At 50.8% G+C, this 115,343-nt stretch carries 102 protein-coding genes and 3 tRNA genes (1 of these 105 only partly in view); 62 read left to right on the forward strand and 43 right to left on the reverse strand.

Annotation, left to right across the window (positions count from 1 at the left end):
• Positions 1-4: 4 nt before the first annotated feature.
• The 4 genes from MRJ96_08770 to MRJ96_08785 form a co-directional block, all read right to left on the reverse strand.
• A complete protein-coding gene (locus MRJ96_08770) occupies positions 5-1,084 on the reverse strand; it encodes a DUF4384 domain-containing protein (GenBank protein ID MDR4501526.1) in 1,080 nt (359 codons plus the stop codon).
• A gap of 46 nt (positions 1,085-1,130) precedes the next feature.
• Positions 1,131-2,516 (reverse strand): DUF4384 domain-containing protein, encoded by a 1,386-nt coding sequence (locus tag MRJ96_08775; protein ID MDR4501527.1) that lies wholly within the window; start codon positions 2,514-2,516, stop codon positions 1,131-1,133.
• 162 nt (positions 2,517-2,678) lie between these two features.
• Positions 2,679-3,401 (reverse strand): zf-HC2 domain-containing protein, encoded by a 723-nt coding sequence (locus tag MRJ96_08780; protein MDR4501528.1) that lies wholly within the window; start codon positions 3,399-3,401, stop codon positions 2,679-2,681.
• Entirely contained in the window at positions 3,398-3,982 is a 585-nt protein-coding gene (locus MRJ96_08785) for a sigma-70 family RNA polymerase sigma factor (GenBank protein MDR4501529.1), read from the reverse strand. Before MRJ96_08785 ends, MRJ96_08780 begins: the two co-directional genes overlap by 4 nt.
• Positions 3,983-4,215: 233 nt before the next feature.
• Between MRJ96_08785 and MRJ96_08790 the strand changes: the two genes are divergently transcribed.
• The 5 genes from MRJ96_08790 to MRJ96_08810 all read left to right on the forward strand — a co-directional run bounded on the left by MRJ96_08790 (position 4,216) and on the right by MRJ96_08810 (position 11,361).
• On the forward strand, positions 4,216-6,507 hold the full coding sequence (locus MRJ96_08790) for a caspase family protein (GenBank protein ID MDR4501530.1): 2,292 nt from the start codon (positions 4,216-4,218) through the stop codon (positions 6,505-6,507).
• A 482-nt stretch (positions 6,508-6,989) separates the two neighbouring features.
• Entirely contained in the window at positions 6,990-8,111 is a 1,122-nt protein-coding gene (locus MRJ96_08795) for a hypothetical protein (protein ID MDR4501531.1), read from the forward strand.
• Positions 8,112-8,223: 112 nt separating this feature from the next.
• Positions 8,224-9,351, forward strand: coding sequence for a hypothetical protein (locus MRJ96_08800; protein MDR4501532.1), 1,128 nt, complete (start codon positions 8,224-8,226; stop codon positions 9,349-9,351).
• A gap of 60 nt (positions 9,352-9,411) precedes the next feature.
• Positions 9,412-10,323: a hypothetical protein gene (locus MRJ96_08805; GenBank protein MDR4501533.1), complete on the forward strand. Its 912-nt coding sequence runs from the start codon at positions 9,412-9,414 to the stop codon at positions 10,321-10,323.
• 18 nt (positions 10,324-10,341) lie between these two features.
• Complete coding sequence (locus MRJ96_08810; protein ID MDR4501534.1) at positions 10,342-11,361, forward strand: DUF362 domain-containing protein; 1,020 nt, start codon at positions 10,342-10,344, stop codon at positions 11,359-11,361.
• A gap of 34 nt (positions 11,362-11,395) precedes the next feature.
• On the opposite strand, the gene tpx is transcribed toward MRJ96_08810, so the two are convergent.
• The 5 genes from tpx to MRJ96_08835 all read right to left on the reverse strand — a co-directional run bounded on the left by tpx (position 11,396) and on the right by MRJ96_08835 (position 17,133).
• Positions 11,396-12,058 (reverse strand): thiol peroxidase, encoded by a 663-nt coding sequence (gene tpx, locus MRJ96_08815; GenBank protein ID MDR4501535.1) that lies wholly within the window; start codon positions 12,056-12,058, stop codon positions 11,396-11,398.
• 128 nt (positions 12,059-12,186) lie between these two features.
• Positions 12,187-13,287, reverse strand: a complete 1,101-nt coding sequence (locus MRJ96_08820; GenBank protein MDR4501536.1) for an aminotransferase class V-fold PLP-dependent enzyme — start codon at positions 13,285-13,287, stop codon at positions 12,187-12,189.
• Positions 13,288-13,428: 141 nt separating this feature from the next.
• Positions 13,429-14,406 (reverse strand): L-histidine N(alpha)-methyltransferase, encoded by a 978-nt coding sequence (egtD, locus tag MRJ96_08825; GenBank protein ID MDR4501537.1) that lies wholly within the window; start codon positions 14,404-14,406, stop codon positions 13,429-13,431.
• 432 nt (positions 14,407-14,838) lie between these two features.
• Positions 14,839-16,404, reverse strand: coding sequence for an ABC transporter permease subunit (locus tag MRJ96_08830; protein MDR4501538.1), 1,566 nt, complete (start codon positions 16,402-16,404; stop codon positions 14,839-14,841).
• Positions 16,405-16,419: 15 nt separating this feature from the next.
• A complete protein-coding gene (locus MRJ96_08835; protein ID MDR4501539.1) occupies positions 16,420-17,133 on the reverse strand; it encodes an ATP-binding cassette domain-containing protein in 714 nt (237 codons plus the stop codon).
• Positions 17,134-17,509: 376 nt separating this feature from the next.
• On the opposite strand from MRJ96_08835, the gene MRJ96_08840 reads away from it, so the two are divergent.
• The 3 genes from MRJ96_08840 (at position 17,510) to MRJ96_08850 (ending at position 21,979) form a co-directional block, all read left to right on the forward strand.
• Positions 17,510-18,721, forward strand: a complete 1,212-nt coding sequence (locus MRJ96_08840; protein ID MDR4501540.1) for an SUMF1/EgtB/PvdO family nonheme iron enzyme — start codon at positions 17,510-17,512, stop codon at positions 18,719-18,721.
• 94 nt (positions 18,722-18,815) lie between these two features.
• Positions 18,816-21,209 (forward strand): energy-coupling factor transporter ATPase, encoded by a 2,394-nt coding sequence (locus MRJ96_08845; protein MDR4501541.1) that lies wholly within the window; start codon positions 18,816-18,818, stop codon positions 21,207-21,209.
• Positions 21,206-21,979 carry an energy-coupling factor transporter transmembrane protein EcfT gene (locus tag MRJ96_08850; GenBank protein ID MDR4501542.1) on the forward strand — a complete coding sequence of 258 codons (774 nt, stop codon included), beginning with the start codon at positions 21,206-21,208 and terminating at the stop codon, positions 21,977-21,979. The genes MRJ96_08845 and MRJ96_08850 overlap by 4 nt, the downstream gene beginning before the upstream one ends.
• 107 nt (positions 21,980-22,086) lie before the next feature.
• On the opposite strand, the gene MRJ96_08855 is transcribed toward MRJ96_08850, so the two are convergent.
• From MRJ96_08855 to MRJ96_08865, 3 genes are all read right to left on the reverse strand, one after another.
• On the reverse strand, positions 22,087-22,671 hold the full coding sequence (locus MRJ96_08855; protein MDR4501543.1) for a DUF4114 domain-containing protein: 585 nt from the start codon (positions 22,669-22,671) through the stop codon (positions 22,087-22,089).
• A 594-nt stretch (positions 22,672-23,265) separates the two neighbouring features.
• Positions 23,266-23,856, reverse strand: a complete 591-nt coding sequence (locus MRJ96_08860; GenBank protein MDR4501544.1) for a DUF4114 domain-containing protein — start codon at positions 23,854-23,856, stop codon at positions 23,266-23,268.
• 546 nt (positions 23,857-24,402) lie between these two features.
• Complete coding sequence (locus MRJ96_08865; protein MDR4501545.1) at positions 24,403-26,349, reverse strand: S9 family peptidase; 1,947 nt, start codon at positions 26,347-26,349, stop codon at positions 24,403-24,405.
• Positions 26,350-26,969: 620 nt separating this feature from the next.
• Here MRJ96_08865 and MRJ96_08870 point away from each other — a divergent pair.
• From MRJ96_08870 to folE, 8 genes are all read left to right on the forward strand, one after another.
• Entirely contained in the window at positions 26,970-27,272 is a 303-nt protein-coding gene (locus MRJ96_08870; protein ID MDR4501546.1) for a DUF167 family protein, read from the forward strand.
• A 174-nt stretch (positions 27,273-27,446) separates the two neighbouring features.
• Positions 27,447-30,539, forward strand: a complete 3,093-nt coding sequence (locus tag MRJ96_08875; GenBank protein ID MDR4501547.1) for a VWA domain-containing protein — start codon at positions 27,447-27,449, stop codon at positions 30,537-30,539.
• 17 nt (positions 30,540-30,556) lie between these two features.
• Entirely contained in the window at positions 30,557-30,970 is a 414-nt protein-coding gene (locus tag MRJ96_08880) for a hypothetical protein (protein ID MDR4501548.1), read from the forward strand.
• 40 nt (positions 30,971-31,010) lie between these two features.
• On the forward strand, positions 31,011-31,958 hold the full coding sequence (mdh, locus tag MRJ96_08885) for a malate dehydrogenase (protein ID MDR4501549.1): 948 nt from the start codon (positions 31,011-31,013) through the stop codon (positions 31,956-31,958).
• A gap of 221 nt (positions 31,959-32,179) precedes the next feature.
• The gene (gene nuoF, locus MRJ96_08890; GenBank protein MDR4501550.1) at positions 32,180-33,478 is read left to right on the forward strand and encodes an NADH-quinone oxidoreductase subunit NuoF; all 1,299 of its coding nucleotides are present in this window, start codon (positions 32,180-32,182) and stop codon (positions 33,476-33,478) included.
• Positions 33,479-33,493: 15 nt separating this feature from the next.
• A complete protein-coding gene (locus MRJ96_08895; GenBank protein MDR4501551.1) occupies positions 33,494-33,853 on the forward strand; it encodes a (2Fe-2S)-binding protein in 360 nt (119 codons plus the stop codon).
• A gap of 58 nt (positions 33,854-33,911) precedes the next feature.
• Positions 33,912-34,328 carry a 6-carboxytetrahydropterin synthase gene (locus MRJ96_08900; protein ID MDR4501552.1) on the forward strand — a complete coding sequence of 139 codons (417 nt, stop codon included), beginning with the start codon at positions 33,912-33,914 and terminating at the stop codon, positions 34,326-34,328.
• Positions 34,329-34,396: 68 nt separating this feature from the next.
• Entirely contained in the window at positions 34,397-35,020 is a 624-nt protein-coding gene (gene folE / locus MRJ96_08905; GenBank protein MDR4501553.1) for a GTP cyclohydrolase I FolE, read from the forward strand.
• 317 nt (positions 35,021-35,337) lie between these two features.
• Here the strand turns inward: folE and MRJ96_08910 are convergent, their stop codons facing one another.
• Positions 35,338-36,132, reverse strand: coding sequence for an alpha/beta fold hydrolase (locus tag MRJ96_08910; GenBank protein ID MDR4501554.1), 795 nt, complete (start codon positions 36,130-36,132; stop codon positions 35,338-35,340).
• A gap of 295 nt (positions 36,133-36,427) precedes the next feature.
• On the opposite strand from MRJ96_08910, the gene MRJ96_08915 reads away from it, so the two are divergent.
• From MRJ96_08915 to MRJ96_08925, 3 genes are all read left to right on the forward strand, one after another.
• The gene (locus MRJ96_08915) at positions 36,428-37,759 is read left to right on the forward strand and encodes a replication-associated recombination protein A (protein ID MDR4501555.1); all 1,332 of its coding nucleotides are present in this window, start codon (positions 36,428-36,430) and stop codon (positions 37,757-37,759) included.
• Between the two features lie 156 nt (positions 37,760-37,915).
• Positions 37,916-38,161: a ribbon-helix-helix domain-containing protein gene (locus tag MRJ96_08920; protein MDR4501556.1), complete on the forward strand. Its 246-nt coding sequence runs from the start codon at positions 37,916-37,918 to the stop codon at positions 38,159-38,161.
• On the forward strand, positions 38,148-38,576 hold the full coding sequence (locus tag MRJ96_08925; protein ID MDR4501557.1) for a PIN domain-containing protein: 429 nt from the start codon (positions 38,148-38,150) through the stop codon (positions 38,574-38,576). Before MRJ96_08920 ends, MRJ96_08925 begins: the two co-directional genes overlap by 14 nt.
• A 74-nt stretch (positions 38,577-38,650) precedes the next feature.
• On the opposite strand, the gene MRJ96_08930 is transcribed toward MRJ96_08925, so the two are convergent.
• Positions 38,651-40,489 carry an ATP-binding cassette domain-containing protein gene (locus MRJ96_08930; GenBank protein MDR4501558.1) on the reverse strand — a complete coding sequence of 613 codons (1,839 nt, stop codon included), beginning with the start codon at positions 40,487-40,489 and terminating at the stop codon, positions 38,651-38,653.
• Positions 40,490-40,589: 100 nt separating this feature from the next.
• Positions 40,590-40,665 (reverse strand) — tRNA-Ala (locus tag MRJ96_08935).
• 292 nt (positions 40,666-40,957) lie between these two features.
• Here MRJ96_08935 and MRJ96_08940 point away from each other — a divergent pair.
• The 3 genes from MRJ96_08940 (at position 40,958) to MRJ96_08950 (ending at position 43,517) form a co-directional block, all read left to right on the forward strand.
• Positions 40,958-42,277: an adenylosuccinate synthase gene (locus MRJ96_08940; protein MDR4501559.1), complete on the forward strand. Its 1,320-nt coding sequence runs from the start codon at positions 40,958-40,960 to the stop codon at positions 42,275-42,277.
• 176 nt (positions 42,278-42,453) lie between these two features.
• Positions 42,454-42,529 (forward strand) — tRNA-Lys (locus tag MRJ96_08945).
• A gap of 238 nt (positions 42,530-42,767) precedes the next feature.
• Complete coding sequence (locus tag MRJ96_08950) at positions 42,768-43,517, forward strand: hypothetical protein (protein ID MDR4501560.1); 750 nt, start codon at positions 42,768-42,770, stop codon at positions 43,515-43,517.
• A gap of 40 nt (positions 43,518-43,557) precedes the next feature.
• Here the strand turns inward: MRJ96_08950 and MRJ96_08955 are convergent, their stop codons facing one another.
• Together MRJ96_08955 and MRJ96_08960 are read right to left on the reverse strand one after the other, a co-directional pair.
• The gene (locus MRJ96_08955) at positions 43,558-45,339 is read right to left on the reverse strand and encodes a ShlB/FhaC/HecB family hemolysin secretion/activation protein (GenBank protein MDR4501561.1); all 1,782 of its coding nucleotides are present in this window, start codon (positions 45,337-45,339) and stop codon (positions 43,558-43,560) included.
• Positions 45,340-45,757: 418 nt separating this feature from the next.
• Positions 45,758-47,446 carry a tetratricopeptide repeat protein gene (locus tag MRJ96_08960; protein ID MDR4501562.1) on the reverse strand — a complete coding sequence of 563 codons (1,689 nt, stop codon included), beginning with the start codon at positions 47,444-47,446 and terminating at the stop codon, positions 45,758-45,760.
• Positions 47,447-47,870: 424 nt separating this feature from the next.
• Here MRJ96_08960 and MRJ96_08965 point away from each other — a divergent pair, with 424 nt between their 5' ends.
• From MRJ96_08965 to MRJ96_08975, 3 genes are all read left to right on the forward strand, one after another.
• Positions 47,871-51,236 (forward strand): FecR domain-containing protein, encoded by a 3,366-nt coding sequence (locus MRJ96_08965; protein MDR4501563.1) that lies wholly within the window; start codon positions 47,871-47,873, stop codon positions 51,234-51,236.
• A 281-nt stretch (positions 51,237-51,517) separates the two neighbouring features.
• Positions 51,518-52,012: a hypothetical protein gene (locus MRJ96_08970; protein ID MDR4501564.1), complete on the forward strand. Its 495-nt coding sequence runs from the start codon at positions 51,518-51,520 to the stop codon at positions 52,010-52,012.
• Between the two features lie 271 nt (positions 52,013-52,283).
• On the forward strand, positions 52,284-52,652 hold the full coding sequence (locus MRJ96_08975) for a hypothetical protein (protein ID MDR4501565.1): 369 nt from the start codon (positions 52,284-52,286) through the stop codon (positions 52,650-52,652).
• A gap of 211 nt (positions 52,653-52,863) precedes the next feature.
• On the opposite strand, the gene MRJ96_08980 is transcribed toward MRJ96_08975, so the two are convergent.
• The gene (locus tag MRJ96_08980; protein MDR4501566.1) at positions 52,864-54,447 is read right to left on the reverse strand and encodes an HDOD domain-containing protein; all 1,584 of its coding nucleotides are present in this window, start codon (positions 54,445-54,447) and stop codon (positions 52,864-52,866) included.
• Positions 54,448-54,671: 224 nt separating this feature from the next.
• Here MRJ96_08980 and MRJ96_08985 point away from each other — a divergent pair, with 224 nt between their 5' ends.
• Complete coding sequence (locus MRJ96_08985) at positions 54,672-55,556, forward strand: SWIM zinc finger family protein (protein ID MDR4501567.1); 885 nt, start codon at positions 54,672-54,674, stop codon at positions 55,554-55,556.
• Between the two features lie 117 nt (positions 55,557-55,673).
• On the opposite strand, the gene MRJ96_08990 is transcribed toward MRJ96_08985, so the two are convergent.
• Positions 55,674-56,606, reverse strand: a complete 933-nt coding sequence (locus MRJ96_08990) for a P-loop NTPase (GenBank protein ID MDR4501568.1) — start codon at positions 56,604-56,606, stop codon at positions 55,674-55,676.
• A 190-nt stretch (positions 56,607-56,796) separates the two neighbouring features.
• Between MRJ96_08990 and MRJ96_08995 the strand changes: the two genes are divergently transcribed.
• From MRJ96_08995 to MRJ96_09045, 11 genes are all read left to right on the forward strand, one after another.
• A complete protein-coding gene (locus MRJ96_08995; GenBank protein MDR4501569.1) occupies positions 56,797-57,366 on the forward strand; it encodes a ribosome maturation factor RimP in 570 nt (189 codons plus the stop codon).
• Between the two features lie 60 nt (positions 57,367-57,426).
• On the forward strand, positions 57,427-58,641 hold the full coding sequence (gene nusA, locus MRJ96_09000) for a transcription termination factor NusA (protein MDR4501570.1): 1,215 nt from the start codon (positions 57,427-57,429) through the stop codon (positions 58,639-58,641).
• Between the two features lie 53 nt (positions 58,642-58,694).
• The gene (gene infB, locus MRJ96_09005; protein MDR4501571.1) at positions 58,695-61,226 is read left to right on the forward strand and encodes a translation initiation factor IF-2; all 2,532 of its coding nucleotides are present in this window, start codon (positions 58,695-58,697) and stop codon (positions 61,224-61,226) included.
• A 48-nt stretch (positions 61,227-61,274) separates the two neighbouring features.
• Positions 61,275-61,556, forward strand: a complete 282-nt coding sequence (locus MRJ96_09010) for a DUF503 domain-containing protein (GenBank protein MDR4501572.1) — start codon at positions 61,275-61,277, stop codon at positions 61,554-61,556.
• A gap of 40 nt (positions 61,557-61,596) precedes the next feature.
• Positions 61,597-61,965, forward strand: coding sequence for a 30S ribosome-binding factor RbfA (gene rbfA / locus MRJ96_09015; protein MDR4501573.1), 369 nt, complete (start codon positions 61,597-61,599; stop codon positions 61,963-61,965).
• Between the two features lie 38 nt (positions 61,966-62,003).
• Complete coding sequence (gene truB / locus MRJ96_09020) at positions 62,004-62,999, forward strand: tRNA pseudouridine(55) synthase TruB (protein MDR4501574.1); 996 nt, start codon at positions 62,004-62,006, stop codon at positions 62,997-62,999.
• A 30-nt stretch (positions 63,000-63,029) separates the two neighbouring features.
• Positions 63,030-63,299: a 30S ribosomal protein S15 gene (rpsO, locus tag MRJ96_09025; GenBank protein ID MDR4501575.1), complete on the forward strand. Its 270-nt coding sequence runs from the start codon at positions 63,030-63,032 to the stop codon at positions 63,297-63,299.
• 82 nt (positions 63,300-63,381) lie between these two features.
• Complete coding sequence (pnp, locus tag MRJ96_09030) at positions 63,382-65,493, forward strand: polyribonucleotide nucleotidyltransferase (protein MDR4501576.1); 2,112 nt, start codon at positions 63,382-63,384, stop codon at positions 65,491-65,493.
• A gap of 17 nt (positions 65,494-65,510) precedes the next feature.
• Positions 65,511-66,776 carry an insulinase family protein gene (locus MRJ96_09035; GenBank protein MDR4501577.1) on the forward strand — a complete coding sequence of 422 codons (1,266 nt, stop codon included), beginning with the start codon at positions 65,511-65,513 and terminating at the stop codon, positions 66,774-66,776.
• Positions 66,777-66,967: 191 nt separating this feature from the next.
• On the forward strand, positions 66,968-67,522 hold the full coding sequence (locus MRJ96_09040) for a hypothetical protein (protein MDR4501578.1): 555 nt from the start codon (positions 66,968-66,970) through the stop codon (positions 67,520-67,522).
• Positions 67,523-67,599: 77 nt separating this feature from the next.
• Positions 67,600-68,235: a hypothetical protein gene (locus MRJ96_09045; protein ID MDR4501579.1), complete on the forward strand. Its 636-nt coding sequence runs from the start codon at positions 67,600-67,602 to the stop codon at positions 68,233-68,235.
• 60 nt (positions 68,236-68,295) lie between these two features.
• On the opposite strand, the gene mutS is transcribed toward MRJ96_09045, so the two are convergent.
• The 4 genes from mutS to MRJ96_09065 all read right to left on the reverse strand — a co-directional run bounded on the left by mutS (position 68,296) and on the right by MRJ96_09065 (position 73,864).
• Entirely contained in the window at positions 68,296-70,932 is a 2,637-nt protein-coding gene (gene mutS, locus MRJ96_09050; GenBank protein MDR4501580.1) for a DNA mismatch repair protein MutS, read from the reverse strand.
• 21 nt (positions 70,933-70,953) lie between these two features.
• Complete coding sequence (gene tsaE, locus MRJ96_09055) at positions 70,954-71,463, reverse strand: tRNA (adenosine(37)-N6)-threonylcarbamoyltransferase complex ATPase subunit type 1 TsaE (protein ID MDR4501581.1); 510 nt, start codon at positions 71,461-71,463, stop codon at positions 70,954-70,956.
• A gap of 21 nt (positions 71,464-71,484) precedes the next feature.
• Positions 71,485-73,086 carry an NAD(P)H-hydrate dehydratase gene (locus tag MRJ96_09060; protein MDR4501582.1) on the reverse strand — a complete coding sequence of 534 codons (1,602 nt, stop codon included), beginning with the start codon at positions 73,084-73,086 and terminating at the stop codon, positions 71,485-71,487.
• A gap of 64 nt (positions 73,087-73,150) precedes the next feature.
• On the reverse strand, positions 73,151-73,864 hold the full coding sequence (locus MRJ96_09065) for a pyridoxine 5'-phosphate synthase (GenBank protein MDR4501583.1): 714 nt from the start codon (positions 73,862-73,864) through the stop codon (positions 73,151-73,153).
• A gap of 381 nt (positions 73,865-74,245) precedes the next feature.
• Here MRJ96_09065 and MRJ96_09070 point away from each other — a divergent pair, with 381 nt between their 5' ends.
• From MRJ96_09070 to MRJ96_09110, 9 genes are all read left to right on the forward strand, one after another.
• Complete coding sequence (locus MRJ96_09070; protein ID MDR4501584.1) at positions 74,246-75,430, forward strand: aminotransferase class I/II-fold pyridoxal phosphate-dependent enzyme; 1,185 nt, start codon at positions 74,246-74,248, stop codon at positions 75,428-75,430.
• Positions 75,430-76,743, forward strand: a complete 1,314-nt coding sequence (locus MRJ96_09075) for a homoserine dehydrogenase (GenBank protein MDR4501585.1) — start codon at positions 75,430-75,432, stop codon at positions 76,741-76,743. Before MRJ96_09070 ends, MRJ96_09075 begins: the two co-directional genes overlap by 1 nt.
• Before the next feature lie 30 nt (positions 76,744-76,773).
• Positions 76,774-77,829, forward strand: coding sequence for a threonine synthase (gene thrC, locus MRJ96_09080; protein MDR4501586.1), 1,056 nt, complete (start codon positions 76,774-76,776; stop codon positions 77,827-77,829).
• Between the two features lie 70 nt (positions 77,830-77,899).
• Positions 77,900-79,129: a hypothetical protein gene (locus MRJ96_09085; GenBank protein ID MDR4501587.1), complete on the forward strand. Its 1,230-nt coding sequence runs from the start codon at positions 77,900-77,902 to the stop codon at positions 79,127-79,129.
• Positions 79,129-80,361 carry an aspartate kinase gene (locus tag MRJ96_09090; protein ID MDR4501588.1) on the forward strand — a complete coding sequence of 411 codons (1,233 nt, stop codon included), beginning with the start codon at positions 79,129-79,131 and terminating at the stop codon, positions 80,359-80,361. The genes MRJ96_09085 and MRJ96_09090 overlap by 1 nt, the downstream gene beginning before the upstream one ends.
• A 39-nt stretch (positions 80,362-80,400) precedes the next feature.
• On the forward strand, positions 80,401-81,999 hold the full coding sequence (gene cimA, locus MRJ96_09095) for a citramalate synthase (GenBank protein ID MDR4501589.1): 1,599 nt from the start codon (positions 80,401-80,403) through the stop codon (positions 81,997-81,999).
• 159 nt (positions 82,000-82,158) lie between these two features.
• Complete coding sequence (locus tag MRJ96_09100) at positions 82,159-82,434, forward strand: integration host factor subunit alpha (GenBank protein MDR4501590.1); 276 nt, start codon at positions 82,159-82,161, stop codon at positions 82,432-82,434.
• 12 nt (positions 82,435-82,446) lie between these two features.
• On the forward strand, positions 82,447-82,818 hold the full coding sequence (locus MRJ96_09105; protein ID MDR4501591.1) for a MerR family transcriptional regulator: 372 nt from the start codon (positions 82,447-82,449) through the stop codon (positions 82,816-82,818).
• 25 nt (positions 82,819-82,843) lie between these two features.
• A tRNA-Pro gene (locus MRJ96_09110) sits at positions 82,844-82,920 on the forward strand.
• 41 nt (positions 82,921-82,961) lie between these two features.
• On the opposite strand, the gene MRJ96_09115 is transcribed toward MRJ96_09110, so the two are convergent.
• Positions 82,962-83,210, reverse strand: a complete 249-nt coding sequence (locus MRJ96_09115) for a hypothetical protein (protein MDR4501592.1) — start codon at positions 83,208-83,210, stop codon at positions 82,962-82,964.
• A gap of 168 nt (positions 83,211-83,378) precedes the next feature.
• Here MRJ96_09115 and MRJ96_09120 point away from each other — a divergent pair, with 168 nt between their 5' ends.
• The 3 genes from MRJ96_09120 to MRJ96_09130 all read left to right on the forward strand — a co-directional run bounded on the left by MRJ96_09120 (position 83,379) and on the right by MRJ96_09130 (position 86,223).
• On the forward strand, positions 83,379-84,134 hold the full coding sequence (locus MRJ96_09120) for a glycosyltransferase family 2 protein (protein ID MDR4501593.1): 756 nt from the start codon (positions 83,379-83,381) through the stop codon (positions 84,132-84,134).
• Positions 84,135-84,230: 96 nt separating this feature from the next.
• Entirely contained in the window at positions 84,231-84,512 is a 282-nt protein-coding gene (locus MRJ96_09125; GenBank protein MDR4501594.1) for a lipid-A-disaccharide synthase N-terminal domain-containing protein, read from the forward strand.
• A complete protein-coding gene (locus MRJ96_09130; GenBank protein MDR4501595.1) occupies positions 84,505-86,223 on the forward strand; it encodes a glycosyltransferase family 39 protein in 1,719 nt (572 codons plus the stop codon). Before MRJ96_09125 ends, MRJ96_09130 begins: the two co-directional genes overlap by 8 nt.
• Before the next feature lie 131 nt (positions 86,224-86,354).
• Here the strand turns inward: MRJ96_09130 and MRJ96_09135 are convergent, their stop codons facing one another.
• The 8 genes from MRJ96_09135 to MRJ96_09170 form a co-directional block, all read right to left on the reverse strand.
• A complete protein-coding gene (locus MRJ96_09135) occupies positions 86,355-87,479 on the reverse strand; it encodes a phosphatase PAP2 family protein (GenBank protein MDR4501596.1) in 1,125 nt (374 codons plus the stop codon).
• A gap of 35 nt (positions 87,480-87,514) precedes the next feature.
• Positions 87,515-88,618 (reverse strand): hypothetical protein, encoded by a 1,104-nt coding sequence (locus MRJ96_09140; protein ID MDR4501597.1) that lies wholly within the window; start codon positions 88,616-88,618, stop codon positions 87,515-87,517.
• Positions 88,619-88,628: 10 nt separating this feature from the next.
• Complete coding sequence (locus tag MRJ96_09145) at positions 88,629-90,827, reverse strand: hypothetical protein (protein ID MDR4501598.1); 2,199 nt, start codon at positions 90,825-90,827, stop codon at positions 88,629-88,631.
• Between the two features lie 10 nt (positions 90,828-90,837).
• Complete coding sequence (gene ftsY / locus MRJ96_09150) at positions 90,838-91,767, reverse strand: signal recognition particle-docking protein FtsY (protein ID MDR4501599.1); 930 nt, start codon at positions 91,765-91,767, stop codon at positions 90,838-90,840.
• Positions 91,768-91,778: 11 nt separating this feature from the next.
• Positions 91,779-92,228: an rRNA maturation RNase YbeY gene (gene ybeY / locus MRJ96_09155; protein ID MDR4501600.1), complete on the reverse strand. Its 450-nt coding sequence runs from the start codon at positions 92,226-92,228 to the stop codon at positions 91,779-91,781.
• A gap of 72 nt (positions 92,229-92,300) precedes the next feature.
• Positions 92,301-93,350, reverse strand: coding sequence for a PhoH family protein (locus tag MRJ96_09160; protein ID MDR4501601.1), 1,050 nt, complete (start codon positions 93,348-93,350; stop codon positions 92,301-92,303).
• 40 nt (positions 93,351-93,390) lie between these two features.
• Positions 93,391-94,221: a bifunctional DNA-formamidopyrimidine glycosylase/DNA-(apurinic or apyrimidinic site) lyase gene (gene mutM, locus MRJ96_09165; protein ID MDR4501602.1), complete on the reverse strand. Its 831-nt coding sequence runs from the start codon at positions 94,219-94,221 to the stop codon at positions 93,391-93,393.
• 48 nt (positions 94,222-94,269) lie between these two features.
• Positions 94,270-94,686 carry a dual specificity protein phosphatase family protein gene (locus tag MRJ96_09170; GenBank protein MDR4501603.1) on the reverse strand — a complete coding sequence of 139 codons (417 nt, stop codon included), beginning with the start codon at positions 94,684-94,686 and terminating at the stop codon, positions 94,270-94,272.
• Between the two features lie 268 nt (positions 94,687-94,954).
• On the opposite strand from MRJ96_09170, the gene MRJ96_09175 reads away from it, so the two are divergent.
• From MRJ96_09175 to MRJ96_09225, 11 genes are all read left to right on the forward strand, one after another.
• Positions 94,955-95,305, forward strand: a complete 351-nt coding sequence (locus MRJ96_09175; protein ID MDR4501604.1) for a hypothetical protein — start codon at positions 94,955-94,957, stop codon at positions 95,303-95,305.
• A gap of 30 nt (positions 95,306-95,335) precedes the next feature.
• The gene (locus MRJ96_09180) at positions 95,336-95,542 is read left to right on the forward strand and encodes a hypothetical protein (protein ID MDR4501605.1); all 207 of its coding nucleotides are present in this window, start codon (positions 95,336-95,338) and stop codon (positions 95,540-95,542) included.
• Positions 95,543-95,806: 264 nt separating this feature from the next.
• Positions 95,807-96,439 carry a hypothetical protein gene (locus tag MRJ96_09185; protein ID MDR4501606.1) on the forward strand — a complete coding sequence of 211 codons (633 nt, stop codon included), beginning with the start codon at positions 95,807-95,809 and terminating at the stop codon, positions 96,437-96,439.
• Positions 96,440-96,550: 111 nt separating this feature from the next.
• The gene (locus MRJ96_09190) at positions 96,551-98,296 is read left to right on the forward strand and encodes an OmpA family protein (protein MDR4501607.1); all 1,746 of its coding nucleotides are present in this window, start codon (positions 96,551-96,553) and stop codon (positions 98,294-98,296) included.
• Positions 98,297-98,320: 24 nt separating this feature from the next.
• Positions 98,321-98,818 (forward strand): GTP-binding protein, encoded by a 498-nt coding sequence (locus tag MRJ96_09195; protein MDR4501608.1) that lies wholly within the window; start codon positions 98,321-98,323, stop codon positions 98,816-98,818.
• Positions 98,819-99,187: a hypothetical protein gene (locus MRJ96_09200; protein ID MDR4501609.1), complete on the forward strand. Its 369-nt coding sequence runs from the start codon at positions 98,819-98,821 to the stop codon at positions 99,185-99,187. It begins immediately after the preceding gene.
• A 155-nt stretch (positions 99,188-99,342) separates the two neighbouring features.
• Positions 99,343-101,109 carry a sigma 54-interacting transcriptional regulator gene (locus MRJ96_09205; protein ID MDR4501610.1) on the forward strand — a complete coding sequence of 589 codons (1,767 nt, stop codon included), beginning with the start codon at positions 99,343-99,345 and terminating at the stop codon, positions 101,107-101,109.
• 135 nt (positions 101,110-101,244) lie between these two features.
• Positions 101,245-102,300, forward strand: coding sequence for a DUF481 domain-containing protein (locus MRJ96_09210; protein ID MDR4501611.1), 1,056 nt, complete (start codon positions 101,245-101,247; stop codon positions 102,298-102,300).
• Positions 102,301-102,523: 223 nt separating this feature from the next.
• Complete coding sequence (locus MRJ96_09215; GenBank protein ID MDR4501612.1) at positions 102,524-102,970, forward strand: response regulator; 447 nt, start codon at positions 102,524-102,526, stop codon at positions 102,968-102,970.
• 631 nt (positions 102,971-103,601) lie between these two features.
• Complete coding sequence (locus tag MRJ96_09220) at positions 103,602-103,994, forward strand: response regulator (protein MDR4501613.1); 393 nt, start codon at positions 103,602-103,604, stop codon at positions 103,992-103,994.
• Between the two features lie 565 nt (positions 103,995-104,559).
• Positions 104,560-104,988 carry a hypothetical protein gene (locus MRJ96_09225; protein ID MDR4501614.1) on the forward strand — a complete coding sequence of 143 codons (429 nt, stop codon included), beginning with the start codon at positions 104,560-104,562 and terminating at the stop codon, positions 104,986-104,988.
• A gap of 231 nt (positions 104,989-105,219) precedes the next feature.
• Here MRJ96_09225 and MRJ96_09230 read toward each other — a convergent pair whose 3' ends face one another.
• The 4 genes from MRJ96_09230 to MRJ96_09245 all read right to left on the reverse strand — a co-directional run bounded on the left by MRJ96_09230 (position 105,220) and on the right by MRJ96_09245 (position 109,241).
• Complete coding sequence (locus MRJ96_09230) at positions 105,220-105,468, reverse strand: GlsB/YeaQ/YmgE family stress response membrane protein (GenBank protein ID MDR4501615.1); 249 nt, start codon at positions 105,466-105,468, stop codon at positions 105,220-105,222.
• A gap of 47 nt (positions 105,469-105,515) precedes the next feature.
• Positions 105,516-106,184, reverse strand: coding sequence for a DUF2959 domain-containing protein (locus MRJ96_09235; protein ID MDR4501616.1), 669 nt, complete (start codon positions 106,182-106,184; stop codon positions 105,516-105,518).
• 106 nt (positions 106,185-106,290) lie between these two features.
• On the reverse strand, positions 106,291-106,707 hold the full coding sequence (locus MRJ96_09240) for a DUF2780 domain-containing protein (protein ID MDR4501617.1): 417 nt from the start codon (positions 106,705-106,707) through the stop codon (positions 106,291-106,293).
• A gap of 74 nt (positions 106,708-106,781) precedes the next feature.
• Positions 106,782-109,241, reverse strand: coding sequence for an ATP-binding protein (locus MRJ96_09245; GenBank protein MDR4501618.1), 2,460 nt, complete (start codon positions 109,239-109,241; stop codon positions 106,782-106,784).
• A gap of 543 nt (positions 109,242-109,784) precedes the next feature.
• On the opposite strand from MRJ96_09245, the gene MRJ96_09250 reads away from it, so the two are divergent.
• Complete coding sequence (locus MRJ96_09250; protein ID MDR4501619.1) at positions 109,785-110,078, forward strand: type II toxin-antitoxin system prevent-host-death family antitoxin; 294 nt, start codon at positions 109,785-109,787, stop codon at positions 110,076-110,078.
• Positions 110,075-110,497, forward strand: coding sequence for a type II toxin-antitoxin system VapC family toxin (locus MRJ96_09255; protein ID MDR4501620.1), 423 nt, complete (start codon positions 110,075-110,077; stop codon positions 110,495-110,497). Before MRJ96_09250 ends, MRJ96_09255 begins: the two co-directional genes overlap by 4 nt.
• A 20-nt stretch (positions 110,498-110,517) precedes the next feature.
• Here MRJ96_09255 and MRJ96_09260 read toward each other — a convergent pair whose 3' ends face one another.
• The 7 genes from MRJ96_09260 to MRJ96_09290 all read right to left on the reverse strand — a co-directional run.
• Positions 110,518-110,934 (reverse strand): secondary thiamine-phosphate synthase enzyme YjbQ, encoded by a 417-nt coding sequence (locus MRJ96_09260; protein ID MDR4501621.1) that lies wholly within the window; start codon positions 110,932-110,934, stop codon positions 110,518-110,520.
• An 85-nt stretch (positions 110,935-111,019) separates the two neighbouring features.
• Positions 111,020-111,544, reverse strand: a complete 525-nt coding sequence (locus MRJ96_09265; protein ID MDR4501622.1) for a DUF6036 family nucleotidyltransferase — start codon at positions 111,542-111,544, stop codon at positions 111,020-111,022.
• A complete protein-coding gene (locus MRJ96_09270; protein ID MDR4501623.1) occupies positions 111,525-111,863 on the reverse strand; it encodes a hypothetical protein in 339 nt (112 codons plus the stop codon). Before MRJ96_09270 ends, MRJ96_09265 begins: the two co-directional genes overlap by 20 nt.
• A gap of 9 nt (positions 111,864-111,872) precedes the next feature.
• Complete coding sequence (locus MRJ96_09275; GenBank protein ID MDR4501624.1) at positions 111,873-112,010, reverse strand: hypothetical protein; 138 nt, start codon at positions 112,008-112,010, stop codon at positions 111,873-111,875.
• Positions 112,011-112,090: 80 nt separating this feature from the next.
• Positions 112,091-112,681, reverse strand: coding sequence for a cytochrome P460 family protein (locus MRJ96_09280; protein MDR4501625.1), 591 nt, complete (start codon positions 112,679-112,681; stop codon positions 112,091-112,093).
• Positions 112,682-113,411: 730 nt separating this feature from the next.
• Complete coding sequence (locus tag MRJ96_09285; protein ID MDR4501626.1) at positions 113,412-114,188, reverse strand: class I SAM-dependent methyltransferase; 777 nt, start codon at positions 114,186-114,188, stop codon at positions 113,412-113,414.
• 70 nt (positions 114,189-114,258) lie between these two features.
• On the reverse strand, positions 114,259-115,343 hold the 3' portion of the coding sequence (locus tag MRJ96_09290) for an efflux transporter outer membrane subunit (protein MDR4501627.1). It continues 463 nt past the right edge of the window; 1,085 of the gene's 1,548 nt are visible here — the last part of the coding sequence; its start codon lies beyond the right edge, outside the window — the gene reads right to left on this strand; the stop codon is at positions 114,259-114,261.

A 115,343-nucleotide genomic window follows, 5' to 3' on the forward strand; every position in this document is an offset into this window, starting at 1 on the left:
GGAGCTATTGATGCCGGAACCAGCGCGTGACGCGGAGCGCTTCACCGGCGGTATTGGCGAAGAAGGTGGTGGGAAGGAGTTGTTGTCCCTCTTGAAGTCCGGTTTGAATGGCGAAGGGGGAGCGGCTGCGCCGGGTCCCGGTAAAGCCTTGAGGAATGATCGGCGCTTCCGTGACCTGATCGGGGGTGTCACGTGGACTGCGTTCACGTCCTCCAATGCGAGCCATGATTTGCTCGATATCGTCCCGCTTCTGTTGCGTGGCCACGAAAAAGATGGTTTCGATCCCTTTAAACTGGTCTAAGCTGAACCAGTTGTTCTGTTCCGGAATGACGTATTGCGTACCGGCTTTGACCGGATTCGCAAAGGGGTTTCCGGGAGGTGGAAAAACGCCTTGGGCCCAGGCCGACCCATCGATCGCGATCACGTACACGTAGCAATCGGTATTTGCCCGAAACATGATGCGGAATTTATCTCCGGCCTGTGGATTGCCTCGCCCATCTCGCAACACATCTCCATCGTTGATCGGTAAGAGTGTGACAGCCCCGTTTCTGATCTTTTGGCGGACAAGCAGGACATCCAAGGTAATGAGGTCAGGCCGTTCTTTAGGGGACTCAACTCGGTAGCTGTCCGGAATTGAGTCTCCTGAATTGTCATTGTATTGTTGGTATTGTTGACCGGCCGACGGTTCCATACCATCGTCTGCGTTGTCTTGGTATGGCTCAGATTGTTGATGTTCATAGTGTTCGTCGTATCCGGTCTCTTGCGCACTTGGCCCCTGTCCGTCCTGGTCTGAATAGGTCGGATCATCGTAGGTGTGATATTCTGCATACGGGTTTTCTGAAAGGACTTGTGGCGAACCTGTCACGTGATTTTCTTGCGAATTGGGATCCGCCCGCAGCGACATCATGAGTTCTTGCAAGTCATAATTATAGGGCTTGTCGTAATTGTGCGTGGCGGTCTGAAGCATCCCGCTGGCGAATTCCAGGAGCGGCGGGATGACGAAGGGGAGGGCCGCCATGCATCCGCTCAGGAGAACGCACAGCACGGAACCGCTGACGAGTGAGGTCCGGTATCGCGTCTTCATGATCAATCTTCTCGGTGGTTCTCTGAGATTCATGAATACGGCGGGCCTATTGATGCCGGAACCAGCGCGTAATTCGAAGGTCCTCCCCCGCCGTCTTCGCTAAAAAGCTGGTCGGGACGATTTCATGTTGACCGCCGGAGGCTAAGGTGATGTCGAACGGGGTTTGACTGGGGTGGGCACCGCCGTAACCATTCGGAATGATCGCAGCTTGTGTGACTTGTTGAGGAGTCGCGGAAGCTGGCCGTTCCCGGCCCATGATGCTCTTGAAAATATCTTCGATGTCTTGACGAGGCCCATTCGAAGCGATAAAGAAAAGCGTCTCTACTCCCTTGAACTGATCCAAGCTGAACCAGTGTGATGATTCAGGGATGACGTATTGTTCCCCGGCTTTGACCGGATTCGCAAACGGAGAAGTCGGGGACGGAAAAATACCTTGTGCCCACCCCGAGCCATCTACAGCGATGACGTAGACGTAAGCGGTACTATTCGGTCGGAACATGACGCGGAATTTATCTCCGGCTTGTGGGTTGCCGCGTCCATCCCGTAACACGTCGCCATCTTGAACGGGGAGAATGACAGGGGCACCGTTTCGCATCGTCTTCCGGACGAGCGCGACGTCCAGGCCGATTGCCTCTCCTGAACCCCCTTGATCGTATCCCTGTCCCTGATCGTCAACGCCATCTTGCGTAGACTCGTCATACCCTTGGTCTTCGTAGCCTTGCTGTGACTGAGCCTCGTCATACGCATATTGCTGGCCATCTTCTTGGTAGCCATCCTGTTGGCCAGCATAGGTCTGATCGCCGCCTTGCTGGTCTTGAAATTGCGCACAAGGATCCTGTTCAGGTTGTCCGACCGGAAATCGTCCAGAAATGCCCCGTGAAACCGGTTCCTCGACAAATTGCGCGGAAACTTCTTGGTCGAATTCTCCGTCTTGTTGCTCTTGAAACTCCACATCAACAAAGCCTTGTTCGTCCCCGCTGCCTTGATCTTGGAACGCTTCGTTGGGATCACCGCCTTCCTCCACGAATTCTTGTCCATCATCGACAACGCCTTGATCTTGATCGAAGACGCCCTGATCACTGTCCGATGTACCCTGAAAGTCCTGCTGGTCATCGGTGAAGACCTGATCTTGGGTGAACTGGTCATCGTCCTGATTGCGTTTTCGCTTTTTCTTGGGCGTGACGAGTTTTGTTAAAAATTTCTCGAGTTTCCCTGTGTATTTTTGGCTGTAATTGTTGGCCGCCGTCGCCAGCAGGTTGCCTCCGAATTTCATAAGAGATGAGGCAAATTGACTCTGCATGAAGCTTGATCCGAAGGATTGCGTGTTGGGTTGACAGGGGTTGTCGGAAAGCGAACTTCCCCCCATGGGTTGCGTGGCGCAGGAGGTCAGAAATATGAGGAGGACGATGAATGTTGTAACGTGTTTCAACATGGGTTTACCTCTCGTCGTTCAAGAACCGGAATCTCGGTTGAGTATGCGTTCTCTGGATTCGCGTTCATTCTATGTGTCTTCGTGAAGGAGGGTCAACGAAAGAGGCCTCGGCCCCGGTGTTGCCTTTCTCACAACGTCTGTCGATGCGAGTCGGTTTTTGGTTCAAGGAGATACGGAGATCGCTGAACGGATGAGCTGTGGTTTGGCGAGGAGGGTCTGTAGGCTATCTTGTATTTGAGTATGATTCGTCGTAGGGATCGTCAGGATGTAGGACCCGTCGGGCAAAGGTCCTCGGGTGACCTGGGCTTCAATCGTCCGGAGTAAGGACTGAATGTCACCCTGTGTCGCTGATTCGGCAAAGGTGACTTGTAGCCGGCTTGTATGTACTGGCGTTGGAGCTTTCGGAATTCCTCGTTCGATGATAGGCCCAGGTCCTTGGCCGGCCGGATCTGATCCTGATGATGGTCCGCCAAGATTTGTTAACAGAAAAGCCGATTGGCCGACGATGAGCGCGGTCGCGAGAACAGGCACCCAGGGAGTGGCGAAGAGCGATTGAAGCCAGGATTCAAGTCGACTCCAGAGACCGGGATCGTGCTCATGGACAGGTTGGGACGTCGTGTGTTGAGCGGATGCCTTCTCTTCTCGAATCCGCGACATGACTTTGGTCAACACGGCGGGAGAGGGACCTTGCCGTTCACCGATCGCAGCCTTTACAGCCAGTTGGGTGCGTTGTATCTCGTCAAATTCCATCCGACAGGTCTCACAATTCTTCAAGTGAGTTTCAACCTCAAGCTTTTCCCGATCGTCCAGCGTACCGGCGACATACCAGGGAAGGAGTATGGCTTGCTGGTGAGTCGTGGGTTCTAAGGCTTCTGGTTCATTCATAACATGCTCTCGCTCACGCCCAAGGACTGCATCTGGCCCTTGAGCTGTTGCTTGGCATAATAGACCCGTGTTTTGACCGTATTGATCGGGATTTCTAACATTGCTGCGATGTCTTGATAGGAAAGCTCCTCGAAAAACGCCAAATGCAGCACTTCCCGGTGATCGGCGGAGAGATCTTGCATGGCCTGATTCGTCAATTTCGCCAGGTCTTGTTGCTGGGCCTTGTCTTCCGGGCCGTCAGAGGGGTCGACGGTTTCTGCCGCATCGTCTAGCGGGAGCGAACTCCGGCGTTGGCTCGAGACTCGACGGATCGCATCGATGGCTTTATGATGAGCGATCCCAAAGATCCAAGTCGACACTTTGGAGGCCCCGCGAAATTTCCCGGCACCCTTCCACACGGCAACCATAACCTCCACCATGGTTTCTTCAGTGAGATGAGGGTCGCCAAGCGTACTCATCATGTATTGAAACACCCGTTTTTCATACCGATGATACAATGCCTGAAAGGCGTCTTCATCTCCTTTTCCGGCCATCGCGACCAACTCCTGATCGCTCCTGTCCTGAAAGTCAGTCGTGTCCATCGGTAGGGATGTTCAAGGGAGATTGACGATTCATCACTTGAGTCTATAGAGGTCTGAATGTATGCCCTAACATATTTTGCCGTTTGCCACAATAGATCGCACGATTCTGGCTTGTGGGTTTGAACTATTTGAATGGTGCATCAGACTTACCGCATGTTTGGAGCTTGAGTGTTGAGAATTTGAAGATTAGACTAGTAACCCATAACATTTTCAAGTATTTCGTGAGGTCAACCATGAAGATTCGGCATATTCCATCCGTAAGAAACATGCTTCCGATACTGTGTGTTCTTTGCCTCGCTCACCTGTTCTCGTGGCTGAGTCCGGGGTTGGCTCAATCTTCCACCTCTTCTGAACCCGTGCGACGGGCCTTGCTCATTGGCATCGGGAAGTATCAAGGGTTACCGAGACTCCCCGGCTCGAAGAACGATATTAACCTGGTTCACCAAGTGTTAAAGACTCAGTACGGATTCGCGGACGAGAATATGCGCATTCTCCGTGACGAAGACGCCACCCGGGAGAACGTTCTGTCGGCGCTGGAACAGTTTGTCTCCGAAGTCGGTCCGAATGACGTGGCATATATTCATTATTCCGGCCATGGGTCTCAGGTGGAAGATGTGAACGGCGATGAGGCGAATGACCAACTGGATGAAACGATCGTTCCGCACGATGGCCGGACGGAAGGCGTTCCGGATATTACGGATGATGAGTTGGAAGCCATTTTCGCCAAACTCAAGACAACGAATGCCGTGGTGGTATTGGATTCCTGTCATTCGGGTACTGCCACTCGCGGGTTAGAGGTGCGGGTCCGATCCATCCCACAGGATACTCGCGTGAATCTGTACAAGCGGTCTGCAGTAAGGACACGAGCCATCGTTCCGTTGGCCTCGGCCCGCTATGTGCTCATGAGTGGGGCCGCGGCCAATGAAGAAGCGCTCGATGGTCCGGTTGATGGACGCTATCACGGGTTTTTCACACATTCCTTGTTCAAGAGCCTTCAATCGGCGGATGCTGACTCATCCGCGTCAGAGGTCTTTGCCGGAGCCAAACAGGAATTAAAGCGCATTCAGAATCAATTCGGACGGTCCAGCATGCCGGAACCGCAACTCGAAGCTCCTCAGGGCCGATTAGCTCAACCACTCTTTGTTTTGGCCCGTGGAACGAGTTCACGTAAGAGCCCTTCGCAAGCGACGGAAGTTCGTCGGTCTTGGGTAAAGGTAGAAAATCATGGAAAAGACAGTGTGTTGCTGGTGCAGGCGGTTGAACTCGGTGGTGCGCCAGGTTCCGTCTGGGGGATTTTTGGAAAAGATGAAAGAGAGTTTCATACGGCACAAGCCCAAGCATTTGCCAGAGTCGTCAAGACTCAAGGAACCCATTCAATGGCTGTGGTCGAACCTCACGGTGTGAAAATTGGGCAAGGGGCACGGGCGACGTTGTTGGTCCCGGCCCCGCCATCCGGGCGCATACCCGTCCGTCTTCGTCGTGTTGATTCCAAGAGTCAAGCCTGGTTGCAGGCGGAGTTGAAAAAACGATTAGGTGATGTGGAGATCGTCGGAGAAGGTGTGTTTGCGAGGTTCATCGTTGATGTCGAGGGCAAGAGCCTTCGAGTGTACAGCGCTGATGCGGCAAAGGAAGTGGCTGCCTTACCGGCTTCGCGAACGGCCGACTCTGCGGATTCTCTCGCACAGGTTCTTACGCAATCCAGGAATGCCTCCAATCTATTAGCCCTGGAAAACCCCAATTCTCGGATAGGCCTGGACGTTCGTGTCGTACAGGTTGGCGAACGGGGCATCGCGGTGGTCAGCGATCGGATGGAGGCCCCCACCTACCAGATTCGCCAGCAAGGGCAACCACGCACGTTGACGAATAGTCTGCAACTCGAAATTTCTACTGATACCGACGCGTACATCACGATCGTGGATGTCGATGCCGAAGGCAGTGTTAATGTGCTGTTCCCCAATCCTTACCAGAAGAGAACTTTTCTGGCTGACGGCTTTATTAAAGCCAATCAACCGGTGTTGGTTCCTGATTCGCTTCGATCGGGAAACCGTGCCGGTTTTCATTTTGACTATGCGAACCCTCCAGGAGTGGATACGATTCGGGTTTTTGCCAGCACCGACCGGCGCCTGGCCGAGAAAATTCGTCGAGCGGTTCATCCTCAGCGCTCAGGAGAATCCAATCGTCCTTCTCTATCTGGGAGACCAGGTGCGCAATTGGCGAGCCTTCGGCAAGAATTAGTGGGCAGTCTCACTCGTGGGTTGATTACGGTGCCTGACGAACCTGTCATGATGCCGGCTCAGACGACCGTGCCCCAGGAATTGCCGGTGATGGCGCAAGCCCAGGAAGTCGTCGAACCTGAACAATATGAAGAAAGTATGAACCAACAGTCAGAATATGCCGAAGAGGCCGGCTTGATGGAAACCCAGTACGAAGAGCCTTCCGAGCCAATCGCCTTTGAGGCTATCCCCGTACAACAAACCATTCCGGATTGGACCGCCGCTTCGGTTACCGTACTGGTAGGAGAATAAAACTTCCACAAATTAAGCCAATAGCCACGACGCGATGTGTTTCGAACGAGCCTCTTGTCCGTAAGGACAAGGGGCTCGTTGGCGAAATTACTCGTCCTTCTTCATCCCATCACGCAGTATACGAAGTCCCCAACTCCACGATCTCTGTATCCAGCGAGAGTTTCAGTCATTTCCTTGTTGCTCTGCTGTAAAACACCTCAGTCAATGTATGGCAGATCTCCTGCCCACCTTCCTCGCAACCCCGGATGCCAGGACTGTTCAACGACATGAGCGTTCAAAAGACGCTCGTTACTTTTTTGCAAAATGCTTTGAACTAAGTGCACATGGCCTGCGACTCATGATGCAGAAGGGGGGGAATGAAGGCGACTTTATTCATTTGTAAAGATCAGACGCAAAAAGGAAGTCGCGTATCCCTCAACCAGGGTAACGAGCATTCTCTGGTTACTTCATCACCACATATCACATTACAAGGAGGTTCTGTCATGGCACCATTTATCAAATTACGACGCACGGTCTATCTAGGGCTCTTGGCATCCATGTTTGTCGGGAGTCCAGCTTATGCGGAGATTAGTCTGCCATCTGCTATTGAGCTGGAACAATCCATCTATTTCCAAAATCCATCAGGTGAACCTGTCCAGTTTCAAGCAGGTCTGTATGATGTTCAACAAAAAGGCGAGAATGCGCTGAACATGATTCCCATTGGTACGAAGGCTGGAGAAGCCATGTCAATTCAGGCGCTTCCGGCAGGACATGATGAGGATATCGAGGCCAACACGGCAAACTTGGTCCCGCCTCCCGATCACAACACGGATAAACAGCACTTAGTGTTTATGACCCCCGATGGGCTGGCGTTGGAATCGATTGGTTCCTACAGCGGAGTCTTTTCCCGATCTCCGGCGACTTGGGAGCAGAATGTCAGTGCAGATGGGGCTGAACAGGAAGCTCCGCTCACCGTACGTTTTGAAAAAGCCACATATTTTAAGACGATTGGCGGTGCTCCGAAGTCCATCCAACCTGGTGAGTATGAGGTGGCCCTGACCGATGACGGGCTGATCCTAACGCCAAGCGGGGATACGGAGGGCGAAGCCATGACGGTTGAGTCAGAGGCTCTAGGGACTTCAACGGCGACGATTATTCCTGAATTTGGAGATAATCCAGACCTGGAATTGCTGATGATTGCGACAGCTGGCGGCCAATCAATCGCGGCTGTGGGGTCACACACCGGTACGTTTCCGCGCGGGTTTGGCAGTTTATTGAAAAGAGTCGGCGGCAAGGTGAAAAAGTCCGCGCAGGGCGCTGTGAATACAGCCAGGAAACATGTCGTTCAAAAAGTCAAAAAAGGTGTTCAAATTGCTCATGGTCATGCGAAAAAAGGCGTGAAGAAAGCCGTCATGGCTGCCAAGAAGCACGGGGCGGAAGCTATGCAAAAGGTGAAGAGTCATGGCGTGAAGTATGCGAAAAAATACGGAAAAAAGATCAAGGACGGGGCCCTAACGCATGGGAAGAAATTTATCAGCAAAGTGTGTGGCCAAGGCAAAAGCGGCAAATGTATCGAAGTGATCGCGCAACAGGGTGGAAAGCTACTCCAAGGTGCAGGGGGCTGACCACTCTTTGTAGGCCGGGCAATCGTCAACGCAACAAAAAGGGCGTTCTCCGGGGCGCCCTTTTTGTTGAATCGGACCAGAAAGATTTGGGACATGCCTAAGGGGGAAAACCATGAGAATACATTCATGCTATCGATCATGCTATCGATGCGCCATCTTATTTCAGTTGTTGGCCGTCACCCTGTTCGTCGGGCCGGCATTCGGGGAACTCCTATTTCCAACAGCCGTTCACCTTGGATCACCTGTGTATTTCCAGCAACCGGATGGTCATCCGATTCAACTACAGGCAGGGGTGTATGAAGTGGAACGGGGAGAGGATGCAGTACTCAATGTGTATGCCGTTGGGGCCAAGGAGGATGATTCTGTCACGATTCAAGCGATTTCAGCAGAGCATGATCTGGAACTCACGGAAGCGACGGCTGAACTGATTCCGTCTCCTGATCAGGATGCCGACACACAGCATTTGTTATTATGGATGCCCGACGGGGAGGCTCTGGAAGCGGTAGGATCGTTCAGTGGCGTTTTTTCACGGTCCGTCTTGACCTGGGCCATAGCGACGAGTGGTGGCGCTGATGGATTGCCTGAAGAGACGCTAACCGTAGATTTTGAAGAGAGCATCTCCTTTAAGACGGTTGGTGGCGATCCTACAGCTATTCAAGCGGGGCAGTATGAAGTCTCGATCGATGAACATGGGCTTGTCCTGAGCTCAACGACCAGTGCTCAGGGCGATTCTATCACCGTTGAAACGGAATCGCTGGGAACTTCCCTGGCGGTACTCCTGCCAGGTTTGTCTGGAAATTCTGACTTGGAACTTCTGATGATCGGTACCGCGAATGGCCAATCTTTGATGGCCATGGGCTCCCATAGCGGGACCTTTCCCCGTGGTGTGTTCGGCGAGATTGGCAAAGGATTAAAGAAGGCCGGTGGAAAAATCAAATCAGGAGCAGGAAAAATCGGTGGCGGCGTGAAAAAGGGGATGACGCGAGTGGGCAGTGGGATCAAGACCGGGGCGAAATTCGCACACGGCAAAGTGGGCCGGCATGTCGTGAAACACGCCAGAAAAGGCATTCAGGCCGGCGTGAAATATGGCGACAAGTATGGGAAAAAGATCGCGGTCGGAGCGTATCGAGTGGGGGAGAAAGCCGGGAAAGAGGTCGTCAAGTTCTGTACGGGTTCCATTCAGCAAGCGCATACTTGTTACAAAGTTGGTAAGATGGCTGCCATGGTCGCGGCCAGTTAAAGAGAAGCCCGTGGATTCTGGGGATGGGATTTCCCGGGTTCGTCGTCGTGGATGTGGAATATGTCCGATTCAATCGAGCAGTTGGTGTTGGCGACCGTCTTAGAGAGGAAGTTGTCCGATCATGGCTTTACGGACATGCCAAACGGAACGTTTCGCCCGGATGCCACCTCGTGGGCATTGATCGTCCTAAAAGGGAATGCCGTGCATTCTCAAATATTCAAGGAGGCTGGGGATCGATTGATCGATTATCAAATGCCCGATGGGCGGGTGGTGATATCCCCCGATCATCCAGATGCCTATTGGCCTACGCCATTAGCGATCTTGGCCTGGCATGGGTCAACAGCACACCAGAAGGCGTTATGGCAGGCTACAGATTTTCTTCTGCGTACCACTGGCGTTCATTGGGAAAAACATGAGGATGACATGGTCGGACATGATACATCGATTCCGGGCTGGCCCTGGATCGGTCAGACTCATTCATGGATTACTCCAACGGCGATGTCGATGTTGGCGCTCTCGGTAGCCGGGTATGCGGATCATGAACGAGTGATGGCTGGAGTGCGCCTGTTGCTAGACCGGCAGATTTCCGCCGGGGGTTGGAATTACGGAAATACGTCCGTGTTGGGACAAACGCTTCGGCCTTTTCCTGAAACAACGGGGATTGCACTCTACGCGCTGGCCGGTCGTGTCAAACGTGAAGCGGTCAGGCCTAGTCTCGAGTATCTTCGTGCACGAATTTCAACGCTTCGAAGTCCCTTGTCTCTTGGCTGGGCGCTCCTCGGTCTAGGGGCGTGGGAGCTTATGCCTCATAACGGCGAAGAATGGATCTGCGAAACTCTCGATCGCGGCACACGGTATGGTGGGTTTGACACGGCTTCTTTATGTGTGCTGCTGCTGGCGGCTTTGAGTGTTCGCGGGATTGAACCCTGGAAGACACGGACGATTGCTCCTGCCAAAGCAGACTCCTTTTAAAAAATAGATCTTTCCCCTATGCATGACGAAGCAAAGAATTTTCTGACCTGGTCCCGGCGTCAGTTCCTCAAGCTCTTGTTGGCCAGCGGCTCCCTGGCTGCCTCTTCGTTGCCGCAACCATCGGTTGGAGGGGGATCAGAGTTTCATGCCCAGGTATTCATCGGAAAAGCGAGTGCCTACGGGAGTAATCTTCGCGACGTGATCGCCAGAGGATTTCACGAACTTGGGGTTTCTCCTGCAGAGATTAAGGGGAAAAGGATCTTACTCAAGCCGAATCTCGTTGAAACCCACGTTGAGCGCGCGCATATCAATACCCATCCATTGGTCGTGCGTGCGGCCATTGAGGTTTTTCTGAGTCTTGGCGCTCGTGCGGTTCTGGTGGGTGAAGGGCCTGGGCATCGGCAGGATGCGTGGCAGATTCTAGAGGAATCAGGCTTGGGACCGATTCTGCACGAGGACCGTATTCCATTCACGAACTTGAATGAACAAACGGGTTTCTCTGTCGCGAATCAAGGCCGGTGGACGGCTTTGGCCACTCTCACGTTTCCCAGAATGTTTCGTGATATCGATTGGATCGTCTCGATGCCCAAGTTGAAAACCCATCATTGGGCTGGAGTCACGCTGTCCATGAAAAATCTATTTGGCGTCATGCCCGGGCTGTACTATGGGTGGCCCAAGAATGTGTTCCATCATCAAGGCATACACCAATCGATCGTGGATATTACTGCGACGTTGAAACCGCACTTTTCGATCGTGGACGGAATCGTAGGCATGGAGGGCGATGGCCCGATTATGGGGACGCCGAAACCCATGGGAGTCCTGGCGATGGGAAGAAATCTCACCGCCGTGGATGCGACTTGCGCGCGGTTGATGGGCATCGACCCCTACAAGGTTCCCTATCTGCTGGCCGCCGATGAATGGCTTGGTCCTCTCGGTGAGGCGCGCATCGTGCAGCGTGGAGAACCAATTTGGTCAATGCGGCAAGACTTTGCTCTGCTCGAAGACGTTCCGGCGCACCAAGGCCTACGGTTGGGATAAGACCATTCAAGCCTGCCTGTTGTCTTTCTCCCGATTAACCCTGTTTGATGAGTGAGCGCGCGGCTTCAAAGGCGGCTTCCATGTCGGGTAATTCGGCCAATTCAGGCGTAACCTGTAAATACCGGATGACGTTATCTTTGTCGACCACCATGACGGCTCTGGACAGGATGTGTGGCTGTTGAATAAAGAGTCCGTGCGATTTTCCGAATTCCCCACCCCGGTAATCCGAATAAAACGTGACATTGTGAATGTTGGCCTCTTTGGCGAATCGGTCCTGGGCAAAAGGTGTGTCGATGCTCACCGTCAGGAGTTCCACTTCCTGGTCCAGGCCTTCGTTCTTCTCACTGAGATAATGTGTTTGTTGCTCGCACACCTTCGTATCGATCGACGGCACGACACTAATGATCCGGACTTTTCCTTTTGTCTGCGCGATATCGACGAGAGAAAGGTCTTTGCTCGCCACCTGTACGTTGCGAAGCGTGTCGCCGAGTTTGAGTTCGTTGCCGGACAGCGCAAAATTTTTCCCATGAAGCGTGACGCTCGTCCCTTCACCGACTGACACCGTTTTGTGGGTTACGGGCAGGTCTTTGTAAATGAACCCCTTGTGACTGCCTTCTTGAGTTGTCGTACATCCTATGACGACACACAGACTTATTCCACTCATTAAACAGATGGTCATTGATCGTTTGTATCGCACGGAAACCTCCTTTAGGTAATTTATGTCATTCGGTGGATGCAAAATTCTGATGAATGCAAAGCCTATTGTGGCATAAAGCGCACTCCTTGAAAACTACTGTATAGAGAGCGCGTGTGAAATAAGACGATTTACACATAGAGCTTGATCGTTTCCAAGACTTTTTTCACGTCCTGAAGATCGGTTTCCGGCATCCAGGAAAGCCGGAAACTGGGGCATGCGCCAGCTGGATAATCCGAGAAGGCTTTGACCACGATATGCCAATCGTCGTACAGCTGTCGATAGAGACGGTCATGCCTGTCGGGACGCAGACACCGGAATGTCAGAATCCCCGGAGCCTGCGGTCCGGTCCATCCTTGAATTTTGATCATGGGCATCTGCTGGAATTCTCGCAGTACGAATTCCCGGATTTGAAAAAGCTTGGCCGTCTCTACGCCATGCTGACGCTTTATGTGACAGGTCCGTGCCAAGCCGGCGATGAGTCCGATGTTGTGTGTGCCGATCTCGAATCGAGAGGCGGGGGATTGTCCATGGTCGATGGGTTGTGACCAAAGCGACGAGGCAGATGCGGCCAAACGGTCAGAGATGATGAGCGCTCCTGTTCCTAATGGCCCCCGGCACCATTTATAGCCTGAGAAAAAGTATGCGTCGCAATTCAAAGCCTGAAAGTTGACGTCGATCTGTCCTACGGCTTGTGCGCCATCCACAGCGAAAAAGATGTCATGGGATCTGGAAAATTCCGCAATCTCGGCGATGGGAAAAACCCGTCCATCGACGTGCGATACGTGACTGAGGATGATGGCTTTGAGGTTCAATCGGCTCACGTTTTGTTCCAGCGATTTCAAAAAATGTTCTGGAGAAGATGAAGGGGGAATAAAGTGCGTCTTGACGCCTTTTGCTTGGAGTGCCAGTAGTGCATTTCGTATGGAAGGATTCTCGTGAGTGGTGCTGACAATATCATCGCCTGGGTTCCAGGTCAGCGCGGAGACGAGGAGATGGTTCGCCGTCGAGGCATTGGGCACAAACGCGATATTCGAAGCATCAGGCACGTGTAGCAAGCCCGCCACGGTTTCACGACATTGTTGAATTTTCGTGCGATACCATTCGACGCCGGCATCGGAGTATAAATAGTGCTTGAGTGAGGCAAGTGTATCTGCGACCTCCTGTTCGGCTTCTGGATGAGTCGGACAGAGGCCAGCGTAATTGAGGTAGGTCATCGGCCGTTTGTTCATTCGATTCTCCAGCGGGACGATTCGATCGAGAGCCTTTCAGGGTACTCTTTCAGTGGACCCTATGGAGAGTGGAGGGAGAGCCATGGAATGTCGGAAAAGAACAAACAGGCGGCATTTTGTATGGAGAGGCGGATATGGCGGTCAGGGTTTTCGCGCAAGCGCCAGGCCGATGAGTTCTTCAGGGTCGGTGTACCATTTGATCATGTCGAACCCGGATTGACGTAAAAGAGCCTCAGTCCGCGAGTGATCATACTTGGTGCTGATTTCTGTGAGGATATCTTCCCCTTTTTCAAGAGTAAAGGAAAAGTCAATGCTCGGCATGTGGATATGTTGCTGCTCTTTCGAACGTAAGCGCATTTCGATCCGGTGGTTGGTCGAGTCATAGAGGGCAACATGGTCGAATGTGTCGGGATCAAGTGTCGCTCCGACCATACCTTGCATGACATATAAAATATTTTTATTGAACTCAGCGGTGACGCCGGCTGAATCGTTGTAGGCTCGTTCGATGCGTACGATGTTGGTTTCGAGTTGCACGCCTAATAAGAAAAAATCGCCAGACGCCATCTCCCTCTGAATGGACGAGACAAAGTTCAGCGCGGCCTGCGGATTGAGATTTCCGATCGTGCCGCCCAAGATGACGACCAGTCGGCGACCACCCTCTGGAATATGTTCGAGATGTGACAGGAAATCCCCAACGACGCCATGGACGTGAAGACCTTCATATTCGTCGACGAGTTCCTGGGCGACTCGACGGACGATGCCTTCACTGACATCGAAGGGCACATAGAAACGTAATTGATTGGCCTTTTCCATCGCATCGAGCAGTACGCGAGTTTTAGTCGCAGCTCCTGAACCGAGCTCAACTAATTCTTCGGCGTTTGTGAGGCTAATGATCTGATCGGCGCAGGTATTGAGCAATGCCCGTTCCGTTCGTGTCTGGTAATACTCAGGAAGATTACAGATATCCTCGAACAGCTCTGAGCCTCGATCGTCATAGAGATATTTGGTCGGCAATGTTCGAGGCGATGCTGACAAGCCTTGTCGTAATTCTGATTTGATGTTGTGCGGCGTCTCACCACTGATATGAACATCGACGATGATTTTGGGCAGTCCTGTCATACAATCCATACGTTCTCCCCTTCAAGGCGTGGCTCGATACATCCGCGTTGGTTCTGCGAAGAGTGAGCTTCCGCTATCGCTCCTGGTGATTTCAGCCGGTATTCTGTCAAATAACGAACATGGGGTGCATGAAGAATATAAGATGATCGCGTATGGAAGATGGAGAAAAATAATGGTTAGCCTTACGAGATCGTGAGTGGTGAGTAAATGAGACGAATCGAACAAAGTCGCAATGGGAAACGCGTCATTGCGGGCAATGTGACTGATAAGAATTTCCCGTAGAATGTCTGTAGTATAAAAGGGCAGGTCTATTGGCGCAACCTTTGCGTATGACGATTGTCATAGAAGTGTGCAGTTCTCCTAAGAGTAGAATGTCTAGGGATTCGGTATTATGCCGTGGAACATCACATCCTATCTATCAAGGCTTCGTGGCTATCTCTCAAGGCCTCGTGGCTTTATCCATCGCTCAAGGAGACTTAACAGACCGTCAACGATGAGGGCGAGCAGTGCAGCAGGCAGGGCTCCTGAGAGGATCAGTGTCGTGTTGGCCAGCTGCAATCCTGAAACAATGGGGACGCCCAGTCCGCCTGCTCCGATGAATGCGGCAAGAGTTGCCGTTCCGACGGTGATGACGGCGGATGTGCGAATGCCTGCCATGATCACAGGAGCGGACAGTGGGAGACGCACCCAGGTCAGGATTTGCCAATCGGTCATCCCGAGCGCACGGGCGGCTTCGACGGCAGATGGCGCGGCATCGCGCAAACCGGAGTACGTGTTTCGGAGGATGGGATATAGTGAATAGAGCCACAAGGCCATGATAGCCGGCAGCATGCCCACTCCAAAGAACGGTATCATGAAGGCGAGTAACGCGATAGACGGAATCGTTTGTGTCGTCCCAATCAATCGGATCAGAGGTTCAGCGATGGATCGTTGACGTTCGAGGAGAAGGCCAAGCGGAACAGCCAGAAGAATGCCCAGGCTCAGTCCCATTCCTGCGAGCCGTAGGTGTTCCAGGGTATGGGTGGCAAGCGTCTGTCTGTGTTCCAGTAGATAGTGGAACATGTTTGTATCCCGAGAATTGTCTGAAGCGGCAGTCGGTTGCGGTTTGAAGAGACCGATGGCTTCCAGGGCGTCATGGGCCACGCGTTCGACGGTATCCCCTTTTTCTTGAATTCGCAGATTCAGGGATTGCATCAGTTTCGTATCAAGGGCATCCGTTAAGAGGGATAAGATCACGCCTACTCGTGGATAGCGCGTCAGTGTCTCCTCGCGGATTAAGGCGGCGGCTTCATAGGGCGGGAAAAACCGGCGGTCATCTTCGAGCACCGTAAAATCGTAGACCGCAAGGCGTCCGTCAGTCGTGTACACGTCTAAGACATCCACTTCTCCAGTGTTTGCCGCTTGATACTTCATGGTTTGTTGCATCGTCACGATTTCTTTAAATGCAAGTCCGTATGTTTGCCGCAACCCTGGAATGCCGTCCGGCCGTTGAACGAACTCATACCCTAAGCCGGCTTTCAGAGTGGGGGCAATCTTCGCGAGATCAGAAATTGTTCGAAGTTTGAGTTGCTTCGCGCGTGTTCTCGGGACGGCCAGGGCGTAAGAGTTTTCAAACCCTAACGGGCTGATCCATACCAGATTCCATCGAGACAAAAATTCCACGCGAACGCGATTCAACGTGTCACGTGCACTTTTAGCTGGTGCTTGCTTGAGGATGCTGACGAGCCCGGTTCCTGTGTATTCAGGGTAAAGGTCTATTGCTCCCGTCTTCAGTGCTTCAAATGCGACTTGAGTTCCGGCGAGACCGAGCCGGCGTTCCACTCGTATGTCTGTCTTGGCTTCGATGAGCTGAGCGAATATTTCTGCGAGCAGACGGTTTTCCATAAAATTTTTGGACCCGACGATGATGTGGCGGTCCCGGGAAGATGCGGACGTCTCAAGAGGGACGAGGAGGGAAAGGAATACGAGACTCGTCAAGAAACGCATCCAGCCTGTCATTGCTTGCCGCCCTCTCTAGGTCGTTGGAAGGTGTTGGAGCAGATTTTGAACATAGTCATCTGCCGGATGTTCCTGGAGTTCTCGAGGAGTAGCTATCTGTCGTATCCGACCGTCTTTCATGATGGCAATACGATCCCCAAGGTAAAAGGCTTCGCGCAAATCATGGGTGACGAGCACCATCGTTTTATTAAGGTTCTGTTTAAGTGTAAGAAACTGTTCTTGAAGCTCGATCCGGGTAAGAGCGTCAAGCGCTCCAAACGGTTCATCAAGGAGGACGATGTCCGGGTCACCGGCGAGCGCGCGGGCTACGGCCACCCGCTGTCGCTGGCCCCCTGAAAGGGTGATGGGGTAGCGGCTGCGGTACTGATGTGGCCTGAGGCCAACCAGGGTTAACAGCTGATCGATGCGTTGGTCGCGATGTTCGGGGTTCCACCCGAGCAGGGTCGGAAGGAGTCCGACGTTTTGCTCCACAGTCCAATGGGGAAGGAGCCCTCCGTCTTGTTGGACGTACCCTATCTGTCGACGGAGTGTGATCGGGTTCTGGAGCGTCACTTCTTCTTCCATCATCAGGATCTCACCTGACGTTGGCTCGTCGAGCCGGTTAAGAAGTCGGAGGAGCGTGGTCTTTCCCGACCCACTCTCTCCGATAAGCACCATCGTTTCGCCTACCTCGACTTGCCAATTGATGTCCTGAAGAGCATTGGTCCCATCGGGAAAGGTTTTTGTCACGTGACAGGCTCGTAGTGCGCAGTGAGACATGCGTAACAAAGCAGGGAGAATGACGGAAATTGCGGGTGGAAATTGTCTCACTCAGGATACCAAGACCGGCTATGTGTGACCATAGAAAACTCTCGAATCATTTGAATTATCCTGAAAACTATCACAATCTCACGTGTCGGGATTTCACGAATCCGGAGGGGAAAATCCGGCAGGCTAGGCTTTTCTCGTATTGTCAGGCTCTCGTCAGTTTGCTAATCTGCTGCGATGGCCTGTTGACTTCAATTGGTATTATCATTCATACGTAGGTGTGTGATGCCCCTTACGAGGGGTTTTTTATTGATTGTTTCTGAATGAGTAAGGCGTCTTGTTCGTGAAGGAGGGGTTTATGATTTCATCATCCGTGCTCCCCGTGGCATTGAATGAAGCTCGTGAATGCATGGATTCGATCTTTGCGCATGTCCACCCTGATTCGTTTTATGAGCGGGGGATTCCAGAACGTCACCGGTTGATCTTTTATTTAGGACATGTGGAGGCGTTTGATTGGAACCAGGTTTGTCGCTGGACGTTGGGAAAACCTTCATTTCATGAAACCTTTGATCAGTTGTTTGAAGCCGGGATTGACCCGAAGGTAGGTACATTATCTCAAGATCAGCCATCAGACTGGCCTACTCTTGATGAGGTGTTCGAATACAATCGACGAGTGCGTGAAGAGATTGATCAAGCGATGGAATATGCCCCGCCCGATATCGTATCTATTGCGATTGAACATCGGTGGATGCATGTGGAAACGACAGCCTACATTCTTCATCGGCTTCCGAACACCAGTAAAGTGATTCCTGCGTGCTCTCCTCTTCGGAAATATCCATCTCCAATTCATGACATGATTGAGGTGCCGGCGGGTGTTGCGACATTGGGTGAAGAGCCTTCCACGACGTTTGGCTGGGACAATGAGTTTAACCGGCATGAAGTGCCTGTTCCGGCGTTTTCGATGAGTAAGTACAAAGTGACCAATGGGCAGTACCTTCGGTTTGTTCAGGAAGGAGCCGCTCCGCCCTCGTTTTGGGTTCAACGTGGCAACACGTGGTTTCTGCGTACGATGTTCGGAGAACAAGAACTGCCTCTGGATTGGCCGGTCTATGTTTCACAGCGTGAGGCTCAGGCCTATGCGGCATGGGCTGGTTTGGCACTTCCGACCGAAGCCCAGTTCCATCGTGCCGCTTACGGGACACGGATTGGTGAAGAACGCCTTTATCCATGGGGTGACGACACACCTGATAAAAAATATGGGAATTTTGGCTTTCACCGTTGGGATCCCGAACCTGTTACGGCCCACCCGGAAGGGGAGAGTGATTTTGGGTTCGCGCAGCTCGTGGGCAACGGATGGGAGTGGACATCGACGCCGTTTCATCCATTCGAAGGATTCATGCCCCACTCAACGTACCCGGGTTATTCGGCAAGATTTTTTGACGATGATCATTACGTGGTAAAAGGAGCGGGTCCTCAAACAGCTCCGTGTTTGTTGCGTCGTTCGTTCCGAAACTGGTTTCGTCCGGGCTATCCCTATGCCGATATCGGATTTCGCTGCGTGCAAAATTAGCCATACCTCGTACGCCGAGAATCTGATCGCCGGGGAACATGCCCTGTTTACCTAATTCCCCACATTGATGATGAATCGTCGACGAAGCTCGGCTTTGTCCCCGGGACGTTGGATATCTGAGCTCGTTGCGGTTTGGCGTCAGACGAAGTTAATCGTGCTCACGGCTCAAGTCGCGGCCATCTATGCGGCTATCCTCATCCCGTTCAAAGTCGGCATTCCCATCATTCCCGGGTTTGTCGAATTGCGTCCGGCTAACGCGATTCCTCTAGTCACCTCTCTACTGTTTGGTCCGGTTGCCGCATGGGGCGCGGGCATCGGCAACATTATCGGAGATTGTTTTGGAACGTTAGGCCCCGCCAGTGTCTTTGGATTTCTCGGGAACTTTTTCCTGGGTTTGCTGCCTTACACACTATGGGGAGCCCTTGGTCCCCTCTCTTCAGGGACAGCTCCACATGTCAAAGCTTGGCGGCCCGGACTGGAGTATGCGCTCATTTGTTGCCTTGCTTCTGGGGGGTGTGCGGTCATCATCGCATGGGGCGTGGAATGGTTAGGGTTCCTCCCATTCATGGTCCTGGCGCCGGCCATTTTTTTTAACAATGTGGCGATGGGGTTGTTCCTCGGTCCTCCCCTCCTGTGGTTTCTCTATCCTCGAGTCAAACAATGGGGACTACTCTACCCAGATCTTCTTGACGGACAGCGTGATATGGCTGATCCGGCAATGGTAAGAAGTCAATCAATCGTGCGTAGCGGCGCATCCGGTTTGACAGTACCCGACTCCAGTCTCATCGCTGAATTGAACGATATTACGTTTCAGTATCAATCATCCGAGACTCCGGCGTTGAAAAACCTCACTCTGACCATTCGTCGAGGTGAATGGGTCGCCATCATGGGACGTCGAGGCTCAGGGAAATCGACGGTATGTCATCTGCTCAGCGATCTGATTCCACGGTCTGTTCCCGGCCGGCTTTCCGGGCATATTCGAACAACCTTCGAGCCAGTATCAAACCATGATCCTTCCGGCTATCAGCGCAAGGGCGTTGGCCTGGTGTTTCAAGACTTTGATGCTCAATTACTCGCATCGAGCGTTGAGCGTGAGGTCTTGTTTCCCCTTGAATATCTCTCACCTTCACTTTCACCAGACGAGATGAAGGAGCGAATTCAATGGGCATTGCGCGAGGTAGGCCTGGAGGGCTTTTCTTCACGCGACCCGCTGTCGTTGTCTGGAGGACAGCGGCAGCGATTAGTCCTGGCAACGGTGCTCGTGTGTTACCCCTCTCTCTTGGTCTTGGATCAGCCTTTGACCGACCTTGATCCGCAGGCACGAGTCCAATTGAAAGAACTTTTCAGGATTTTAAGGGATCAAGGCATGACGATCGTCCTTGTAGGGCAAGAGTCGGCGGAAGTCTTGCAGGCGGATCGCCTCTGTGTATTGGATCATGGCGAAATCTGTTGGACAGGAACTCCACGTGAGTTTTTCGGATCGCCAACCTTGCCTGCACAATTCGGCATTGCCGCCATTCCTTTGGCTGAATGTTTCGTCGATATGAATGTCCCGATGCTGCCTGTAACTGTGGAGGAAGCCTGGCGTGTGATGGATGAACAGGCTTGTACGCTTCACCCGAAGCGTGAAACGTCTCAAGGCTATCAACCGAATGTTGCCGACTGTGCGGTCGCAGGCCAGGATATTCCCCTGCTTCAGGTTGATGCCGTATCGTTCGAATACTCCGGTGAGTCTCGAGTCCTTGAAGATATTTCTTTCATTGTGACTCAAGGAGAATTTGTGGCCGTGCTGGGAAAGAATGGGTCGGGAAAAAGTACGTTGAGCAAGCTATTGAATGGCCTTCTCCTTCCGTTGAAGGGCGAGGTGTTTGTCGGAGGCCGCAGTACGAAAACGACCTCGATGAGTGAATTATCCCGGTTGGTGGGGTATGTATTTCAGAATCCTGACCATCAAATTTTTGCGGAGACTGTTTGGCAGGAGGTTGAGTTTGGGGTGAAGAACTTTGGATTTCCCAGATCGGAGTGCGAACAACGGGTTGCCGATGCTCTGGAGGCGGTAGGCCTGGACGTCGACTATTATCGCTCGCAGGATCCTTTTTCTCTCACGAAAGGAGAGCGTCAGCGAATTGCCGTGGCATCGATTTTAGCGACTAAACCTGACATTCTAATTTTTGATGAACCAACGACCGGACTCGATGCTCAAGAGATCGAGCAGATGATGAACATGATTTTCTTCCTTCACCAACAGGGCCACACGATATTGATGATTACACACATGATTCACTTAGTCGCCACGTATTCTACCCGGTGTATTTTAATGCATGAGGGCCGGGTCATCGCTGATGACACGACGCGGGCGGTGTTTTCTAATCCGTCTCACCTTCACCGTGCTTCCCTGGAAGTCCCGGCCTTAACGACGTTTAGCCAACGTTGGGGATGTACCTTATTGACCGTCGACGAAATCAAGGCCGCAATGGAAGCCTCATGACGATTTCACTCTATCTTGATCGAGACACATGGATCCACCGCTTGGATGCCAGGACGAAAATTCTGGGCGTCTTAGCCCTCTTCTCCCTCGCTTTGCTGTATACGCACCCCATGTATCTGTTAGGTGTCTGGAGCCTGGTCCTCTTCTTTACAGCAAGCGCCCAAGCGTGGGCCAATATCCGGAAATTCTTGATCCTTCTTGTCCTCTTGTTTCTGTATAGCCTTGTGCTGTGGCCATTTTTCATTGAAGGCCAGACGCCTCTCTTTCACTGGTGGGTTTTCACCGTATCGGTAGAGGGGATGATGCTCGGGTTGAGTATGGCGATGCGTCTTACGGTAATGGTGGTGAGCGGGGTGCTCTTGCTTTCGACGACACGATTAGAAGATTTTGCATTCGGTCTTCAACGATTCGGGGTTCCTTCCCCGATGTGTTTTGCCCTCTCTCTAGCGTTTCGGTGGGTGCCAGCATTGCTAGGGGCCAGTCGTCTGATCGTACAAGCCCAACGTTCCAGAGGCTTGGATTTGTCAGCAGGAACCTTGGGAGAAAAGATTCGTGGCTATGTTCCATTAGTGGTTCCGTTGATTGGTCACACGCTTCGGCAAACGACATTGCTGACTATGGCCCTTGAGGTGAAAGGCTTTCGTCCGGGACGACAGCCTCATCCGTATAATCTGTCCACCTTCAAGTTTTTCGACTATGTGGTGTTAATCACTATAACGTGTCTGGTGGGAGTGAGTTGGTTATTGAGAATGAAAGGATATGGAGTATAAACAAAACGGGGAGCCAGTTTAATGAGGGTATTCTCTACGAAAAAAGCCCTTTCTTTGGCAAGAAAGGGCTTTTCCATATACATCGTGCTTTAATTGTCGGCTACACGTTATGCGTTCTTTTTCCTCATACGCCAAGCGGCCAATCCCATGAGGCCTGAGCCAAGAAGAATGACAGTTGATGGTTCAGGGTTGGCTACTAACTTGTTGTTGTTTGTCGCTGTGGGATCGTGCGCTTCCGTATTTGAAAAAGAAAAGATGAGGTCATTGTAGTCTCTGTCTCCCCCTCCCAAAAGGTCTTCAAAACTCACTAATGTTTCGTTCTCACCGAAGGCATCGTTAATCAATGCGTGAGCGATGCCGTCGATGTTGTTGGATCCGGGACCAGTGAAAAATGAGTGACCTGTATTATGAACGGCAAGCCTAAAATTGAGGACCGTTCCAGCGGAAAAGTTTCCTAAGTCGAATGTCGAGCCAGCGGCTTGAGTCGTCGTGAATATTTTCGTGTCACCCAGGTACAGTGAACTGATATACCCGGCATTGCTGCCTTGAAACGTAGCGGTCACATTTCCGGTATGTTGAACGACCAGATTTCCACCTAATACTGAAGTTGCCATTGACGTCGAAGGAAAAAGAAAGAGTCCACATACCAGGATGGCAAAGGAAGTCGCTTTGAGATGCCTAAGTGTTTTCATTAGCCTGTCCCCCCATGTCCGTTGTCTTTCCTTTATCGATGTTGATGAGCCCTCTACAGATTGTCTTGGGCTCGTCCCTAACTCTAAGGGAAAAACGTAAAATTGTTGAATATTTCTTTTGGACAAGAGAGCAATTTCGAGACCAATGTGGGAGCGCTGCCTGGGCAATGTGATGTTGTGTTTTATTGATAGTGGTTACTTCTGCTTGTTGTGAGTTGCTTTATTTCCTGGCATGAAGCGCAAATGCAGAAACTATCAAGACAAGCCTGAAAATCGTAAAGAACATTGACAGGTGTGAGTGCAAGAATAGATCTAAACGTACCCCAACGAGCAGTAAAATTATAGAATGAGAAAAGACTCTCTTTGGTCTGTCACGTTTGAGAAGAAAGAAAGTCGACAGATGGATGATGAGGATAAAAACTCGAAAAAAAGGACAGAATTCAGTGTCTAAAATGGTTGTACGGAAGACGGCAAGCGGAAAGCCAAGACCAAAAATTTTATATTCTTGCGTGAAACGAAAAAGCCGCTCTTCTCACGCGTATGAGAAGAGCGGCTGGGAAGGTGCCTAGATATTGTAAAACGCCATGCTGAAATTTACTTAAGGAATCGCTCTTTTTTCCAGCGCCAAGCGGCTAAGCCCAGTATTCCAGACCCGAGCAGGATCACTGTGGAAGGTTCAGGATTTTGCACCAACCTATCATCTCCTGATCCCGAAGACTTATCGCCCAGGTGTGTATTGGTATTAGAGAAGGAAAAGGTCAAGTCATTATAATCCCGGTCGCCTCCTCCAAGAAGATCTTCGAAGCTGACGAGTGTCTCGTTCTCTCCGAATGATTCATCGACGATGGCATGAGCCAGACCATCAGAGTTATTGGCCCCGCTACCGGTATAAAAAGAGTGACCTGTGTTTTGGACTTCCAGTCGAAATTGCAATTCAGTTCCCGCAGAAAAATTCCCCAAGTCAAAAGTTGTTCCGGCATTCTGTGTTGAAGAAAAGAGCTTCGTATTTCCCAGGTACAAAGCACTGATGTATCCGGCACTGCTGCCCTGAAATGTAGCCGTGACATTTCCATCATGTTTGACGGCGATGGTTCCACCGAGTATGGGGGTTGCCAATGCTATTGCTGGCAAAGCGAGAATGCAAAGATTAACAGCAAGGTATTTCATTTGGGGTAATAATCTCATGATGGTCATTCTCCTTGAAGTCATAAATGCATAAAAAGTAGAAATCACCCGATGGGCGTTCTTAAATCGTTCTACAAGTACAACAACGTCACAATGTTTCTATTAGAGCAAAAGAGAGGCCAAAGTGAGATCAGAGGAAGATTGTTATCGTAAGTAGCTGACTTTTAAATGATATTTTTGATGTGCTCGATGAAGAAAATACAAAAAGTATTCAAAAAACGAAGAAGTATTTTAAAATATGGAAAAAAATTCGACAAATTCACCTAAAATGCAAGAACTAATCGTAAACACCTAGGTTTGAAGGTGTGAAATTCTTTAAAATCAACATGTTGCAAAATCATAAAAGTGATAGGAAAATCGACAGCTTCTCTCGCGTCCATCGGATAGCTTATAGCCGATTCAAATAATTTCCGTATGGTTCAACGTCGTACCGTGCGGGGTTTGTCGTCTGTATCGATTGGAACGTATTTGGATTCGCTATAATATTGAGTCAACGTAGATATTGCACTTGCTAGGAAGGCGAACCTTGAGGAATTGAAGGAACGGCTAAGAAAAATTGAGGATTTGTATTGGCTCAATTGGGTCGGCTGGAGAAAATTTGAAAATTCTCGAATAAAAATATAACTCAACATCGAGCACACGCTTGATATTGTCTGCCTTCCGAAATCCATGCTGCTCTCCTTCGAATGCCACATATGCCACAGGCAGACCTTTATTGTTTAGGGCTTCCACCATTCTTCCCGCCTGATCGGGAGGAACCACTTTGTCTTCCAGTCCTTGAAATAGAATAATCGGACACGAAAGCTGGCTGGCATGATGAATTGGCGAACGTTGTTGATAGCGTTCCCGTTCTTCCGGGTATGGCCCCACCAATCCGTGTAAATAGCGAGACTCAAATTTATGCGTGTCCCGTGCAAGCGCCTCCAAGTCGGAAACGCCGTAGTGACTCGATCCCGCTGAAAAGATGTCGCGAAACGTCAGCGCGCAAAGGGTCGTATATCCACCTGCGCTTCCACCCATGATTGCGACTCGTTTCGGATCGATCTTGTCTTGCCGGATGAGAGACTTGACGCCATTCACGCAATCGTCAATATCGACGATTCCCCATTGTCCGTTCAATCTGGCTCGATACGTTCGGCCATATCCGGTACTTCCTCCGTAATTGACATCAAGGACGGCAAAGCCTCGACTGGTCCAGTATTGGATCATCACATCAAATGACTGATCGGTAGCGCCTGTCGGACCACCATGGCTTTTGACGATTAATGGAGGACGTTCCTGCGAGGGAGCTGAAAAGTCCGGATTATGTGGCGGATAAAAGAACGCATGGGCTTGCTGTCCATTCTCTGTCGGATACGTAATGGCCTCAGGCGTCGAAAGATAGTCTTGCGAAACAGGAAGACCCCTTGAACGATAGAGGATCGAATGGTGGTTAGACAGCAGATCAACCTGAATCAGGCAATGAGGTTCAGTTGGAGAGCTGGCGAGACAGTAAGCGTGACCGTTGAAGACGCGAAGGTCGCTGAGTTCGGGATAGGAAAGATCAAAGCTTGATAGTTGCCGCGATTCAACATCAAGGGTCGCGAGATGCCAGTTTCCTTCCTGCGTGTAAAGACAGGCGAGGGTGGTGGGGGAATGGAATCCATACGTAGAAAGGCCGAAGTTCCATTGAGGAAGCCCCCATTCAGCCTCCATTGGGAAAAGGGCATTTACCTCATCCTGCCAAATTCTGTAAAGATTCCACCAACCTGTACGGTCAGATATGAAATACAGGGTTCCGGTCGGAGACCATTCTGGTTGAAAGATTGATTCCTCAGGACCACCTGCGACGATCTTACCCTCCGTTACCGCTCCGTCGGCATCAAAGTCGGCAACCCATAATTCGCATCCATCCCAAGGCATGTTCGGATGGTTCCAGGAAAGCCACGCGAGCTGTCGTCCGTCAGGACTCAAGCGTGGGGATGCATAAAAATCATATCCCTGAACGAGTAGCTGTTCACGGGGCTCTTTCGAGCTCTCATCTAATGAGATGCTAACGATCGCGTTTGATGGCTCATGATCTGTGACAGAATGATCTTCTCTGATGGCGATCAGGCGGTTGCGAGAGGCATCCAAGGTGAAATCCGCGTAACGAAAAGGCCCTGGGTCTGTCATTGGTTCCGGCCAGGCACCTGAAAGAGGGTGTCGATAGACTCGTTGATCGGAGTCATTCGAGAAATAGATGGCTTCATTGGCGATAAGATATGCGGCTCCGCCATATTCATGAACCCGTGACCGAACATTAAATGTGGACGGCGTGATATCAGAGATGTCGGCGTCAGATGTTCGACGGACAATGACGTTGCGTCCGCCTTCTGTTGGTCGTCCTTCAACCCAAAAGAGTCCTTGAGCCGTGACTTGTATTTGTCCCAATCTGACGGCCTGAGCGACGATCATTCCTGACGTCAATGGAGACTTCCAAGAACCATAGGGAGAAACGTTTACGGATGTCATGGGGGTCGTGCACTCCTCGATTCACGGATAAGTTGCGATTGAGCGTACGGGGTATGAGGCAACGATGTTTAACTACGTGGAGGGCATGCCTAAGAACAGGTATCTTAAGCAAGCACGGAAGCCTCAGGGAGACGAGACCGGAAGAGGGATTGGAGAACTTCAGTTATGCTTCAACCGACATATGACGACCGGGCGTGTTCCTCGCGAGCTATTTCAACGAAGCTCGAGATATTCTTCCTGCAACGCCCGCAGCAACTACCTTTATCATTGATGCCTAGGGTTGACGCCAGTAATTTTGGACATGTGATGCCTTCACGTCCCAAATCGCGAACATCTGACTCTTTGATACCTTTACAAACACAGATGTACATGGCTTCCCTCTTTTTTGTCGGTCTTTAGTTTAATACGATATTGATAACCATTTTCAATATAAATCATTTTACTCATATGTCTATCGGCTGTCAACCTGACGGGCTGAAGAAAATTATGAAGGTATTTTCATGTAAGATATTGAAAGATAATGACTTATGGGATATGGCGTTCTATATTTCGAGTGGCTTCTGGAATTTTTGTCAAAATTCATCATGATGCGTGACCGCAAAACATTTTCTTGAATTTTTATGGTTGATGACTACATACATGAAACGGCTGATGGTGTGATCTTACGTGTCTACGCGCAGCCTCGAGCTTCAAAGACGGCATACGTCGGTCCGCACGGCGAGAAAGGTCTAAAATTTACCTTGGCCGCTCCGCCAGTTGAAGGTGAGGCGAATGAAATGCTCTGTGCATTCCTTGCCAAGCAACTGCAGTTGCCGAAAGGTGCCGTCATCATGATCTCTGGGTCCGGGAGTCGTCATAAACGAATCAGGTTGACCGGCATATCAATAGAGAAAGTTAAACAGTATTTCAGGAAGTGGAAGTAGGGCGAACGACGAAGATTCTTCGTGGCTTAGGAAACAAGCCTGCACCCATGAGAGTATATGGTACGTCGTCATCGAAATTTGATGTCGTTCCGACAAGCCTCAAGACTTGGGGTGGGATTTCCTGTCCTGATGGTGGTAAGGTCCAGTTTGCCTTCACCATCGTCTTGAGGATTCATGAACTCACGGTCCCAACATTCCTCACTTCTCGAGTGCCTCTTAGATCGGCATGAGCCATCGACGGCGGAACGTTTGCTCGATGGACTCATTGAGCAAGGTGTGGCAACGACTGTCTTCGAGCTGCTGGAAGAGCTTCGTGACGTGTCTTCAAAAGTCGCCAGCGAAGCCGTCTGGAGTTTGGAAGAGTTTCGGCGACGTTGTGGACTGCAGGCCGTCATCTCTTGGCTGGATCTTGGCATTTGCCTGACTGGGACAAGGGGGGCGCTTGGGTTACGCTATTTTAAAGAAAGCCCGTTGATCCTTGGGGTTTTGGAAGATTCGGAACAACGTGAAGGTCTTTTGCGACTCATCCTAGAGTTGGCGGATGGTCCGTCTGACGTGGCTCCCAATTGTGCGTATGAATTTTTTAAAAAAGCCCCAGAACTGTTGCTGGAAATTCCCTTGACTGAGTTGGGGGCCTGGGCTGAGGTTGGAATGGAATTGGCGCAATGGGATTATGTGTTAGGAGTGGAATTTTTCACCGAAAGCCCCTCGATCGCCAAAGCCCTTTCATTCGATCAGGTCAGGCCATGGATCGGGTTCGGGATGAAATTGGTGACTACAAATAGTTTGGGTAAAACCGACTATGTGGGAACGATTGAATACTTCCGTTCAAGTCCCAATATTCTGCGGGAAATCGAACCGGTCGAAATCAAGCAATTAGTCTTGGAAATGGGCTCTACGCTGGCTGACGAGTCGCCGGAATTGGCCATTGCTTTTTTAGCGGACTGTCCCAGACTACTCCAAAACTTGTCATCGACCGACTGGAAAGTCAGGGTTTTTCAGTATGGGTTATTGCTCGCCGACCGTGATGCCAAATCCACACTCGCCTATTTGAATCGCGTGCCGGAGATTCTTTACCTCACGGGAGAATCGGAAGATGCTCTTCACGTATTCGAGGAATGGTACCGTCACGGGATGGACGTGTTGGAATATAGTGCCGAAGGGGCACGAGCGTACTTTTCGCTCGAGACCAAACATGCTCTGACTGCCGTGGAGCAGGCGATGCAAGGCGTTCCGTTGCGGCAAATCGCGCGAACGTTGAAATTATTCGCGCAGGGGATGTGCGGGCGGGATGTTGCGATTGAGGCGTTACCGCAGACTTCTCAGGCAGTAACGACGCGGGTTCCTGGTGCCCCAGAACCTCGAGCGAAAGTGAGTGCTGACGGGCAAACGATTTATCTGCCGCTCTTGATGAGGCAAGGCGCAACCCGGGAAGGCAATATGAGGCGGTACACCGTGATGACGGCACATGAAGCTGGTCATCTTGAGTTTGGAACGTACCGGGTGAGTCGAGAACGGCTTCATGCACTGGCTCGCGACGTTCATCAACGCTATGCACCGCTTCAGGATGAAACGTCGGCGTCCATGCCTGACACACTGGGAAACGTATTTGCCCTGTACCCGCAGAAAGGAGTCATCCATGACTTGTGGGAGATTTTAGAAGATGCCCGCATCGAATTTTTATTACAACATGAGTATCCTGGACTCCGGCAAGATTTGGTTGTCTTAACGAAAGAGGCGGTGCAGACTCGATCATTTTTGCACGGAATGACAGTACGTGAGATCGTGCTGGATGCTCTTCTCTTGCGGTTTGCCAACGAACCATCGGGTATAGCAGAACAACCAGATCTTCAAGATGTCGTCGAAAGGTCATGGCAATTAGCGCAAACGATTCTGCATCTGGAGGCGACAGCCGATGACGTGGTTCTCGTGGCAGACCGTATTTATCAGGTGTTGGATGAAATGATCGCCAAATTGAGCTCTGCTGATAAACAGGAGTGGCGTGAGTTAGATGAAGAAGAGTCGTCTGAAGTCGGCGCTGGGCCCCGGGCAGCGGAGGAGACATCGGATGAGTACCGGCCCATTACGAACCTTTCCTATCGGGGGGCGATGGATCCAGATATGGTCCAAGGACAGGGGCAGGACGAGTGGACTGGACAAACGGCAGCGGATGAGAAGCGTGAGGCGGACTCCATTTCACCTGAACACCGCGAAGAATCTTCTCAACCATCGGTGTCACCGGGAGCCCGTGAAAAGGAGCGGGCATTCCAGTCTACAGGCCAACCGCGGCAAGAATATGGTCAGTCACCACTCGAACAATGGTTGGACCTGGACAATAGTCGACGCCAGGGAGTCTCGAATGTCCCGCAGGGTGCTCACGAAATTCTCTATGATGAATGGGATGGTATCCTGAATGATTACCGCCCGCGCTGGTGTCGGGTGCTTGAACGTCATGGACAAGAAGGCCACACAGAATTTGTTGAAGACACGTTAGCCAGTTATGGTCATGAAATACGTCTCTTGCGTCGTTATTTCGAAACCATTCGGCCAACCGCTCTTCGGCATTTGGGTCGGCAGGAGGGGGGAGACGACATCGATATCGACGAAGTGGTCAGGCGTATCGCGGACAAGCGCGTGGGAAACGAGCCGTCTGACCGAGTGTATCTCCGTCGCGAACGACATGATCGGCAAGTGGCGGTGGCCTTTTTAATCGACATGAGTGGTTCAACTGGACAACGAATTGGTTCGGAGTCGCGGCGTGTTCTTGATGTGGAAAAAGAAGGGTTGATACTGTTATCGGAAGCCTTGAGCGCTATCGGCGATGCCTATGCGATGTATGGCTATTCCGGCCAAGGACGCGGGCACGTGGAGCTGACTGTCCTGAAAGAGTTCGATGAGGCTTCATTAAGCCGAACCGTCTCGCGAATCGGGGGAATTGCACCCAAGAAGCAGAACCGTGATGGAGCCGCGATTCGTCATGCCGTCACTCGCCTGCTTCGACAGCCAGCTCGAACGAGACTCCTGGTTATCCTCAGCGATGGAAAGCCGTTAGACGATGGCTATGCTGACGAGTATGCTTTGGAAGATACCAGGATGGCGCTTCGGGAAGCGCGAAAGAAAGGAATTCACCCGTTCTGCATCACCGTGGATCGAGAGGCTGGGGACTATATCGCACGCATGTACGGTGAAGTCGGGTTTTTGGTGATTGACGATGTGACTAGCTTGCCGCGACGGCTTCCCCGTATTTATCAACGATTAACGACCTAACAAATTTCCTGGTACGAATGAATCAACAACCATCAAATCCAACGGTTCCTCCCTGGTTGTATAAGTTATTTACGGGGCACCAGTACCCCTACGTCCGTCGTCAGGCCAAGTTCGGACGAAAAGATCGTCAGCCGGGAGAAGCCTCGAGAGAACCGACTCGCGAAGAAATCGATGAGAAGTTTTGGGAGATTTATCCTCGTTGTTGGGTGAAAGTCTTGCAGGAAGTCAAGACAGGGATGATCGTGAGTTTCATCGAATTAGGGACCTATGAGCCGGGTACCTATCAAGAGCTGGTCGATGACCCGGAATCGTTTCTCGCCCGGGAATATGGCAAGAAGAAGATCAAGGTCAATTTTTACGAAGGCGATAATTTCGTGTGTACGATTAATTTTAAAGTCGCGGGATGGGAGTCTCACGAGGGAGATCATTAGTCAACTCTCACTCACTTTCGAAATAAATAAAGGTTATCGCATGAAACGAATCAAGGTTACCGTGGTCGGAGCAGGGAATGTTGGTGGATCCATTGCGCAGCGCGTTGCGGAGAAGAATGGGTATGATGTCATACTCGTCGATATTGTCGAGGGCATGCCTCAAGGCAAGGCATTGGATTTAGCCCAGGCGGGTCCGGTCTGTGGGTATGATTCGCAGATTATTGGCTCGAATCAGTTCGAAGAAACCGCGAGGTCTTCCGTGGTGGTGATCACGTCCGGCATTGCCCGAAAGCCTGGCATGAGCCGTGATGCCCTGATCGAAACGAATACGAAGATCGTGTCGTCAGTCGTGAAAGAAATCGTTCAACGCTCTCCTGATGCCATCATTATCATCGTCGCGAACCCTCTCGATGCCATGACCTACGTGGCCTATCATGTCAGCCAATTTCCCAAACAACGAGTCCTTGGTATGGCGGGGATATTGGATTCTGCGCGTTTCCGGGCCTTTATTGCCGAAGAACTCAATGTGTCCGTGGAAAACGTGCAAGCTATGGTTCTAGGCGGCCATGGGGATGCCATGGTCCCATTGATTCGATACACCACGGTGGCGGGTCGGCCGCTTCATGAATGGATGTCTCAGGACCGCCTTGACGCGTTAGTCAAGAGAACGCGTCAAGGCGGGGCAGAAATCGTCAACTTACTCAAGACCGGAAGTGCCTATTACGCTCCGGCTGCTTCAGCGGTTGAGATGATCGAAGCCATCACTCGAGATCAAAAGAAAATCCTGCCCTGCGCGACGCTCTGTGAGGGGGAGTATGGATTTCACGGCTTGATCATGGGAGTGCCGGTGAAATTGGGAGGCTCGGGCGTCGAAGAAATTATTGAATATACACTTTCACCCGAAGAACAGTCGGCTTTGAAACTTTCTGGAGATGCTGTGCGGGAATTATGTCAGAAAGTCGATCGGTTACTTGGCAGGCAAAAGTAACGGCAAGACCATCGCCTTCGTTTTGACTAGATGGCAGGTTTCTTCCAGGCTCGTTTTCGGCGGGCCGTGTGGCAATGTACATTAGTGGAATGGTGATTCTTACTTTGTCTGTCATGCCACGGTTGAGTCGGGAAATATGCTTGACGGGTTGAGAGAGTGAACCGTATAGTGGCGTGAAGATTTGTGACCGTTCATGAGACGATGACGCATTCAGACAAATAATGATAGATCAAGTAACCAACGCTCCCCGAATACTCGCGGGTGCGGACGAAGAACCTTGGAAGATTGATTCGTACGTTCGTCGTGGCGGATACGAAGCATGGAAAGCCTGCGTGATTAACGCGGATCGGGAGTCAGTGATTGCGGTGCTCAAGCACTCGCATCTTCGCGGTCGAGGCGGGGCAGGGTTTCCAACCGGGATAAAATGGGAAAAAGTGTTTCATCATCGCGTCAAGGAACGGTACTTCGTGTGTAATGCCGGAGAACATGAACCGGGGACCTTCAAGGATCGCTATTTATTGAGACATCATCCGCATCAATTGCTCGAAGGGTGTTTGATCGCGGCGTTTACCGTGCATGCTCAAAAGGCCTTTATTTATCTCAACGCGGAATTCGAAGAGGAGCGAGAGCATTTTGAAAAGGCGATCGCGGAGGCCCGCGCCAATGGGCTCATGGGAGAGAATATTCTCGGAACGACGCTCAACCTGGACCTTGAGATTTTTGAAGGCCACGGCAGTTACGTGGCGGGTGAAGAGACGGCTATGCTGGAGTCGATGCAGGGCAGGCCGGCGCAACCCAAGCAGAAACCGCCTTTTTATCCCACAGAATTTGGGCTGTATGGGAAACCGACATTAGTCAACAATGTCGAAACGCTGTCGAATATTCCGAGTATCCTGAGGAACGGAGCAGGCTGGTTCATGCAGGTGGGCACTGAAAAAAGTCCTGGGACCATGTTGTTCTCGCTCAGTGGTGCTGTCAATCGTCCTGGCGTGTATGAATTGCCGTTAGGCACGCCACTGCGCTACCTGATCGAAGAATGCGGACAGGGCATTCCTGATGGACGAGGGCTCAAAGCGGTTTTTCCTGGCGGGCCGTCATTTGCGATGGTTGGTCCTGACGAGCTTGATCTTCCGATGGATTTTGATTCATTGAAAAAGGCTGGAACGGGTTTGGGGTCTGCCGGTGTGATTGTCGTGGATGATGCGACCTGTATGGTGACGCAAACGCTGAAGCTGTCGAAGTTTTTTGAAGCTGAAAGTTGCGGGCAATGTCCGCCTTGCCGGATTGGAACGGGTGAGCTCGCCAAGCTGGTTCAAAAAATCGAGGAAGGGAATGGGACGCAAAAGGATCTGGATCAAATGTTGCAGATTTGCGGTTTTGTCAAGGGTACGGGCTTTTGCACCCTGGTAACCGGAGCCTCAGTCCTCATTCAAAACAGTCTTCGCATGTTCAAGCATGAATATGAAGAACATATCAAGTTGGGGGGATGTCCCTTTTCCGCACAAGCTGCACACGTCTAGCTGAGTGAATCGGTCATGCCACATGTCACGTTCATCCACCCGGAAGGAAAAAGCGGGGAAGTGCCAGAGAATGTCACGCTCCTGGAGGCCGCCGATGTTCTAGGATTTCCCCTCAATCACGACTGCGGCGGGAATGCGTCTTGTACTACCTGTCGCGTGGATGTGGCTGTCGGCGAAGACCATCTTTCGGAAATCGACTTTGAAGAACAAGATCTCTTAGATCGTGAAGCCCTCACCGAATCCTATCATCGCCTTGGCTGTCAGGCCAGAGTCCTCGGGGATGTCATTGTGCAAGTACCGGAGCAAAAGTGGGGAGAAACGACCGCGAGTGATCAGCCTCAGAGCCAACAGACTTCGAGTAAAAACGTGGTGTAATCCTACGTCTGGCCCCCTCATTTACCACATCGACTTCGCATAAGACCGATCACGAATCATGTCGTCACAACTTGCCATTACCCGGTCGTATTATTTTTCAGCCGCTCACCGATTACACACTCCACAGTTAAGCGACGAGGCCAATCAAAAAATTTTCGGAAAGTGTAATAATCTCAACGGACACGGCCATAACTACACCGTTTTTGTGACCGTGAATCAAAAAAATGATTCCCGACCCCACGAGCCACTTGATTGCGCTTCGCTCGATCGCTTTGTGACACGCCATATTGTCGAGCGTTTTGATCATCAACATTTGAACTATGATCCAGCCTTTGACGGTGTCGTCACGACTGGTGAAAATTTGGCCAAGTTGATTTGGGAATTGTTGGTCGATGAACTTCCTGTCGGAACACTCCAAAAAATTGGGGTGCTTGAAACACGAGACAATTATTTTGAGTACGTTGGTGATCGATAGGGATACTCCAGATTAACCGATCGGTCTCTTCAATCGAGTAAGTATTTATTCAAAACACAGGGATTTTTATGGCTAGGAAAACACGCAGCTCTCGCTCACGCACTTCACCCAGCGCATCGGCGATGCATCAGAGTCAGACCAGGGGAGTAGGGTTGGAATCCACGGTCCACACGATGCTCACGCAACTTGGTGAAGATCCCACTCGTCACGGGTTACAGGATACGCCGAAGCGGGTCGCCAAGGCTCTTACGTTTCTCACCAGCGGGTACCAGCAGGATATCGATGAACTGTTGAACGGAGCGCTGTTTCCGATCGACTATGATGAAATGGTGATCGTGAAAGATATCGATTTTTTTAGCTTGTGCGAACATCATATGCTTCCATTCTTCGGAAAATGTCATGTGGGATACATTCCAAGAAAACATGTCGTCGGCTTGAGCAAGATTCCCCGGCTCGTGGATGCGTTTAGTCGTCGCTTACAGGTTCAAGAGCGTTTAACGGTCCAAATTGCCAAGACACTACAAGAAAAACTGAACCCCCATGGTGTAGGCGTCGTGCTCGAAGCCAGGCATTTGTGCATGAGCATGAGGGGTGTTGAAAAACAAAACACCATCGCGGTGACGAGTGAAATGCAAGGCGTGTTCCGCAAACAACAGCAGACGCGGGAAGAGTTTCTTAAGCTCATTCGGTGAGGTAATCCCAACTCTGATTAAAGCCTGGAGACCGGACTGATTGATGTATTGGAGGGAAAGGAGTATGATGGAACCACTACTCAGTCTTTTACGGACTTCCAGGGATGGACTCGTTGCGCAGGAAGCGCAGGCTTAATACGAGGTCATAACTATTCGGGTGTTATGCGGTGTATTCGTGAAGGCTGAGTGTCAAGAGTTTGTGATATTAGTACCGTTTCTCTCTTCAATAGTGCCTGTCCTATTTTCTTCGTCACCACTCGGTGATTTTCCCTGTCGATCCGTCTGATAATTGAATTTCGCAACTCTGCCTTCGGTTTCTATAGACATTTGGAGGCCATAAACGTTCGAACGGCATCATTAAAAGCTTCAGGTTGCTCGTAGTTGGATAAATGTCCGGCATGAGGAATGATGACCAGCTTCGAGTCTGGAATAAGGTCAGCCATATCATGAGAGTCTGAAGGAGGCGTCGCGACGTCGTTCTCTCCTACCAGGATCAGCGTCGGGTGGGAGATGGTTTTTAAGAGGGCTGTTGAATCCGGGCGAGCGGCCATGGCCATAAGATCGACGATGACGGCAGGTGGCTGAGTCGTCAGTATCATCTCCCTGATTGAATCGACGACATCTTTTCTCGTTTCTATCGTCTGAGCCGCGAGCAGCTTGGGGAGCATTATGTCGGCAATCGCCGCTTGGCCCTGTGTGTAGGCGATTTGAGCCGTGGCCATGCGACCAGCCTTCCCTTCCTGACTGTCTTCCTGGGCGCGCGTGTCGGCGAGGATGAGCGCTTTCACCATGCCGGGGAATAACCGGTACAAGGCAAAGAGCGTATAGCCTCCCATCGAGAGTCCGACAAACATCGCCTGTGAGATATTCAAGAACTGTAAAAGGGCGTGGACATCTTTGGCATAGTCTTCCATCGTAAAATTCCACAACAAGACATCTGACTCACCATGACCTCGAAGGTCGATAGTGATGACGCGATAATGTTGCGATAAGGCCTCGACTTGAGGGTTCCACATCATACGGGATAGGGGAAATGCATGGATGAATACGATCGGCGGACCTTCCCCTCTGTCAGAATACGCGAGATTCACCCCATTGACGTACGCCTTCACAGTATCCTCCTTCCTGTCATCTTTGTCTTGCACCTGGTAAGTGTTCTAAAGTCCTGAGGCGTTCCAACAGCAAAACAATAGCGACGGACTTGCCCATCTTGATTTGCCGAAATCCGCTCAATGGTTATAGCATAGCCTTGGAATTTTTCAAGATTTGAACACCTGCAATGGTAGGCCCAATAAGGCAACTGCATGTGCGTGAGATAATTTGCCTTATGACGACCAATGCATCATTCAATCCTCGTGTTCAAGGCCATTTCTCTAGGACACAATGTCGCTTCGAGTGATAAATGATATGAACGAAGCCGAACAATCTGAGTTATTTCCTGTCCAGGGCGATAAGCCGGCTGTTCTGGCGCCTTTGGCCGATCGTATGCGACCTCGAAACTTTTCTGACTTTGTTGGCCAAGAGGGCATCCTGGGGCATGGGACGCCGTTGCGGCGGGCCATTGAAAACCAGACGCTTCCTTCCTTGATTCTCTGGGGGCCTCCAGGATCGGGGAAGACTACGCTGGCCGGATTGATCGCGCAAAAAGTCCGCGGAACATTCGTTCCGTTTTCCGCGGTCTTAAGCGGAGTGCCGGAGTTACGTACCATTCTTAAAGTGGCCGCACAGCGTCGAAAGGCTTCCGGGACGCAGACGATTCTGTTCGTCGATGAAATACACCGGTTTAATAAAGCGCAACAAGATGCGTTTCTCCCCCATGTCGAGCGGGGCGACGTGACGCTGATTGGCGCAACGACTCAGAATCCGTCCTTTGAAGTCATCGCGCCCCTGTTATCTCGGTCGCTCATCGTGCCTTTGCAACAACTTGATGCCGATGCGATGGGGCAGATCCTCGACCGTGCGTTGACAGATACGAAGGATGGTCTTGGTGCGCTCCAGATTTCTCTGACTCCGAACGCGCGTGACTTGTTGATCCGGTATGGAAATGGCGATGCCCGGTCGATGCTCACGGCATTGGACTTTGTCGTGAGTCAGGCTCAGCCATCAACATCTGCGCCTTTGGTCATTGAGCTGGAGGCGGTCGAGGCAGGCCTTCAGAAAAAGGCGCTGCGGTATGATCGGGATGGCGAGGAACATTACAACCTCATTTCAGCCTATATCAAAAGTCTGCGTGATTCAGATCCGGATGGCGCGTTGTATTGGCTCGCACGAATGCTGGAAGGGGGAGAGGACCCGAAGTTTATCGCCAGGCGAATGGTCATTTTTGCCTCAGAAGATGTGGGGAACGCCAACCCCGAAGCGTTGCTGATCGCCACATCCGTGTTTAAGGCCGCCGAAGTGATCGGTCCGCCAGAGGTGCACATCAATTTGGCTCATGGCACGACCTACCTGGCCTCTAGCGCCAAGAGCAATGCCTCGTATGTGGGACTGCAGGAAGCCATGCATGACGCGAAGGAATTCGGCAATCTTCCCGTTCCCATGCATCTTCGCAATGCCGTGACTTCTTTGATGAAAGGTATGGGCTATGGCAAGGGATATCGTTATGCCCATGATGATTCGAAGGCAAAGGACGAGCAGGAACATCTGCCGAAAGAACTCAAGGATCGAACGTATTACCGCCCTCGTGCCCCCCTTTCTCCTCATCAAGACTCAGATGAAGAAGACCCCACCGCATCTTGAGTAAGGGGTCCAAGAGGGAACAAACGTGTGACCCTGTATACGTTTCGCGATAATCTTGAAAACGTCAACAACTCCACTCACAGGCATGGCCTTTGATGTTCACGTAATCATGTGATATGCATCATTACGGGATAAATGCTGATTCGGCAGGCAGCCATGGAACATCAAAAAGTGACTCTTTCTCTTCCCAAAAGCCTTTTAAAAAAGGCCAAAATCGTGGCGGCACAGGAAGAGAAATCGTTGAGTGAACTGATGCGGGAAGTGTTGCGGGGGAAAGTTGAGCAACAGCGAGGCTATAAACATGCCAAGCAGCGGCATCTCGCGCTCCTGAATAAGGGATTGGATCTAGGGACGAAAGGCCGTTCCTCTTCTACTCGAGAAGGCTTGCATGATCGAACCTAAATCCTTTGTCGATACGAATGTGTTGGTGTATGCTCATGACAAGACGGCGGGGCGAAAACGTGGTGCTGCGAGAGAAATACCCCTCAATCAGTGGGATTCAGAGACCGGTGTGTTCAGTACGCAGGTCTTTCAGGAAGTCTTCGTCAGTCTGACCCAAAAGATTCCCGCCCCGATTGACAAGAAGAAGGCCCGCGCCATCATCGAAGATCTTTGTGTGTGGGAAGTCGTCGTCACTGACGAGCAGGCGGTGTTGGCTGCTATTGACTTGCAAGCCAAACACCGGTTGTCCTTCTGGGATTCTCTCATTATTGAAGCCGCCTGCCGGAGTGGGGCTCAGGCATTATATTCGGAAGATCTCTCACATGGGCAGCATGTCGGAAACCTCACGATCGTCAATCCTTTTTTCACGGGTTGAACGCGGGTGTTTGTCATTCTCAAACGATACGAAACAGTAAGCATGACAGAAAAACCTGATTAGCCGTTCAAAAGTCAAAGTTGCTTGAGTTGCTTTTTCGCTGTTTCAAGCTGAGTTGAAAGGTCCGACCAGCGATTCGTGAGTTTTTCGAGCTCCCTTCCCCATGTTTCCCGCTCTTGGTGTAGGGTATTCCAGCGGCTGTAGTCTTGGTAGGTTTTGGGATCGGCTAATTCTTTGTCGCGTTGGCCGAGACGTTCCTCCAGTTTGGTGATGTCTTCCTCTGCTTTGCTCACTTGTTTTTCCAGCCTGGCTACGGTCTTCGACAGTTCTCTTCGCGATGGGCCCGAAGGTTTGCCGGAGTCGTTTTTCGCCTGTGCCGATGTGTCCCGATGCTGTTTCGTCGGTTTGGCTGAGTCGATCGTCTTGGTCGATTGTTTGATCGATTCCCATTCCTGCGCACGTTTCCAGAGATAATATTCATAGTCGCCGATGTAGTCCCGGGCTTGCCCGTCGTCGATTTCCACGACGCGAGTAGCGGCGCGAGAGAGGAACACCGGGTCGTGTGAAATAAACACGATGGTTCCAGGAAATGTCGTGAGCGCATCGGTCAGCACATCTACCGAGGTGGGGTCTAAATGATTGGTGGGCTCGTCGAGCAGCAGGGTATTCGCCGGTTCGATCAACATCCGGGCCAGGGCGACACGATTTCGTTCTCCTCCGCTCAGGGCTTTGATGGGTTTTTTTTGATCGTCGCCTGAAAATAAAAATACGCCGGCGATACTGCGCAAGAAGTTTCTCTCGGCTTGGGGGGCGGCTTCTTCCAGCGAGTCCAGGATCGAATGCTCTGGGTTCAAAATTTCAGCTTGATGTTGGGCGAAGTAATGGACGGAAACTTCATGCCCCAATGTTCGCGAACCCTGTTCGAAGTCCAGCACGCCGGCGAGCATTTTCAGCAGAGTCGACTTGCCGGCCCCGTTTTCACCGACTAGAGCTACCCGCTGTCCACGCGCCACGGAAAAATCCAGGCCGGCATAGATCACCTTTTCTCCGTAGGCTTTGTGAATCCCCTGCAAATCGATCACCTGTCTCCCGCTTGGACGGGGGTCGGGAAACTTGAAGCGAAGCCGTTTCCCATCGCGTTTCTGTTCTATGAGTTTGACTTTTTCGAGTTGTTTGATCCGTGATTGAACCTGACTGGCTTTATTGGCCTGGTACCGAAATCGATCCACGAATGTCTGGACGCGCGCCACCTCTTTCGCCTGCCGGTTGGCAGCCGCGGCCTCTTGCGCATCACGTTCGGCGCGTAATGTTTGAAAGGTTTGATAAGAGCCTCGGTATTCCTGAATCGTGTAGTTTCGGAGTTCCCAGATATGGGTCACCATACGATCAAGAAAATCCGTATCATGACTGATCATCAGCAACGTCATCTGAGTCGAGAGCAGAAACTTTTCGAGCCATGTCTGCGTGATTTTGTCGAGATGGTTCGTGGGCTCGTCGAGCATCAGGACATCTGGATGCGATAAGAGCAGGTGAGCGAGCGCGACGCGCATACGATAGCCGCCCGAAAGGGTTTGCATGTTGCGCTCCCAATCGTCTTCTCCAAACCCGAGCCCCGCAAGAATGCGTTTGGCTTCGTGCTCCGGATACTCATGTCGATGGGTGGCTTCGATGATCGTTCGGCCTGGGAGCGTTTCGAGCTCTTGGGGTAGATAGCCGATTTTCAAGTGCGGACGTTTCCGGACTTTTCCCTCATCGACACCATCAGTTCCTATAATAATGCGAAGAAGCGTCGTCTTGCCTGTCCCGTTTGGGCCGACGAGACCAACACGGGTGTTGGGACGCAAGTGAGCCGAGGCGTTCGCAAATAACGTTTTTGTGGGATATTCTTTACTGAGGTTCTCGATATGAAACATCGTGTTACGGCGTACGGCTACCCGATCGTTCCGATGGGAGCCAACTCATAATGAAGTACGTGTAGGTAAAGCCAGATGAGGAATCGCTACTGAGGAATTTTGGTGGAGCTGGCCGGGATTGAACCGGCGACCTCGTGAATGCCATTCACGCGCGCTCCCAACTGCGCCACAGCCCCACTCGCAAGGGTGATGCTACCACGCGACCTGGAATCGGTCAAGAAATGAGCGCGGTCAAACATGAAACGTGAAAATGAGGGGACGAATGGAGAGGGAGGCCGGTATGAGTGTAAGGCACTGCATATGGTCCAGCGATGACCATCGACGAGGTGGGCGAGAAATCTTTATTAAATATTGACAAAAGAGGCGTCGCGACCTAGGATCATGCTGTACGCTCTGGCAAGTCGTTTGTCAGAGTTTTTTTTTGCTTCTAGGCACAAGGTTGTCGGGTGGTCGTGACAGGGTAAAACTATGGCAAATTTAGTTGTCGTCGGCTCGCAATGGGGTGATGAGGGAAAGGGCAAAATTGTCGACCTGCTCGCGCGCGAGGCGCGCGTGATCGTGCGTTATCAGGGGGGATCGAACGCCGGTCATACCGTGATTACGAAGCGCGGAACGTTTATTTTTCACCTTGTGCCTTCCGGCATTTTATACCGAGGAAAGCTTTGCGTGCTCGGCAATGGCGTGGCTATGGATCCGGGTGGATTCATCGATGAACTGGATGGCTTGATCGCCAAGGGCGTCAAGGTTGGGCGCAATTTGGTGATCAGTGATCGTGCCCATTTGATCATGCCCTATCATAAAGCCATTGATCGTGCCGCCGAGGAAGCCAAGGGCGCCAGGCGGATTGGAACGACCGGCCGTGGCATTGGGCCGGCTTATGTCGATAAAATGGCGCGAATTGGGATGAGGGTCGGAGATCTGTTGAACCCGGATGCGTTTAAACGAAAATTACAAGATAATCTTGTCGAAGTGAACAGTCTTTTGCGCTATGTGCACAAGACGAATGGTTTCCATACCGACAAAATCTACGATCAATATATGGGCTATGCAGACCGATTGCGGGACTATATTACGGATGTTCCGCAGCTTCTCCAGAAAGTGATCAACCAGGGCCAGCCGATTTTGTTTGAAGGCGCACAAGGCACGCACCTGGACATAGATTTCGGGACCTATCCCTATGTGACGTCTTCCAGTTCGTGTGCGGGGGGCGCGTGCATTGGGGCGGGGGTCGGGCCGACAAAAATTGACGCCGTGCTCGGCGTGACGAAAGCCTATACCACCCGTGTGGGAGGCGGCCCCTTTCCAACGGAACTGACCGATGAAGTGGGTGAAGGATTGAAAGCCAGAGGGAATGAATTCGGTGCGACCACTGGGCGTGCGCGCCGGTGCGGATGGTTCGATGCCGTGCTGCTTCGCCATGCCGTCCGCGTGAATGGGCTCTCCTCTCTCGCTGTCACCAAGTTGGACGTGTTGGATGGCTGCCAGGAGCTGAAGATTTGTATCGGTTATCGGCATGCAGGAAAGCTCTATAAGGAGATGCCGGCGGATTTAGATGTGCTGTCCACATGTACGCCCGTCTATGAACGTTTCCCCGGTTGGGATTCTGATACGACCGGGATGGTGTCGTATAAAACGTTGCCGACTCCCGCCAAGCGTTATTTAGCGAGAATTGAAGAACTGACTGAATGTCCTATCGATATGATTTCAACGGGCTCCAAACGGGAACATACTATTATTCTCAAGAATCCCTTAGTCTCGAAAAAGAAATCTACGCGGTCGCATCATTGACTTGGGCGCCGAAATCGTTAGCACCAAGAGCCATGTGATATTTCACGAAACGACGTTTTCCTGAGGGTCTCAGCCATCGGAACAATCGTGCCCAAGCCCACAGTTCGTCTCAGTTTACTGCAGATTTCCACTCTTGTTTGACAACCTCATATGTGGTTGTTAGCATCGCCTCAGGTGAGCCGCTAGCTCAGTTGGTAGAGCATCGCCCTTTTAAGGCGAGGGTCGAGCGTTCGAGCCGCTCGCGGCTCACCAGTTATTCTTCGACTATTCTTACGTGATTCGCAGCTTTCCATCCGACTCCATCCGTTCCTTGCATTTTTCGTAATCATCCACCTATTCGCTTAGGATTTGATGTTGTATCAGTGCATGGCGATGGCCTTTTGAGGGGATTCCATCATCGTGAGTGGGAGACGAATTTTTCTCCTCTTGTCATGACGAATTTCTTCCTGCTTTCTTTAGGTTTACTGAATTTTCAACCGAATAAGAAAGTATGGACTGGTGGAATGCGAAGCCTGAGTATTTACTTCAACAACGTTGCCTATGTGTCGAGTCCTTTACGGCTTTTCGTCGCCTCTTGGTCTGTGTGAGCATTGTTTGCCCTCTGCTTTTAATTCCGCATGATGTATTCGGAATGTCTCTAGAACGAGAACGTGTCGAAGATATGCCTATGAAGGTTATCTCTCACGCTCATCGACTGGTGAAAGCAGGGTACCGCAACAATGTTCAATCCGGATATCACCACGCGTTACTTGATGTCTATCTGGATAAAGACCGTCCTTTCGTGAGGGAAGAAATAGGAAAAGCCTTCGAAGAAAGTGCGAGGCTGATGCGACGAATCGACCCGACCGGATCTCTGTATATCGAAATCTATTGTGATCAACGGGGAGCAGGTGCCTATAGTTTAGCGCTGGGGCACCGGAGATCGTTGCAACTTCAAGCCTATGCGCACGATCTTGGTATGCCTCGGTCGCAAATTCGTGTTGTCAACTTTGGAAATGAAAACCCGCGATGCCGGGATGCCTCAACCAGCTGTTGGGAAGAAAATATTCGAATTCAATCTACGTTCCGGTATCTGGCGATCGTCGAGCCCAAATTTGGTTGCATCGGACGGTTACGCATTCGGACCAATGACAGCCAACTGAGGGACCGGCCTGCCGGGCCATTTCTTCAGAGGCTTCGTCTTGCGCCTGTCGCCTCGAAACGATCGTCCGTCGTCCCTCCTTCGTCCCTGCGTCAATAGATCACCTCCCCACTCGCCTCTCTTCAGGACTGCCGCAGATCTACAATAACGTCAAGACCACCTGCACATGGATTCCGTGATCTTGCAGATTTTGTTGAGGCTCGTGTTTGAGATGATTCAATTGTTGTCCCCAGTAAATACTGGCTTGCACCTGTTGCAGTAACGGATGGGCCTGTTGATGGAAGGAGAAGCGCAGTCCCGCCCCGATGCTGGCAAGGGTCTGTGGCGGTTGGGTATTGCCTTTCGCATCCCACGATCGTCCCACATCGATGAAGGGCGCAAATTGAACGGTGTCTAGCCCCAGAATCGATGGAAGGACGGGTATGCGAGATTCGATCGTCCATAAGAACGCATTGTCTCGAACCAGCTGATTCTCACGGTATCCCCTGACGGTGTAGCGGCCACCGAGGGCGTATTGCTCCAGGGGAAACAGGCGATCGTTTGCCAATTGTAGATCCATGCGTGTAATCACTTGAATTCGGTAAGGATCGAACCGGTGGGCAGCTTGAGCTTGACCGAGCCAGGTAAAGAATTGTCCGTCTGGAATCGAGGATGAGGAGTGAATGGTCGCGCCAAGGACATCAAGTCCGAGACTGAATCGGGACCGTGCGGATAAGACTTGATTGGGACGGCGATCGACCCATTCCTGCGCAAAGCGCAAGACTGAAAAAATGGCCTTTCCCTGGGCCGTCGTGCCCGGAGTGAACGAAAATGGGATGCCGAGCAGAAAGTTTTTGTTTTCAAGGCGTTCTCCGATGAGCGTGATTGCAAACTCTTGCGTTGGGCTTCGATAGATCGGCTGTCGGATGGAAAGCGTGAAAATTTCGGTTTTACTCTTGATGTCTAAGGGCTTGAATGGCGATTCGACGACCGAAAAGTCATTCTTGCGATATTGAAAAATAAATGTCGTATCCCATGGCGTGAAGGGAATGGCATAGCTCCCGTCAATCAGTGGATCGACGCCTTCTGATATTCCCCAGGTGACACTGATGGAATCGCCTAATCCTAAAGGGTTTAAATTCGCGAGGGTAAAAAGACCGCGTTCTGCGCCGACGGTCGGAGATTGGTAGTTATTAAATTCAGCCCATGCACGCCACGGGTTGGTCTCCTGGACACGAACATTCAGAACCCCCAAGCCTGGTTTGAGTCCAGGTTGAAGCTCTGAATTAATTCGGGCAATGCGCTGATCCTGTATAAAGAGTTGGAGTCGGTCGCGAAGTTGATTCAAGTTGACCGGTGGTCCGGCACTCAAATTAAGGCGGCTCGAAAAATACGACGGCCGAAACCACTCGGTACCTTCAATGTGTATGTCCGAGAGTTTCCCTTCGATGACCTGAAAGGTAATCACACCGTTTGCCACTCGTTGATCTGGCAAAATTGCTCCGGAGGTAATATATCCTTTCTGGACATATTGCAGCGTGATGGCGCGCCGGAGTTCCTCGAGTTGCTCGGTCGTCAGTTCTTGGTTGAGATAGGGTTTGACAACCTCCGTTAGTTCCTGAGGCGTCAAGACGGTTGTGCCTACAATGCGGACTTCCTTGACGAACACTTTGAGAGGTGGGGACCCTTCTGGATCTTCTGGAATAGGTGTTACAGGAGGCAGGATGTTGGGAATGTGATCAGGAGGAGAAGAGGGAACTTCGTATTGCGTGATGGGTGGAGGGGAGCCATAGAGGCCGGTTGGATCATCGGTTGGAGGAAGTTGCGACCTGGAAGCGTCATCCCCGAATGTATGATGTGGGAATATCCCTCCAAATAGAATGACACAGCACCCTAAAATCAGAAGAAATTTGTATGTTTTGAGCCGAATGCACTCTATCATAAGAATGCTTTTCGCCTTTCCTTGTATCTTGTCTCCTGAGCGTTGCTCCCTCAACGAAAGAGTAGAGGGAAAAGATAGAAGTATGAATGGAATGTTGAACGCGTGCCCTCCATGAATGGTTTCGCGTCCTTAATGAGAAAGCCCCTACCATAATCAAATTAAAGTAAACAGTCCAATTTTCTCGTTCTCGAAGTGTGGATCAGGCATTCAATCGTAAGACCCGCGCGATATATCGAGGAGGCCAAGATCATGCAGGGAGTGTGTTTTTATCAGAAAGAGCGAGAGGGGAAAGCATGAGAAAGACAAGCGCGAAATGTGTCGGGAAAAAATGGCGACGAGGGTTCCTTGATGCGGCCGTGTTGATATCGCGCAGAATATACGAATGTGGTTGCGGGAACGAGGTTAACGATCCATACGTCTAATACGTCCAGTTCGCGATGACGGTAAAGGCATTTTTGGTATAGTCGTAGATTGGAACTCGCGACTGATTCCGAATTCTTTGATATTGAAAAGCAAGAGAAATGTTGTGGGGCAACGGTTTGATCACTTGGACGAGGTGGGTCTGTTGTGTGTCATACCGAGACCTCAGCACGCCGTGGCGGTTCGTGAAAAGGGTCTGGGCATTCTTGTAGTTCCGCCAATGGACATCGTAGTCATAGCGGATCGCAATGCCTCCCCACGGCAATGTCGCTTGTCCTCCCGTGAGTAATCGGTCTCCCGTATACGAGAACGCACTACCGTCCGTGCTCTCATTATCGTATTGATAGCCGATACGGAGAATCATTCGATCATCGGCGAACCGAACTGCATGAACCACACCGATCATATTGTTGAACGCATCCCGGCTTTCTGTCGCGAATCGCACATCTACATTTGACGTTTCTCGGAAAAACGTCTTGACTTGAAAACGATATTGGGCCGTGGTGAGGCTTCCTACTTGGCCGACGAACGGGAGTTCAAAGATGGGTCCGACGAGGGTGGCCGTAACGGTCGGGGTATGGCGAGCCAAAAATGCCTTGGAATCAAGGAACAGGTAATCGTAGGTGTATTGAACGCTGAGTTGGTACGGAAGGTCAGAGTCGGCCAAGGTGCCACGATAAAATCCCGCCGTGCCGATGGTGTGGTCTTGGATATTGAAGTCATCAAGGCTGTTAAAATTGAGCGTTTGAAAGAAGGAATACGTGGCGGTGGCTTCCCATGGTCCTTTTTTCAGGAACGCATAGTCGCCCAGAATCGACACTAAGATGCCGGGCGCGGAGGTTTGCCGACGTCGTAGGCTGCTAATGGTTGTGTTTTGATCCACGATCCCGCCGACGTTCTGGTTGGGGATGAATCCCGTCTTGTCAGGATTAATCGCCACGTTGTCGTCGTAATAGACTCCAAGACTAAGGCGGGCGGTGAACCGTTTGTCGGCCAGTGAGGCTTGTTTGCCAGCCGCAAGCGCATCGCGTAGTTGAATGGCGCCTTGTGTCAACGGAGACACGGCTCCTGTTCTTAACGACTCGTCGAGTTCGACGATTGCCTGTTCGGGAAGTCCAAGGACCCCCTTCGTCATGCCGCTGTAGAAATGCGTGAGCTGACGAATATTCGGGTTCGAGGATTTGGCGGTATCAAAAGCCGTGAGAGCGTCCTTGTAGTCCTTCTCGCGATACCGTAAAAATCCGACGCAGAATCCCAGGCCATCCATTTGCGGGTCTTTGTCATACGCCTCAAACAGCAGCGGCTCCGCTTGATCGTAGTCATGCAGCGCGAAGTAGGCAAAGCCCAGTTGCGTCCGAATGTACATGTCATCGGGTTTGAGCTGACGGGCCGCTTGTAAGTGTTGTTTGGCGATGGCCGGTTGATTGAGGGCGAGGTTCGTCAATCCAAGGTAATAGAGGACTCTGGCATTCTGAGGGTCACGCTCATGAGCCTGTGTGAGCAGGGAAAGAGCTTCGTCGTACCGTTTCTCATCATACGCGATCGTGGCTTGAGCGAGTAAGACTTCCGCCTCTCCTTGCTGTGCGAGTACGGGTTGGAGACAGGGGAGACTCAACCCCAGGACGAGAAGAAAGAAGACACCTATTCGTAAGGAAGCGTGACACGTGTGCCCTTGAATACGTTGCATAGAGAACGTTCCTCCCAATCTGAATGTGGGATAACAATGAAACTGTACGCCGGCTTTTACGTAAGCCTTCCTGGTTTGTCAAGGGAAAATCCCGCATTCCTCGTCTTCCCGAATGCCGTTACCTTCAATACGTTGAGTGTGTGCTCGCGAAGAATGCCGTTGGAAACAGCGCCTCCAACACGGTGCGCGGAGAATTTGCGGTCTCGTTCGATGGGGATCGGCCTGTTCGAGATGTCTTGCCTTGATATTTAGGAGAGTTATTCTTTTCTTGACAAATTTTTACGAGCGCAGAATCGGTCATGAGTGAAGGAAACGTTGATCGACGAAAAAAAATATTGAGAATCTCTGCTTGGTAAGGTATCTTACTGAAAAACCATGACAGCATGAGTGCATTCTAGAGAGAGGCAAAGGAGGGCCACTTCTTATGAAGGCAAGATTGCTGATGTCACGCCTGAGCTTTCGATTCACTGCTTGGCTCGTCATCGTCACCCACGTGTTCTGGGGACATCTCGTCCTCGCCCAAACTCTTCCCCATGATGAACTAGCTGCAGGATACGTGTCCAACGTATCGGGAGAAGTCTATCTTCACCGTCCCCACCAGCCAGCGATCGGTGAACCTTTGAAATTTAAAGGAACGGTGGGGTACGGCGATACGGTTCGTACCAGCACAGGTTCAGTCCTTGGCATGTTGCTGGGCGATAAGACGTTGGTGGTGATGGAAGAACAGTCAGCGCTTCATATCTCGAAGGATTCGAATGCGCGGCGAGTCGTGGAGTTGGTGGATGGGCAAATCTGTGTCTCCACAAAACGCGATAGCTTGCCTGTTGTCCTGGAAGCGGACACGTTTTCCGTCACGGTCGAGCCGGCTTCGATCGTGACCGTGAAGCTCGTAAGACCCTTGACTGAGCATCCCGTGACCGCCTCCTATCAGTTGTGGGACCACACACAACCCCAGCGATCCTCTGGTTACTCTTCTCTGTCACAAGGACAACAGGTTGTCAGTGCAAACTCCACCTCGACGGTGCACGTGTTAGAGGGAAATGCCGCTCTTGCCATGCGGGACTCCAGAGTTGCAAAAGCGTCCCTTATGGCGAATGATCTTGGTCATCAGCAGATGATCCTCAATGCCGATCAAGGGGTTCAAATCATCGGCAATACTCTTGGTGAGCCATTTCCGAACCCAGTCTTGCCGTCGCGTATTCAAGATTTTCAGTTGAGTCCACAACATACGACGATGCCTGCTGAAACGCAGGCGGAGATTGCACGTGCTCAGCAACAGCAAGCCGATAATTTAGTCGCTGCCCTGTTTGCTCCAGATATAGCCGCAGACTTCGGCTCAACGATACCTCCGGCGGTTATCGTTCAAGATGGTCGTATTCCAACAACGAATGCAAATATTCAGGAAAATAGCGGAAATTCCAATGAAAGTACTCCGCTTATAGTAATGGCGTCACCACCGCCACCGCCGCCGCCACCACCGCCACCGCCGCCACCGCCGCCGCCACCACCGCCACCGCCGCCACCGCCGCCACCGCCACCGCCACCGCCACCGCCACCGCCACCACCGCCACCGCCGCCACCGCCGCCACCGCCGCCACCGCCGCCACCGCCGCCGCCGCCACCGCCGCCACCGCCGCCGCCACCACCGCCACCGCCGCCACCGCCGCCGCCGCCGCCACCGCCGCCACCACCGCCACCGCCGCCACCGCCGCCACCGCCGCCACCGCCGCCACCGCCGCCACCGCCGCCACCGCCGCCACCGCCGCCACCGCCACCGCCACCGCCGCCACCACCGCCGCCACCGCCACCCCCGCCACCACCGCCACCGCCGCCGCCTGGCCCTGGTGAATCTGGATTTCCAGCCAATGCTGGTGATCCAACGGTAATCATTAGCGACGGTACTGTGACGATGAATACGCCATTTCTTTTTGCGGAAAATGGCACATCTACAACCAATGGTCCTCCAGTAATTCTGGCTTTGCAGAACTTTTCTGGAAGTACGGCCGATATTCCGCTTGTGGACGTGGGGAATGTCTCTCCGACAGTTTCTGATGAGTTGCTCTCAGCCTTCGAAGATCCTAATCATGCCGGGACACTTTTGGCAGGAGTCCGAACCCGGAATACGGACTCGACTTCTTCAGCGGTATTGGGAGGTCTTGCTCTTCACAATTCGATCGTGAATGCTTCAGTTGATGTGGCAGAGTTCACGAATGCGAATGTTGTCGTGGAAGGAGCGATGCTTGAACTTGTGACAAGCGCCTTGAATGTTTCATCCGGCAGTAGCTTGGCCTTAGACAACAGCAGGCTCAATGTGTCTGGTGAGAACGCTGCGCTCAGAGTCATCGAGGGCAGCACGTTGGGTATGAGTGGAAATGTCGTGTCGCTCACGAGTAACTCTGACGTGGCATTTGCCAGCGGGTTGTTGGATATCCAGAGTGGTGGGACCGTGAATGTCGGAGTCAACGGGAGTGAAGATATTCTGGAGACGAGTGGCCAAAGCACATTCCTGTCGGGCGAGACGGTCATTTCGGTCGATCAAGGCTCGCTTCATGCGTTGCGGGTCTCTGGCAATACGGCCAACATGAACTTGGTGATCACTAATGGCGGGCTCCTGACTCTCACGAATGACAGTCAGGTCTCGATCGCAAATGGTTTCGGGTTTGCGATTCGTAACATCACTTCGGCCTCGACGTTCGTATCTGTCGATCATAGTCAGTTGGAGATGGGACTGAACACAGGAGGCGTGCTCGCCCGACTTTCCGAATCGTTCATCGTGAATTCAGGCGGTGTCTTAGCCGTTGATAATTCTGGGAAGGTGTCCGTGTCTTCAGTCATCAGAGGAAGTGGGACGACAGATAGCAATAGTGTCCTGAATGGGCATGCGGTTGCCGTGAATGATCAAAGTCAGGTTTCAGCGATTCATTTGGTCAATCTTGACAATTTGATCACGGGAACGGATTTGATCCTGAACATCAATAATGGGAGCCTGCTCAATGTACAGAGAGAAAGTACGGCCACGTTCGAAACCCTGGCGACGTTGGCTGGAAGTTCGATTGTTTCTGATGAGACCTTGGTTGTGGTCAACGATCAGAGTACGTTAAGCATGGGATCTGTGATGTTATCGTTGATCGCCAAAAATGATCAGAATGGCGTGACACGGAGTACTATCACCGTCAATAATGGTGGCATACTCGAGCTTTCCAATGGCAGCCGATATGTCGATCAAAACCTGCTGGCTGCGAGCAGCCCGCTGGTTTCTCTCGTGCAAAGCACGATAACGGCGTCCTCGGGATTCCTTGACGTTAATAGCGGGTCGACGCTCGTCGCCAATGTGCCAAATGATGCTCTCGTGTCGTTAAACGCCAGTACTCTCGCGATCAACGGCTCCTTGGTCAGCGTCGCTGGGGTCAATAGTTCAGTAGCCGTGACCGGGAACCTTGTCTCACTCACGAATGGCAGTGCTCTCACCATCACCAATGGGTTCTTAGTCAGCGTCCTTGATGGGGGTAGTTTCTCACTCAATGGGGCGTTGGCGAATTTTGGAGTGGGGGGTGCTGGAGGGAATATCCTGGATATTACGAATCCTGCGTTGTGTTCCGGCTGTACGATTGATAACAGTTTTGCCGTTCCGGTTCTTTTGAGACCCGGCGCCGATCCGTCAAATATCACGATTACCGGCAATGTCCCATTTCCCGGCGCAGGGACAAGCTCGAATACCGTCAATCCCGGCAATGCCGTTCTTGAGTATGGAGGGCAGGGGACAATCAACATTAATTTGCCCACACAATAACGACGGAGTTTTGTCGTCTTTCCGGAACTTGTTGAGGTGTGCTGCGCCGGGAGAATGGTCATGTCATGATTTCTGAGAAAGAAATTCTCGCCGATTCAGAAAATTTCTCCGACGGTCTCGAATACGATGAAAATTATTGGTAGTGTTGGAATGAATGCGGAAACATCGTGACGGAAGATTTTGGGAGAAGAAGATCAGTCGCATCAATCTCCTAATGCCTGTCGGCGGTAAGTATTCGGTAGAGGGTCATGAAGTGCGTGTACCTTAGGAGGAGAAGCATTTTGCATTTTCAAGTACAAGTAAAGATGAGTGTGCTTCTGATTGTCCTGCTTCTGGGAAGTGGAGCATTTGTGCACGCGGAAGAGGGGGGGGGGCGGGAGCGGATCGTCGAGCATCTGGAATTCCTGGGCTATCAATGTGAGCCCTTTCATCAGGGAGTGAAAGTCACGCATCCTTCGAAGATCGGGTTTCTTCTCGTGCCGCTAAAGGATGGCATCATGGTCCAAGCCGCGTTTGCCGGCATCGAATCTCAGAGTCAATCCTCATCGGTCTCCTCAACCGACGATGATCCATCACGACTTTCCATTATCAATTCCTTGAATCAGCGCGCATCGGTTTCCCGTTTTTTCTGGGCTGAGACCGGGGAGCTCGTTATACGTGCATCTGTCCTGGGGGCTTATGATAAACGTCGCTTTTCGACGTTTATGCAAGCTTGGGAGAAAGATGGTCAGACCTTGGGCCAGAGCTATCAACACCTCCGTCCTTATCTCAAGTAACCGTCTCGCCATCATCTGCTTAATCGAACAATCCAACTCAGATACACGGAATTCTCTTTCAAGAGGGCTTCGCGTGTTGTGTTGTTGGTGTTTGACTGTCATAGCGGGCTGCTCAGAAATTAATGGGAAGGCTTCTTCGTTCAAGGCTTTGAAGTCATGATTATGGTTATTAAGAAGTTCGGCCAGAAAACCGAGAAGATGGGTAGTCATCCTCGTTTTTCTAGGAGTGTTCCCGCATCGGACCATGTCGTTCTGCCAATTATTCGGCTACATGCCTATTCAAACTTTTCCTGTTTACTCCCCCATTTCTCGATTTTCTGCATTTCTGGTGGGCCTGCTGCTGATGGTTGGATTCGTAGGGTGCGCGGCGAATCCACAGTATCGAGAAGAACATGAAATACAAGATTTACGCGTGGTGTTTGTCGATCAGCAAACCTTGCACGAAGAGTGGAAAACCCGCACAGGTCGCGATGGCGTTGAAATCATGCCCTTTCATGGAACCAACATGCCGGCGGTCAAAACCCTCAAAGGATTTTTTGACTTTGCGTCGAATACCCTTTACTGCCCCAAATGGAATTTTTCGGTCTGCGGTCATGAACTGCATCATGCGGTCTTGGGTCAATTCCATGCCCTAGACTAATCCTCGTATCTGTTATAGCCGTTTCAGTGATACCAAAACGATCCAGCGCTCTCTTGTACGCCTTAGCTCTTCAAGACGTGAGAGAAACATCCAGGTGTGGCAGGACATCCGAGCGAGTATCACCAATCGACATCTCAACCTAATCTTCCCACCTTCGATCTTGAGAGATCGTCTGTTTGAGGTCCGGCATAGAAAATGTCTTCCGCACGGATTATTTTGAAAGTCGTACAAGATTGGAATTGACGACTGAGAGGATGAGCGAAAAGCTGGCGAAGTGCGAGTCGGTCAGTGGCTGTTGGCTTACGCCCTTGTCGGCGATGATGACGCCAATGGGATTGGAGGGTGAGAAAAGAGATCCGATGAAAAAGGGGGCGTGACCCCAGCGAGCGATAAATTCTGAGTTTGCTTGGCTGAATTCCGCGTCTGTTTCAAGCGAGTCAATTTTCTCGGGGCAATAGCGGTGAAGCGCCCGAGTGAGGAAATGAGTTTCCTTCAGGGAACATTTAAACAAAGGGAGCATGGCTTGAACATGTTCTCCGTGACCGATGCGCCCCTCGAGTGTTGACGATGATGGGGTGACGAGCGTGAGGACAACCCGTTCGAACCCACATGCGGTTCCTAAAATTTGAGCGGCCATGTTCAGTAAGACATTGGGATCCCTCACCTGCATGGCTTTTAACGTAAATTCATTGATGACTGTTCCTGTCGGTACTTGGGGGGGCTTGTCAACGGCGAGTTCGTCTTGTTGAGGTGGTGGCGCGGATAGAGTTTCAGGAGAAGTCTGGACAGCGGTTTTGTGCACCAGGGGCGAAAGCGCGTCGCTGATGCTTTTCATGAGTCGTTGGCCGGTGGCGGATGGTGTTTCTACATCGGGATCATGACGTGGAACAAAAAACAACGTGTCGATCTTGACCATTTCGGAAAATTGACATGCTTTCGTAAAGGCTTTGATCACAATTTTTTCCAGGGCGTCGTACTTGAGCCCGAACGCTCCCGGCATCTTTTCCAGTAACTGTTTGTACCGAGCTGCCCGTCCAGGAGAAGGCTGGCATAGGAGGCATTGACTGAGTTCATTGGCAGCAAAGACGACGCTCTCAAGTTTTTTCTGCTGCGAGTCATGACGACAATTCCCCAGCACTAATTTTTTGCCCACTAACATCGTGAGGTTGTCTGGCAGTCGCCAATTTTTGGCTACGGCGGATGCTAAATCATGTAAGGAACGCCCAAGAAGCTCTACTTCAATTTTATTGATGCTAGGCAAATTCTCCGCTCTGGCGTTTTCGAGTTTTTCGAAGACCTCCGGGTGACAAAAGGCTAAAACCAAGTCTCCGAGCGTGTAGAGCATGGCATTCGTGAAGAGAATACCTTCATCAGGAATCTCAAGCGTTTTTCCCAGTTCCACTGCGGCTGTGGCTGCGACGAGTGAGCGGGCGAGTAATCGCTTCAGGCATTCAGAGCTCGCTCCATATTCTTGTGCATGTTCCACGAGTTGGGAGGCTACGACTAAGGAGCGAATGACGTCAAATCCGATAATCGTGACCGCATGCGTGGGGGTTTTGACCGGAGAAATTGTGTGGTAGGTTGGACTATTCGCGATTTTAATAATGTTGGCTAGCAGAGCTTGGTCATGCATAATAACTTTGCCAACGTCGCTTGCGCTCGAGTGTTGATCAGACGTCAAGTTCAGGACTTGCAGGCAACTTTGCTGGAGGATGGGCAACGTTCTGGGAGGTTCTTTCGTTAACCGGTGAAAGAGCGTTCCCTGTACTGGGGTTTTGATTGTGTTGACGCTCATCGTGATCCTGTACGACGTAGAATGTTCATCATGCGTTGCCGAGATGGGTTCCTACACACCTTGGTTTGGCGTGATATTAATTTTCGGTCAATATGACCGATACATTAAGGGAATTCTTATGGGTATGTTAGAATAAGGAACCCCTCAACGGCGTCGTTGTTTGTCATAAGACGAACGTTCCTGGTCGATAAGCCATTTTCGAGCCAGCTAGGGAGGGAGAACTCATGCGTAACCGGATTGCCTGTTCAGCGCAAACTCTCACACAACTTCAGCCTGAAATGATTCGGTCCGTGGTTGGCGGTCAAGTGTTCCGACTGGGGAATCAATACTTCTCCGAGAGCCGGGTACAAATTCTCGAACATAGCGCGGCAATGGTATCAGCCGAAGTCAGTGGAACGTTTGGGGTGTATACTCAGACGATTAAACTTCGGTCTGGTGTCTTGTCCACCAAGTGTTCATGTCCTTCCAATGAAAAACCGTTCTGTCGGCATTGCGTCGCAGTCCTACTTCAGCATTATGAAGATATGGCGGATGAAAATGAAAATGATGTTGATGTCGAGGCCGATTCTGAATCGGTCAACCCGCCGCCTCGACATGATTCGACCGTTGTCCATTCCTCATCAAATGATTTTAATTTTCGTGATGTGACGATTTTTGTGGACTGGCTCTCGACGAGTGTTCAGGTGTTAGGCCAATCGGGACCATTGCCTCCTTTACCTTCGTTGCCCGCGGGTCCTGTTCGAGAGTGGAGTGAGGCGATTGTTTCACTACATCAAAGGATCGTGAAGAGCGTGGCGATGCAGCAGGAAACCCATACGGAGTTGAAGACGGCACAGGAGCAAATCGTGAGGTTAACGCAAGATCTCGAATCTGCCAGAAGTGAAGTGAAGGCAACTCAAGCGATTTCTAAAGAGCTAGAATCCGAGATAAAAAAATATCAAGATTCTTTGGCCGTCTTTGCCCAAGTCGGTCAGGAACGTGATGTGTTGGCAAAGCAGCTTCAAGACATCCGTGGGGAAGTTCGCAGGCGGGGAACTGAACTGGCGGGTTTATCCAAATCTCTTGACGCGCTCTCAAATGGCCTTCCGGAACAACATCACTCTCGTTGAGTGATCGTTTCCCCTCTCTTCCCAATTCAGAATACCTGTGTCGTCCACCGGGCTTTCTCTATCTTCCGAGGCCAATGCGGTGCGAAAATGATATCGGATTAAATCCGTGAGCGTTTGTTAGAGGCGAGCCAAGATATTGTCAGCGATCTGTCCCAAGGCGAGTGAGGCGGGAGAGGCGGGGTCTAGATCGACGACCGGCAGGTATTTATGCACGGAACGTGCGACTGATTCGTGGTCTGGAATATTCCCCAATAACGTGAGTTCGGCTCCGACATATTGCTTGAGGAGATTTTGTAGTTGAAGGGTATTGATTCGCGAACCATTCGTCATTCGATTCAGGATCAGGTGCGGATGAAAATCTCGAAGCGCCTCTTCCGCTGTCGGCACTCCATCTTCATTCGTTTGTCCCACTGCTTCCAGCACCTCCGAGACACTTTGGAACTCTCGATCAAGTAAGGTATGAGCGACAGGGTCTCGAGCGGCGAACGAAGTCAAGACTTTTCGAATCGCGGAAAGTTTAATGAAGCGATATAAATCCAATACCGAGGTAGGGTCAGGTGTCGCGACAGCCAAGTGGTGGTCGGCCAGGAGGAAAAAATCAAGGGCATGATAGTGAGTGCCGGCTCCAACGTCTACGATGATGATATCGGTTTCGAGCTCTTTGAGGTGCCGAATCAGCCGTTTTTTCTTCGCATATTGGAGATTCGATGTTCGTAAGGTATCGCCAGTTCCAGGGATTAATCGAAGATTCTGGTATCCATTCACCTGCTGCGCCACCTCTTCCAGGGTCTTGAATCGGCGGTTCAGAAAATCAGTCATGGTAGCTTTGGGGTGAAACATCCCAAACAGCACGTGCTGATTCGCCCCACCTGTGTCAAAATCGGTTAAAATGACTCGTTTGCCGCGTTTGGTGAACAGGAGTGCCAAGTTACTACTGATGACACTTTTCCCGACGCCACCCTTCCCTGAAGCGATTGATACAATTTTTGCCATGTTGTCCAACATTCGGTAATCCGCCATCCATCCGACGATGCGGATGGTCAACCTCATCTCCTCATTTTTACTCTATCATAGGGTCTGTCTTAAGCCTATCGAGCCCATATGTCTCTACAAGCGTGGGAAATAGCTAGATCGACGAGCCGGCAGGAATTTTCTTGTAATGGGCATTATTAAGGAGGGGGGACGTGTTGAAAGGTAGGGCTATTGCGTTTAGACTGAAGAAATGCTAGGGTCTGACTAGGTGAAGTGGGCGAAGGCCCACTTTTTTTTGTTCTCAAGCTATCAGTTTCGAGCAAAAGGCACGAGAGTCGAGTCATTTTTGAGCATGACGCTATCCGGGCATAGTTTGGAGCAACAAATTGAACGTGTTGCCGAACCTTTAGCTCGAGCTCTTGAGGTCGATCTTGTTGAAATTCGTTGTTTAGGAAAAGGTGCCGGTTCCTGCATTCGCATCACAATCGATAAGCCGGGCGGCGTTGGGATTCAGGATTGTGAAGGACTTCACCAATCTCTTAGTCGTGCCCTGGACGCACTAGGTCCCCTTCCTCATTCCCACCGACTGGAGGTTTCATCGCCTGGGCTTGATCGTCCCCTCAAGCACAGAAGAGACTATCAACGGGTCCTAGATAAATTAGTGAGAATTCAGTTCTTCAACGATGCCAAGCAAAAGACCTCGATCGTGGGGCATCTGCATGCCCTATCAGACGATGGTGTTGAGATTCTGCCTCTGTCACCAAAAAAGAGGCAACAGCCATCGGTGTCCATTGCATGGCAAGAAATCGTCAAAGCCAGGTTGGAAGTTGAATTTTAAGATGAGCCAACGATCAAAGGGAGTGAACACTCAATATTCACTTTGCCGGGGAGCTGATACATGAAGCGTGAATTAATGGCGGTTATCGAGCAAATTGGCCGCGAAAAAGGTATTGATAAAGAACGTGTCCTCGCTGCCGTCGAATCGGCTCTCGTGACAGCTGCCAAGAAGCGTTACGGGCACAATGAAAACATACAAGTGGATGTTGATCAGGAGACCGGTGAGATTTCGATTGTCTCCAAAAAGACGATCGCTGAAACGGTGACTGATGCCCGCACTGAAATTTCTCTCGAAGAGGCTCGTCAAATCGATAGTGACGCGGAGATGGGTGATGAGATTGGCTCCTTGATCGATATGGAAGAGTTCGGCCGCATTGCGGCGCAAGCTGCGAAGCAGGTCATTTGTCAAAAAGTGAGAGAAGCGGAATGGGAAGCCGTTGAGCGTGATTATTCCAAGCGACAGGGCGATTTAGTGCATGGAGTGATCCTGGGGCAAGAACGGCGCAATTATCTCGTAGAAATAGGGAAAACCGAAGCGCTGCTGCCATTGCAAGAGCAGATTCCCCGTGAAACGCATCGTCGGGGGGATCGTATACGAGCCTACCTGCTCGAGGTTCGTCGAACTCCGAAGGATGTCCAGGTCATACTGTCGAGAGCTCACCCACAGTTTGTGGTAAAGCTGTTTGCGTTGGAGGTTCCCGAAGTTTCGGAGAAAATCGTCGAAATTAAAGGCGTCGTTCGTGAGCCTGGCGACCGAACCAAGATCTCGGTGGCCTCTCGTGATAAAGCCGTTGACCCTGTCGGGGCGTGCGTCGGTATTAAGGGATCCAGAGTGCAAGCGATCGTGAGGGAACTGCGAGGGGAGAAGATTGATATTATTCCTTGGACGAATGATCCTCGCGTATTTATCGGAGAAGCGCTTAACCCTGCTTCCATAGAAAAAGTTGGGATTGACGAAGAGAAAAAAGCCGCTTTGGTCGTGGTGGCCGACTCTCAACTTTCGTTAGCGATCGGGAAAAATGGTCAGAATGTTCGGTTGGCGGCCAAATTAACCGGGTGGAAAATTGATATAATCAGCGCGACAGAATATGAAAAAGAAAAGCAGGAACGAGATCGCGATATTAAAGCCGCGTTAGCGGAAGAAACCGCCGCCCAATTAGGCCCATCGGAGTCCCAAGAGTCGCCAGGGTCAAATGACAGCGCAGAACAAGTCGCAGAATCTGAACATTCTGAGAAGCCAGAACCTGAACAGGCATCAACCACAGAAACCGTCTAACGTGTGAGGGGCATTGCTGGATGAGGGTGTATGAGTTAGCCAAGAAGCTTGGGATGGAAAGTCGAATTCTGATTCCTGAACTGGTTCAGTTAGGAATAGAGGTCACTTCTCACAGCAACACGCTGGATGAAGACAGCGTGCGGCGTGCTCTCGAGGTTCTGCAAGATAAGAAGATTACTGACATGAGTGAGGACTCCAAAAAGCGATTGCGAAAACCGTCCGGCAAGATAGGGAGTGGCGGTAAAAAGGATAAAGTGCAAGCAGATTCAGGAGTGGAAGAGTCTAAAAAAACCGAGAAGAAACATATCCTCATTAAGAAAAAGAAGGTAGAAGAACCATTGCTAGAGTCATCGGAGGCTGCTGATGTGGGAGAGATGTCTCTTCTCGATGCTCAGGATGCAGAGACTTCTCTCGATGCTATGAGTCCAGCGAACGTACCATCAGAAGAGGAACCTGCTGTCCTGTCCCCAGAGGTTTCTACAATGGATGCTCACCCTGTTTCGACTATCATGGAGGATTCTGCGCAGGAGATGACAGCTGAAAGTCGTGACGGGGTTGATGATTCGCAAAAATCTGAAGCCGAGGTTATGAGCGACAAAGTGCCTAAGAAGGATGCTTCTCAATCCGTAGCCGATGACCCAAGAGAAGAAAAAATCAAAAAACCCAAGAAGGTTGGGCGTAAACGTGATGATGATCTTTTTGCGGCTCGCTATGAAGACGCCGCGCGGTGGCAAGATCTTCGTCCGTTACCCGCTTTGCGCCGTGAAGAACGATCACGTCCCAGTCAATCTGCCTCGGTTGCTGAAGTCACGAAACCTCGTAAAAAGGGGATTAAAGTTCAAACAGGCGTTTCAGTAAAAGAATTTTCCGAATTACTCGGTCAACGACCGGCGGAAATCATCAGAAAGCTCATGGATATGGGAATTGCGTTGGCAATGAATCAGCCGATGGACCTTGATGCGGCAGCCCTTATTGCTGAGGGCGCTGGGGTCAACATCGAAATCGTGGCGGAAAAGCAGGGCGAAGAGCTTCTTGAGGCGGTTCTTGAGGAACATGTCGAGAAGAAACTCGTGTCGCGTGCTCCCGTGGTGACGATCATGGGACATGTGGATCATGGCAAAACCTCGCTCTTGGACGCCATCCGACAATCGCATGTCACGGATCGAGAGGCGGGCGGCATTACTCAACATATCGGAGCCTATTCGGTCAAGGTCGGGGATAAGCGCGTCACCTTCCTCGATACCCCTGGGCATGAAGCTTTTACGGCGATGCGGGCTCGTGGTGCGCAGGTGACCGATATAGTTGTCCTTGTTGTTTCCGCCGATGATGGTGTGATGCCGCAAACCGTTGAAGCGATTCATCATGCGCAGGCTGCCGATGTTCCGATTGTCGTCGCGGTCAACAAAATTGATAAGCCCGAAGCGAATCCTGACCGGGTGAAGCAAGGGTTGAGTGAACATGGATTGATTCCGGAGGCGTGGGGTGGACAGACAATTTTTGTAGAAGTGTCTGCCAAGGAAAAACGCGGGCTGGACCAACTGTTGGAAATGATATTATTGCAGGCGGAAATTCTTGAGTTGAAAGCCGATATTGGTTGTTCCGCGCGAGGCGTCGTATTGGAGGCACGTCTGGATCGAGGCCGGGGACCTGTGGCCACGGTGCTCGTTCAACACGGCAAACTCAAAACTTCGGATATTTTTGTCATGGGAGCCGTGAGCGGTCGTGTCCGGGCTTTAAATTCTGACACGGGTGCGAAGATTAAGGAGGCGGGTCCTTCTATACCCGTCGAAGTCATTGGCCTGCTCAGTGTACCTGAGGCGGGAGATCAGGTGGTCGTCGTGAAGGATGAGCGGATGGCTCGCGGGATTGCCGAAGGTCGTCAGCAAAAACAGCGGTCGGCTGATCTTGCCGCAACCGGGCCACGTCGCACACTCGAGGAACTATACGCCGAAGTTCAGGAGGGGGAAGTCAAGGAACTTGCCGTACTCATTAAGTCTGACGTTCAAGGTTCAGCGGGGGCGATCGGTGATGCCGTCCAAAAGTTTACCTCCGATCTGGTGCGTTTCCGCGTTATTCATAGTGGAGTGGGGGGGATCAGCGAATCCGATGTCTTATTAGCCGCCGCGTCACAGGCCCTCATCATCGGGTTTCATGTCAGGCCGGAGCCGAAAGCGGCTGCCTTGGCCGAACGCGAAGGTGTGGACATTCGATTGCATACGGTCATTTATAATGTGATGGCTGAGTTGAAGTCGGCCGCCGAGGGTTTGCTGGCCCCGACATTGAAGGAGCGAGTGCTGGGCCGTGCCGAAGTTCGCCAGTTGTTCACGGTTCCCAAGATGGGGACCATCGCAGGCTGTTATGTGACGGATGGGATGATTGCGAGGACAAGTGCGGGAATTCGGGTGTTACGAGATCATATTCAGGTGTATGAGGGGAAGTTAGGGTCGTTAAGGCGATTTAAAGACGATGCCCGAGAAGTTCAGCAAGGGTATGAATGTGGTATAGGGATAGAGAATTTTAACGATGTGAAGATTGGCGATATTCTAGAAGCCTTTGTTTTCGACGAAGAGGCCGTAAAGCTATAGGCTGAGGGCTTCTCCCTGGCCTAGGACGATGGTCTGTTTTGACGGCGAATGATTATCGGACTATGCACGGTAGAGTTATACTTCCCTGACAGTCATTCTTTAAAGGCCAAGCGGCAGATTCTTTCCAGCTTGAAAACCCGACTTCGCGCGAAGTTTAATATCTCGATAGCTGAAGTCGACGAACAGGATTTGTGGCAAAAGTCAATTCTCGGCATTGCTTGTGTGGCGAACGAATCCGGGCAGGTACATCACGTGTTAGACTTGGTTTTGAACATGATTCAATCCAATCCATCCCTGGAATTGTGTCGGTCTCGCATTGAGCTATTATAATGGGTTCATGAAAAGAGGGTTGCGAGGAACGTGAAGGGCCATGTCCAAGTCAAGTTACAAACGGGCAGAGCGGGTTGCCGATCAAATACGAATGGAAGTTGCTGATATTCTCGCACGCAAGGCCAAGGACCCTCGTATTGGTTTTGTCACCGTGACCGATGTCGACCTGAGCCCGGACTTGCGGGTGGCGCGTATTTACGTAAGCTCTTTGCGTGAAGGAGAATCGGAGGAATTGGCCTTACAAGGACTCTCAAAGGCTGTGGGGTTTGTTCGGGGTGAGCTAGGACGACGGCTTGAATTACGGTACACCCCAGAGCTCATTTTCTGTCAAGATGGCAGTTATCGGTACGGTCGGCGAATCGATCAATTATTAGACTCCCTTCACCTTGAGGAAGATTCCAAGGACTGATCATCAGATCAGTCAATTGCTTGCGTTCTATGGAAACCATGGTCGCCGTTCATCCGAGCCCGAATCCATCAAGCTCTGCCGGAGCTCGTCTCCATGGGGTATTGAATGTTCGAAAGCCTGCGGGCTGGACCTCTCACGATGTCGTGTTGCGACTGCGCCGGGTTTTGGGCATCCAAAAGATTGGTCATGCCGGAACGCTGGATCCGGCAGCTATTGGCGTGCTCCCTATCTTGCTCGGCAAAGGCACGAAGGTTGCCAATCATCTCTTGGAGTGGTCCAAAGAATATGCAGCTGTTCTCCGGCTCGGGGAATCAACGGATACCCAGGATGCGACAGGTCTTGTGCTTCGTCAAGCTTCCCTAGAGACGGTGACCGAAGATGCCATTCGGTCGGCTGTCAAGGAGTTCCAAGGAGAGATCCAGCAGATTCCTCCGATGTATTCGGCTGTTAAGATGAATGGAGAGCCATTGTACAAGGCTGCTCGCCGTGGAGAAACCGTGACCAGAAAATCTCGGTCTGTCATGATTTATCAGATAGAAGTCATGGATATTCGGGGAAGCGATGTCGACTTCGTCGTGCATTGTTCCAAGGGGACGTATATCCGGACGTTGTGTGCGGACATTGGGGACCGTCTAAACGTTGGTGGCCATCTCTGTTGGTTGGAACGACGTCGGGTGGGCTCTCTTCATATTGACGATGCGCTCGATATCGAGCGAGTCACGAAAGAGTCGTGGCCCTTCTTTGCTGAGAGGTCGTTCTTGACGATTGACGAGGCTCTGTCTTTCCTGCCAGCTGTCGACATCAAAGACCGGCATGTTCCGAGAGTCATGAATGGGGCATCAGTTGCGTGGCAAGAGGTTTCGGCCAGCCTGCACGATGATCAGAGAGCGGAGCTTCGAGATGGTCAGGCTGTTCGCGTACGAAGCCCCAGTGGAAAATTGTTGGCGGTCGGCAGACTGCATGGTCCAGGCTCCTCTGTTCGGGGAGGAGAAAGCGGTCATGTCAGTATGGAGACCCTGTGCGTTGAGCAATAATCTAGGATACAGACAACGAGGAGGAAGGTGATGGCGTTTACTAAGGAAGCGAAGACGGCAGTGATGGGTCAATACCGGCAACATGAGACGGATACCGGGTCGTCGGAGGTGCAGATCGCGGTATTAACAAACCGCATTTCTGAGCTGACGGAACATTTCAAACAACATAAGAAAGATCATCACTCTCGACGAGGTTTATTGAAAATGGTGAGTCGCCGCCGTCGTCTGTTGGATTACTTGCGACGAGTGAATAGGGAAAAGTATCAGACGCTATTAGCGTCGTTGGGTCTACGTAAATAATTTACACTGTGACTGCGTTCCTGAGAAAGACACTTTTGACACCAGTGTGGTGCGCGCGGAAAACGCTCGAGAGGAGAGAGCAATGATGCATGCCGTAGAAATTGAAGTTGGTGGGCAAACCCTTCGATTAGAAACAGGAAAGATGGCCAAGCAAGCTGATGGGGCCGTCTTGGCTACCTACGCGGATACCGTGGTGTTGGCGACGGCTGTGTCAGCCAAAACTCTCAAGCCGCAGACCGACTTTCTGCCCTTGACCGTGAACTATCAAGAGAAGACGTACGCGGCCGGGAAAATTCCGGGGGGATATTTCAGAAGAGAGGGGGCTCCGAGTGAAAAAGAAGTCCTGACGAGCCGGTTGATTGATCGCCCGATACGACCCCTGTTTCCTGAAGGTTATTATTATGAAACGCAGGTGATCGCTTCAGTCCTTTCAATTGACCATACGCTTTCCTCCGATGTTCTCGCGATGACCGCTTCTTCTGCCGCGTTGGCGATTTCTGATATTCCTTTTGGCGGACCGTTGGCGGGAGTGAAGATTGGCCGAGCAAATGGCGAGTTGGTGGTGAACCCGGACCTCAAGACCATGGAAGAAAGTGACTTAAACTTAGTGGTCGCGGGGACAGCTGATGCGGTGATGATGGTTGAGGCAGGAGCTCACGGTTTATCTGAAACGACCATGATCGCCGCTATTGAACTGGCGCATGCTGAAATCAAGAAAATCGTCGCGAAAATCGTCGAATTGCAACAACTTGTGGGTCGTGAAAAACGTCCATTTGAAGTGGCTCCTGTTGACGCTCAATTAGAGGTGGAAGTCCGTGGTTTAGTCGCAGAGCCTATTCGTAAGGCGATATTCATTCCGAACAAAGCCGAGCGCCAGGCCCAGCTCGATCAAATACGTGATGATGCCGTTTTAAAACTTGCCGAAGAGGACGAGGATCGGACGGAGCAGGTCAAACGTATCTATCACGACCTGGAATATTCCGAAGTGCGACAGATGATCTTGGATGGAAAGATCAGGGCTGATGGACGGGGCCCTGCCGACATTCGGCCGATCACCTGCGAAGTAAGTGTGCTGCCAAGAACTCATGGTTCATCATTATTTACCAGGGGTGAGACGCAAAGTCTCGCTGTCGTGACTCTGGGAACGAAAGAAGATGAACAACGAATTGATGCTCTTGAAGGGGAATATTTCCGAACGTTTATGCTGCATTACAATTTCCCACCTTTTTGTGTTGGAGAGGCTCGTCCGCTTCGTTCGCCCGGAAGGCGTGAGGTGGGACATGGCAAACTTGCCGAACGGGCCTTGTCCTCTATTCTTCCCACGCAAGAAGAGTTTCCCTACACGATCCGTATTGTGTCAGATATCCTGGAATCAAATGGCTCATCATCCATGGCGACGGTCTGTGGCGGGACTTTGGCTCTGATGGATGCTGGAGTACCGATCAAAGATCCGGTTGCAGGTATTGCGATGGGGTTAATTCTTGAGCAGGGCCGATCCGTCATTCTGTCCGACATTCTTGGGCTTGAGGACCATTTGGGAGATATGGATTTTAAGGTGACCGGAACGAAGCAAGGAGTGACGGCTCTTCAAATGGATATCAAGATCTCAGGGATCACTCCTGACCTCATGCGGGAGGCCTTAGAGCAAGCCCGTCTGGGACGTCTGCACATCCTGGAAAAGATGGATGAAGCCTTGTCAACTCCGCGAGAATCCCTGGCGCCCTATGCCCCCAGAATCTTTAATCTTCAAGTGAAACAGGATCGGATTCGAGATGTGATCGGTCCTGGTGGTAAGACGATCCGCGGTATTATCGCGGAATGCGGGGTAAAGGTGAATGTCGATGATTCTGGACTCGTGACGATTGCGGCGGTGGATGGAGAGTCGGCGGCAAAAGCCAAGGAGATGATCAATCGCCTGGTCGAAGAAGTTGAACCCGGGAAATTATACCTGGGCACAGTACGGAAAATCGTAGATTTTGGTGCATTCGTCGAAATTCTTCCGAATGTTGATGGATTGGTGCATATTTCTCAGTTAGCCCACCATCGTGTGCAAGCGGTCTCAGATGAAATTTCTGAGGGCGAAAAAATCCTGGTCAAGGTCTTGGAAATTGATCGACAGGGGAAAATTCGTTTAAGTCGAAAAGAGGCCATGAGCGAAACTGAGGCTCCTGAGGCACAGTCAAACGCGGGTTAAGATCGAAAGAGCGGAGCGTGTTTAAAAAAGTTGTTCTCGACAACGGCGTGCGTGTCGTCCTTGAGCGTATGTCTTCCTTGAAGTCTATCGCGATAGGGATCTGGACGAATGTCGGCAGTCGTGATGAGTCGATCAGCGAGTCAGGGTATTCCCATTTCATCGAACATATGATGTTCAAGGGAACCAAGCGGCGATCCGCATCTCAGATTTCCAATGAAATTGACGTGCTTGGTGGGGAAATGAATGCCTTTACGACTCATGAGGCGACAGCCTTTTACGTCAAAGTGCTGGACCAGCATGTTGGACATGCCCTCGACCTGCTAGCCGATCTCTTCCATCAGTCTCGTTTTAGTTCGACGGAAATTCAAAAAGAAAAGCAGGTCATACTCGAAGAAATTCGCATGGTAAAAGACGACCCGGAAGACCTTGTTCACGAACTTCATGCCAAGGACGTGTTGGGGACTCATCCGCTGGGTCGGCCTATTCTCGGTGACCCCGATACGATGACGAAATTGCGACGGAAGGATCTTCTGCGGTACTTGAGGAGCAAGTACCACCCAGAGAAAACCGTCGTCTCAATCGCAGGTAATTTCAAATTGGAGGAATTGTTGGGCCAGGTCAATGAGCATTTTGGCTCATGGGTACACGAAACAGTATCGTCCGCGGGCCAAGAGGTGGACCCTTGGCCTGTCAATCACACACCTGAAACGCGTGTGTATAGAAAAAAACTTGAACAAGTTCATTTGTGCTTGGGGTTGAAGGGATTGCCAGTCGGACATCCAGATCGTTATACCGCCAATGTCTTGAATACCATACTGGGAGGGGGCGTCAGTTCCCGGTTATTTCAGCAATTACGTGAGAAACGGGGGCTGGCGTACACGATTTACTCTCACCTCTCGAGCTTTTCAGACGGTGGATTATTGACGATCTATGCGGCTACACGATCCGACGCCACAGAACAGGTCATTTCTTTAATCGGTAAAGAAATCAAAAAGTTATCCCGACGAGGCGTGACGAAAACCGAATTAGAGCGTACGAAAACCCAGCTCACAGGAAATTTGATGCTCGGATTAGAGGGCACATATGGTAGAATGAACAAGCTTGCAAAAAATGAATTGTATCAAGGGCGCTATGTCTCTCTCCAAGAAATGATTCGTGAAATAGAAGATATTTCCTTGGCCGATATTTATGATGTTTCGAAACAACTTCTTGATTTAGAAGGACTTGTCGTAACTGCACTAGGTCCTGTACCTAAAGAACATTCGTTGCATGATGTACAGTAATTTCCTGGGAATGCTCAAAAATAATCCCTTGACAACCCGATCTCGGATAAGTAGCATGGGCCTTCTAGAATTTTAAGCAATGGAGAGATACGAAAGAAGCAGTATTTAGTTTGTGTGGAAAACATGAAGGTTTCAAGAGTTTGTCAGTATCTTTTTTTAAGTCATTCTAACATCAGTTAAGGAGGGAGGAGATGAACAAGTCATCTTTTCGTGTTGGAGTCGTGGCGCTCGTAGCTTTCGGTCTTCTGACATTTGGTATGACCGGTATTTCCCTTGCCCAGTATGGTCCAGCAGCTGACAATCCAAAAGCTAAGGGTGATCCCAATGATGTCACCAAGCAAGGGGATGTTTCCTACAAAGGAGTCGTGGCGAAGAGTTTGAAAGGTCGGCTCTATGGACAATGGGCTGACAATCCTGAAGGAGAAGTCATGTTTGGCATTCAGTATTGGAACACGAGTGAGCCTGCCGAAACGGGAAGCTTTCCTGGGAGAGCGTCCGATGACCGAAATCAAAATGTACCTGATCCTCTTGTCGTGTGCTGCAGCTGGGGGTACACAGGTGGTGAAGAGAATAATAAGTCCTTTGCCGGATGGTATAATCCCCAAACCACGGTTCGCTTAAAAGTTAAAGATAAATCTTTGATGGACCAGATGATTAAAGCGTCACAAGAATACGTCGCCATGGAAGTACAACTCAGTGATGGGAATACAGTCACTGGATTTAAGGTTATGTCGGACGACGAATAGTTCTTCTATCACTTAATCTGAGACACATGTTTCGAAACAACTACTTTTATGAAATTCTTAAGAGGAGGGAAGGCATTATGAAAGGTCGTAAGACTCGCTGGGCGTTTCTAGCCGCCATGGCCTTGGTCGGTGGAATGGCCTCCAATGCCATGGGAATTGAAGCGTTTCAAGAGCGATTTGAATGGGGTGACCTCAGCAAGCCAACCACGTTGCATGGTCGTGTCGCAGTAGTCGATCCTTATGATAAGGCGGCATGGATAAATGTTGCAGTTTTTGGTGGAAATGCTGAGAGCGGATACTATTGGCAGAAATATTTTCCCGGAAAGAACATTAAGGTGTATGCCAAAGATGATGCTATCTGGGAGAAATTGCAAACTCTCGGTAAGGATTCTCACAGCCAAGCTGTGATGACCGGAACCAAGCCCTCGAAGTATACATTAGTCGAATTTACGGTTGAAGAGCCTGAGCAGAACCATCGTGTGGTCTCAGATATCAAAGTCATTGATGATGTTGCGGGTACGCCGTCACAACCGCGTAGCATTCACAGCCTTAGAAAAACTCCGGTGCTGAAAGCCATTGCCGGTGGAAGCTGGCCGCAAAACCGTAAAATGCAATATGACGTTCTCGTGCCGGGCGGACCAGCCATTGCTGGGATTACGCCGTATTCGGATCAGGGTGTTGGAGAAGTCAGAGTTCCTGATCAGGGTAAATAAAAAGCAGAGACAAGTACAAGTAGAGAAAAAGGGATAGCCTTCAACGGCTATCCCTTTTTTTTATGGTTTTTCTTGGGTCTCAAGCCGACGTTTGATGTCGGCTAATCGATTAAGAGCTTCAAGCGGGGTCATGCCGAATAAATCCATTTGCTTCACTTCTTCGAGAATAACGTGGGATGGAGGAGAATCTGGTATGAGCGTTTGTTCTTCTGTCGTTACCGATGGCGTGGCTGATGATTCTGTCTCAAGTTGAAAAAGGATACTTATTGCTCTTTGTATAATAGTATCTGGAAGGCCTGCCAACTTTGCTACATGGATTCCGTAACTTCTGTCAGCCTTTCCTCTGATAATTTTTCGTAAAAATAAGACCTCTTGATCTTTTTCTTTAATTGAAACCGTGTAATTTTTAAGACCTTCTCGAGCTTCCTCCAATTGCGTCATTTCATGATAATGAGTGGCGAATAACGTTCTTGCTCCCAGACGACGACGATCCAATATGTATTCGGCTATGGCCCAGGCAAGGCTTAATCCATCATACGTACTCGTGCCCCTGCCGACTTCATCGAGTAAGATCAGGCTGCGAGGAGTTGCTGACGAAAGAATTCGAGAAGTTTCAGCCATTTCCACCATAAAGGTGCTTTGCCCGGATGCCAAATCATCAGCTGCTCCGATCCGTGTGAATACTCTATCGACGAGTCCGATTTTGGCGGACGTTGCGGGTACAAAACTTCCCATCTGAGCCATCATGACGATGAGGGCGACCTGCCGCAGGTAGGTACTTTTTCCTGCCATGTTGGGACCAGTGATGAGAAGGAGCCGGTTCTGATCAAGGTCCATCTGAGTGTCATTGGGAATAAATCTGTCAGGTCGAGCGTGTTCAATGACTGGATGTCGACCTTCATTGATCTCAATCGTTCCACCCTCATTGATATTCGGTCTGACATAGCGGTTCAACGCTGCACATTCGGCTAATCCAGCGAAGACATCAAGCTGTGCGATCGTCTGCGCCATATGCTGTATACGCTTGTTCTCTCCAGCAATATGACGCTTAAGCTCCTCAAACAGTGATGATTCCAGACTTCTGATTTTCTGGTCGGCTCCGGTGATACGGTCTTCGAGATGCGTGAGTTCTTCCGTGGTAAAGCGCTCGGCATTGACGAGTGTTTGTTTACGTGCGTAGTCCTGTGGAATCTTGGCCAAATGTGTTTTTGTGACTTCGATATAGTATCCGAAGACACGGTTATACTTGACCTTCAGTGACTCAATCCCTGTCCTATTTTTTTCACGCGTCTCAAGTTCGGCAATCCACCGAAGACCGTCTTTGGAAACTTTTCTAAGCTCGTCCAATTCTTGATTATAGCCATCTCGGATAACACCCTCGCAGTTGGATGATGGCGTGACTTCGGTGTCCATGGTCTGATGAATGAGTGTTTTGATGTCTTCTAACGTATCCCATTTCGCTTGAAGGGCGGCAGCTAACGAACTGTGCATCGAGTTCATGAGTTCGTGAAGCATGGGTAGAACTTCCAGCGATCGGTGAAGCCCTAACACATCGCGAGGGCTGGCCACTCCAAGCGTAATCCGGCTATTGAGCCTTTCGAAGTCCTGAATGTGACGCAAGGTTTGCCGAATATCACCTCGAAGGCGCAGATGAGTCACGAATTCCTGGACGATCTCCAGCCGTGCGTGAATGTCCGTCAGATCAACTAGTGGACGTAAGATCCATTGCTTGAGGAGTCGTCCGCCCATAGCAGTAATGGTGGCATTGAGGGTTTTATACAAAGTGGGGCCGTCTTGTTTTCCGGTGAAAGAGTGGACGAGTTCCAGGTTTCTGATCGTGACGGTATCCAAGGTCATCTCGTGCTGTGAAGATCGAAGCCGAGGCTTTTGGATGTGGTCATGGCTGATATTCGGTTGAGTGGTTTGAATGTACCGGAGCAATCCTCCGGCCGCCTCGATACCTCTGGTCAGCGTGGAAATGCCAAGGTCTGTGGTGCTCTTGACATGAAAATGGTTCGAGAGCAGATGCTGATTGTCATGGAGATCGAAGGAGTTGTCTTTTTGAGGGACCAGCCTGCAGTCCGGAAAGTGTTTCAGAATCTTCTGCAACTCTGACGAATCGGATGATGGATGAATGAGCTCCCGAGGTTCGAGGCGGCCCAATTCGTCGATCAACGATTCATGTTGATCCGAGGGCGGAAACTCGATGATCCAAAACTCTCCCGTTGACATTTCAAGTGTTGCCAGGCCCCAGGCCATTTCGTGATTTGAATGGGAGGATGCATGCGAAGGCGAGCCGGAGATCGCCGCGAGGAAATTCGACTCGTTTGAGGGGAGAAGCTCACTGTCAAACAAGGTTCCTGGCGTGTAGAGTCGAACGACTTCCCGGCGGACAAGACCTTTCGCTGTCTTGGGATCTTCGACTTGCTCGCAGAGTGCGACGGTTCTTCCCGCTTTCAGGAGTTTGGCGATATACCCGGTAGCCGCATGATAAGGGACTCCGCACAAAGGGATCGGAATGTCCTTGTTTTTCCCGCGAGAGGTCAGGACGATATCCAAGAGTTGTGAGGCTTCTTCCGCATCCTCACAAAACATTTCATAAAAATCCCCGACACGGAAGAACAAGATGGCTTCTTGATTCTTGGCCTTGATCTCTCGATATTGCCGCATTAATGGCGTGTGGTCTGCTTCACTCATCTTCAGGCATCATCCTCATGGTTACCAGTTCGAAGTCCATTGTTCGAGAGCTTTGCGAGCAAGATCGCGACTTCGCAGACCTGTGGCTCTTATCGTAGCCTTTCGTTCTGTCGGCTGTCGGTGTTCGAGTTCGATTTCAAGGTAATCAGGCGGGAGGGTGTCTCCCATCCGCTCTGCCCATTCAATCAGAGTCAGCGAGGAAGGAGAGAAGTATTCATGTAACCCAATTTGTGCGAGCTCCTGGGGGGTATCGATTCGATAAAGGTCTGCATGGATAACCCTCAGTCGACCTTCGTATTCATGAATGAGCGTGAAGGTGGGACTCGTCACAAGGGTGGAGTCAATGCCGACGGCGGCTGCCAGGCTTCTAACCATGACGGTTTTTCCTGCACCCAGGTCTCCTCGTAAAGCAATGATCTCTCCTCCGGTACAGTGAGATCCTACCGCATGCCCAAATTGTTCGGTAGCTGTGACCGACGCCAGGGTTATGGTCCATTCATCTCCCGTCTGTTCATGGGCAAGTGTCGACATATTGATGATTGGCAATAGACGCTATTCTTGAGAAACAATACTCTGAATCGCGTGCGGAAGATGTTCAACGAGGTCAGTCGCTATCAAGCCTGCTTCCCCGACCATTTTGGCTGCCAGATCTCCGGCTAATCCATGTAGGCAAACGCCGGTACAGGCTGCTTCCCAGGGCATCAGGCCTTGGGCCAAAAAGCTCACGATCACTCCGGTCAAGACATCCCCCATTCCTGCACTTGCCATTCCGGGGTTTCCAGTATCACAAATGGCGATGTCTCCGTCAGGATTGGCGATGATGGTTCGAGCGCCTTTTAATACGAGAATGACTCCATGTTTCTTGGCGAATTTTCTGGCAATGCCAAGGCGGTTTTGGTTGATCACTTTTGCCGAAGAATGACCGACAAGCCTGGCCATTTCTCCCGGGTGTGGGGTAAGAATGGTCGCGCCTTTACGTGCGGAAAGCACCGACAGGTCTTTCGCAAGAATATTCAAGGCATCCGCATCGACCACACAGGGCTGTGACAGTTGTGGAAGCAATGTTCTGATCATTTCTCCGGTCTCAACATCCGTCCCGATCCCTGGTCCCACGGCCATCGCTGTGAGGTTTTTTGAAAAATCGAGTAGAGGCAGGAGGGCATTGAGACCCAATGTGTGCGTTGATGTTTCCGGCATTGCCTGGGTCATGGGTTCGAAGAGTTTCGCATCCAACCCTGGCTGTGCCGATTGAGGTGTCGCGACGGTGACCAACCCGGCTCCAACGCGCAATGCGGCTCGAGCCGCTAAGGCAGCCGATCCAGTTTTACCCGGTGAGCCTGCGATCATCCCGGCATGGCCAAACGTACCTTTATGAGAATCCTTTTCTCTGATGGGGAGCCAAGGCGAGATTGCGGCAGGAGTCAACAGGAAACACGAGGTATCTAATTCTTGGACATACTGTCGGGGAATCCCAATATCAACCGTGGTGATCTGGCCGGCATAGTTGATCGCATTGCCTAAGTAAAGGCCGATTTTAGGGCAACCAAATGTCACGGTAACCTGCGCTTTTGTGGCGATGGCCATAATTTCACCGGTGTCGCTATTGATGCCGGACGGAAGATCAACGGCAAGGCAAGGTACAGAAACATCATTCATGTATTCAATGGCAGAATAGTACGGCTCTCTGACGGCGGAAGACAATCCTGTTCCAAGTAGGGCATCAACAATGAGGGAAGCCTTTTGGATGGATGTACGAAGAGCTTCGTCTGAAGGTTGGATTTTGATGAGAGAAGGAGCAAGCTTACGAAGCCGGCGGTACATGCTTTGAGCATCCTTCGTGAGCGTGTGAGGTTTGTCCAACAGTACCACCACGACTCGAGCTCGCTTTTGTTTAAGGAGACGAGCGATGACGAGGCCATCTCCTCCATTGTTGCCTTTACCACAGAGGATAGTGATGGGGATGTTTCCTGGTGAACCAAAGATGTGTTCCAGCACCTGAACAACGCCATGTCCGGCCCGTTCCATGAGTATTGTTCCTCTGACCTTGGCCTCATCGATCGTGCGTTGATCGAGTGATTGCATTTGGGCGGCAGTGACGAGTGGAAAACGAACCAGGTGATCCCGACTGTCTCTATGGCTTTTGTAATAAGTCATGGGTACGGCGACCAGTATTGAGTGGACTGTGGGTATGGGGGTGGATGACTCTGTTCTTGTTCAATCAGGCGACGAGAGCTTTCATCTCTCGGACCGCTTGTTGGAGGCCGACCAATACCGCTCGAGCAATGATGCTGTGGCCGATGTTGAATTCGACGATTTCCTGGATTTCGGTGAGTCGTTGAACATTGTGGTAGTTTAAGCCGTGTCCGGCATTCACCCCTAGCCCCAGTTTATGCGCCAGTTTTGCCGATTGTTCGAGCGCTTTGAATTCAGCCTGTCGTTCATCTGGATTTCGGGTGTTTGCATATCGTCCAGTGTGCAGTTCAATGGCGTCAGCATGAACCTTGTGGGCAGCCCTGATTTGCTGTTGGTCGGGATCGATAAACAGACTGACGGGAATACCGCCATCATGCAGAAGTTGGACCATGTCGTGTATGCGATCTTTCCGTTCTACAACGGCTAGTCCTCCTTCGGTCGTCAATTCCTGGCGGCGTTCGGGAACGAGTGTGACCATGTCAGGTTTAATATTGAGAGCAATTTTCGCTACGGCTTCGTCTGCGGCCATCTCTAGATTGAGTTGAGTCTGGACGATTTCCTTTAAAAGGGTCAGGTCACGATCTTGGATATGGCGTCGATCTTCTCGCAAGTGGACGACAATGCCGTCACCGCCAGACAACTCGACCAATGTGGCCGCCATGATGGGGTCTGGTTCATGACCGCCTCGTGCCTGGCGAAGGGTGGCTATATGGTCAACATTGACGCCTAATCTTGCCATTGCATGCCTCGTGTTTACGGGAATAGTAGGCCAGACTCTTGGTCTTGGTAGAAAGGAGTGGCATTATGTCAGAAGTGAAATTATGCCCGCAAGAAAGTAAGTTTGATTGAGATTGTGGATCTGTTGCCTTTCATTTTGAAGCGGCGTTCAGGGGAAATCAAATTGACTGCCTGAGATGGCTGATTTAGAATAGAAAGCTGTCGAAGAAGTCAGGTTTTGTACTCTCTCGCCAGATGCGTGTCGTGAATTGTCATGAAGGAAAACGTTCGAGGCTTGGTGTCTTGATGACCAGCAATCAGGATGACTGGAAGCCCCGACATGATGATCATGTTTCCGACTCTTGAAAGACGACACTAGCCTGCGAATTTCTCACTGGATGTCATGACACCTTTTTATCGCATCGAGCGTTTACCACACTATGTGTTTGCCCAGGTTCAGTCGCTGAAACTCGAGGCGCGTCAGCGTGGCGAGGATATCATTGATCTGGGGATGGGGAATCCTGATCAGGCGACTCCTCCACATATTGTCGATAAATTAACTGAGGCGACCAGGAATGGGAGAAATCACCGGTATTCGGCCTCCCGAGGCATCACCAAACTTCGCCATGCGATTTGCGGATGGTATAAGCGGAAATATGATGTTGACTTAGATCCGGAACGTGAGGCCATCGTTACTCTGGGGGTCAAGGAAGGGCTGGCGCATCTAGCGTTGGCGATGGTTGGTCCGGGGGATGTTGTCCTGACGCCCACTCCAACGTATCCCATTCATATGTATAGCGTCATCATTGCCGGAGGGGAAGTGCGCGGAGTTGAACTCAATCCCGCAGAAGACTTCTTCGAGAACTTGACCAGAGCATACCGGCAAACTCAACCACGGCCGAAGATTCTGATGATGAGTTTTCCGCATAATCCAACGACCAGTGTCGTCGATGTGGAATTTTTCAAGAAAATTGTCGCGTTCGCCTTAGAGAATGACGTGTGGCTTATCCATGATTTAGCCTATGCCGACCTTGTCTTTGATGGGTATCGTGCTCCAAGTCTTCTTGAGGTGCCTGAGGCGAAACGGGTCGGTGTCGAATTTTATTCACTCTCGAAAAGCTACAATATGCCGGGTTGGCGGGTGGGGTTTTGTGTGGGGAATCCCGAGATGGTTGGCGCCTTGACCAAGATTAAGAGCTACTTGGATTACGGCATGTTCCAACCGATTCAAATCGCGAGCATCATCGCCTTGAATGGCCCTCAACACTGTGTCGAGGAGATTGTTGACCGGTACAAGCGGCGACGCAACGCATTGGTCGACGGTCTCAACCGAATCGGATGGCAGGTGGATTATCCACGTGCGACTATGTTCGTGTGGGCTCGGATTCCACCAGCATTTCGAGGAATGGGGTCATTAGAGTTTTCTAAATTATTATTGCGTGAGGCAAAAGTCGCGGCATCGCCGGGAATCGGGTTTGGTGATGGAGGTGATGAACACGTCCGATTTGCGCTGGTGGAGAACGAACACCGTATCTATCAAGCCGTACGCGGAATGAAACATGCTTTGAAATTGGGGAATGGAAGCTGATGAAACCCAGGATTACTGTCGGGCTTATCGGGTTGGGGACTGTTGGATGTGGCGTGGCCAAGGTCCTTCTTGGGAATTCGGAAGTCATCACAAGGCGCGTGGGTGTGCCGATTGATCTGGTGCGGATTGTCGACCTTGATATCACGACAGATCGCGGAATCGCTTTGCCTGATGGAATATTGACGACGGACGCAGAATCGGTGATCCAGGACCCGGACGTCGATATTGTCGTGGAGTTAATCGGAGGCTACGATCCCGCTAAACGGTTTATTCTCCAGGCTATCGCGCAGGGCAAATCGGTCGTCACGGCCAATAAAGCGTTATTGGCCGTACATGGGGAAGAGATCTTTCACGCGGCGACATCAGCTGGTGTTGATCTCGGATTTGAGGCGAGTGTTGGGGGAGGCATCCCGATCATCAAATCGTTGACGGAAGGGTTGGTGGCAAATTCTATTTCCTCGATGTTTGGGATCATGAATGGAACATCGAATTATATTCTGACCAAAATGACTGAAGAAGGAAAGAGTTTTGACGAGGTGCTTCACCATGCGAGAGAGGAAGGGTACGCCGAAGCCGATCCCACCTTTGATGTCGAGGGGGTGGACGCAGCGCATAAACTGGCTATTCTCGTCAATTTGGCGTTTGGCACTCCCGTCAATATCAAAGAGATTCATACTGAAGGCATTTCGAAGTTGTCGACCATGGACATCGAAGTCGCTTTGGAGTTTGGTTATACGATTAAACTGTTGAGTATCGCTAAGTATCAGGGAGGAGAAATTGAAGCGCGCGTACATCCGACTCTCGTCCCCTCTTCGTCGCCGATCGCTCAAGTTGGGGGAGTCTATAACGCGATTCATCTAGTGGGTGATGCGGTCGGTGATGTGGTGTTATACGGACAGGGGGCGGGTTCTCTCGCCACGGCTAGTGCCGTTGTGAGTGATATCGTGGACGTAGCGAGGAATCGCTTGAAGCACGTGTCTGGACGTGTTCCTATCGCATCCTATCAATGGGCGAAGAGGATGCCCATCCGGATTCGGCCGATTCATGAGATTTCGAGCATGTACTATTTGCGGTGCATGGTTTTAGATGAACCTGGCGTCTTATCGAAAATTTCCGGAGCATTGGGCGAGCAACATATCAGCATTTCTTCAGTGCTGCAAAAGGGCCGGAGGCAGGGACAGACGGTGCCTTTGGTCATTATGACACATCGTTCTTCTGAACGAGCCATGCAGACGGCATTGGAGGCTATTAACCGTATGCCGTTTGTTTCTGAGCCAGCTACGCTTTTGCGAATCGAAGCCTCAGAGACGTGAAGCAGATAACAACGTGAGGATGGTGAATGTATGATTCCCTGGCGAGGAATTATTGAAGAATATCGAAAGTTTCTTCCTGTGAGTAAGGAGACTCCGGTTGTCTCACTTCTTGAAGGCAATACCCCTCTGGTGCATGCGACACGGCTGGCCCAACGCATTTGCCCAGGGGTGGATTTGTATTTAAAAATAGAAGGAGCCAATCCCACTGGCTCATTCAAAGACCGCGGGATGACCCTGGCCGTTTCCAAAACGCTGGAAAAAAAGGCAAGAGCTGTGATGTGTGCCTCGACAGGGAACACATCCGCTGCTGCCGCTGCGTATGGGGCCAAGGCTGGTATTCCAGTCTATGTGTTAATACCGGCCGGGAACATTGCGCTCGGTAAGCTGACTCAGGCGGTCATGCATGGAGCCACAGTTATTCAAATTGAGGGAAACTTTGATCAGGCGCTCACTATCGTCAAGGAGCTCTGTCGAGATGACGAGTTTGAGCTGGTGAACTCGATTAATCCGTTTCGGTTAGAAGGTCAAAAAACGGCGGCGATGGAGGTCTGTGATCAATTGGGAATGGCTCCGACGCTTCATGTCCTTCCCGTTGGCAATGCGGGGAATATTTCCGCCTATTGGAAGGGGTATCAGGAATATTATTCAGCTGGCCAGGTCAGGAATGTGCCTCGCATGATAGGCTTTCAGGCCGAAGGGTCTGCTCCCCTCGTTCATGGATACGTGATAGAGCAGCCGAAAACCGTCGCATCGGCCATACGGATCGGTAATCCGGCGAGCTGGCAATTGGCCATGAAAGCCGTGGAAGAATCACATGGTCTCATCAATATGGTCACGGATGAGGAAATCCTCAGCGCCTATCGAATGATTGCTCGAGAGGAAGGGGTGTTTTGTGAGCCAGCCTCAGCCACATCCGTTGCCGGGGTGATCAACATGAATAAGGCGAAGCAACTGAGCGAAGGAATGACGGTTGTCTGCACGTTGACCGGACACGGTCTCAAAGATCCTGACACGGCGATGAATATTTCGCCAAAACCGTTGACAGTTCGGGCCAATCGTGAAGAAGTGGCAGCCGTCTTATCATAAAATGCTCGGATCTTCTCCGATTTATAGTGGTTCACCATTCATGACCGTCATGAGAGAATTGTGATTGACAATGAAAACGATCATTGTCCAGGGTGATGGCCTTTCGACAGTCGCCCTTCCTGAGTTTGAAGGACGTACCCTTCTCCAAATCGCTCGGACTCCAAACCTCGATCAAATGGCTACGCAGGGTGAATTAGGGTACCTGACGTTGCCTTCAGAAGCGTATTCACTTTCGAGTCAAGTCACCCATTTGGCTTTACTGGGGTATGACCCGAGTAGGTATTACTCGGGTCTTGGCCCATTTGAAGCCGCCAGTCTTGAAGTAGTGCTAGAGAAGCAGGATATCGCGTTTCTTTGTCATTTTGTGACGATTGGTTCGCTCAATGGCCGTGAAGAGACCAAGAAATTAGGGTCGTCCCTAACGTTGACGGATTGTACGGCAGGTGGCATAGAGACGGAGGATGCACGAGAATTAATCGCTGAGATTAATGAGCAACTTGGGTCTGAAACCATTCAATTTTACACTGGAGAATGTCATCGACATTTGATGGTATGGATTGGTAGTACCATACGGTGTCGTTGCCATCATCCTCGCACTGCGCAAGGACACCATCTCGGGCCGTATCTACCGACAGGCATGGGGGCGGATGTCATGAAAGAGCTGATGGAAGCTTCACGAGTTCTTTTGCGCCACCATCCCATTAATCAAGAACGGGAAGCAGCGCAGCGCCCTCCTGCGAATTGTCTCTGGCTTTGGGGACCAGGAAAAGCGATCGAATTACCCCAATGGAAAGACCGATGGGCCATACCAAGTATGACGATTTCACCTTCAAGCATTCATCGTGGCATCGCAATCCGCGCGGGCATGGATGTTGTGAGCCCTGTCCTTGAGGGGGAGAGTACAGCCTTGGATGATTTTCGTGTCTATGTCCAGAGATGTCTGGATGAGCTGGAGTCACGAGACCTTGTGTACGTCCATGTGCCAATTCCGTATATGGATCGATCAACGGATGCTCAGGCCTCGATTGATGCCGTGGAACAATTTGATGAGCTCGTGGTGGGTCCACTCATGAAATCTCTGACTGAAACACGTGATTCCCGTCTTTTGGTCGTCGCCAATCGTGCCGATGAGGATGAGTTCGACTCTCCTCGTTCTCCTACACCATACGCCATGGTCACGAACGCCGAGGCGGGTTCCTCTGTCTCGCAATCCATGTTCGATGAAATTCATGCCTTGACCGGAGTGCCACGGGACGCCACGAAAATTGCCTCCCGTGTGTTGGCCTTAGGGGTTTCCTGATGGCGCTCCTGGTTCAGAAATACGGAGGCACGTCGGTGGGAAGCATGGAACGAATCCATGCTGTGGCTGAATTGATCGAACGAACTGCGCGAGAAGGCCATCAACTGGTTGTCGTCCTGTCAGCCATGAGCGGAGAAACTGACCGGCTGTTGAGGATGGCTCGTGAGATCAGTCCCCTCCCGGATGAGCGAGAATTGGATATGTTGCTGTCTTCCGGTGAGCGAGTCACGATTTCGCTTATGGCTATGACGCTCAAAGAACGCGGCGTTCGGGCTCGGTCATTTACAGGCCGGCAGGTTGGTATCGTGACGAACAACTCCCATACAAAGGCTCGTATCTCCAGCATCGCGGCAGATCGTGTGAAAGCAGCGTTAGCCGATGGAACCGTGCCTATCGTCGCCGGATTTCAAGGTATCAATGAGTCTTCCGATGTGACAACATTGGGACGGGGAGGGTCAGATCTGACCGCCGTGGCTCTGGCCGCCGCCTTAAAGGCTGATCGATGCGTGATCTATACTGATGTTGATGGAATTTATACGGCCGACCCCAATGTGGTGCCCAATGCCAGGCGGCTTAGCGTACTTTCTTACGAAGAAATGTTAGAATTAGCCAGTTTAGGCGCAAAAGTCTTGCAGACACGTTCTGTGGAATTTGCGGCTAAGCATCAAGTTTCATTGGAAGTCAAATCAAGTTTTACGGAAGGGCAGGGAACATTAGTGACACGAGAGCATGCAGATATGGAACAAGTTTCCGTTTCAGGGGTGGCTGGAGATCAGAATCAAGCGAAAGTCACCGTGGTCGGAGTGCCCGATAGCCCGGGAATTGCGGCGCAAGTCTTTGGCGCGGTCGCCGAGGCTGGGGTGAATGTCGATATGATCATCCAGAACGTCAGTCAAGACGCCCTCACGGATATCTCCTTTACTGTTCCCCGTGGAGAGCTCGCTCAAACTCTGGGTCTTATCAAAAAGGTCGCTGAGACGATTAATGCTCGTGAAGTGGAAGTGAAGGACGATATCGCCAAGGTATCGCTCGTGGGTGTTGGCATGCGTTCACATTCAGGCATTGCTGCTCGCATGTTTCTAGCACTGTCCCGTGAAGGGATCAATATTATGATGATCAGCACTTCGGAGATTAAAGTGTCATGTGTCGTCGAAGAAAAGTATTTGGAGCTGGCCTTACGTGCCCTGCATAATGAATTTGAATTGGATAAGGCTCCCTCGTTCTCAAAATAAACGGTTTTTCTCGAGTACTTTAGTAGGTCATTAGCCGATATGGATACACGGTCAGATTCCCGCTCGTTAGAGATCTACGATACGACCCTTCGCGATGGCGCGCAGGCTGAAGATGTGAGTTTTTCCGTCGAAGACAAGGTGCATATTGCGTTAAAGCTGGATGAATTGGGCATTCAGTACATTGAGGGTGGGTGGCCAGGCGCCAATCCCAAGGACATTGAATTTTTTCGGGTGATGAAGACTACGCCGTTGGCGCAAGCGACCATCGTGGCGTTTGGTTCGACTCGAAAGGCCGACCATGCTGTACAAACCGACCCGAATCTTCAAGCCTTGTTGTCCGCCGAAACCACGACCGTCACGCTATTCGGCAAGAGTTGGACCTTACATGTCACCGAGGCCTTAGGAACTTCCTTAGAAAAAAATATTGCATTGATCGGCGATTCAATCACCTATCTCTGTGACCAAGGCCGTCGTGTTTTTTACGATGCGGAACATTTTTTTGACGGGTATAAAACAGACGCCGATTATGCGATGAAAACGCTGAAGAAAGCCGAAGAGGCCGGGGCTTCGCGCATCGTGCTCTGTGATACCAATGGCGGGTCGATGCCGTGGGAAATCCAAGAAATATTCAGTGCGGTGAAGAAGGAATGTTCGGTCCCGCTCGGTATTCATGCCCATAATGATGCTGAGTTGGGAGTCGCCAATTCTATCGTCGCGATCAATGCTGGAGCCCGGCAAGTTCAGGGAACGATCAATGGAATTGGCGAGCGGTGCGGGAATGCGAATCTCTGTTCGATCATCGCCAATCTTGAGCTGAAGATGAAGCAGCCGGTATTGGGGGAAGGGCGATTGGCCCACCTTCGACAGGTTTCGATGTACGTATCCGACATCGCCAATCTTTTGCCGAATAAACGTCAACCGTATATCGGAGATACGGCGTTTGCCCATAAAGGCGGCGTTCATATTCACGCGGTCCAAAAAAATCCGGTGACCTATGAACATATCAGTCCTGAAGATGTCGGAAATCATCGGCGTGTTCTCATATCCGACAACAGCGGGAGGAGTGCCGTCCTTGGAAAGATGGAAACCTTGGGGCTTCGCGTACCGAAGGAACATGAGCATGTGCAAACGCTCTTGTCTGCCTTGAAAGATCGTGAATACGAAGGCTATCAATTTGAAGGCGCGGAGGGATCGTTTGAATTAATGGTCAAGAAGGCACTCGGTGAACATACGCCGTTTTTTGACCTCTTGGGTTGTCGTGTGATCATCGAAAAACGGCAGACCAATGAACAACCGGTAGTGTCCGAAGCCACGATCATGGTGAAAGTTGGCGGAGTCGTCGAGCATACAGCGGCGATTGGGGATGGTCCAGTTAACGCCCTCGACAATGCCTTGAGAAAGGCGCTTGAAAAATTTTATCCACAATTGAAAGACGTCAAATTACTGGATTATAAAGTTCGCGTATTGTCTGGAAGCCAAGGGACAGGCTCTCGGGTACGAGTCTTAATTGAATCGGGAGATCATAAAAGCAAGTGGTCGACGGTCGGGGTGTCGGACAATATCATTGAAGCCAGTTGGCAAGCATTGGTAGATAGTATCGAATACAAGCTCTTACAGGAAGAGCGGCCTTCATCATAATTCCAGTCCTCATTGTCAGAACAGAAGATTGAGTTTAAGTTGTTGTTATTCCTTGACATTTTAAGAGATCGCTTGTAATTTTGAGAATCAGTTCTTCAATGAGGTCGTTGAAGCTCGTCAATACTACTATCCACCGATAATCGAGGATTGAGGGGGATTATGAGAAAGGCTGATGTTGCCAACATCATTTGTGAAAAGGTGGGACTTTCCAAGACGGAGGCCATGGATCGAGTTGAAGATGTCCTAAACATTCTCAAAGAGAGTCTCAAAAAGGGAGAGGCGATCAAAATTGCTGGATTTGGGAACTTTATCGTGAGAAGCAAAGGGGAACGCAAGGGACGGAATCCACGAACGGGTGAAGAAATTGCCATCACCCCAAGGCGCGTTGTAACGTTTCGACCCAGCCAATTATTTAAAAAACATGTCAACTCTTAACATGTGAGGCGTGTGAAGACTCCTTCGGTGACGGCGTTCATGAAGGTGGAGACCAAGCAACCAGAGAAGACAAGTTATAAGATTGGTGAGGTCGCGAGCATTACCAAACTCCCGGCTTATGTCTTGCGCTTTTGGGAGTCAGAGTTTAGTTTTCTTCGCCCCCGAAAAAGCCAGGGGCGTCATCGAGTGTATTCGCAAGCCGATATTGAAACGGTGATAGAGATCAAGCGAATGCTGTATGAAGAGGGCTATACCATCGCCGGATTGAAGCGGTACTGGTACCGTCGAAAGCGAACATCGACCAACTCAACTCTCAGTGGCGAACGAGTCAAGAAGGCGAAGACGGAATTGAAGAATATTTTGAAGTTACTCGATGGGCATTAAATAAAGAACGTACACGAATGGACGTCGGGGCGTGGCGCAGCCCGGTAGCGCACTCGCTTGGGGTGCGAGAGGTCGGCCGTTCAAATCGGCTCGCCCCGACCAGTCATCACATTTAGCGTGAAGGCATATTTCCTGATGGCGGGTTACGTTTGGATATCGTCTTCGATCAGTTCTTCGCTTTCCGGCATCCCATAGGCGACAAACTTCGCGTACGATAAATAAATTCCACTACTGTCCTGCATGGCCCGCGTCCCAGCCTTCATCCGCTCTAATTTCGTCTTGTTGGCGTCAGGCGTTGCTTGCAGCGTAGCGACGTATTCATTCAGGACGGTCGTATAGTGTTGCATGGCTTTTTCAACATCTAGATATGCCTGCATGATGTCATCGGTCATGGTGTCGTTTCTCCTTCCAGCCAATGGTTGAAAACCGTCGTCAACCTTACATGAGCATCAAATTTGCGGTCAACTTTTTGGTCATGAAAAAGTGGGAGAAGGTCAGAATCGTTGCCTCGACCTTATTCCCCTTACTTCACCAGTAATGGATCGAATTGCCCTTCCTCTATGACTTTTGACGCTCAACCGTGGATCTCGGTTGTCATTCCGATGAAAGATGAACGGGAGAACATTCTTCCGCTGTCTGATCAGCTGCTTACCTTCTTGAGGAGCCGTGAGGAATCTCAGTGCGCGGCATTTGAGATCGTGTTTGTCGATGACGGGAGTACTGATCACAGTGCCCGTGTGTTCCAAGACCTCATGAAGGAACATGCCGAGGTCCGTGTCGTTTCTTTCGATCGTAATTATGGGCAAACGGCAGCATTCGATGCCGGGTTTCGTCATGCGAAGGGGGCGTTGATCGTCACGTTGGACGGTGATTTACAATATGATCCCGTCGATATCGGCAGGCTGTTGCCATTGGCGAATCACTATGATGTGGTGTGTGGAAGACGTGAACGACGTAACGACGATGTGATTCGGCGTTGGTCATCCCGTCTGGCTAATAGCGTGCGAAATGCGGTCATTCATGATGGCATTCACGATACCGGATGTTCTCTGAAAGTCTTTCATCGTTCAGTCCTTGATCGTATTCCGTTATTTAAGGGGATGCACCGCTTTTTCCCAGCCTTGGCGCAGATGTATGGTTTCACGGTGACGGAAATTCCGGTTCAGCATTTTCCTCGCATTCACGGGCAATCGAAATATGGTGTCGGCAACCGGTTATTTGCCAGTCTCTATGACCTCTTTGCCGTTCGTTGGATGCAGAGTCGAGCCCTGAACTATACGGTCAAACAATCCAGTCGACAGGATGTCTCGGAGTGAGAGAGGACATATGACGACCACACTCTCCTCAATGGCGAATGGCGTCTTGATCATTCCGCATCTATCGTTTAGTCGTGACCTTCAGGGTACTTCATAATGCCATCGACTGAAGTGATATGGGTAACGATTGGTTTTTTCGGACAGAGTTTATTCTTTTGTCGTTGGGTGCTCCAATGGGTTGTCTCGGAACGCAAGAACGAGAGTAGCATTCCCATCCCCTTTTGGTACATGAGTCTTGTGGGGAGTCTGATCGTCTTATGTTACGCCATTTACCGGAAAGATCCTGTGTTTATCGCGGGACAGAGCGTTGGCGCCGTCGTCTATCTCAGAAATCTTGTCCTGATTCATCGGGCTCAGAAGCGAGTGCCGAGTGGCTAACGCATCCTTCTTTCCTTCTTCCGCAGCTCCAGCCAATTCCTCCACGGTACGTGATGTATTCCTCCTGCTGGTCCTGGCGAGCCTTCTGTTATTCGTCAACCTTGGCGGGCTTGGGTTAACGGATCGAGATGAAGGCAGCAATGCCGAAGCTGGTCGTGAAATGTTGGAGACGGGAGATTGGATTTCTCCGACATTAAACTATGAACCCCGCTATGCCAAGCCGGCCTTTGTGTATTGGCTGCTCAGCCTGTCTTACGCCGTGTTTGGCGTCAACGAATTTGCCGCCAGATTCCCATCAGCCGTCTTTGGGGTTGGGCTGATTCTTTTGCAGTATGGTTTTCTGGCCAAAATGATGGGAGCACGGGTCGCTCTCTTCGGCGCACTTATCCTGCTGTTAAACCTTGAGACGATCGGTATCTGTCGTATGGTGCTGACCGACCCGGAGTTGGTGTTTTTTACAACCTTGGCTGGCTATGGTTTTTGGGTAGGCTTGGAAGGGGAGGAGGACACCAGGCGATGGGCCTTTGGCGGCTTTTACGTCGGGATGGCCTGTGCCATGTTAGCGAAAGGTCCGGTGGGAATCATTATTCCTCTTGTAGCCGCCATTCCTTACCTGTTCATAACCAGACAATGGAACGTTTTCTGGAAGAAAGGCTTTCCATTGTTGGGCATGTTGATTGTGTGTGTGATCGCGGCACCCTGGTATGTCGCCATGTTCAGTATTCATGGAACCGATTATCTGGCTGCGGCGCGAGCGAATACAACCGGTCGTTTTGCCAATCCCATGGAAGGTCATGGCGGCACCATTCTCTTCTATATTCCTGTGTTGTTACTCGGATTTTTCCCCTGGAGTGCCTTTCTCCCCGCATCGCTCTATCAAATACTGAGAGACTGTAACGGCTTCAGAGCTAAGACCTGTGTGGCGACTCCTGAGCAAAAGCTTCTCATGTTTTCAGGACTATGGATCGTCGGGATCCTGGTGTTTTTTACGCTCTCAGCGACAAGATTACCCCATTATATTTTCCCGCTCTATCCGTCTGCCGCCATCATCGTCGCCCTGTTTTGGGTGCGGTCTCTCCAGGAGCCTTCTCCGGTAGGCCTGACGGTAAGCAGAAGAGTATTGATCGCGACTGGTTATATTTTTGGCTTGGCCCTGGCTGCGGCTCCAGCGGTCTATAACACGTTCGTGAACAAGATGACGGAGGAGTTTCCGGCCGCGAGCCAGATGGATGTCCAACTCATTCCCGTCATGCTTGGCTTGGTCGTGATTATCGGAACGATGGGCGTCCGGTATTGTCTGGAGGATCAAGCGAAACGCCTGTATGGGTTTGGCGTGGCCGGAGGAATGATGGCCGTGTTCGTGTTGAGCGTCGTCTCGTTTGCCCTGCCCAAATTCAGTCACTTTTTTATCGATCCGCCCCAGGAGTTAGCCAGGATCGCTGCCATGAATCTCTCAAAGGAGGACCGGTTGATTCAGTTTGGACGAAAACGTCCCTCCTTGACGTTCTATGCCCAACGCAAGATTTACCAGATTAATCCGGGAGAGGATGAGAAATTTCAACCTCATGTAAAGACAGCAGGGCGAACAATGATTATCCTGCAGTCTCATCTTCGCGGGAAGTTGCCCGCATCAGTCTCCGACTATCCAGAAGTCCTAAAAAACAACGGGTTTTCTCTTCTCGCCAGCGAATCACTCGTGAAGGAACGATGAATGGGACATGCATGTCATCGTTTCACATAGCTTCTGCACGGTTGAGATGTGAAATTGTGAAGAGTGGATAGATTTCCACCCGCTGGACCGCATGTGCATTCGCTCTCTCGCTCTCACTGCCCTGTCTGTCGTTACAGCAATGGAATCAATCCTCGTGCTGAGTAGATGAGCCCCAACATGAGGAGGAGTCCAATTCCCAACAGTCCTTCCTGTGCCGTGGCTGGTAACGCATGACCGGTGGTCTCTCTAAGAGCAGTATGCTCACTCACCTCATCCTGATGGGCATAGGCAAGCCACCAAGCGACACCTGATAAAGCTGAGAGTACGATAATAAGGAATGACCCAGTACAGAGGGCCAAACCCATGGTCATGAAGAGCGAACTGATCCTGAGTCTGCGGTGACTATCCTGCTCAGTTCTTGATTTCGCAAACCGTTCGCGAAGTCGGACACTATATCCTAAGGCTGCGACGAGTACCCCTGTTCCGGAAATCATCACGTAGAGGACCTCCATGGATGGCTTTTGAACGGCGATCCATAAGAGCCCTGTAGCTGTGATGAAGAATGGAAGTCCTGTCACCAGTGAATCGATACCTGTTGTTCTCCATTGTCGTAATGGCCGTGAAACGATCGTCCCGATCACATAGCCTATGAAGGCTCCCGCGCAAGCGTCCGTAGGAAAGTGAGAGCCTTTAATAATGCGGCTGAAGGCGACGGAGGCTGCTGTCAGATAAAGCATCCATGCGTAGCGAGGAAAATGCCTGGCAAAGACCGCGGCCACAGCAAACGAGGCTGAAGAATGGCCAGAAGGAAAGGCATCTAGCCCGCTTTGAAATGATGGCCCGATTTCCCAGTGATCCTGGTGCGCAAGTCTTGGGCGCGGTCGCCCAACGGTATGTTTGATGATTTGCGTGATGAGTCCGGCAAGGGCATGAGCCAAGAGCGATTGTACGCCCACGAACAGGAGCTTCTGGCGTTTTCCGATATAGCCCGACAACAGCGCCAGGCCTGACAAGATGACTAACGTGGAGCCATGGCCGAGCTGGTTGCCGATGCGTCCGAACGGTTCGAGAAATGGGACAGGCGTAGCGCGAATAAACTGGATGACTGGAAAGTCGATCTGCGACAATGCGCTCAATCCCCCGATGACGATCACTACAGCGAGGGCGCAAACAGGAAGAGCGGCATGAGGAGGAATGGCCGAAGGTGTTGCTGGAGAGTCACATTGAAAGCATGATTGAAGAAATGATGGAATCACTCCTTCTCACCTGGCCAGGGATTGTTCTCGTCTCCTCACGGAACCCAATCGGCCAGAAAAACGTTAAACTCGCGCTGGCCGGTGGCATTGCGGTCAGAGACCCAGACTAATTGTGAGCCATCTGGGGAAAACATCGGAAAACTATTGAAATGGCCCTTTGTCGTGATCTGCTCAAGGGCCTCTCCTGCATCCGTGATGGCATGGAGATGAAACGTCGGGCGGCTTTTGTCCGTTGTTTGTGAGCCAACGTTCGACGAAAAGATAATTCGTGTATTGTCAGGAAAAAAGTACGGAGCAAAATTAGACGCCCCGTTGTGGGTGATGGGATGTTGGTTCGTCCCATCGGCGTTCATGATGAAAATTTCCAGGTTTGAGGGTTCGACGAGATTTTGTGCGAGGAGGTCTTGATACGCTTGTCGAGCTTCAGGGGTTTGAGGGTGGCTGGCGCGATAGACGATGCGTGTATTATCCGGTGAAAAGAATGCGCCTCCATCGTACCCGATCTCATGGGTGAGTTGTGTGACCTTGGTTCCGTCAATATTCATGCGATAAATATCCAGATCTCCGTTTCGCATCGAGGTGAAAACAATGGTTTTGCCGTCTCGGGACACGGTCGCCTCTGCATCATACCCCGGAGTTGAGGTCAATCGTTGAAGGTCTCTTCCGCTGATATGGGCCGAAAAAATATCATAGTCATCCAAAGCCCATCGATATTGCTTCGTCCGCTTGGGAGCAGGGGGGCAGTTGGGATTTCGCATATGTGTCGACGAAAACAGGATTCGGCGGTCTCCTGGAAAAAAGTAGCCGCAGGTTGTCGCCCCAAACCCGGTGCTCACTAGTCGCTTGTTGGTCCCATCTAAATCCATGGTGTAGATCTGATAACAATCCCGTGGCGTCTTGTCTTGAAGGCCCAAGGTCGATTGGTATACCAACGTGAGGCCATCGAATGAAAAATAGGCTTCGGCATTCCGTCCCCCTGATGTCAGTTGACGGATGTTCTTGAGGTGAGGCTCAGCCGTCACGGGCCGTACGTCTTGTGTTTCCGCATGAGCAATCATGGGGGCAATTAATGCACTCAGTAATAGTCCCATGGTCAGATTGAATGCATGAGGTCGTGGGAGGTTCTGAAAAATACTCAATGACAACTCCTTAGGCTGCTGGTAATGAGATATCAAGATGTTTCGTTGCCGGGTCGAATAGTCCCCGGTCGATGACCTTACCGTTTTCAAAGATCAGATAGCTATCCCATCCATAAAAGAACAGCAATCGCGCCACGCGGGCAATGGCCGAGGGCGACCCGCCGGAAAACAGACTTACGATATGATCGGGATTATCGGGATGCACGCACGAAACCAGCCAGGCCATATGCGGTCCCGCGTACTTTTTGTCATGAATCATGATCCAGTCTTGGCCAACATGCAGAAACTTTTCACATCCCGCAAGTCCATGTTCGGCCAGACGCTTGGTGGTCGGATAGTCGAGGATGAGCAGTGACCGGTCAGTTGGCAGTGTGTCGCCGTAGGAGGATGGTTGGAGAATCTCCGTGTTCTGCGCCCGGAGGCGTTGAAGAACCATCTGATAGGTCGAGGTGTTGGCTTCATCCAATATGACAGATTGCCTGGAGTCGGTGACCCAGGCATTCAACATGGGAGGAATCTGGCTGCGCGTAAGTCGTTGCAAGATCATATATGCGGGATCGATCACCACGCGAACAGGCCGGCTCGGTACGGAGAAGCGAAACGTTTCTTCGGAAGATGTCAGTTCGGTGATGGTCTGATGTCTGGTTCCGTCTGCAAGATGAATGACGGTGGGGAGACGAAGTCGATAATACGGCGCGTGTTGTGACAGGCGAAGTTGGAGAACGGAGTGACCAGGATTCTCGACGTCCGTCTGCACTGAAAACCAAGCAATATTGATTGAAGGCGCCCCGGCGCGTTCGACCCATTGTTGAAAAAACCACTGAAGATTCCGCCCGCTCCTGCGGCTGAAGACGTGCTCGATAGTATGCCAATCGACATGCCTGCCTGTCCAATCCCTGACGAGTTGCCGAATGCCGTCCCAAAAGTATTCGTCCCCGACTTCCTGCCTCAGCATGTGAAAGACCAGGGCCGTTTTCTGGTAGCCGATGGCATTGTCGATGCGCGTTTCTTTGTGATGAAATCGTCGAATGGCATATTCATGTTGCGCATCGGTGTATAAATTATACTCGAACAGCATGTGTTCGCGTTGGTGTAACGCGGCTTCCGAGGATGTCCGGGCTTCTTCGTAGTAATAGTTGGCCAGGTAGGTTGTGAGTCCCTCAACCCAATTGCCTTCCGAGAATCGATTGTAGATGGAGTTCCCGAACCAAGAATGCACGATTTCATGCCCAAGGGAATAGGGCTGTGTGTAGCCACGTTTGATGATTTGATTTCCCAGCAGGGTATAAGAAGGGAGTCCGAGTCCTGCCGGAAAAAAGTTCTCAACGACAGCAAATTGGGAAAAGGGGTAAGGCCCCAATAATGTGATATAGAAATCAAGATAGTGAATTGTCGCGTCAAGGTATTGTTCGGACAAGTCGCCATCCTCAGGGAACAAGTAGGTGGCAATCGTGATTCCCTTCCATATGCGTTTTTGCACATCAAACCGGTTGGCGACGAGTGTCAACGCTTCGCTAGGAGTGGTGATTTCCCATTCAGCGATCGTTTGGTCATGGGCCGTGTTGTGTGACACTTCTGTGCCTTGAGTGACGGTTTCCCATTCAGACGGGACGGTGGAATGTACGTGGAATGTGGCAAGCACGCCGGACATCGTCGGGTACCAGAGCGTTTCTGACGTGAGATACACGCCTTCAGGTCCAATGTATCCCGTTGTTTTGTCAGGAGTCGTGAATCGAAGGCCTGGAATTTCCGTAGGCTGGTCCGTAACGGTACCATGGTAATGAACGGCGATGGTTGGAGTGGGGCCAGATTGATGGCCTTTTGGTAGGGGAATCCGGATACGCCATCCTTCTTCCGTAGAGTCAGGACGTATGAGTATATCGGTGAGAGGGAGAGGCAGGTTATTGAGGCGAACATGATCAATATTGAAATTGGGGTTGAGAGTGAATTCCAGTGTTTCAGGCAAGGCGGTGCTCGCAGGAAACGTGATCAGATCCTCAGCGGTCAACCTATGGCTTTGCGGGTCGATGGCAATGGTGAGGTTGTGGTGAGGAACGTAAGGTGGCGTTGCCCATGTTGAGTCGAGGTGAGCGAAAACGCCGATGAGCCCCAATAATACCAAGAGGCTCATAGAGCGGAGGGAGCGCATGTTGCGTTGGCGATGCCGGAACACGAGATTGATTGATCGTAGAGTGAGTGAGCGTGGCATGTGTGACAACTTATGGTTTGGAGATCTCATCCATGTGCAACAGGGCGTCGACAAATTCATGGGCTCGAAAATCCTGGAGATCATCTTCTCCTTCGCCTACTCCAATCAGTCGTATCGGTATCTGTAATTCTTCTGCGAGAGCGACGACTACTCCTCCCTTTGCAGTCCCGTCGAGTTTTGTGAGCGCAATCCCGGTCACTCCTAATGCCTCATGAAACTGTTTCGCCTGAGTGATCGTATTCTGGCCCAATGTCCCATCGAGCGTCAGAAGGACTTCGTGGGGGGCGCCTGGAAGTTCACGGGCGATCACCCGTTTCATTTTCTCGAGTTCCTGCATGAGATTGACTTTTGTGTGAAGACGGCCAGCGGTATCGATGAGAACCACGTCGCTTTTTCGAGACTTTGCTGCCGCCATACCGTCATACACGACAGCGGCCGGGTCCGCTCCCTGTTGATGGCGTATCACTTCAATGCCGATTCTATTGCCCCAGGTCAGAAGTTGTTCGGTGGCGGCGGCCCGGAATGTGTCAGCTGCGACGAATAACGGTTGGAGATTCGCTTGCTGAAATTTCTTTCCCAGTTTGGCGACTGTCGTGGTTTTTCCCACACCATTGATGCCGATCGCGAGGAGAACATAGGGGCGTGGACCGTGTCGAACCAAGTCCTCCAGAGACGCCGAAGGTATGGCATCGAAGATTTTCACGAGCGTGTCTTTGAACGGTTGGAGAGGATCGCTGGAATCGGTCGACACCCCCTCGGTACGAATTTGCTCGAGCAAGCGGTCGACGACACGAACGCCAACATCCGCACTCAGCAGGGCTTCTTCAACTTCTTCAAGCACGGCTTGATCAGGCCCGGAACTGATCAGACGCCTGAGCGACCCCTGTACACTTTTACGGGTCTTTGTCAGTCCGTCTTGTAACCGTTGCAACCAACCCATCGAAAATGATCCTATCCTAGAATTTTAGGGACCGGGCGCAGTGAGTGAAGAATCGCACGTTCTTTGCGGCGCATGCGTTGAGCTTCCCGTTTTCCGCGTTCATGGTCGTAGCCCACTAAATGCAAGATGCCGTGCGTGAGGAGCTGGGCAAGTTCTTGATCGACGGAATGCCCGTAGATTTTGGCCTGTGATTCCGCCATCGGAACCGAAATAATAACATCACCCAACAGGGGAGTGCGTGGTCCGGGTCCTTCCCAAAGGGGAAACGCCAGAACGTCGGTGGGCCTGTCGAGTTGACGATACCGTTGATTGAGCGTTTGCATACGTCTGTTGCCGACGAGTTCAAGGCCAAGCTCAGCCTCTCCAGCACCGGCTTGTTCAAGGATGAGCTGTGCCACGCGGCGAAGGGTACGTGTCTTGATCGGTGTTTGGCGGAGTCGATTACGGAGGATCACGGACATCAGTCCGGTCTCTGTCTTCTGGCCCCGGCCACAAGATCCTTATCATGTTTCATGGAAGAACAAAAGAGGATGTTACGGTGTGTCTTGCGTGTGAACTTCTTGCTGTTCATAACGATCATAGGCCTTAATGATGGCTCTCACGAGCGCATGCCGAACGACATCTTGTTCAGTGAAATGAATAAACTTTATGGCATCGATGTGCTGAAGAATTTCTGCAATTTGGGCAAGCCCGGAGGTTTGGCTGGACGGCAGATCAACCTGGGTGACGTCTCCTGTCACGACGGCTTTTGAGTTGGTTCCAAGCCTGGTTAAAAACATTTTCATCTGTTCGGCCGTGGCATTTTGTGATTCATCCAGGATGACAAATGCGTCGTTCAACGTACGTCCTCTCATGAAGGCTAGCGGTGCGATTTCAATCTCTCCCCGTTCCACTAAGCGGTTTGCTCGCTCGATATCCATCATGCTGTAGAGCGCGTCGTACAATGGGCGAAGGTAGGGATGCACCTTTGCGATCATATCGCCCGGTAAAAACCCGAGCCGTTCTCCGGCCTCGACCGCAGGCCGGGCTAGGACAATTCTACTGACCTCCCGCTTGTTGAATGCCGCGAGGGCCATGGCCATGGCCAAATACGTTTTTCCGGTGCCGGCGGGTCCGATGGCAATGACTAAGTCGTATTGCTCAATGGCCTCGATATAGGCTTGCTGTGTGGGAGACTTCGGGACAATTCCACCACGACTCAAGGAGGAGTTCATGAGCGGTGAATCGAGCGAAAATTTCTTAAGAGGCTGTGGGGATTCGGTTTCTGAAGCGCGCAGCGCGCGCGTGATGTCATCTGGCTTGATTTCATAGTAATCCCGGGTCCACTCCCCGAGTTCATAAAGGATTCGCTCGGCCCGCATGACGGCGTCAGGTTGGCCATGTATGGTGATTTCGTCGCCTCGAGCGGTCATATCGACATTCAACTCACTCTCGATCATCCGTAGGTGTAAATCATGAGGGCCAAATAAATTGGCCAGGTCAACGCCTTCTTTAAGCTTCAGTTTTCTCACGTGTGGATAGGAATGACACGTCCTTTGTTCGAGTTGCAGCCGAAGTCTAACAGAGGGTTTCTGATGAGACAAGATTTTCTCAATCCGGGTTTTCGGGGGTAATCATGTGGGATTATGATCGCTTTTGACAGCTCGGGCAGACAAACGAGCTACGGGCCGTGGGCAGTCGTTTGATCGATGTAAGACAGCCGCGAGGGCAGGGGAGCCCGGTTTTTTGATAGATCTGATGAACATTTTGATACTGTCCGCGCCTGCCATCGGGAGCGCGAAAATCCCGTATGGATGAGCCTCCGGACCGGATCGCTTGTTCAAGGATACGTTGGGTCGATGTATAGAGTCTGGCGATCGTCGGTCGTGATAAGCGGTTTCCTCGCGCGTGAGGATGCACGCAGGCATCGAAGAGAATCTCATTGGCATAGATGTTTCCGATTCCGGCGAGTTTGTGCTGATCGAGGAAGAAATCTTTCATTCGTCCTCGACTCGTCTGGATGAGTGCGTGAAATGCTTGTGGTGTGAGCTCGAATGGGTCCGCCCCGAATCGACGTTGGACGAATTGAGTGAGCCCCTCGTCATTCAATAAATACACCCGTCCAAACCTGCGAGGATTCCAGTAGTGCAATTTGGTTTCTTGTGGTCCTCTCAGCGTGAACGTGAGGTGAATGTGTTTTTCATACCCTTGGCTCGGTCGCTCAAAAAGGAATAGCCCGGTCATACCGAGTTCAGCCAGGATGTAGCGGGTGTCCAAGGCTTTCTTGCAGGTAAAAATAAGGCTTTTGCCTTTTCTCGCGAGATGCGCCACGGTCGCGCCGTGATACCATTCATGGGAGGAGTGTCCGGTTCTGATGATATCTGACCGTTTGATGTGAAACTCTTGGATGGAACTGTCGAGAATACATGAGCGAAGCTGTTGGAGAACCACTTCAACTTCAGGAAGCTCTGGCATGGTGTGGCAACGCGTCGTGATTGAGTGGAACGGTGCTGGCTTAGTGTCTCAGGCGGGTTTGGCTCGTCGCTTTTTCACCTTTTCGATCGTCTGCTCAAGACGAGGCAGGGGAGTGGTTCCCTTGCGGCGCTCGCGGACGAACTCTACCGCTTTATCAAAACTCATGCCCTGGACACAGCAAAGATAGGCGATGACGACCGAGACAGAACGGCCCATACCTGCTCGACAGGCCACGAGAACCTGATGTTTCGGGAGATGGCGTTCAAGCCAGGCGATACCTGACTCGATGTCCATCGGGACCGCTTCGGTATATTCCCGAAGCGGAATTCGCCCTAGAATGACTCCCTGAGGAAGAGGGGCTAATTTGCTTTCAAGAGCCGTCCAAAGCAGAGCTGAAATATTCGGCGGAGGGGTGTGGGCATCATCGATATTTCCGATGTACAGTGAGCCGAGGATGTTATCCATGTAACGGTGCTGTGTTAACCATGTAACGGTGCTGTGTTAACCATGTAACGGTGACAAGAGGTTTTCTCAGAGCGTTTTTAACTTGAAAAGCCGACTTTCGGCAAGTTTTGTCTTACTTCTTGCCAGGTCTAAGAATACTTCCCGATATCCGGCAGAGGCAAAAGTTGCAGAAGGCCTAATGGGCACCTATACTACAGTATAACTTTATGTCCTAATGGCAAGCGTTTGGCGTTCGTCACGTCTGGTTTTTCCCTGGAATCACGCTGATATGACCGTGCAAGAAGTTGAGCATCGACTTGGGCAGGTCAAGTGTGCGATCTGTAAATCAAACCGCTTTGGTATTGACAGTCGGACTGTGCATGATGGTGACGAATGGAAAGCCATCTGCCGGGATTGCTACTATACGTTTCCGGTTCATACCGACATGGAGTTCTATCTTCAAACGCAGCCGGATGTTCCCTATCGGCTTCGAGATATTGCCTGTCCATACTGTGAACAGCGCGGCGTGAAACTCAACTTTCGAATCGTCATGTCCGTGCGAGAATCTATTTATTTCGTCACTTGTCAGAATTGTCAGAAGGAATTTCCTGAACGGTCATCACTCGAAGCTTTTGAATAACATACATCTGGACGGAACGAAACAACTCTTATGGACGACAAAAAAGAAACCCCTCCGACTTCCGCTCCTGAGGACCCATCGTCAGCTCCTGCCGACGAAAACCTCAAAACTCGAAAAGAAATAAACGTTGTCTCCGTACCCAATGATCGCGACATGATCGCTCAAGAGATGGCGGAACTTTTCGAAGAAGATCAAGTCACTCATCAGCATGGCAGTAGCGAGCCCGAAGGCGATTAAGGTCTCTGCATAGAAACAGCTTACCCTGCCCTGATTTCTCATCGTTAACAACACGTACTCTCCCCACTTGTGATCAAAGGTTTTCGTTATTTTCTTGGTCTTCTCTAGCCTAGCCATTCTCTCATTATCACCGGCTGACTTGTCCCCTCCACCCTTAAGTGATAGGATGTGGCTTCTTTTATAGGCATTTATGGCTAATGAAAACGTGGTGGGCGCCGTGAGAAATCGTCAACGAGCGGGCCCAAAATAAGGGGGATAGGGAACATGAACCCAACTCGCAAACAAGAGCCAAGTCAGTTGAGAATGTCGGTATCTACCAGGAGTTCTGAAGATGAGGGGGGGCAGGTCAGGACCGCGGTTCCGGAGGAGTCTGCCAGTGCTGAAAGTTTAGACACCGTCCGTGATATTCTGTTCGGAGCGCAAAGTCGCGAGTATGAGAGTCGATTCGCTCGCTTGGAAGAGCGGCTGCTACAAGAAGCTGAAGACTTGAGGAATGACCTGAGAAGCCGTTGCGATTCACTAGAAATGTACATCAAAAAGGAAGTCGAGTCGTTGACTGGGCGGATAGCTCAGGAGCAGAAAGAGAAATCTGAATCACTGAGGGCACTAAGTCAAGAATTGAATGTTCTGGGGAAACAGATTCAAGACCGAATCGATCGATTGGATGGTCAGACGACTCACGGCCACCATGAGTTACAACAACAAGTCCGAGATCAACGGACAGCCTTGTCCGAAGACATTCAACAAAAACACGCGGAACTGTCGGGTCTGTTGGATAAAGCGATGAAAGAGCTTCGTGCCGAAAAGCTTGATCGCGTGGCCTTGGCAGAGATGTTCATGGAGTCAGCTCTACGATTAAATCAGGCCTTCAAACTTCCAGAAAAAGACGAATCATAAATTATACGGATCCATGCTTTTTGTCGTCAGGCTTCTTTGCAGTGCCGCAGGGATTGAAGAATTCATCGGATATTAGAAAGGACCGTGAGACGAACGTAGTGTCAACTCATTATGGCTTCTCCTTCTCATGGGACGACAACGAGCCCTTCTCACAAAGGGACTGATCCGGCTTCCCGGGATCTCACAAAGTTACGAACACTCCTGCTCGCTCCTGAGCAACGACAACTCGAGAACATACAAAAAAAAATAGACTCGCTCTCCATTGACGAGAAGAGTGTCGGGCGCATTTTGCCGAATGCCATCATATTGCGCTCTCAACAGGATTCGCAGCTCGCGAAGTCCCTGTCTCCGATCATCGAAGACAGTTTTTCCCATTCCATTCAAAAGTCTCCTCAAAAGATTGCCGATGCTATTTCACCAATCATGTCGCCCGCGATTCGCAAGGCTATCCTCGCGGCGTTGCGTGGGATGGTGCAGTCGCTCAACCAAACATTAGAACACAGTGTGTCTCTCAAAGGGTTGAAGTGGCGAGTCGAAGCGTTTCGCACCGGAAAACCGTTCGCGGAAATCGTTCTGCTCCATACGCTGCGTTTCCGTGTGGAGCAAGTGTTTCTCATTCACCGTGAAACAGGCATTCTGCTTCAGCATGCGGCTGCAGAAATCGAGTCGATACAAGACGAAGAAGTCGTTTCCGGTATGTTGACGGCCATTCAAGATTTTGTGCGAGATTCCTTTGGCGGAAAGCAGGCTGATGTCCTGGAGTCGCTTCGTGTCGGAGAATTGACGGTTTGGATTGAACAGGGCCCCCAGGCTCTCTTGGCCGGAGTGATTCGGGGGAATCCTCCCCAGGAATTGCACGAAGTTTTTCAGGACGCCCTTGAGACGATTCATGTCGAATGCTCATCGACTTTTGACCGGTTTTCAGGAGATGTGAGTGCGTTCGATCGGGCGCGCCCTGATCTGGAAGACTGTCTGCAGGCGCAATTTCAAGGGAATTCATCGAAGCCTTCCTTCCTGCTCTTAACTTGGCTGGGTCTTATCGGTGCCGGACTGGTCTGGTGGGGGGGCTTGGCTTACATGGAACATCAACGGTGGGCACAGTTTCTCAAGCAGATTGAGCAGGAGCCTGGCATCATCGTGACCTCGGTAAGTCAAGATCATGGAACGAGTATTGTCAATGGTCTCAGAGATCCTCTTTCGGTCGAACCAGCCGAACTCGCCAGACAGGCTGGATTGTCTCCTGAATCCATCGAATTTCGGTTTGAGCCCTATTTTTCGACAACCCCGGAATTTCTGGAATTGAGAGCATTATCTCTCTTGCAGCCGCCACCATCAGTCAAGATGACCGTGGAAAACGCACATCTTCTGGTCTCCGGTAAGGCTCCCCACGACTGGGTGCGTCGCCTGGAAAACTTTTCTCAAACCATTCCAGGACTCACGAAAGTGGTTACTGAACATCTCATTGATACAGATGTGGAACGTTTTGATGCACTTCGTGGGAAATTAGAGAAGACTCACATTTTCTTCTCAAAGGGCAGCTCCCATTTATCTGGACCTGAGGCAATGGATCTGAACAGCCTTTCTCAACTCATTCATCAACTGGACGATTCAGCCAGAAATCTCAACCAACTCGTGAGGGTGGAAATACGAGGACAGACCAGTCAGGACGGCTCGTTAGAGACGAACAGGAAGCTTCGGCTTGCTCGGGCTTCTTCCGTATTACAGAGTCTCAGGCTTTCTGGTTTAACCAATACGCAGGTTGAAGCCGTGGGGTCAAAAAGTGATGATTCCAAAGAGAAAACGATCGATCCTGACTCGTCTCGGCGTGTCTTGTTCAGGGTGAAATTGATCAAGTGAAAACTATGGAGGCCAAAAAAAACGATGATTCAGAAGAAAGTGTGTATGTTGGGAGCTTTTGCCGTAGGAAAAACGAGCCTGGTGAGGCAATATGTTTCAGGGATTTTCTCAGAAAAATATCACACAACCGTCGGCGTCAAAATCGATAAAAAAGTGGTTGAGGTGGATGGCCAGGAAATGACCCTGATTCTATGGGATTTACATGGAGAAGATGAGTATCAAAAGATTCGGGCATCATATTTGCGGGGATCATCGGGATATTTGCTCGTGGTCGATGGGACTAGACCAAAAACTTTAGAAGTAATGGAAAATCTTCATCGAATGGCTGAGGAACAACTTGGTGTCCTGCCTTTTGTGGTGGTCTTGAATAAAGCCGATGTCTTGGATCAATGGGAAATCAAGAAAGAAACGATCTCGACGTTAGAAGCGCGGGGGTGGGTCGTCATTCAAGGAAGCGCAAAAACAGGAGAAGGGGTGGAGGAAGCTTTTTTGGCCCTTTCTCGTCAAATGGTTTCTCTGTAAATGGAGTCGTATCCCTCACCTATCGAAACCTATCTTCGTCAACAAATTCTCGCATGTCGGCACCCGGCTTTCTTCTATATTAGTTCTGAATGTCAAACTCTCGAAGTGGGTGGTTCGTTAGCTCACTATGGCCTGCAGTATTGTCGAGTGGGGCAATGTATAACCGATCGCGTCTGTTTTTTGCACGGTCTGATCCCACTCTATGGAGAGTCCATCATCATTCCCCTTTTGCAATTTAATGTCAGGCAGTATATCGATGTCCATTTATTTCCTGGAACGACAGGTGACTGGGTCTTATTGCTTGATACAACAGATCAGGCGCTGCAACAACAGCGGGTGCAGCAGTTAGCCTATCGGGAGTCTTCGTAGGCTCATCTCTGTAGATTTCCCGCAATATCTTTCTTTCAGGCTCTGCCTTGGATCGTCATGAGTTCTCAAGGCGTTTATTCATCGGCTGGCGGAACTGCGAAGGTTTTCATCATATACACTGTTCCTCGTTTCTGATGATGAACGACTCCTCTCTCTTGACAGCGCTCACTGAGGCTCTCTCCATCCTGGTTTTTAGGCAGGAGCGGTCTTCACAGGACTTTGATCCGGTCGGAACAATTCCAGAATGGACGCGTCTGTTGACCGGAAAAGCTCAAGAGGAGGCTGCGGATCTTTCCGCCATTCTTCTCTCGCCATTTCTACAACATTTTTTGAAAGACGTCCGTGCATTGTTCACTTCACAATCCAAAGGCAAACTGACATCAGGAATCTGGAGCGAGCGGGGTGTAGACGATCGAGACTATCAGTTCGAAGCGGTCGCAGTCGCAGGCCTTGACTGTCACCTCTTGTTGATCCAACGGCTCGGAGACGAGGGGATAGATATCCAACAGGTACTCCAGACAGCGAGGGAACGTGGCTTACAGCATCATCACGCGATGACGGAACAGCAGAGAGTTCAGCGAGTCCTGGGTGGCCGGCTGGAACAGAGCGAACAACTTCGCGATGACTTAGTCGCGATACTCGATCGCTTGCAATTGGGAACAATCATGACCGATCAGAGCAGGAAAATTTCCTTTGTCAGCCAGACGGTGCATCGACTTCTGGGGATGGGGAAGGCAAGTGTGATCGGACTTCACTGGAAGGAGCTTCCTGTCTTTTCGGTTGAACAGCGAGCGGCGCTCGAAATGATGCTGGCCCGTCCGGCTAGGGAGCGAACCAAAGTCCCCATCGTGGTCGAACAGAGAAAAGGAGGGCGAATCTCGCTTGAAATCGATATCCAGGAAGATCCGCGCAACGCCGATCGAACAATCTTTTTTCTCTATGATGTTACGGAGGTGGAGGATCTACGAGGAGAACTTTCAGAAAAAAGTCGGTTTTTTGATCTTGTCGGAAAGAGCCGAGCAATTACGGACATCTACAAGCGAATTGAGGATATCGCTCCCGTCGAAGCCACGGTTCTTATCGAAGGCGAGACGGGCACGGGCAAGGAGCTGGTCGCGCGAGCTATCCATGAAGCGAGTCCTCGACGGGACGGTCCTTTCATCGCGGTGAATTGTGCCGGGTTAACAGATTCACTCCTCGGGAGCCAGTTGTTTGGGCATAAACGAGGGGCCTTTACCGGAGCGACTCATGATCATCAGGGCTTTTTCGAAGCTGCGCAAGCGGGCACCCTCTTTCTGGATGAAATCGGTGATATGCCATTGAGCATCCAAACGACTCTGCTTCGGGTGCTCCAGGAAAAAGAGATCATGCGCTTGGGAGAATCACATCCCCGAAAAGTGGACGTTCGAGTCGTCACGGCCACACATCAAAATCTCGCGGAGCTGGTCCAGACTGGAAGTTTTCGAGCGGACCTTTTATACAGGGTTCGAGTGGCAAGATTGTCTCTTCCGACGTTACGGGATCGGCGGGAAGATATTCCTCTTTTAGCGGACGTCTTTTTCCGGCAGGCTCGTACGGTGACGAAAAAAATGGATATCCAGGAAATTAGCCCAGATGCGATGCAGCAGCTTTTACGGTATCGATGGCCTGGAAATGTGCGTGAGCTGAAAAGCGCATTGGATTATGCCTTCATCCATAGTCGAGGACCGGCCATATTACCTGCAGACCTTCCGCCAGAATGTTTTGAGGCGCCAATGAGCGTCTCGACCACTCTCGACCCCGAACTTGATGAGCGAGAACAGATTCTTGCAGCTCTGAAGCGCGCCAAAGGCAAGCGAGCGTTAGCCGCCAGAATGCTGGGGATGAGTCGCTCCACCTTCTACCGTCGTTTGGAGGGTTTCGGTATTTCCTCCCAGGAATAATAGACCGAACCCCAAATCTAGATTACCCTAAACTTAGAGCAAACAGTAAGCCGAAGAATAAAGAAATGGTGCGCTCTGAACAATATGACGTCACCGATATGCACACGGACGTGTGATTTATCAACAGGAGGAATTATGAAACAAGGAGTATGGGGCTGTGTTGTGTTGCTCGTGATGATGCTGGCGCTTCCCGCCCACGCTGGGGTCATCGCTCAGGTCGATCTCAAGGATGGAAGCCGCTTACTGGGCGAAATTATCGACATGACTGACGGGAACTTGAAGATGAAAGCGGCGTTTAGCAAAAGTGACCCCATTAGTATTCTTTGGAGTGAAGTTGTTGGGATAACGTCTGAAGAGTCCATGAGCTTTGTCCTGAAGGACGGGATTGTCCTGAACGGAAAGCCCAAGATGGTCGAACCCGGCAAGTTAGAGATGCAAACGACGATCTTGACACGTCCACTTCCTGTCGATGTGCATTCGATTCTTGCCGTGAATCCTCCCGAAAAAAAAGCAGTCGAATTTACCGGCAACCTCAATTTTGGCGGTTCTATTAACTCCGGAAATACCCATCTCAAGAATGCGAGTCTTCTGGGTGAGCTCGTGGCTCGGAGTGATCGGATGCGCCTCACCTTACAGGCTCGGTGGATCTATGGGGAAAATGACAACACCATCATCGCGCGTAATGCGTATGGGCTGATCAAGCTTGACTTCTTTATCACCAAGCGTTTTTACGCCTATACCAGCGCGATTTTTGAACAAGATACGTTTCAAGACTTGCAACTTCGAACCTCGATCAATGCAGGACCCGGGTATCAATTTATCGATGTGGGAGATTTTACGAGCCCCTATTTGAAGGATATGAAGCTCAGCGCTGAAATTGGTTTTGGGTTCTTTAATGAAGATTTCAAAGTGGCTGAAGATAAAAGTTATGCGACCGGTCGATGGGCCGTAGATTTTTTGTGGCCCGTGTTGCCGACTGTCACGTTCTTTCACCAACATCAGGGATTTCCTTCTCTGGAGGATACGAGCGACTTTTATGTGATCACTCAGCAAGGCGTCCGGGTCAAAGTGTGGAAGGACTTTATTTCAAGTCTTCAGATCAATTGGCGGTATGACAACACACCTTCTCCAGGGAATAAAAAATCAGATTTTCTCTATCTCCTCACGTTGGGGTATAACTTCGTATCTTAACGCGTGGTCGCAAGACGTCACCTTCCCTACCTCCGTTTTTTCACTAATTCTCTTTGGTACACATTCTGAGACAGTTGACTGTCTGAGAATGTGTGCCAGGTTCATGATGCCAACAAATGGTCTTTATCTAACTCATTGAAAGAAAAGGAAGTTGTTTTGGCATTATATTTGACTATCTCTGACGAAGAGGGATGCATAGACGAGACTGGTAGGGGAGGCCGTGATGGGAGCAAAAATTGTGGACGGTCACCAGAGTTTCAAGGGGACAGAATCAGAGACTTGTCTTATGCGTCGTGTTGTGATTGTCGAGGATGATCCGATCGTGCTTCATTTTCTCCATCGTATGTTGAGTATTCAAGGTTATGATTGCTTGGCCTTTCAGCAAGAACAAGAGGCGCTTCAATGTCTTCGAGCTCATCGGCCGGCGCTGATTATCACGGGTGATCCAATGCCGTCGATGACGATTGTGCAGTTCTTGGAGCATCTCTACGGTCATGGTGATGATGCACCGATTCCAGTGATCCTGTTGACGAACAAGGACGATCGGCATGATGTCTCTCGCGATGAGGCCAAGCGGTTGGGTGTTCAAACGTTTCTCGCTAAACCACTTGATTATCGAAAGATCAGTGTTGCCGTTGAAACCGCCCTTCCCGACAGGTTACGGCGGTAAAGAATTGGAATGTGTGTGGTGGAAGAGAGCGGTGCATCATAGAGATAACAAAATAGAGAAAACAGAGAAATCAAAGGTTGAGGGGCGATTGTCTCGGGTTTGTTGACCGTCTTATCGGGAAAGGACAATAGAGGGGGTGCTTTTCTGTAGGACAGTTTTGAACTCAGATAATCGTTCCTCTTTTTTTGAGGTTCAAGGTCTGAATTTCATTCAACGAACATTCCTTTTTCTTCGCAATTTCTCGGGCTTCCATCGCCCCGATTTCTGAGAGGGCACTCATATGCTCTGGTCCAGGATACGCATTTTTCTCCTTTAAGATAGCTTTCTTTCTTCCTACTCACAGTATACCACCATTATTCATTAACAACGATTTGGAACAGTTCTGAAACACTTCTGTGATCATCAGATGAGTTCTACATGAGTTTTTTTGGACCTGCCATTCATAACTCATTGGCTATCAAAAGTTTTTTCAGAAAGTGACTATGGCATGGGGATTGATAGTCTAATCATTGTATGAGATGAAGCCATGGTTCATCCAAAGTGAGGATTTGAATGAGCCATGATTGAATAGGGGAAAATATCGCGAACGGGTCGGCAAGCAATTGCCTATCATGAGCAGAGGAGTCAACATATGAAACGTCTTCTAATTGTCGATGATGAACAGGATCATCGGTTGGTGTTGCAAGACATGCTTCAAAGTCACGACTATATGTGTGATGAAGCTAATGACGGCATCATGGCGGCCGAAAAACTGTTGAGGTACTCGTATGATCTGGTGGTGACCGACTGCAATATGCCCAGGATGGATGGTCTGCAGCTTATCGATTACATGTCTGACCATCCGAGTCTTCGCACGCTTCCGGTCATCCTTGTCACCGGCGTGATGCCTTGCTTGAGTGCGCGGGTTCGGGGCAACACAAACCTAAGAGCTGTGCATACCAAACCCTATGACATCAAAAGACTGTTGGCGTCTATAGCCAAAGCTTCTCATGAGGCAGCATGCGAAATCCCATTAGCTGGATAAGCACAAGATCGCATTGATAGAATGTATCGCCATGAAAGGAATGATAGTCTAGTGATCATGAATAGAAAAGATATGGAAATTATTCCTCTTGTCCTAGCTTGTTTTCTGCTCATGCTCCTCGTATGCATCGTGTGGGAGCTGCAATGAGACTTTCCTGTGTTTCCACAGAACAGCACGAACGGCTTTAGAGTGAGTGACGGAGATAGTGGTCTTGTGTCGGGAGAATGATCGAATCGGGTCACGGTTCCTGCTACGAATCCGCTGAGCTATAAGATGACCACCATACCCTGGCTTAGCCACACAGTCGACGATCCATTTCTGTTGGCCGGCGGCGGCTCTCTTCAGTCTCTGTGAGATGATCGTGTGCGTGATGATTTTCTCTGCGGGAACCTGGCTGAGGTCATTTGAGTTATAGCGAATCTAAATACGTGCCAATCGATACAGACGACAAACCCCGCGCGGTACGACGTTGAACCAGACGGAAGTTATTGGAAACGGCTATCACGAACAAACCTGTCATTGGTTAGTGGAGTAGTAGATTATCGTAACAACGAAAGACCAGCAAATGCGCACTACCTCATCACTCAACAGTCTAATCCTGACGTGTTGTGTGCTCTTTTCCGGGTGTTCATCGTCCAAGCCTGTTCTATATCCTAACCAAGCCTATCAAGAAGTCGGGAAGGAGAAAGCCGAACAAGATATTGCGCTGTGCGAGGAATTGGCCGAGCAATACGTTCAGCAATCCAACAAGGGAGAACAGGTTGCGGGGAAAACGGTGATCGGAGGAGCGGCTGGAGCGGCATCAGGAGCCGTTGGAGGAGCGATCACCGGAAATGTTGGAGTGGGAGCAGCCGCTGGCGCGGCCGTTGGTGCGACGTATGGGTTGCTGCGAGGGATTTTTGCTTCCGGAGGTCCGGAAGCCAACCCAACGTACCGTAAGTTTGTGGATCGTTGCTTACGCGAAAAAGGCTATGAACCCATGGGATGGGACTAGAAGGCATGTAATCTACATGCCAATTGGAAGACCTTATCTTCAAGGTAGGATGTCCAACAATGGCCATGAGCGTCTCAACAACCGCCTCCTAGGACGCTTGTGATTGAAATATCAGAAGCCGTCGGACTCCAATCTAGCCTGTCTGTTCATTGAGCCTCAAAGCCATCAACTATCACGTTCTAGGACACCTCCAATTCATCATATGTTTAAGTAGAGAAGGCAAAATCGGCGCTACCCTGTAATCTTTCGATACCCAAACAGTAAGAGCAGTGCTCCGCCGATGGCGATGCCAAAACTCCGTAAGTCAAACCCGGAGATATCCCCATAGCCCAATGACGTGCTGATTCCTCCGCCGACTACCGCTCCGGCAATGCCGATTAAGATTGTGATGATAAACCCGCCAGGGTCTTTCCCCGGCATGAGAATTTTAGCCAAGATCCCGGCGATGAGACCAAAAAATATCCACGAGAGAATGCCCATATCACTTCTCCTGGTAGATGGAAGTGGCGAAGTGCTCTGCGTATCAGCTATTGCTCCTTCGCCATCGTGGTAATAAACGAGTCGGCTTCTTTAATCGAAGCCTCCATATCCTTGATGAGCGAGGTGATGTCACTTTCGACCGCGACCAGCTCGTCTTTCAATGACGCGATCGCCTTGGCGTTAAGATTATGCTTTAGGAACAACACTTGATCTTTAAACGATGCCATGACGGGGTCCATCTTTTTTTCCGCACGTTTCATGGCTTTGATCAGTTGAGCATATTGTTTGCGAGTCTGATCCAGTTTTTGTTGGCTCGTACGACGTAAGTTGGCGTTCGAGTATTCCTGAAGCTCGGCTTCCCATTCAGCGAACAGGGCTTCAGAGACATCCTCAACTGACGCGACTCGATTATGAACGGCCTGCGCCTTGGCTTCGCTCTGTTCGTATTCGGCGCTCAGCTTGTCATACTTTTCCTGCAGATCGCCGCCTTTAAAGTTCAACACCGACGAAAAACGTTCTAAGGCTGATTTGAATTGTTCCTTCGCTTCGGACTGGGCGTCACGAGCTTTCTCGACATCGGAAACAAGAATGTCCCGTTTGTGATAACCGATTTTCTCCATGGCTTCGTAATATACGGTTTGACAACCCATGATGGTGAGCACCATGACGCACACGAAGTAGAAGCGGAGGATGCTTGGCAGCTGACGTGTTTCCATGAATGAAAGTCTCCTGGGAAGATAAACGAATGCAATCGTCGCCGTTGCATTCACGTAGTCGCGGTCGCTGTTTCCTGATCGACAAGGCATCTGGGGTGGTGCTGTGCTAGGAATAAGTGCTGATGACCTTTTCGAGCAGGCCTTTTAGACTGTCTCCACCCTGTTTCTGGACGTATTCCAGGACTTGAGGAACAAATTTTCCGATCATTTCTGAATCAAGACCCAGTTTCGAAAACCCACCGGCTAAGGCCGCCAGTGATCCGAGTCCACCGACATTTCCTCCCAGGCTGGACGCAATGCCGCCCAAGATACCCATCACGCCTCCTCCACCTTCTCCCCCGCCGCCAGTCGAAGGCGCTGCGCTCATGAGATCGCTAATGCCGGGTATGGCGTTGGCAATTTGTTGGAAATCGCCAGCTTCAAGTTTTTCTTTGGCGAGATTAAACAGCATGCCGGCTCCACCTTTGGCTTGATCCTCGGTTACGCCTAAATTACTCACTAATTGTTGAATGAGTTCCATCATAATGGCCTCCTTTGGAATACCACGATATAGAGGGGGTCATGAACGTTAACAGAGAGGGTGACCGGTATTGTAAGCTATTTCCAGGCTGGAGTCATGTCTCCAGACGAATCCTGCCAGAAGGGGACCCAAGCAAGAGCCAGAAGCTTGATGGAGATATTGGTTTTTGTCGGACGAATTGAGATGGATTCAAGAGCGCCGGCATCTTCTTCCCATTTTGCTGCAAGCTGGCTCTTGTCCTTTTGAAATTGAGCATCGAGCGCGAGCATGCGTTCTCGTAGGGCCTCAACGGTATCACCAGCCCGCGCGACGTCTTTGGCTTCCTTCATGGACCGGCCAAGGCCTCGAATCGCCGTCGTGGCCTGTCCCATCGATGAACGGCTTACGGTTTTCCTTCCCAAAAAAACCGATAAGAGCGTCGCGCCGAAGGAAATGGCCGTTTGCATTTTTTGTTGTTTCGCCTGTTCGGCCTCCCGCTCGACCGCTTGTTCCGCACGGCGAATCTGCTCTTCCAGCGCTGCGATCTTGGGCGCATACTTTCTTCGCAGTTGTTCGATGTCTTCATCGCGTTGTTCATGGGCGAGTTGTTGGACGCGAATGCGAAAATCCCGTTCCGATTCATCAGGTTCTGAAACGGTGTTGAGAGGAGGACTTTTCCAGAGTTCAAGGGTCTTATTCCGGTACACCCAATCTTTAAGCGCCTTTTCCCACTTCTTGTACTGTTGGACCTGACCGGCCGCTGAAGCCGTGGGAGAATACCTGACGTGATCCTCTGGCGACTTCTCAAGATCGTCGAGGTCAATCTCTGTTTCTTCCATTTCATTCCAGTCCACCGGAAGAGGATCGTCCGTGATCGGAACCAACCCCGTGAGTTCTCGTAACACGTCTACGTTGGTCTTGGATTGCAAGTAGTGAATCGACGCAGACCCCAATAAGCGCGGTTGATAGACGAGTGAACCGTCTTCCGGCTGCGAGCAGCGAGTGGGGAGATACAACTGGAGGATCTCCGAAGGCAAGATGGGTGGTTGGGAGGTTCCGAATTCTTCCCCAGAGGCAGCAGATCGCGTTGGCGTCGGCTGATCGGAAGCAGGCTCAGCGAATTGTTCTCCCGTGGAAAGTTGAGCCTTGTACGGGTCCATCAACATTTTGACCTGCGATCTGGTCAGCGGCCCACGCAAGTACGAAAGCGCCCATCGGGTCTCAAAAATTTCTGGAGCGTCTTCGTGAACGTTGTTCATCAGAAAAACACGATTGCCCAATCGTGAAAGGGTTCGCTCCATCTGTTTACGATTCATGGTCTTCCCAGCCTCAGAGGCGGCTCCTTCCAAGCCATCCAGAACACGGGCCATATCCCGCTCGGTCTGCAAGCGTCCGATGAACCACGTACCGGCGTTGCCGAGACCCTTGTAATCGAGGTCTACGGGGTTCTGGGTCGCTAGAACGGTTCCCACGCCGAAGGCGCGGGCTTGTTTGAGTAATGTCAGCAGCGGGGCCTTGGATGGTGGATTCTTCACCGGCGGAAAGTACCCGAACACTTCATCCATGTAGACAAGGGCGCGAAGACTCGTGGTTCCTGACTGCGTTCGCATCCAACTCACCATTTGACTCAACAGCAGTGTGACGATGAACATCCGCTCGGTGTCACTGAGGTGCGCGATCGAGAAAATCGCCATGCGGGGTTTGCCATCAGGGGTGTAGAGTAATTGATCGATGTCCAGGGGCTGGCCTTCAAGCCATGTCGAAAATCCAGGGGCGCCCAATAGATTGTTGAACCGCATGGCGAGCGCAAAGCGATCTTTAGCCGGGAAAAATGCCTCGACATCCAGGATGCCGACTTTTTTGACGGGTGGATTCTGGATGTGACCGATGAGCTGCGCGAGGTCAAGGTCGTGGCCTTGAGCCCAGACATGTTTGAGGATGGTCGAAAGCAGGATATGCTCGCGGCTTTGCAGTGGATCAGCCTCGATGCCGATGAGGCTCAGGAGGCTGGTCGCCGTCGAACTCAGCCGTTCGCTGAGGAGTTCCGTGTCTTCCAGGATAGCCGGTGAAGGCGCCGCGAAAGACTTCAGGATCGAAATCGGGAGTCCTGCCGTGCTCCCCGGCGTGTACACGGCAAAGTCAGCAGCCTTGCGCAAACGTGCGATGCGTTCTCCGCTTTGTTGCCAGTAACGCAGCCCGTTCTTCCATTTCTCAGCTTCTTGTTGCGCATATTCGACTCGCGACAATCCTTTTTTTTGCGCGTCCTCTTCATTGACCCATGGCTCAAAGTCTTGTCCCCGCAGTTTCGGAAACGTCAGAAGCAGATTCGAGAGATCGCCTTTGGGGTCGATGATGAGAGCGGGGATGCCGTCGATGGCGGCTTCTTCGAGTAAGCCGATGCACAGGCCCGTTTTTCCACTGCCAGTCATGCCCACGCACACCGCATGAGTGACGAGATCTTTCGAGTCGTACATCGTGAGCCCTGGTCTGGGCTCTTTCTGTTCCAAATCGTACGGGCGCCCGAGATAGAACGCGCCCAATTTCTCAAACTCTTGCATGCCTTGAATCCTTTCGCCGACGTTCTTGGATGTTGGAGGGGATGCGGGTTTCGCCAATGTTCGCTACGGCAGATGCATTCCATCATAACTAAAGATGAATTCTCAACTTGGACACCTATCATCGAGATGTTGGAAGGTTGAAGTCGCCAATGGAAGTGTGGCCGTGGGTTGCTTTTGTGACGTGGCACAATCGTGTCCAAGGACACCTATCATCGAGATGTCGGAAGGGTGAAGCTGTCAACGAAAGTCTGGCTGTGAGTGGCTTGCTCGACGTGGCACGATCGTGTCCAAGGACACCTATCATCGAGATGTCGGAAGGGTGAAGCTGTCAACGAAAGTCTGGCTGTGAGTGGCTTGCTCGACGTGGCACGATCGTGTCCAAGGACACCTAAGGTTGTGCAGAAAATGTGAGTCAATGAATCATGCAAATAAGCGTAGTCCGAAAGATACAGGAAAAGGCATGCAGGCCTGATATCGTGGCAAATCTCTATTAGTCATATTATAATGACTAGTATGGTCAAATAAATTCGTAAGGAGCGTAGGATGAAAACCACACCGGTGTCTGAGTTAAAAGCTAGGTTAAGTGAACAGCTCTCTAGAGTAAAAGCAGGAGAAGAAGTCATTGTAACAGAGCGGGGTAAACCGATTGCGAAAATCGTTCCTCTTGATGTTGGGAAACTCGGTCTATCCGCCCGTGTATCGACATTAGCCAGAGATGGGCTTATTCGGCTAGGTGCCGGAAAGATTCCGAAAGATGTGTGGAAACTTCCCCGTCCTCTCGATAAACGTGGTCATGGGTTGAAAGCTCTTTTGAACGAACGAGAGGAGGGACGATGAAATTTTGGGATACCTCTGCGTTACTTCCCTTATGTCTGAAGGAGCCTTGGACGGTTCAAGTGAAAAAACTGATCGAACGGGATGACGATGTGGTGGCCTGGTGGGGATCTCTCGTTGAAGGATATTCAGCATTTGCCCGTCTTCGCCGTGAAGAGGTATTAACGGAGAAGGAGGAGCTTCAGTCACGGCAGATTCTTAGTCGTTTAGCAGATCTGTGGACAGAAGTTCGGCCGAGTAACCCTGTTCGCGATCAGGCTGGTCGTGCGTTACTTCTTCACCCCCTACAAGCGGCAGATGCATTACAATTGGCTGCGGCTTTAGTTTGGTCTGGCCACCAAACTGCGAATGTAGAGTTTGTCTGTTTAGATCATCGATTGCGCGAAGCTGCGTATCGAGAAGGGTTTCAGGTTCTCCCATAATCAGTAGTGGTTTCTAGAAACTACCCATCCTCAACATCTCGAATCACCGTACAGACAATTCGTCGCTCGGATCGCGGACCATCGAACTCACAAAAAAAGATATTCTGCCAGCGGGAGAGGCCGAGTTGCCCATCGATGATGGGAATGGTTTCTGAGGGGCCGACGAGTCCGGCTTTCAGATGCGCATCACCGTTCCCGTCTTGTGTGTCATGCAGCCATACGCCCGCTGGAATGAGCTTGCGAAGTAAATTCATCACATCTAGCGGGATGCTGTCGTCCCAGTTCTCCTGAATCATCATGGCTGCTGTCGCCCCTTGCGCGTACACATGCAGAATCCCCTGCTGCACGTCGCTTTCTTCAAGAATGGCACGCACCGAGGTCGTTATATCAATCAGTTCTTCATGTTTGGTTGTTCGTAAGGTGATGAACTCGCGCATAAAGAGAAAAGGGGGCTATCTGTTAAGATACAGAAACAGCATTCAAATTTCTGACAAATAATGAGTGTATGGCGTGGCGTATGGATTATTCTGGGTCCAGCTGGTTAAGAAAATTCTCAACGGACTTTTTGAAAAGATAGATAGCTGTATCTTTAGGAGAAGCGGTAATCGCCCTTTCCACTGCCGCGACAATAGAAAACTTATCAATCCCGAAACGTCTGACAACATAATGCGCATCTTGAAGATCCTGATCGGTTCCGCGTCGAAGTTTTGAGACGATAAAATCTACGGGGTGTAAAAGCCTCAAGCGTATTCCTGCATCTTCATGCCAAACAGACGAGCGGTCTCGATATCCAGGTGGCATGGCGACGATTGACCAGCCGGAAAAATTTTCACTCAAGTCAGCGGGAATCTGTTTTTTATGGAGAAAGTCTAAGAGCGACTCAAATTCTCCTATCAGCTCTCCATCGATATCAACCGTGGCTCGGTCCGAGTATCCATAGGCTTGAAGTGCAAGTCCTCCCACGAGAAGCAAGTCGACGGAATGCCCGGTCTGTCGATGATATTCGACGAAATACGGAAGAATGTGGCTAAGCGTGAGCGGCTGCAAATTGAAGCGCCTCGGCAAATACCCGATATTCCCGGTAATCGATAGGGTTGGCGTTATGTGGAAGCGGAGTCCGTGGAACCATCGAATCGACAAGTGTTCGATAGGTTGTGTACCAACGACAGGCTTTGTCGTGTGCCTGCTGAACTGCTGGATGATTCTCCCATGGAGTAAGAGGTAGATGTTCATTCAGGAGAATTTCGATCCAAAGCAAGCGAAGAGCGCGTGGTGTATTCAGGACTTCTTCGATTGTGGATAGGCCGGTGTACGCGGGCAGGATTTTCATCGCATAGTCCGATCGGGTGCTGTTAGGGGTGTCCATAGATCAAGTCTATTGGAACGGGAAATTTTGATCAAGCTGACCACTTCGCGTATCGAGCTCTTGAGGATACATGGTTTCCAGTCTTGGAAAATCTCCGGGCTGGCCGGCTCGAAACAGGCGATCGCGTCGTCTCGACATGGTGATCATGAAGGAGCCTTTGGCTGGAATCAGGCGCGCGTGCGACGTTCATGGGACCGGAAATGAAGCGATCTGGATCGCCGATCAAACTACTTCGGACGTGTCAAGCCGATATGGTGGCTGGCGAAGATATACTGCTGATCGGATGCATCTTCCTCATGACAGAACGAGCACTTGTCTCTGCCCTGAAGCGGTGAATTCGTCTTATAGGGCTCCTTTTGGTGACCGTATTGGAAGTATCCCAAGTGACCAGCCTCCGCCGGAAAACGGCTGCTGTCCTTCACCAACACTGATAGCCCTGTGTAATAGTCCTCCGTCACGACGCCACCGCTGTTCGGATTATTCAACGCAACGAACTCCTTGGCAATGATAGTGCCTTCTGGCCATATACCGGTCTTCATATAGACATTGAATGCGTCGGGTTTCACGTAGATGTCGAGCATTTCGGCTGTTTTGGTCGGCTTGTGGTCGATGATGTTTGTCTTGCCCTTAGGTAAAAACGTTGATCCGACGTGCTGCCACTGACGGTAGCCGACGGGGAGGTCGAGTGATCCGTCTTCGTTGAACTTGACCATTTCGACCGTTCCATCCGTCGCCGAAACGAAGCCGAGCCCGCCAAGACTCAGTGTGAATACGGCTATCAGCGCTGTTACGAATAATGAAGTATGTCGTTCTTTCATCGATTCCTCCTCAATAAAAAACTATGGCTTGTGTGTTGGCCTTCCCTATGATTATCGGCTACGCAATCTCTTTTCTACTACCATCAATGAATCTGTTGCAAGTAGGTCGTCCAGATCTTTTTGCGATGGAAAGCCAGAAAACCTCAATAGCGTAGTGATTCTTGTTTTCTCGGGATCTTGGCAAGCTCCCACAGCTAGGTATATTTACCCTGACACTGCGCTGGGAGCCGCCGCACAAACGCTTCACAGTCTTTGGCTGCGGCATTGACGGCGATTTGCGTGGCTTATTACTTCACGTTTCTAGCTCATGACGATGCATGGTTTCAAGTCTTGGAAAATCTCCGGGAAGGTCTGCTTGGAACAGGCGATCGCATCGTCTCGACATGGGGATCATCGAGAAGCCTTTGGCAGGATTTCGGCCGGTGAATGTCATGATAGAGAATTGTACGTAAGACTGGAGCGGAACGCTAAAGAAGCATTGACGCATTTCTTATCTCACTACGAGGATGACCGTCGACCAAGTGCGGGAGTGTGTGGCTCAGTGTGAGCGGAGCGCACAGAGCAGTTTCGTCCGATTCTGTGAATCTTCCGGAAAATATCACTCAAGATGTTCCCCACGGGCGTGGGGATGAACCGCAACTTGGCCAGAGCGATATTGCGTGAGTCACCACTCAACTCAAACGAGGTATAGACAACAGTCCGAATTGAGTGCAGTTTATCGAATGCTGACTCATATCCGTCTAAGCAGCGTAATGGGCCGGAAGAAATCTATCGTAGCGGCTGAAATCGGCTGTGACAGGTTCCAGTTATTCCACCAGCCGATAAACTCGAATGTCTTCGAAGATTCGACGAGCATCAAAAATTCCTGAGGAAAAATGGCACGTTTCTGTGAGGCACTTTCCAGTCGTGTATGCCTGTCACCTTCATGGATATTCATTGTCAGTGTTTCTTGAAACGTCTGTTCGACTCGATCCAGCGGACGCATTTCAACTAGTGAATCAATCCGCACCGCATCTTTTGAAATAGACCACGTCTGCCCAGTCGCATCAAAAAACCTTTCGGGTTGAAACTGGACACACCAGTCGAGTAAAAACAATCCTCCAACATTCAGGGAATTGGCAACAGAATCAAATAGCATGCGCAATTCATTCGTCGATGTTACATACAGATCGCCAAGTGCGATAAATACACAGTCAACTGGCGTATCTACTCGATATCTCACCATATCCTGCTGATAAAACTCGGCATTTACTCCATGTTTTTGCGCCAATTGCGACGAATAGTCGATCATCGCACTGTTGATGTCGACCCCAATATAATCGAAGCCTGCTTTGTTCAGGGTAAGCATGTGCTGGCTTGGGCCACATGCGAGCTGCATGATTCTTTTGACATCGCATTGGGCATAATCGCTGATTAATGTCTGTATCACACGCACTTCTGCAGAGATATCTCTGAAAGAGAATGCAACCTCATAGTATTCTGGTTTATCGTAGCAACTGGTATTCATGAATTTCTCTTCACGTGATGTTCGGCTTTTACGGGTGCTGGGGAGATAATTCTAAAAATTTTTATGTTGGTTACTGTTTCTGTTGTTCGCTATCGAATGTTTCTTTCTGAAAATAATTTCCCCAATCCGTTCTTTGCAGCATTTGTTCTTGTACTTCAGGGGATATCAGGCTCTGATTTTTCCGTCGTTCCCATCCCCCTCCCAGTGCCTTGTACGTGGCAATCAGATTCGCAGCGACCGCGCCCGTGGTCAATGCAAGAAGGTCCTGTTGCTGCGTTAAGAATCGTTGCGAATCGATGACGCTCTGATAGGGGCTCAGTCCTTCAGTATACCGCAGCAGAGAAAGCTCAACTGAGCGTTCATATTGTTTTACACTTTCATGGATAAGGGCGCGTTCTTCTTTGGCTTTTAAAAACCCCACCATTCCATCCTCGACTTCCTGGATTGCGCGCAGGATCGTGTTACGGTATTCGACCAGGAACTGCTGGAATCTTGCGTCCTGAGCTCGCACATCGTTTTTGATTCTTCCGTAGTTGAGGATTGGCCAACGTACTTGTGGCCCCACTGAATACAGGATACTGTTGCTCGAAAAAAGATCGACGAAGTCGGCGTTATTCGCGAAAAACCCGCCGTTATGGCTTGTCACGAAAGAAAAAGTACCAGCCAAGGAAAGCTGGGGAAACAAATCCGATTTGGCAATCCCAATCCTGGCGCTTTGCGCGGCTGCCTGGAATTCCGCCCGACGAATATCTGGCCGTCGATGTAAGAGTTCCGCAGGAACGCCGACAGCAACGTCAGTCGGTGGGACTGGAATGGGCTTGGCCGACCCCAGAAGGGACTGCACCGCTATCGGTTGAATGCCAAGGAGTACCGCCAGTGCATTCTTGGTTTGACGTAAAATGGCTTCGAGGTTTGGGACCGTCGCTTGTGTTTGCTTCAGGAGCGAAGTTGCCTGCGTCACATCAAGCTCGCTCGTCTCCCCTCCTTCGTAGCGGTCTATGGCGATTTTTTGCGACTGCTGCTGGAAGAGGATATTTTTCTTCGCGAACACTATCCTTTGTTCAATCGTGCGAATTTGAATATAGGTTCTTGCGACTTCTGCCGTTAACGTCACGAGCAGGTCGTCGTAATTGGCGAGTGCCGAGTAAAGACTCG

Source organism: Nitrospirales bacterium, from assembly GCA_031315865.1.
GTDB lineage: Bacteria > Nitrospirota > Nitrospiria > Nitrospirales > UBA8639 > JAGQKC01.

What these genes read in the sequence shown, in the direction of transcription:
- MRJ96_08770 (MDR4501526.1), bottom strand. Translation starts at nt 1,084, where the DNA reads ATGAAGACGCGATACCGGACCTCACTCGTCAGCGGTTCCGTGCTGTGC.
- MRJ96_08775 (MDR4501527.1), bottom strand. Translation starts at nt 2,516, where the DNA reads ATGTTGAAACACGTTACAACATTCATCGTCCTCCTCATATTTCTGACC.
- MRJ96_08780 (MDR4501528.1), bottom strand. Translation starts at nt 3,401, where the DNA reads ATGAATGAACCAGAAGCCTTAGAACCCACGACTCACCAGCAAGCCATA.
- MRJ96_08785 (MDR4501529.1), bottom strand. Translation starts at nt 3,982, where the DNA reads ATGGACACGACTGACTTTCAGGACAGGAGCGATCAGGAGTTGGTCGCG.
- MRJ96_08790 (MDR4501530.1), top strand. Translation starts at nt 4,216, where the DNA reads ATGAAGATTCGGCATATTCCATCCGTAAGAAACATGCTTCCGATACTG.
- MRJ96_08795 (MDR4501531.1), top strand. Translation starts at nt 6,990, where the DNA reads ATGGCACCATTTATCAAATTACGACGCACGGTCTATCTAGGGCTCTTG.
- MRJ96_08800 (MDR4501532.1), top strand. Translation starts at nt 8,224, where the DNA reads ATGAGAATACATTCATGCTATCGATCATGCTATCGATGCGCCATCTTA.
- MRJ96_08805 (MDR4501533.1), top strand. Translation starts at nt 9,412, where the DNA reads ATGTCCGATTCAATCGAGCAGTTGGTGTTGGCGACCGTCTTAGAGAGG.
- MRJ96_08810 (MDR4501534.1), top strand. Translation starts at nt 10,342, where the DNA reads ATGCATGACGAAGCAAAGAATTTTCTGACCTGGTCCCGGCGTCAGTTC.
- MRJ96_08820 (MDR4501536.1), bottom strand. Translation starts at nt 13,287, where the DNA reads ATGAACAAACGGCCGATGACCTACCTCAATTACGCTGGCCTCTGTCCG.
- egtD (MDR4501537.1), bottom strand. Translation starts at nt 14,406, where the DNA reads ATGACAGGACTGCCCAAAATCATCGTCGATGTTCATATCAGTGGTGAG.
- MRJ96_08830 (MDR4501538.1), bottom strand. Translation starts at nt 16,404, where the DNA reads ATGACAGGCTGGATGCGTTTCTTGACGAGTCTCGTATTCCTTTCCCTC.
- MRJ96_08840 (MDR4501540.1), top strand. Translation starts at nt 17,510, where the DNA reads ATGATTTCATCATCCGTGCTCCCCGTGGCATTGAATGAAGCTCGTGAA.
- MRJ96_08850 (MDR4501542.1), top strand. Translation starts at nt 21,206, where the DNA reads ATGACGATTTCACTCTATCTTGATCGAGACACATGGATCCACCGCTTG.
- MRJ96_08855 (MDR4501543.1), bottom strand. Translation starts at nt 22,671, where the DNA reads ATGAAAACACTTAGGCATCTCAAAGCGACTTCCTTTGCCATCCTGGTA.
- MRJ96_08860 (MDR4501544.1), bottom strand. Translation starts at nt 23,856, where the DNA reads ATGAGATTATTACCCCAAATGAAATACCTTGCTGTTAATCTTTGCATT.
- MRJ96_08865 (MDR4501545.1), bottom strand. Translation starts at nt 26,349, where the DNA reads ATGACATCCGTAAACGTTTCTCCCTATGGTTCTTGGAAGTCTCCATTG.
- MRJ96_08870 (MDR4501546.1), top strand. Translation starts at nt 26,970, where the DNA reads ATGGTTGATGACTACATACATGAAACGGCTGATGGTGTGATCTTACGT.
- MRJ96_08875 (MDR4501547.1), top strand. Translation starts at nt 27,447, where the DNA reads ATGAACTCACGGTCCCAACATTCCTCACTTCTCGAGTGCCTCTTAGAT.
- MRJ96_08880 (MDR4501548.1), top strand. Translation starts at nt 30,557, where the DNA reads ATGAATCAACAACCATCAAATCCAACGGTTCCTCCCTGGTTGTATAAG.
- mdh (MDR4501549.1), top strand. Translation starts at nt 31,011, where the DNA reads ATGAAACGAATCAAGGTTACCGTGGTCGGAGCAGGGAATGTTGGTGGA.
- nuoF (MDR4501550.1), top strand. Translation starts at nt 32,180, where the DNA reads ATGATAGATCAAGTAACCAACGCTCCCCGAATACTCGCGGGTGCGGAC.
- MRJ96_08895 (MDR4501551.1), top strand. Translation starts at nt 33,494, where the DNA reads ATGCCACATGTCACGTTCATCCACCCGGAAGGAAAAAGCGGGGAAGTG.
- MRJ96_08900 (MDR4501552.1), top strand. Translation starts at nt 33,912, where the DNA reads ATGTCGTCACAACTTGCCATTACCCGGTCGTATTATTTTTCAGCCGCT.
- folE (MDR4501553.1), top strand. Translation starts at nt 34,397, where the DNA reads ATGGCTAGGAAAACACGCAGCTCTCGCTCACGCACTTCACCCAGCGCA.
- MRJ96_08915 (MDR4501555.1), top strand. Translation starts at nt 36,428, where the DNA reads ATGAACGAAGCCGAACAATCTGAGTTATTTCCTGTCCAGGGCGATAAG.
- MRJ96_08920 (MDR4501556.1), top strand. Translation starts at nt 37,916, where the DNA reads ATGGAACATCAAAAAGTGACTCTTTCTCTTCCCAAAAGCCTTTTAAAA.
- MRJ96_08925 (MDR4501557.1), top strand. Translation starts at nt 38,148, where the DNA reads ATGATCGAACCTAAATCCTTTGTCGATACGAATGTGTTGGTGTATGCT.
- MRJ96_08930 (MDR4501558.1), bottom strand. Translation starts at nt 40,489, where the DNA reads ATGTTTCATATCGAGAACCTCAGTAAAGAATATCCCACAAAAACGTTA.
- MRJ96_08940 (MDR4501559.1), top strand. Translation starts at nt 40,958, where the DNA reads ATGGCAAATTTAGTTGTCGTCGGCTCGCAATGGGGTGATGAGGGAAAG.
- MRJ96_08950 (MDR4501560.1), top strand. Translation starts at nt 42,768, where the DNA reads ATGGACTGGTGGAATGCGAAGCCTGAGTATTTACTTCAACAACGTTGC.
- MRJ96_08955 (MDR4501561.1), bottom strand. Translation starts at nt 45,339, where the DNA reads ATGATAGAGTGCATTCGGCTCAAAACATACAAATTTCTTCTGATTTTA.
- MRJ96_08960 (MDR4501562.1), bottom strand. Translation starts at nt 47,446, where the DNA reads ATGCAACGTATTCAAGGGCACACGTGTCACGCTTCCTTACGAATAGGT.
- MRJ96_08965 (MDR4501563.1), top strand. Translation starts at nt 47,871, where the DNA reads ATGAAGGCAAGATTGCTGATGTCACGCCTGAGCTTTCGATTCACTGCT.
- MRJ96_08975 (MDR4501565.1), top strand. Translation starts at nt 52,284, where the DNA reads ATGCCTATTCAAACTTTTCCTGTTTACTCCCCCATTTCTCGATTTTCT.
- MRJ96_08980 (MDR4501566.1), bottom strand. Translation starts at nt 54,447, where the DNA reads ATGAGCGTCAACACAATCAAAACCCCAGTACAGGGAACGCTCTTTCAC.
- MRJ96_08985 (MDR4501567.1), top strand. Translation starts at nt 54,672, where the DNA reads ATGCGTAACCGGATTGCCTGTTCAGCGCAAACTCTCACACAACTTCAG.
- MRJ96_08990 (MDR4501568.1), bottom strand. Translation starts at nt 56,606, where the DNA reads ATGAGGTTGACCATCCGCATCGTCGGATGGATGGCGGATTACCGAATG.
- nusA (MDR4501570.1), top strand. Translation starts at nt 57,427, where the DNA reads ATGAAGCGTGAATTAATGGCGGTTATCGAGCAAATTGGCCGCGAAAAA.
- infB (MDR4501571.1), top strand. Translation starts at nt 58,695, where the DNA reads ATGGAAAGTCGAATTCTGATTCCTGAACTGGTTCAGTTAGGAATAGAG.
- MRJ96_09010 (MDR4501572.1), top strand. Translation starts at nt 61,275, where the DNA reads ATGATTATCGGACTATGCACGGTAGAGTTATACTTCCCTGACAGTCAT.
- rbfA (MDR4501573.1), top strand. Translation starts at nt 61,597, where the DNA reads ATGTCCAAGTCAAGTTACAAACGGGCAGAGCGGGTTGCCGATCAAATA.
- truB (MDR4501574.1), top strand. Translation starts at nt 62,004, where the DNA reads ATGGTCGCCGTTCATCCGAGCCCGAATCCATCAAGCTCTGCCGGAGCT.
- rpsO (MDR4501575.1), top strand. Translation starts at nt 63,030, where the DNA reads ATGGCGTTTACTAAGGAAGCGAAGACGGCAGTGATGGGTCAATACCGG.
- pnp (MDR4501576.1), top strand. Translation starts at nt 63,382, where the DNA reads ATGATGCATGCCGTAGAAATTGAAGTTGGTGGGCAAACCCTTCGATTA.
- MRJ96_09040 (MDR4501578.1), top strand. Translation starts at nt 66,968, where the DNA reads ATGAACAAGTCATCTTTTCGTGTTGGAGTCGTGGCGCTCGTAGCTTTC.
- MRJ96_09045 (MDR4501579.1), top strand. Translation starts at nt 67,600, where the DNA reads ATGAAAGGTCGTAAGACTCGCTGGGCGTTTCTAGCCGCCATGGCCTTG.
- mutS (MDR4501580.1), bottom strand. Translation starts at nt 70,932, where the DNA reads ATGAGTGAAGCAGACCACACGCCATTAATGCGGCAATATCGAGAGATC.
- tsaE (MDR4501581.1), bottom strand. Translation starts at nt 71,463, where the DNA reads ATGTCGACACTTGCCCATGAACAGACGGGAGATGAATGGACCATAACC.
- MRJ96_09060 (MDR4501582.1), bottom strand. Translation starts at nt 73,086, where the DNA reads ATGACTTATTACAAAAGCCATAGAGACAGTCGGGATCACCTGGTTCGT.
- MRJ96_09065 (MDR4501583.1), bottom strand. Translation starts at nt 73,864, where the DNA reads ATGGCAAGATTAGGCGTCAATGTTGACCATATAGCCACCCTTCGCCAG.
- MRJ96_09070 (MDR4501584.1), top strand. Translation starts at nt 74,246, where the DNA reads ATGACACCTTTTTATCGCATCGAGCGTTTACCACACTATGTGTTTGCC.
- MRJ96_09075 (MDR4501585.1), top strand. Translation starts at nt 75,430, where the DNA reads ATGAAACCCAGGATTACTGTCGGGCTTATCGGGTTGGGGACTGTTGGA.
- thrC (MDR4501586.1), top strand. Translation starts at nt 76,774, where the DNA reads ATGATTCCCTGGCGAGGAATTATTGAAGAATATCGAAAGTTTCTTCCT.
- MRJ96_09085 (MDR4501587.1), top strand. Translation starts at nt 77,900, where the DNA reads ATGAAAACGATCATTGTCCAGGGTGATGGCCTTTCGACAGTCGCCCTT.
- MRJ96_09090 (MDR4501588.1), top strand. Translation starts at nt 79,129, where the DNA reads ATGGCGCTCCTGGTTCAGAAATACGGAGGCACGTCGGTGGGAAGCATG.
- cimA (MDR4501589.1), top strand. Translation starts at nt 80,401, where the DNA reads ATGGATACACGGTCAGATTCCCGCTCGTTAGAGATCTACGATACGACC.
- MRJ96_09100 (MDR4501590.1), top strand. Translation starts at nt 82,159, where the DNA reads ATGAGAAAGGCTGATGTTGCCAACATCATTTGTGAAAAGGTGGGACTT.
- MRJ96_09115 (MDR4501592.1), bottom strand. Translation starts at nt 83,210, where the DNA reads ATGACCGATGACATCATGCAGGCATATCTAGATGTTGAAAAAGCCATG.
- MRJ96_09120 (MDR4501593.1), top strand. Translation starts at nt 83,379, where the DNA reads ATGACTTTTGACGCTCAACCGTGGATCTCGGTTGTCATTCCGATGAAA.
- MRJ96_09125 (MDR4501594.1), top strand. Translation starts at nt 84,231, where the DNA reads ATGCCATCGACTGAAGTGATATGGGTAACGATTGGTTTTTTCGGACAG.
- MRJ96_09145 (MDR4501598.1), bottom strand. Translation starts at nt 90,827, where the DNA reads ATGCCACGCTCACTCACTCTACGATCAATCAATCTCGTGTTCCGGCAT.
- ftsY (MDR4501599.1), bottom strand. Translation starts at nt 91,767, where the DNA reads ATGGGTTGGTTGCAACGGTTACAAGACGGACTGACAAAGACCCGTAAA.
- ybeY (MDR4501600.1), bottom strand. Translation starts at nt 92,228, where the DNA reads ATGTCCGTGATCCTCCGTAATCGACTCCGCCAAACACCGATCAAGACA.
- mutM (MDR4501602.1), bottom strand. Translation starts at nt 94,221, where the DNA reads ATGCCAGAGCTTCCTGAAGTTGAAGTGGTTCTCCAACAGCTTCGCTCA.
- MRJ96_09170 (MDR4501603.1), bottom strand. Translation starts at nt 94,686, where the DNA reads ATGGATAACATCCTCGGCTCACTGTACATCGGAAATATCGATGATGCC.
- MRJ96_09175 (MDR4501604.1), top strand. Translation starts at nt 94,955, where the DNA reads ATGACCGTGCAAGAAGTTGAGCATCGACTTGGGCAGGTCAAGTGTGCG.
- MRJ96_09180 (MDR4501605.1), top strand. Translation starts at nt 95,336, where the DNA reads ATGGACGACAAAAAAGAAACCCCTCCGACTTCCGCTCCTGAGGACCCA.
- MRJ96_09185 (MDR4501606.1), top strand. Translation starts at nt 95,807, where the DNA reads ATGAACCCAACTCGCAAACAAGAGCCAAGTCAGTTGAGAATGTCGGTA.
- MRJ96_09190 (MDR4501607.1), top strand. Translation starts at nt 96,551, where the DNA reads ATGGCTTCTCCTTCTCATGGGACGACAACGAGCCCTTCTCACAAAGGG.
- MRJ96_09195 (MDR4501608.1), top strand. Translation starts at nt 98,321, where the DNA reads ATGATTCAGAAGAAAGTGTGTATGTTGGGAGCTTTTGCCGTAGGAAAA.
- MRJ96_09200 (MDR4501609.1), top strand. Translation starts at nt 98,819, where the DNA reads ATGGAGTCGTATCCCTCACCTATCGAAACCTATCTTCGTCAACAAATT.
- MRJ96_09210 (MDR4501611.1), top strand. Translation starts at nt 101,245, where the DNA reads ATGAAACAAGGAGTATGGGGCTGTGTTGTGTTGCTCGTGATGATGCTG.
- MRJ96_09215 (MDR4501612.1), top strand. Translation starts at nt 102,524, where the DNA reads ATGGGAGCAAAAATTGTGGACGGTCACCAGAGTTTCAAGGGGACAGAA.
- MRJ96_09220 (MDR4501613.1), top strand. Translation starts at nt 103,602, where the DNA reads ATGAAACGTCTTCTAATTGTCGATGATGAACAGGATCATCGGTTGGTG.
- MRJ96_09225 (MDR4501614.1), top strand. Translation starts at nt 104,560, where the DNA reads ATGCGCACTACCTCATCACTCAACAGTCTAATCCTGACGTGTTGTGTG.
- MRJ96_09230 (MDR4501615.1), bottom strand. Translation starts at nt 105,468, where the DNA reads ATGGGCATTCTCTCGTGGATATTTTTTGGTCTCATCGCCGGGATCTTG.
- MRJ96_09235 (MDR4501616.1), bottom strand. Translation starts at nt 106,184, where the DNA reads ATGGAAACACGTCAGCTGCCAAGCATCCTCCGCTTCTACTTCGTGTGC.
- MRJ96_09240 (MDR4501617.1), bottom strand. Translation starts at nt 106,707, where the DNA reads ATGATGGAACTCATTCAACAATTAGTGAGTAATTTAGGCGTAACCGAG.
- MRJ96_09245 (MDR4501618.1), bottom strand. Translation starts at nt 109,241, where the DNA reads ATGCAAGAGTTTGAGAAATTGGGCGCGTTCTATCTCGGGCGCCCGTAC.
- MRJ96_09250 (MDR4501619.1), top strand. Translation starts at nt 109,785, where the DNA reads ATGAAAACCACACCGGTGTCTGAGTTAAAAGCTAGGTTAAGTGAACAG.
- MRJ96_09255 (MDR4501620.1), top strand. Translation starts at nt 110,075, where the DNA reads ATGAAATTTTGGGATACCTCTGCGTTACTTCCCTTATGTCTGAAGGAG.
- MRJ96_09260 (MDR4501621.1), bottom strand. Translation starts at nt 110,934, where the DNA reads ATGCGCGAGTTCATCACCTTACGAACAACCAAACATGAAGAACTGATT.
- MRJ96_09270 (MDR4501623.1), bottom strand. Translation starts at nt 111,863, where the DNA reads ATGGACACCCCTAACAGCACCCGATCGGACTATGCGATGAAAATCCTG.
- MRJ96_09275 (MDR4501624.1), bottom strand. Translation starts at nt 112,010, where the DNA reads ATGATCACCATGTCGAGACGACGCGATCGCCTGTTTCGAGCCGGCCAG.
- MRJ96_09280 (MDR4501625.1), bottom strand. Translation starts at nt 112,681, where the DNA reads ATGAAAGAACGACATACTTCATTATTCGTAACAGCGCTGATAGCCGTA.
- MRJ96_09285 (MDR4501626.1), bottom strand. Translation starts at nt 114,188, where the DNA reads ATGAATACCAGTTGCTACGATAAACCAGAATACTATGAGGTTGCATTC.